The 115,343-nt window shown below is 30.0% G+C and carries 82 protein-coding genes (2 of these 82 running past the window's edge); 50 read left to right on the plus strand and 32 right to left on the minus strand.

Going from position 1 to position 115,343, the window contains the following annotated elements; translation table 11 throughout:
• The 8 genes from Q0776_RS02880 to Q0776_RS02915 form a co-directional block, all read right to left on the minus strand.
• On the minus strand, positions 1-353 hold the 5' portion of the coding sequence (locus Q0776_RS02880; protein WP_298364862.1) for a response regulator. The gene continues 64 nt to the left of window position 1, outside the view; the window shows 353 of its 417 coding nt (coding positions 1-353); its start codon is at positions 351-353; the stop codon falls past the left edge of the window.
• A gap of 6 nt (positions 354-359) precedes the next feature.
• Positions 360-2,339: an ATP-binding protein gene (locus Q0776_RS02885; protein WP_298364863.1), complete on the minus strand. Its 1,980-nt coding sequence runs from the start codon at positions 2,337-2,339 to the stop codon at positions 360-362.
• A 78-nt stretch (positions 2,340-2,417) separates the two neighbouring features.
• Entirely contained in the window at positions 2,418-2,834 is a 417-nt protein-coding gene (locus Q0776_RS02890) for a response regulator (RefSeq protein WP_298364864.1), read from the minus strand.
• Positions 2,835-2,842: 8 nt separating this feature from the next.
• Entirely contained in the window at positions 2,843-5,449 is a 2,607-nt protein-coding gene (locus tag Q0776_RS02895; protein WP_298364865.1) for a PAS domain S-box protein, read from the minus strand.
• Positions 5,450-5,729: 280 nt separating this feature from the next.
• Positions 5,730-6,257: a menaquinone-dependent protoporphyrinogen IX dehydrogenase gene (gene hemG / locus Q0776_RS02900; protein WP_298364867.1), complete on the minus strand. Its 528-nt coding sequence runs from the start codon at positions 6,255-6,257 to the stop codon at positions 5,730-5,732.
• A gap of 122 nt (positions 6,258-6,379) precedes the next feature.
• The gene (locus tag Q0776_RS02905; protein WP_298364868.1) at positions 6,380-6,571 is read right to left on the minus strand and encodes a cold shock domain-containing protein; all 192 of its coding nucleotides are present in this window, start codon (positions 6,569-6,571) and stop codon (positions 6,380-6,382) included.
• Positions 6,572-6,662: 91 nt separating this feature from the next.
• A complete protein-coding gene (locus Q0776_RS02910; protein ID WP_298364869.1) occupies positions 6,663-7,658 on the minus strand; it encodes an NAD(P)H-dependent glycerol-3-phosphate dehydrogenase in 996 nt (331 codons plus the stop codon).
• Positions 7,659-7,709: 51 nt separating this feature from the next.
• Positions 7,710-8,579 carry a fructosamine kinase family protein gene (locus Q0776_RS02915; RefSeq protein WP_298364871.1) on the minus strand — a complete coding sequence of 290 codons (870 nt, stop codon included), beginning with the start codon at positions 8,577-8,579 and terminating at the stop codon, positions 7,710-7,712.
• Positions 8,580-8,656: 77 nt separating this feature from the next.
• On the opposite strand from Q0776_RS02915, the gene Q0776_RS02920 reads away from it, so the two are divergent.
• The 4 genes from Q0776_RS02920 to Q0776_RS02935 all read left to right on the plus strand — a co-directional run bounded on the left by Q0776_RS02920 (position 8,657) and on the right by Q0776_RS02935 (position 12,393).
• Positions 8,657-10,114: a polysaccharide biosynthesis C-terminal domain-containing protein gene (locus tag Q0776_RS02920; protein ID WP_298364873.1), complete on the plus strand. Its 1,458-nt coding sequence runs from the start codon at positions 8,657-8,659 to the stop codon at positions 10,112-10,114.
• A gap of 5 nt (positions 10,115-10,119) precedes the next feature.
• Positions 10,120-10,491, plus strand: coding sequence for an STAS/SEC14 domain-containing protein (locus Q0776_RS02925; RefSeq protein WP_298364874.1), 372 nt, complete (start codon positions 10,120-10,122; stop codon positions 10,489-10,491).
• Between the two features lie 65 nt (positions 10,492-10,556).
• Positions 10,557-10,988, plus strand: coding sequence for a dUTP diphosphatase (gene dut / locus Q0776_RS02930; protein ID WP_298364875.1), 432 nt, complete (start codon positions 10,557-10,559; stop codon positions 10,986-10,988).
• Between the two features lie 40 nt (positions 10,989-11,028).
• Positions 11,029-12,393, plus strand: a complete 1,365-nt coding sequence (locus Q0776_RS02935) for a HAMP domain-containing sensor histidine kinase (protein WP_298364878.1) — start codon at positions 11,029-11,031, stop codon at positions 12,391-12,393.
• Here Q0776_RS02935 and Q0776_RS02940 read toward each other — a convergent pair whose 3' ends face one another.
• From Q0776_RS02940 to recA, 6 genes are all read right to left on the minus strand, one after another.
• Positions 12,394-13,332, minus strand: a complete 939-nt coding sequence (locus Q0776_RS02940) for an ABC transporter ATP-binding protein (protein WP_298364879.1) — start codon at positions 13,330-13,332, stop codon at positions 12,394-12,396.
• A 9-nt stretch (positions 13,333-13,341) separates the two neighbouring features.
• Positions 13,342-14,301, minus strand: coding sequence for a succinylglutamate desuccinylase/aspartoacylase family protein (locus Q0776_RS02945; RefSeq protein WP_298364880.1), 960 nt, complete (start codon positions 14,299-14,301; stop codon positions 13,342-13,344).
• Positions 14,291-15,166 (minus strand): 30S ribosomal protein S6--L-glutamate ligase, encoded by an 876-nt coding sequence (gene rimK, locus Q0776_RS02950; protein ID WP_298364882.1) that lies wholly within the window; start codon positions 15,164-15,166, stop codon positions 14,291-14,293. The genes Q0776_RS02945 and rimK overlap by 11 nt, the downstream gene beginning before the upstream one ends.
• 1 nt (position 15,167) lies before the next feature.
• The gene (locus Q0776_RS02955; RefSeq protein ID WP_298364883.1) at positions 15,168-15,614 is read right to left on the minus strand and encodes a RimK/LysX family protein; all 447 of its coding nucleotides are present in this window, start codon (positions 15,612-15,614) and stop codon (positions 15,168-15,170) included.
• Between the two features lie 169 nt (positions 15,615-15,783).
• On the minus strand, positions 15,784-16,206 hold the full coding sequence (locus Q0776_RS02960; protein WP_298364885.1) for a hypothetical protein: 423 nt from the start codon (positions 16,204-16,206) through the stop codon (positions 15,784-15,786).
• 2 nt (positions 16,207-16,208) lie between these two features.
• Positions 16,209-17,219, minus strand: coding sequence for a recombinase RecA (recA, locus tag Q0776_RS02965; RefSeq protein ID WP_298364886.1), 1,011 nt, complete (start codon positions 17,217-17,219; stop codon positions 16,209-16,211).
• 97 nt (positions 17,220-17,316) lie between these two features.
• Here recA and Q0776_RS02970 point away from each other — a divergent pair, with 97 nt between their 5' ends.
• From Q0776_RS02970 to Q0776_RS02980, 3 genes are read left to right on the plus strand one after another with little or no spacing between them, the layout of a single operon-like run.
• Positions 17,317-17,829, plus strand: coding sequence for a DinB family protein (locus Q0776_RS02970; RefSeq protein WP_298364887.1), 513 nt, complete (start codon positions 17,317-17,319; stop codon positions 17,827-17,829).
• A gap of 10 nt (positions 17,830-17,839) precedes the next feature.
• Positions 17,840-18,181 (plus strand): cupin domain-containing protein, encoded by a 342-nt coding sequence (locus Q0776_RS02975; protein ID WP_298364888.1) that lies wholly within the window; start codon positions 17,840-17,842, stop codon positions 18,179-18,181.
• 9 nt (positions 18,182-18,190) lie between these two features.
• A complete protein-coding gene (locus Q0776_RS02980; protein WP_298364889.1) occupies positions 18,191-18,604 on the plus strand; it encodes an ACT domain-containing protein in 414 nt (137 codons plus the stop codon).
• Positions 18,605-18,640: 36 nt separating this feature from the next.
• Here Q0776_RS02980 and Q0776_RS02985 read toward each other — a convergent pair whose 3' ends face one another.
• From Q0776_RS02985 to Q0776_RS03020, 8 genes are all read right to left on the minus strand, one after another.
• Positions 18,641-19,354 (minus strand): 3-ketoacyl-ACP reductase, encoded by a 714-nt coding sequence (locus Q0776_RS02985; RefSeq protein WP_298364890.1) that lies wholly within the window; start codon positions 19,352-19,354, stop codon positions 18,641-18,643.
• 376 nt (positions 19,355-19,730) lie between these two features.
• Entirely contained in the window at positions 19,731-20,159 is a 429-nt protein-coding gene (locus Q0776_RS02990) for a DUF1801 domain-containing protein (protein ID WP_298364891.1), read from the minus strand.
• Positions 20,159-20,740 carry an NUDIX domain-containing protein gene (locus tag Q0776_RS02995; RefSeq protein ID WP_298364893.1) on the minus strand — a complete coding sequence of 194 codons (582 nt, stop codon included), beginning with the start codon at positions 20,738-20,740 and terminating at the stop codon, positions 20,159-20,161. The genes Q0776_RS02990 and Q0776_RS02995 overlap by 1 nt, the downstream gene beginning before the upstream one ends.
• Positions 20,733-21,188, minus strand: a complete 456-nt coding sequence (locus Q0776_RS03000) for a GNAT family N-acetyltransferase (protein ID WP_298364894.1) — start codon at positions 21,186-21,188, stop codon at positions 20,733-20,735. The genes Q0776_RS02995 and Q0776_RS03000 overlap by 8 nt, the downstream gene beginning before the upstream one ends.
• A 3-nt stretch (positions 21,189-21,191) precedes the next feature.
• The gene (locus tag Q0776_RS03005) at positions 21,192-22,106 is read right to left on the minus strand and encodes a cation diffusion facilitator family transporter (RefSeq protein WP_298364895.1); all 915 of its coding nucleotides are present in this window, start codon (positions 22,104-22,106) and stop codon (positions 21,192-21,194) included.
• Positions 22,107-22,205: 99 nt separating this feature from the next.
• On the minus strand, positions 22,206-22,643 hold the full coding sequence (locus tag Q0776_RS03010) for an RpiB/LacA/LacB family sugar-phosphate isomerase (RefSeq protein ID WP_298364897.1): 438 nt from the start codon (positions 22,641-22,643) through the stop codon (positions 22,206-22,208).
• Positions 22,644-23,510: 867 nt separating this feature from the next.
• Positions 23,511-23,915, minus strand: coding sequence for a hypothetical protein (locus Q0776_RS03015; protein WP_298364898.1), 405 nt, complete (start codon positions 23,913-23,915; stop codon positions 23,511-23,513).
• A gap of 174 nt (positions 23,916-24,089) precedes the next feature.
• Entirely contained in the window at positions 24,090-25,007 is a 918-nt protein-coding gene (locus Q0776_RS03020; RefSeq protein ID WP_298364899.1) for a diacylglycerol kinase family protein, read from the minus strand.
• Between the two features lie 111 nt (positions 25,008-25,118).
• On the opposite strand from Q0776_RS03020, the gene rnr reads away from it, so the two are divergent.
• The 4 genes from rnr to Q0776_RS03040 all read left to right on the plus strand — a co-directional run bounded on the left by rnr (position 25,119) and on the right by Q0776_RS03040 (position 31,245).
• Positions 25,119-27,329 carry a ribonuclease R gene (rnr, locus tag Q0776_RS03025; protein ID WP_298364900.1) on the plus strand — a complete coding sequence of 737 codons (2,211 nt, stop codon included), beginning with the start codon at positions 25,119-25,121 and terminating at the stop codon, positions 27,327-27,329.
• Positions 27,330-27,390: 61 nt separating this feature from the next.
• Entirely contained in the window at positions 27,391-28,065 is a 675-nt protein-coding gene (locus Q0776_RS03030) for a head GIN domain-containing protein (protein ID WP_298364902.1), read from the plus strand.
• Positions 28,066-28,171: 106 nt separating this feature from the next.
• Positions 28,172-28,369, plus strand: coding sequence for a twin-arginine translocase TatA/TatE family subunit (locus Q0776_RS03035; RefSeq protein ID WP_298364904.1), 198 nt, complete (start codon positions 28,172-28,174; stop codon positions 28,367-28,369).
• Positions 28,370-28,665: 296 nt separating this feature from the next.
• Positions 28,666-31,245 (plus strand): TonB-dependent receptor, encoded by a 2,580-nt coding sequence (locus tag Q0776_RS03040; protein WP_298364907.1) that lies wholly within the window; start codon positions 28,666-28,668, stop codon positions 31,243-31,245.
• 76 nt (positions 31,246-31,321) lie between these two features.
• On the opposite strand, the gene Q0776_RS03045 is transcribed toward Q0776_RS03040, so the two are convergent.
• Positions 31,322-31,639, minus strand: a complete 318-nt coding sequence (locus Q0776_RS03045; RefSeq protein WP_298364909.1) for a heavy metal-binding domain-containing protein — start codon at positions 31,637-31,639, stop codon at positions 31,322-31,324.
• The gene (locus tag Q0776_RS03050) at positions 31,639-32,562 is read right to left on the minus strand and encodes an SPFH domain-containing protein (RefSeq protein WP_298364911.1); all 924 of its coding nucleotides are present in this window, start codon (positions 32,560-32,562) and stop codon (positions 31,639-31,641) included. Before Q0776_RS03050 ends, Q0776_RS03045 begins: the two co-directional genes overlap by 1 nt.
• 233 nt (positions 32,563-32,795) lie before the next feature.
• Here Q0776_RS03050 and Q0776_RS03055 point away from each other — a divergent pair, with 233 nt between their 5' ends.
• The 4 genes from Q0776_RS03055 to Q0776_RS03070 all read left to right on the plus strand — a co-directional run bounded on the left by Q0776_RS03055 (position 32,796) and on the right by Q0776_RS03070 (position 36,409).
• Positions 32,796-33,272, plus strand: coding sequence for a (2Fe-2S)-binding protein (locus tag Q0776_RS03055; RefSeq protein WP_298364912.1), 477 nt, complete (start codon positions 32,796-32,798; stop codon positions 33,270-33,272).
• Positions 33,273-33,274: 2 nt separating this feature from the next.
• Positions 33,275-35,449 (plus strand): molybdopterin cofactor-binding domain-containing protein, encoded by a 2,175-nt coding sequence (locus Q0776_RS03060; RefSeq protein WP_298364913.1) that lies wholly within the window; start codon positions 33,275-33,277, stop codon positions 35,447-35,449.
• A 61-nt stretch (positions 35,450-35,510) separates the two neighbouring features.
• Positions 35,511-35,858 (plus strand): 6-phosphogluconate dehydrogenase, encoded by a 348-nt coding sequence (locus Q0776_RS03065; RefSeq protein ID WP_298364914.1) that lies wholly within the window; start codon positions 35,511-35,513, stop codon positions 35,856-35,858.
• A 5-nt stretch (positions 35,859-35,863) separates the two neighbouring features.
• Positions 35,864-36,409, plus strand: a complete 546-nt coding sequence (locus tag Q0776_RS03070; protein WP_298364917.1) for an acyl-CoA thioesterase — start codon at positions 35,864-35,866, stop codon at positions 36,407-36,409.
• A 129-nt stretch (positions 36,410-36,538) separates the two neighbouring features.
• Here Q0776_RS03070 and gltX read toward each other — a convergent pair whose 3' ends face one another.
• A complete protein-coding gene (gltX, locus tag Q0776_RS03075; RefSeq protein ID WP_298364918.1) occupies positions 36,539-38,062 on the minus strand; it encodes a glutamate--tRNA ligase in 1,524 nt (507 codons plus the stop codon).
• Between the two features lie 487 nt (positions 38,063-38,549).
• Between gltX and Q0776_RS03080 the strand changes: the two genes are divergently transcribed.
• From Q0776_RS03080 to Q0776_RS03115, 8 genes are all read left to right on the plus strand, one after another.
• On the plus strand, positions 38,550-38,966 hold the full coding sequence (locus Q0776_RS03080; RefSeq protein ID WP_298364920.1) for a hypothetical protein: 417 nt from the start codon (positions 38,550-38,552) through the stop codon (positions 38,964-38,966).
• A 637-nt stretch (positions 38,967-39,603) separates the two neighbouring features.
• Positions 39,604-40,380 (plus strand): histidine kinase, encoded by a 777-nt coding sequence (locus Q0776_RS03085; protein ID WP_298364922.1) that lies wholly within the window; start codon positions 39,604-39,606, stop codon positions 40,378-40,380.
• Between the two features lie 15 nt (positions 40,381-40,395).
• A complete protein-coding gene (locus Q0776_RS03090; protein WP_298364924.1) occupies positions 40,396-41,046 on the plus strand; it encodes a response regulator transcription factor in 651 nt (216 codons plus the stop codon).
• 43 nt (positions 41,047-41,089) lie between these two features.
• Positions 41,090-44,425, plus strand: coding sequence for a DUF4175 family protein (locus Q0776_RS03095; protein ID WP_298364925.1), 3,336 nt, complete (start codon positions 41,090-41,092; stop codon positions 44,423-44,425).
• Entirely contained in the window at positions 44,422-44,835 is a 414-nt protein-coding gene (gene ybeY, locus Q0776_RS03100) for an rRNA maturation RNase YbeY (protein ID WP_298364927.1), read from the plus strand. Before Q0776_RS03095 ends, ybeY begins: the two co-directional genes overlap by 4 nt.
• A 31-nt stretch (positions 44,836-44,866) precedes the next feature.
• Positions 44,867-46,738, plus strand: coding sequence for a tRNA uridine-5-carboxymethylaminomethyl(34) synthesis enzyme MnmG (gene mnmG, locus Q0776_RS03105; RefSeq protein ID WP_298364928.1), 1,872 nt, complete (start codon positions 44,867-44,869; stop codon positions 46,736-46,738).
• A gap of 32 nt (positions 46,739-46,770) precedes the next feature.
• Positions 46,771-47,631: a class I SAM-dependent methyltransferase gene (locus Q0776_RS03110; RefSeq protein ID WP_298364929.1), complete on the plus strand. Its 861-nt coding sequence runs from the start codon at positions 46,771-46,773 to the stop codon at positions 47,629-47,631.
• Positions 47,632-47,860: 229 nt separating this feature from the next.
• Complete coding sequence (locus Q0776_RS03115; protein WP_298364931.1) at positions 47,861-48,367, plus strand: OmpH family outer membrane protein; 507 nt, start codon at positions 47,861-47,863, stop codon at positions 48,365-48,367.
• 62 nt (positions 48,368-48,429) lie between these two features.
• On the opposite strand, the gene Q0776_RS03120 is transcribed toward Q0776_RS03115, so the two are convergent.
• The 3 genes from Q0776_RS03120 to Q0776_RS03130 are packed head-to-tail and all read right to left on the minus strand — an operon-like array spanning position 48,430 to position 50,508.
• Positions 48,430-48,957, minus strand: a complete 528-nt coding sequence (locus Q0776_RS03120; protein WP_298364933.1) for a hypothetical protein — start codon at positions 48,955-48,957, stop codon at positions 48,430-48,432.
• A 10-nt stretch (positions 48,958-48,967) separates the two neighbouring features.
• Positions 48,968-49,363, minus strand: coding sequence for a DoxX family protein (locus Q0776_RS03125; RefSeq protein ID WP_298364935.1), 396 nt, complete (start codon positions 49,361-49,363; stop codon positions 48,968-48,970).
• On the minus strand, positions 49,363-50,508 hold the full coding sequence (locus Q0776_RS03130) for a DNA polymerase III subunit delta' (RefSeq protein WP_298364937.1): 1,146 nt from the start codon (positions 50,506-50,508) through the stop codon (positions 49,363-49,365). Before Q0776_RS03130 ends, Q0776_RS03125 begins: the two co-directional genes overlap by 1 nt.
• Positions 50,509-50,700: 192 nt before the next feature.
• On the opposite strand from Q0776_RS03130, the gene Q0776_RS03135 reads away from it, so the two are divergent.
• The 8 genes from Q0776_RS03135 to Q0776_RS03170 all read left to right on the plus strand — a co-directional run bounded on the left by Q0776_RS03135 (position 50,701) and on the right by Q0776_RS03170 (position 61,566).
• Positions 50,701-51,888 (plus strand): phosphoglycerate kinase, encoded by a 1,188-nt coding sequence (locus Q0776_RS03135; protein ID WP_298364939.1) that lies wholly within the window; start codon positions 50,701-50,703, stop codon positions 51,886-51,888.
• Positions 51,889-52,096: 208 nt separating this feature from the next.
• The gene (locus tag Q0776_RS03140) at positions 52,097-53,134 is read left to right on the plus strand and encodes an NADP(H)-dependent aldo-keto reductase (protein WP_298364942.1); all 1,038 of its coding nucleotides are present in this window, start codon (positions 52,097-52,099) and stop codon (positions 53,132-53,134) included.
• A 201-nt stretch (positions 53,135-53,335) separates the two neighbouring features.
• Entirely contained in the window at positions 53,336-53,953 is a 618-nt protein-coding gene (gene nrfH / locus Q0776_RS03145) for a cytochrome c nitrite reductase small subunit (RefSeq protein WP_298364943.1), read from the plus strand.
• On the plus strand, positions 53,946-55,436 hold the full coding sequence (gene nrfA / locus Q0776_RS03150; RefSeq protein ID WP_298364946.1) for an ammonia-forming cytochrome c nitrite reductase: 1,491 nt from the start codon (positions 53,946-53,948) through the stop codon (positions 55,434-55,436). Before nrfH ends, nrfA begins: the two co-directional genes overlap by 8 nt.
• Positions 55,437-55,540: 104 nt before the next feature.
• Positions 55,541-56,791, plus strand: a complete 1,251-nt coding sequence (locus tag Q0776_RS03155) for a cytochrome c biogenesis protein ResB (RefSeq protein ID WP_298364948.1) — start codon at positions 55,541-55,543, stop codon at positions 56,789-56,791.
• Positions 56,791-57,594, plus strand: coding sequence for a cytochrome c biogenesis protein CcsA (ccsA, locus tag Q0776_RS03160; protein ID WP_298364950.1), 804 nt, complete (start codon positions 56,791-56,793; stop codon positions 57,592-57,594). Before Q0776_RS03155 ends, ccsA begins: the two co-directional genes overlap by 1 nt.
• A 367-nt stretch (positions 57,595-57,961) precedes the next feature.
• Entirely contained in the window at positions 57,962-60,385 is a 2,424-nt protein-coding gene (locus tag Q0776_RS03165; protein WP_298364951.1) for a TonB-dependent receptor, read from the plus strand.
• A 59-nt stretch (positions 60,386-60,444) separates the two neighbouring features.
• On the plus strand, positions 60,445-61,566 hold the full coding sequence (locus tag Q0776_RS03170) for a PepSY-associated TM helix domain-containing protein (protein WP_298364952.1): 1,122 nt from the start codon (positions 60,445-60,447) through the stop codon (positions 61,564-61,566).
• 16 nt (positions 61,567-61,582) lie between these two features.
• Here Q0776_RS03170 and Q0776_RS03175 read toward each other — a convergent pair whose 3' ends face one another.
• From Q0776_RS03175 to Q0776_RS03185, 3 genes are all read right to left on the minus strand, one after another.
• Positions 61,583-62,755 (minus strand): DUF418 domain-containing protein, encoded by a 1,173-nt coding sequence (locus Q0776_RS03175; RefSeq protein ID WP_298364954.1) that lies wholly within the window; start codon positions 62,753-62,755, stop codon positions 61,583-61,585.
• 117 nt (positions 62,756-62,872) lie between these two features.
• Complete coding sequence (gene trpS, locus Q0776_RS03180; protein WP_298364956.1) at positions 62,873-63,841, minus strand: tryptophan--tRNA ligase; 969 nt, start codon at positions 63,839-63,841, stop codon at positions 62,873-62,875.
• A 90-nt stretch (positions 63,842-63,931) separates the two neighbouring features.
• Positions 63,932-64,171 carry a GlsB/YeaQ/YmgE family stress response membrane protein gene (locus Q0776_RS03185; RefSeq protein WP_298364958.1) on the minus strand — a complete coding sequence of 80 codons (240 nt, stop codon included), beginning with the start codon at positions 64,169-64,171 and terminating at the stop codon, positions 63,932-63,934.
• Between the two features lie 81 nt (positions 64,172-64,252).
• Between Q0776_RS03185 and Q0776_RS03190 the strand changes: the two genes are divergently transcribed.
• The 17 genes from Q0776_RS03190 to Q0776_RS03270 all read left to right on the plus strand — a co-directional run bounded on the left by Q0776_RS03190 (position 64,253) and on the right by Q0776_RS03270 (position 112,382).
• On the plus strand, positions 64,253-64,999 hold the full coding sequence (locus Q0776_RS03190) for a lysophospholipid acyltransferase family protein (RefSeq protein WP_298364960.1): 747 nt from the start codon (positions 64,253-64,255) through the stop codon (positions 64,997-64,999).
• A gap of 26 nt (positions 65,000-65,025) precedes the next feature.
• Positions 65,026-65,682: a hemolysin III family protein gene (locus tag Q0776_RS03195; RefSeq protein WP_298364962.1), complete on the plus strand. Its 657-nt coding sequence runs from the start codon at positions 65,026-65,028 to the stop codon at positions 65,680-65,682.
• Positions 65,683-65,770: 88 nt separating this feature from the next.
• Positions 65,771-71,350, plus strand: coding sequence for an MG2 domain-containing protein (locus Q0776_RS03200; protein ID WP_298364965.1), 5,580 nt, complete (start codon positions 65,771-65,773; stop codon positions 71,348-71,350).
• A gap of 111 nt (positions 71,351-71,461) precedes the next feature.
• Positions 71,462-73,813, plus strand: a complete 2,352-nt coding sequence (gene pbpC / locus Q0776_RS03205; RefSeq protein ID WP_298364967.1) for a penicillin-binding protein 1C — start codon at positions 71,462-71,464, stop codon at positions 73,811-73,813.
• Between the two features lie 44 nt (positions 73,814-73,857).
• Entirely contained in the window at positions 73,858-74,616 is a 759-nt protein-coding gene (locus Q0776_RS03210) for a LytTR family DNA-binding domain-containing protein (RefSeq protein ID WP_298364970.1), read from the plus strand.
• A 3-nt stretch (positions 74,617-74,619) separates the two neighbouring features.
• On the plus strand, positions 74,620-75,945 hold the full coding sequence (locus Q0776_RS03215; protein ID WP_298364973.1) for a histidine kinase: 1,326 nt from the start codon (positions 74,620-74,622) through the stop codon (positions 75,943-75,945).
• A gap of 330 nt (positions 75,946-76,275) precedes the next feature.
• The gene (locus Q0776_RS03220) at positions 76,276-78,549 is read left to right on the plus strand and encodes a two-component regulator propeller domain-containing protein (protein ID WP_298364975.1); all 2,274 of its coding nucleotides are present in this window, start codon (positions 76,276-76,278) and stop codon (positions 78,547-78,549) included.
• Positions 78,550-78,551: 2 nt separating this feature from the next.
• On the plus strand, positions 78,552-79,268 hold the full coding sequence (recO, locus tag Q0776_RS03225) for a DNA repair protein RecO (protein ID WP_298364977.1): 717 nt from the start codon (positions 78,552-78,554) through the stop codon (positions 79,266-79,268).
• A 95-nt stretch (positions 79,269-79,363) separates the two neighbouring features.
• The gene (locus Q0776_RS03230) at positions 79,364-81,724 is read left to right on the plus strand and encodes a TonB-dependent receptor (protein WP_298364979.1); all 2,361 of its coding nucleotides are present in this window, start codon (positions 79,364-79,366) and stop codon (positions 81,722-81,724) included.
• A gap of 323 nt (positions 81,725-82,047) precedes the next feature.
• A complete protein-coding gene (locus tag Q0776_RS03235; RefSeq protein ID WP_298364981.1) occupies positions 82,048-82,911 on the plus strand; it encodes a hypothetical protein in 864 nt (287 codons plus the stop codon).
• Positions 82,908-86,198, plus strand: coding sequence for a choice-of-anchor D domain-containing protein (locus Q0776_RS03240; RefSeq protein ID WP_298364983.1), 3,291 nt, complete (start codon positions 82,908-82,910; stop codon positions 86,196-86,198). Before Q0776_RS03235 ends, Q0776_RS03240 begins: the two co-directional genes overlap by 4 nt.
• Before the next feature lie 231 nt (positions 86,199-86,429).
• A complete protein-coding gene (locus Q0776_RS03245; RefSeq protein ID WP_298364985.1) occupies positions 86,430-92,462 on the plus strand; it encodes a LamG-like jellyroll fold domain-containing protein in 6,033 nt (2,010 codons plus the stop codon).
• 209 nt (positions 92,463-92,671) lie between these two features.
• A complete protein-coding gene (locus Q0776_RS03250; RefSeq protein ID WP_298364987.1) occupies positions 92,672-93,538 on the plus strand; it encodes a hypothetical protein in 867 nt (288 codons plus the stop codon).
• Positions 93,531-96,641 (plus strand): metallophosphoesterase, encoded by a 3,111-nt coding sequence (locus tag Q0776_RS03255; RefSeq protein WP_298364989.1) that lies wholly within the window; start codon positions 93,531-93,533, stop codon positions 96,639-96,641. Before Q0776_RS03250 ends, Q0776_RS03255 begins: the two co-directional genes overlap by 8 nt.
• A 152-nt stretch (positions 96,642-96,793) precedes the next feature.
• Positions 96,794-103,669 carry a LamG-like jellyroll fold domain-containing protein gene (locus Q0776_RS03260; RefSeq protein WP_298364990.1) on the plus strand — a complete coding sequence of 2,292 codons (6,876 nt, stop codon included), beginning with the start codon at positions 96,794-96,796 and terminating at the stop codon, positions 103,667-103,669.
• A gap of 298 nt (positions 103,670-103,967) precedes the next feature.
• Positions 103,968-109,727 carry a LamG-like jellyroll fold domain-containing protein gene (locus Q0776_RS03265; RefSeq protein WP_298364992.1) on the plus strand — a complete coding sequence of 1,920 codons (5,760 nt, stop codon included), beginning with the start codon at positions 103,968-103,970 and terminating at the stop codon, positions 109,725-109,727.
• A 24-nt stretch (positions 109,728-109,751) separates the two neighbouring features.
• The gene (locus Q0776_RS03270) at positions 109,752-112,382 is read left to right on the plus strand and encodes a M14 family zinc carboxypeptidase (RefSeq protein WP_298364994.1); all 2,631 of its coding nucleotides are present in this window, start codon (positions 109,752-109,754) and stop codon (positions 112,380-112,382) included.
• A 73-nt stretch (positions 112,383-112,455) separates the two neighbouring features.
• Here Q0776_RS03270 and Q0776_RS03275 read toward each other — a convergent pair whose 3' ends face one another.
• Positions 112,456-113,634: an acyl-CoA dehydrogenase family protein gene (locus Q0776_RS03275; protein WP_298364997.1), complete on the minus strand. Its 1,179-nt coding sequence runs from the start codon at positions 113,632-113,634 to the stop codon at positions 112,456-112,458.
• A 68-nt stretch (positions 113,635-113,702) separates the two neighbouring features.
• Here Q0776_RS03275 and rnpA point away from each other — a divergent pair, with 68 nt between their 5' ends.
• Both rnpA and Q0776_RS03285 read left to right on the plus strand, forming a co-directional pair.
• Complete coding sequence (gene rnpA, locus Q0776_RS03280) at positions 113,703-114,086, plus strand: ribonuclease P protein component (RefSeq protein WP_298364999.1); 384 nt, start codon at positions 113,703-113,705, stop codon at positions 114,084-114,086.
• Positions 114,073-115,343, plus strand: the 5' portion of a protein-coding gene (locus Q0776_RS03285; RefSeq protein WP_298365001.1) for a S41 family peptidase. 370 nt of this gene lie beyond the right edge of the window; 1,271 of the gene's 1,641 nt are visible here — the first part of the coding sequence; the start codon lies at positions 114,073-114,075; the stop codon falls past the right edge of the window. The genes rnpA and Q0776_RS03285 overlap by 14 nt, the downstream gene beginning before the upstream one ends.

The raw sequence follows: 115,343 nt of genomic DNA on the forward strand, positions 1-115,343 counted from the left end.
TTTTGAAAACCACTAACTTCAGTAATGTTTTTAGATTTAGCTAAATCATCTGGATTTAAGGAAGAAGTTAACATTACCAATACTATTTTTCCTTTTTTACTTTCATCGAGCTTATGATATTCTTCAAGGAATTCCCATCCATTCATACCAGGCATATTAATATCTAAAAAAATAAGATCCGGTTGAGGGTGTTTTCCTTCCCTTGTAGATTCGAGATACTCGAGGGCTTGTATACCGTTTTCAGCCATTTCTATTTTTTCGGCACAACCAACTTTATTAATAACCCATTCATGAATAAAATTTATTGCATCATCATCATCAATAAGTAAAATACAGTTCAATTTTTTCTTCATATTTATTTAATTTAAGTTTATTGGAATTGTAAAATAAAAAGTTGTTCCATCTCCCAATTTTGAATCTACCCAAATTTCTCCTCCGTGTAAATATACAATTTTATCGCAATGTGCCAACCCAATGCCTGTTCCGTCAAAATTACCTCTTCTATTTAACCTTTGAAAAATCCCAAAAATATTACGGTTATTTAAATTTTCAATTCCAATACCATTATCTGTAACAGAGAACTTCCAATATTGGTCAATTTTATCTACTGAAACTTTAATTTGAGGATTAAGACCTTTTTTATGAAATTTTATAGCGTTGCTTATTAAGTTTAAAAATAACAAATGAAGTTCATTTTTATAAACTTTTATTGTTGGTAATTTTTCTACCTCTATTGTTGCATTTGTATTTTTTATATCATCTGAAAGGTCATTAATTATTATAGTTTTTAATATTTCGTTAATATCAACATCTTCTAAAACTTTATTAGCTCCAATACGAGAATAATCTAAAAGACCTTTTATTAAACTACTCATTCTATTAGTAGATCTATCAATAAAATTTATACAATTATTAGTTACTTCATCTATTTCATTGATTTGTTTTTGCTTTAAAATATTTACCATTCCTCGAATAGATCGTAATGGTTCTTGTAAATCATGTGAAGCAATATATGTAAATTGTTCTATTTCCTTATTTTTAAGTTGTAGGTTCTCGTATTGCGATGAAAGCATTGTAAGCCTAGTAATATCTTGTCTTATTGTAAGAAATTGATAAATTTCACCTTTTTCATTTTTAAATGGAATAATTGAGGTATGAACCCAATAAAAACTGCCATCTTTTGCCTTATTTTTTACTCCACCAATCCAAACTTCACCACTTTTAATTGTGCTCCAAAGTTCTTTAAAAAATGCTTTTGAATGATGTCCTGAATTAATCACTCTATGCGTTTTTCCAACGAGCTCTTCTCTGCTGTATTGGGAAATTTCGCATAACTTATCATTTACAGATGTAATTACACCATTTACATCTGTGGTTGCAACAATAGAACTTTCATCTAAAGCTTGTTTAAATTGATTTAATTCAAAATTAGTTTGATATAATGAGTTTTTAAAAACTTCTCTTTCTAAATCTCTTTTATTTATTCGAACAGCAATACCAATTATATAAATTATAGAAACTATTAAAGCAATAATTGTATAAATAATAAATCCAATATTAAAGCTAACAATGTTATTGTTTACTAAATATAATAAGGTAAAACCCATTAACAAAATCATTATAAAGTTATAAGGCGCTATTATTCTTATTAATTTACTTCCTGCGTATTTACTTAAAATTAAATTGTAAAATTTTTTGGATGCATTTTTTAAAGAAAGTATACTAGAAAATAAGAAAAATATTAATGCGGCTTGAAAGCTTGTTGAATTAATAAAGTTTAAATTTTTTCCTCCAGTAATTTGTAATAAAAACCCTAAAACTAAGAATAATGAGCATAATATAATAGCTATAAAAACAAGTTGAGTTCGCTTCCTCGTTTGTTTCTTCTTAGATTGCATTCCCCAAATTGCAATTGCTAAAACTAAAAACCCAATGGCAGTAATTGGAGACATTCTTCCAGGTAAAATTGTTGTAGAAGTATCTTCAATAAATATAGTGTCAACTCCTAAATTAACGTTAAAAACATACTGAAATAAAGTTAAAATGGCTATAATTAGTACTATACTAATTAAAATTTTATTTAAGGGTTTATAATAGTTGCTTTTTTTTATAAAAAACAATACACATATACTTAGTAAAAAAAATGATAATGCGGTATTAAATTTAATTGTTGGCCCTTCAGAATTTACACCTAAAATATCTTGTGTATGAAGTAACCACCCAACAAGTATCAATAAACTAATTGATAAAACAAAAAAACAAATTACTATTATTAGTGATTTAATTTTTTCATTGGAGATAGTTTTTTTTAATTTTTTGGGGTTAAAAATCTTTTTCATAATTTATTTATATAGTTTGGGGTAAAACTATTATTTGCATTAAAATTTAATATTTTGGGTTAAAATACTAAGTTTTATTTAAATCTGTCCATTGTTTTCTAAAGAATTAATAATTTTAGTAAGTTCTTCTGAATCAATGGGTTTAATAATATAATCCGATATTTCACTAATTTTTTTTGCTCTTTCAATATCTACTGGATCTACGGAAGAAGAAACCATATAAATAGTTATATTTTTCCCAACACGTGGTGCTATTTTAACATATTCTTCCATAAATTGAAAGCCATCCATTATTGGCATGTTTATGTCTAAAAAAATAAGGTCTGGTAAATCTTTAATATTTGCAATATTATCAACCATAAACTCTAATGCTTCTTCACCATCTGAAAACATAAGTACTTTTCTAGATAAATTTTGTGTATCTAAAGTTTTGGTTATTGTATATTGATAAATTTCATCATCGTCAACTATACAAATTATAAAAGGTTTTTTCATAATAAATATTAAAACGTTATTGTAAATGTTGTTCCTTCATTAACCTTACTAGATGCCATAATTGTACCACCCATAGATTCAATTTGAATTTTAGTAAGGTATAAACCAACTCCTTTTGCCTCTGCATGTCTGTGAAATGTTTTATTTAATCCAAATAATTTATGCCCATGCTTCTTTAAGTCTATGCCTAGTCCATTATCCCTTATTGTAAGTTGTAATTTACCATTATTATTGGTTGTTTTAATTAAAATTTTTGGAGGGCGGTCTTCAGATCTATATTTAATAGAATTTGTTATTAAATTTAAGAAAATACTCTCCAAATAAGTACGATTATAGGTAATGCTAGGAGCTTCAGAAAAATCACCAGATAAGTTGGTATCAGTCTCAATTATTTGACCTGTTAATATTTCCTTTGTTTTATTTAAAACATCTTTAAAAAGTATATCATCAATATTTTTAGAGCTATCATCTCTAATTTTTATGGCATCAACTAATGTATTTAATGTTGATGTTAAATGGTGAATTACTTTTTCAAATTTTTCAAATATTAAATTTTTCTCATCATCAGATTCAGACATATTATAAAAATGAAGCAACGAGTTAAGGTTACTTACAGGTGCGCGTAAATTATGAGATGTAATATGAGCAAAACTCGCTAACTGACTATTTTGATCTGTTAATTTTTCTGTAAGAATTTCAAGATTATTTTTTGCATCAATAATTATTTTTTGATTTTCAATACTAGCGCTAATATCAGTAGCAACACCAATAAAACCGGTAATTTTACCTTTTTTATTTTTAAGTGCCGTAACAATTTGTTGTACAGGAAATTTTGATCCGTCTTTTCTAACATAAGTCCATTCTCTAGACTCAGATCCTCCTTGTATTGCATTTTCTACAAAAGCATTAAACCCTCTAATATGTTTACCATAAAATTGAGATAACTCCCTACCTCGTTTAATTATTTCATCATTTAAAAGAAGTATTTGTGGAGTTTGTAGCCCAATCATTTCCTCTGCTGAATATTGTAGCATGTTTTCTGCTCCTTGATTAAAATGAGTAATTAAACCATTTTTATCTGTTCCTATAATTGAAATAGGTCCTGAGTTTAATATTGCTTTTAACTCTTCATTAACCTCATTTAATGCATTTTGTGCTTTTTTAATTTCATCAATATCCTGAAATATTCCATAAAGTCTTAGACATTTATCCTTATCAAATTCAGATTGACCAATAACACGAATCCACACAGCATTTTCTTTTGCTGTAACTAATTCTAATTCTATATCAAAAGATTCTCCATTTTCAATAGCATTAATAACAGCACTTTGTATTTTATTTCTACTCTCCCCTTCTTTATAAAAATTTATTGCTGTTTCTAAAATTGGTTTAAAATCTTTAGAAACTTCATGTATTTCGCGTGTTACTTTACTCCAAATAACTTCCCCTGAAATTAAATTTAATTCCCAAGTTCCAATACGGGCAATTTCATTTGTTTTATCTAATATTTTTTCAATTCTAAGCTTTTCTTGATCTTTCTCTTTAATATTTGTTATATCGGCAGTATACATTAATAATCCTCCAATATTTCCTTCAGAAATGTACCAAGGACGAACATCCCAAGTTATCCATTGAATAGTTCCATCTTCTCTTTCAAATGGAGCTTCATCGCATTTATTAATTGCTCCATTTAAACATTCTCTATGATGCTGTTTCCAATCATCACCTATTTCTGGGAAAATATCATAATGAGATTGCCCTATAATTTCCCTATCGTTTAACTTATAATCATCTCTCCAGCGTTGTGAAGCCGCTATGTACTTCATTTCCTTATCAAACATAGCAATTGCATTTGGAGCTTGTTCTATAAATATTTTTCCAAGTTTTGCTCCTTTTGCTATTTCGTCTTTTAGCAATTCTAGTTCATTTAAGTTATTGCTAATATTTTTTTGAGAAAGCTTTAATTCATTATTCCTTTTTTCAAGATCTTCGTTTTTATTAAATAGTTCTCGATAAAATGGTAAAATGATAAAAATATACTCTAGAATTAAAATTAGCCCAGCAAAAAAAGCTAGGAAATATATTATTTTTTTAAAATTTTGAAGTTTGTTTTCTGCGTTTTTTTGATATTCATAAACAATGGCGTCCATTATTGTTAAAAAGGATAAATCCGCCGCTTCAAGAGATTTTGTATCCTGTATGCTTGTATTCGACTCTATGTTATTTAAAATACCTCTACTATATTTTAAAATCTCGTTTTGGTAAGGTTTTATTACTTGAAATAAAGAATCGACAGTTTTAATACCATTTTTTTTATTTTTTAAGATTAAATAATTAGTAGCATTTTCCCATTCTTTTGTAAGTGAATTTAAAGTATCTCTTGTATGTAAAATTACACTTGAATCATTGGTTTTTTCGGTATTAAGAATATATGTGTGCCTTATTATTCTTTCGACTAACATACGTTGTTTACCTGAAAGGTTTATAAACTCAGCGTCTGATTTTTGTGAATTAATACTGCTCTGTACAAATAAGAGTATTAAGACTATTATTAAAATAATAGTTCCAAAAAATATTAAATATCTATTTTTTATTGATTGATTTTTTTTATTCATTTTGAACAAATTGTTAGTTTGTTTTTTAAGTTAAAAATTAGCCTTTAAAACTATTATTTTTTTAAAACTATTTAAAAAAATTAAAAAAACATTGTAACGTTTATTTTTAGCAATTTAACGTATTCTTTTTATTAATTCAGAATTCGGCAAATGTACATTATTTCACAATTTAAAAAAAATGAATTAATGTAAGTATGAAGTATAAAATATTGCTAAATATTTTTATAAAACAGAATTTTTATAAAAAATATGAAAAAATAAATAATAATGATTGACTATATTATAATTGAACTAAACGCATTCCAAACTCATTTACCTTTTCCCAGTTTGTATACTCTATTTTAGTGTTTTTATCTGTTGGTCCTTTGGTTATCCACATTATTAATTGAATCATTAACCTATCAAAAAAACCATATTTTTTATAATCTAACATTCCAGCAAATACCTCTACTATTTGAGGTTTCCAGTCAATGGTTTTAAAGAATTTTATTACATATGGATTGGTGTCGGCTTGTGCTTTTTCGGGTTTTCGAGCTACTAAATTCACCGAGAAAAAAGCAGTTTTTTTAGTATCTAATATTATTTTATTTGAATTTATAAACTCAATAATTTTTTTATGATGTAAACCATATCTAATACTAGAACCTATAATTATTTTACTAAAACTTTGTATATCTTCCTTAAAATTTTCAATTGAAAAAAGTTCTATTTGTATTCCTTTCTTATTAAAAACTGAAACTATAGCATTGCAAATTTTTAAAGTTTGACCATCAGTAGTTGAGTATATAATTCCTATTCTGTCCTTCATGCTTTAAATATTACAATTATAAAGATACCCAATTAACAACTTTGTTGTTATGATAATTGTCAATAAAAAAAGCTTGTTCAAATTGAACAAGCTTTGTACTTTAAAAAGAATTTATTTTATACTTAAATAACTTTTACGTTAACTGCATTTAAACCTTTTTTTCCTTCTTTTAGTTCAAACTCAACTGTGTCACCTTCTCTGATTTCATCAATCAGTCCTGAAATGTGCACGAAATAGTCTGTGCTTGAACCTTCTTCTGTAATAAATCCAAAACCTTTAGATTCGTTAAAAAATTTTACTGTACCTGTTTTCATTGTTAAATAATAAATTAAAGTACTAAGTTACTATTATTTCGTTATATGATAAGTTTTTTTTAAATATTTTACAATTAGTTAATTAAAAAAACTAATCTAATTTATCTGTCAATTTTTTAAATACAGTTTTAGGGTTTTCGTTTTTATACAAAATTTTATAAACTGCATTAATAATTGGAGTAAAAGCTCCATTCTTTTCATTAATTTCATAAGCACTTTTTACAGCATAATATCCTTCTGCAATCATACTCATTTCCATCATAGCACTTTTTACTGTGTAACCTTTACCAATCATATTACCAAACATTCTATTTCTACTAAATGTAGAATATCCTGTTACTAATAAATCGCCCAAATAAGCAGAATTATTAATGTTTCGTTTCATTTTATGAACCTTTTTAATAAAACGTTTCATTTCTCTAATTGAGTTGGACATTAAAACAGATTGAAAATTATCTCCATATCCCAAACCATGTGCTATTCCAGCAGCAATTGCATATATATTTTTAAGCATTGCCGCATATTCGGTACCAATAATATCATCAGAAATTTTTGTTTTTATATAATTACTCGAAAGGTAATTACTTAAAAGTGTTGCTTTTTCTTGATCAATACAAGCAATAGTTAAATAGGATAAACGTTCCATGGCAACTTCTTCAGCATGACAAGGACCTGTTATAACTCCAATATTTTCTAAAGGAACACCTAGTTTTTGGTTAAAATGCTCACCAACTATTAAACCGCTTTCTGGAATAATTCCTTTAATGGCTGAAAAAACTATTTTTGAGGATAAACTTTGTTCTATTTTGTCAAATTCGGCTTTTACAAATGCCGATGGAATTGCAAAAATTAAAATATCTGCATAATCAACCATTTTATTTATATCGCTCGATAAAAACAATTGGTTAACATTAAAAGTAGCTGAACTAATGTAATTAGGATTGTGTTCGTTTTCAATAATATATTCTACAACATTCTGATTTCTAACATACCAACCAACTTGCTCCAAATTTTCGCACAACATTTTAACAATTGCAGTTGCCCAACTTCCGCTTCCAAATACGGCAATTTTAGGGTTTTTACTCATTTTTTAAGGTTTAGTTTGGTCAAAAGTAAATAAATTGAAACAATTGAATACTTAAAATTCTGTTATTATATTCTCAATACTTTCTAAATAAGAATTACCAAACATATTTAAATGAACCATAAGTGGATACAAATGATAAAAATTATTACGAAGATTAAAACAAGGTTCTAATGGATATATTTCGTGATATTTCTTATAAAATTCTTCTGTAAAACCACCAAATAATTGAGTCATTGCAATATCCACTTCTCTATGACCATAATAAACCGCCGGATCAATCAATACGGCGTTTTCATTTTTTGAACATATATAATTTCCATGCCATAAATCGCCATGAACAGCAGCAGGTTTTTCAATAGGAAATATTTCAGGAATTTTTGCGTACAAACCATCAAACTGTTTTACATGTTTCAATTTAAGTTTGTTTGAATCAAAAGCTAATTTAACTTGAGGCCTTAATCTGTTTTCAATAAAAAAATCAGAAAAACTGTCGTAAAAACAATTGTTTTGTGGTAATTGACCCATAAAATTAGAATATTCTAGTCCAAACTTATCATTTTTTTGTTTATGTAAATTAACAAGTTGAACGGCAAAATTCTCCCAAAATTTATTTGTTTCTTTTCCATTATCAATCCACTCTAACACTAAATAAATAGAATCTTCAAAAGTGCCTTCAATAATAATATTTGGAGTTAAAGCGCTTTTACTTTCTAAAAATTGAAGACCTAAAACTTCTTCTTTAAATCCATTTGTAAAAACAGTTGTATTATTAGTTTTAACAAAATAAGTTAGATTTTTTGTTGAAACTTTAAACGTATTATTAATTGAACCTCCACCAATTGATTGCCAATTATAGTTACATTTGGTTTTTAATTGTTTGTCTAAACAACTTTCGATATAATCTCTAAATTTTGAATCCATATTGCATAATTAATGGGTAAAATTAATACTAATAGCTTTAATTTTTTACATTTATACATTATTTTATAAAATCCAATTTGAGCGCACTTAAACGTTTTTTTAAAGACACTATTATTTATGGTATTGCTGCGGTCTTACCGAGAGTAATTAATTTTCTGTTAGTTAAAGTTCATACAGATGCTTTGCCAAAAAGTAATTATGCTGAAAATGCAAACTTTTATATTTGGGCTGCACTATTTTCGGTTCTCTTAACTTTTGGTTTCGAAACTGCTTTTTTTAGATTTTATAAGGATGAAAAACAAAAAGATGCTTTAGTTTCTACATCATTTATAAGTTTATGTATTTCAGCAATAATATTTGTAATTGCAATTTTTACCTTCGCCGACTTTTTTATTGAATTTTTCGATTTTAAAACCAATCCTTTACAATTAAAGTTATTTATTGGAATAATGGCAATTGATACCTTGGCGGTTATACCATTTGCTTTTTTAAGAGCGTCTAACAAACCTATAAAGTATGCAACAATTAAATTAATTAATGTTGCAATAATTGTAACAATTAACCTAATATTTTTAAAATTTATTCCCCAATTTTTATCTGAAGGAAAAGAGGTTCCGTCCATTTTAAAAAACCTATTTGAAAACACTTATATTGTTAATTTTATTTTTATAGCTAACATAATTGGAAGTATTGTGTCACTGTTAATTTTATTACCAATTTTGTTTAGATTTAAGTGGAGTTTTGATACTTCAATTCTTAAAAAAATGATAAATTATAGCTGGCCTATTGCAGTAGCAGGCGTTGCATACGTTATTAACGAAAACCTTGATAAAATATTAATTGGACGATTGTTAGACAAGAATGCAATGGGAGTTTATGCGGCTTGTTATAAACTTGCTATTTTTATGAACTTATACATTATGGCTTTTAGATTAGGAGCCGAACCATTCTTTTTTAACCACTCAACAAATAAAAATGCAAAAGAAACATACGCTACAATTCTAAACTATTTTATAATTATTGGCGCCTTAGTTTTTGTTGGAATTGTAGTTTTTATCGACATTTTAAAAGTTCCATTTATTAATAAAAATTACTGGGATGCCATAATTATTGTTCCTGTAGTGCTATTAGCTAACTTATTTTTGGGAATTTATCATAACCTTGCAATCTGGTATAAATTAACAGACAAAACTAGATTTGCAATGTATTTCTCCATTATTGGAGCAATAATAACCATTATTTTTAACATTGTTTTTATCCCAAAAATTGGATTTATGGCTTCAGCTTGGGCAACACTATTTGCTTATGGAATTATGATGTTGTTGTCTTATTTTATTGGAAAAAAACACTATCCTGTTCCATATAATATTAAAAGATCTGGAAGTTATTTAATAGTTTCGATAATTATATCCTATATTTCTTTTAATTTTTTTAGAGAAAATTATTGGGTTTCATTTGGATTGTTATTGTTATTTTTTGCCCTTATTTTTTACAATGAGAAAAAAGAAATTTTGAAAATTTTAAAAAGGAATTAGATAATATGATTGTAGAAAAATTTAATAAAATTTCATATTTATTAGAAGTTACATATAGCGATAATGTATCAGCAAAAGAAATTATTGATTATATAAAAGCTACCAAAGAGAATAATGAATATCCAAGAATTTTAAAAATTATTTCAGATGCTAAAAAGGCAACATTTAATTTTTCAATTGAAGAACTTGAACAAATTGTTAAAGAAAATTACAAATCTTTAGAAAAATACAATAAAATAATTGACGCAATTATAGTTGATAATCCTAAAAATACCGTTTTAACCGTTTTATATAAACGTTTTTTTAATACCGAAAAATATAAATTTGAAATTTTTGCAACTAAAGAAGCTGCTTTAAAATGGTTAAGTTTATGGTAAACATTAAAAATTTATAATAGCTCCTAAACAAATACTTTATAAATTAATTGAATAAATAATAAAAAATGCAAATACAAATCATTAACAAATCGAAACACGAATTACCAAACTACGAAACTATTGCTTCTGCAGGAATGGATTTACGTGCAAACATAGATAAAGCTATAACCTTAAAACCATTAGAAAGAGCTATTGTAAAAACAGGTCTTTTTATCGCTTTACCAGTAGGTTCAGAAGCGCAAGTTCGTCCTCGTAGTGGATTGGCAGCAAAAAAAGGTATTACTGTTTTAAATGCTCCTGGAACTGTTGATGCAGATTATAGAGGTGAAATTGGAGTAATTTTAGTTAACCTTTCTAATGAAGATTTTGTAATAAATGATGGTGAACGTATTGCGCAATTAGTAATTGCAAAACACGAACGTGCCCAGTGGGATGTTGTTAATGTTTTAAGTGAAACTGAACGGGGCACTGGTGGATTTGGGAGTACCGGAGTTTAGAAATTTATATAGCTTAACATAAATAAATAACTGAAAAATAATGATAAATATTGATGTAAAAACCTTGTTTATTTTCTCTGCAGCAGCAAATATATTTATCATTTCATTATTTGCTACTTATATTAAGGTATATAAAATGAAAAATCCAATTATTAATATTTTTGTTTTATCAAGAGTATTAGGTATTGTATTTTTAATAATGCTCTCATTACGAAACAGTTTGCCAAGTCATTTAAATATTATTATTAATAGTACAGTTTATCTTTTTCTTGTGTATTACGAACTTTATTGTATTTCTTTTATTGAACGAGAGTTTAATTTTAAGCACTTTAAGCGCTACCTATTAATACCATTTATTTTATCTATTATATCTTATTTTTTTATTACCATTTCCGAGAGCAACAGAATTGCTATTATGTCGCTAAATGTAGCTACAATGTATGGATTATCTAGTTATTTACTATTAACAGAAAAGGGGAAAACTAAAATACAATACTTAACAGGGTACATATTTGCAATAATTTCTTTACTAATTTTAACACGTAGTTATGGAGCTCTTAGCATTAAGGAAGTTAATATGTATTCAATGAATTATCTTATGGTAATTCCGGTTATTTTTTACTTAGTGCTAAACTTAATTTTTCCATTGCTTTTAATTTTTATTCTGAAAGAAAAAGACAATATAAAATTAAATGAATTGGTAAAAAGTAAAGATAAATTTTTTTCACTTATTGCACATGATTTAAGGGGTCCACTTGGAGGTCTTCAGCAGATTGGAGAGCTACTTTGGTTAAATAATATTAATGATGAAGTAAGAGAAAAACTAACCAAAACTCTATATCAAAATAGTAAAAATACCTTTAACCTTTTAGATAACTTATTAAAATGGTCAAATGCTAACACTGGATTGATTATTTCTAAACCTAATAACCTAAATATTCAGGAAATTATAGCTAATAATATTCGTCTTTTTAAATCCCAAACTAAATTAAAAAACCTTACGTTAAATTGTAATTTTAAAGACAATTTGTTTGTTTATGTAGATTCTGATATGATAGATACAGTTATTAGAAATCTTATTTCAAATGCTATAAAATTTACGCCTAATAATGGGAAAATTGAAATTGCTTTAGATAACGTTGATAAAATTAATAATATATGTACAATTGTTATTAACGATAATGGAATTGGCTTAAATAAACGTTCTCAGTTAAAAGTTTTCGAATTGGATTCTACAATATCTACTTTAGGAACCAATAAAGAAAAAGGAACTGGTTTAGGATTAAAACTTTGTAAAGAATTTCTATTATTAAACAAAGGCGATATTTGGATTGAAAGTAAAGTAAATAGCGGAACTAGTGTTTATATTTCATTGCCTTTAGGAGTTAATAAAACAGCAAATTAATTATATTTTATTACTTATTTTTATATATACCTGTTGATTAATTTCTAACCTTTTTATACTTTCAAAAAAAATTATTTCATCATTTAACATTGCTTCAATTAGATAGTAACTACCATTAAAATAAGAAGTAATAACTGTTACTTTTTTATCTGATTTTTCAACAATTTTAATTTCATTTGGATAAAAAAGTGTTTTATTTTTTACACCAGATATTTTAGATGAAATAGTATTAATTTCATTAAAAAAAGAAGCTATATATGCATTTTTTGGATGATTATAAATTTCTTCAGGAGTTCCTTTTGCTTCAATTTTAGCATCTTTTAATACAATAATTTCATTTGCAAAAGAAAGTGCATCTTTAGTATCATGTGTAGCTACTAAACACAAAATATTTTTTGTTTTTAAATATTTAAAAAGACTTCTACGAAGTTTATTTTTCCTAAAATTATCGATATGACTAAATGGCTCGTCCAATAACAAAACTTCAGGTTCTTTAGCTAAAACTTTTGCAATAGCAACGCGTTGTTTTTGACCTCCACTTAAGTTTATAACTTTTGTTTTTAAAAAGTCAGTCATATCTACAACTTCTAATAGTTCGGCAATTCTACTTTTTCTATTTTTATCTAAATATGAAAGATTTTTCCCTACATTCTCCTCTACAGTTATATAAGGCATTAAATCGAAATCTTGAGGAAGATACTTCATAAATATTTCGCCTGGAATTAGATTAAACCTAGGTCCACGAAGTTTTTCATTATCCCAAAAAACTGTTCCTTCTTCAATATGCAATAAGCCATAAATAATTTCCAGAAGTGTACTTTTTCCACAACCACTTTCACCTACAATAGCAATATAATCACCTTTATTTGCAGTAAAGGAAATATTATTTAATACTGGTTTTTTGGTATAACCAAACGATATGTTTTCAACTTTTAACATTTAAACAGCTTATTCAAAACCTATATGTAACAATGCATCACCTTGAATTACAACTGGAGAATGATTTGAGTTTAATATGTATCCTTGTTGTGGATTTTTAAATATTTTTTCATATTCGCCATAAGGATCGGAAATACTTCCTAATCTTACTCCCTTTTCAACTTTTTGACCTGCACTAATGTAAGATCTATACATTCCAGAATGATTTGCTCTTATCCATTTTGAACTTTTAATAATAACTGGAGGATTCTCTGGATTAGGGTTTGATATTTTTGAAGAAAAATCACGAAAACCTAAATGGTGCATTACATTAATTGCACCTTGAATACCAACTTTTGTAACAACTTTATCAAAATTTAAGGATTTTCCACCTTCAAAAAGAAGTACTTTTTTACCTAATTTTACCATAGAATTTCTAAAAGTTTTCTCTTGACTTTTACTAAATACAATAAAAGGCGCTCCAAATATCTCGGCCAATTTTAAGGTTTCTTCATCTTTACCATTTATTCTTACTTGAGAATAATTAAAACGTTGAGCACCACCCGTATGATAGTCAATACAAAAATCTACTTTAGGAATTACTTTTGTCATTAAATGATAAGCAAATTTACTTGCAGAAGATCCGGTATTTGAACCTGGAAACATTCTATTTAAATCTCTACCATCTGGAAATTCTCTTGTTTGATTTAAAAATCCAAAAACATTTAATAAAGGAATACAAATAATGGTTCCTTTTTCTGGTTTATGATAACCCGAAGCAATAATTTGACGCACTATTTCAATACCATTAGTTTCATCACCGTGAATACCACCAATAAGCAATAAACAAGGGCCAGGAACTTTTCCTCGAGAAACAATAATTGGAATATCAACTTTTGAACGTGTAGTTAAACGTGCAATATCCATATTAATTGTTACAGACTCTCCTAATCCAACTTTTTGATTTAGAATTCTAAACTCACTCGGCATGACGTTCAATATAATGAATTATTTTTCCAGCAATATCAACACCTGTAGCCGATTCAATTCCTTCCAATCCAGGAGATGAATTTACTTCTAAAATAAGTGGCCCACGTTCAGATTGTAATAAATCTACCCCAGCAACACCTAAACCCATAACGCGCGCAGCTTTTAAAGCTGCATTTTCCTCATCAATAGATAATTTAATTATTTCAGCCGAACCTCCACGATGCAAGTTTGAACGGAATTCACCGTCTTTTCCTTGTCTTTTCATTGCTCCAACTACAACACCATCTACTACAAAAACTCTAATATCTGCACCTTTTGCTTCTTTTACAAACTCTTGGGCAATTACTCTTGCTTTTAAACCATTAAAAGCCTCTAATACTGAAGTTGCTGCCGTTTTAGTTTCAGCTAAAACAACTCCTAATCCTTGAGTTCCTTCCAATAATTTAATAACCAAAGGTGTACCTCCAACATCGTTTATTACATCTTCCACATTTTTTGAATAGTTTGTAAAAACAGTTTTAGGAAGTCCCAAACCTGCCCTAGACAGTACTTGTAAACTTCTTAATTTATCGCGCGAACGCATTAACGCTTGAGATTCAACAGCTGTAAAAACTTTCATCATTTCGAACTGGCGAACAACCGCAGTTCCAAAAAAAGTTACAGAAGCACCAATTCTTGGAATTACGGCATCTACATCTTTTAAAAGCTCATGTTTATATCTTATAGCTGGCTTTTTCTTTTCAATTATAATATCACATTTGGTATGATCTACAATTAACATTTCATGATTTCTCTTTTTACCAGCTTCTATTAATCTTTTTGTAGAATATAAGTTTGGATTTCTTGATAAAACAACAATTTTCATTTTAATCGTTTTTTTTGTTTAATTTTTTAAATGATAGATTTTTCTTTGCGGTATCTATTATAAATTTTTTAGATAAAAATTTTCTTCCTAAAAGAACAGGGTAGGTCATTGATCCACGCTCTGTTAATGACAATTCAATTGGATGAATTTCATTAAAAATAAGAATATCCGTTTTTATTATAAATCTACTTTCTGTAATTCCGTTCGAACTTTTTACGTTTTTTTGAATAAACTCCTTAAATGTAAAGTATTTATCGTGGTATTTGTCATGTTTTGGATCTAAAAATTGACATTTTAATACATTATTAACTATTTCAATATGATGGCAATGAAAACTAGAAGTATAAGCTCCTGTATCTATTTTTATATCAATACCAAATAATTCCAATTTAGGAAAGTCGGCGATATCTGTTCTACCAAGTACTATTTTTATTGGATTCGTTTTCAAAAAATAAAATGTTAATTACCAAAAATATTAAATTGTATTTCAAAATTAAACTAATTATTACTTATAACAGTATAACTGGTATTTAAGCAGTGCTTTTACTGTTTAATAAAAAACAAAACGCCTTAACCAAAAATTAAGACGTTTTGTTTTTTAAGTCTAATCTTAGATACTAAAATGTATGTTCTAAATTATTAAGAATATTATTAAGTTTGGAGCTATTAAATTTTATATCTAATAAATTAATTGCCTTCTCAACAGTACTACAATACTCAACATCTAAAGTTAGATTTTCATCAAACTCAGTTTGCAGTAGGTGCATTAAAGCGGTTATCATAGGTTTATCAACAAGTTGAACAGATCTATGTTTTTTATTAAAAATGTTTTTCTTAATATCAGCAAGCTTTGTTAAATCTTCAATTGTCATTTCCACTTTACAAAACCTTAAATCAACCAATATTTTATCAATAAACTTCCACTCTGGTTTTTGAAGTATATCAAGCACCTGTTCTTTATAAATATCGATACAAAAATCGCCTTCATATCTAACAACTAGTAGGTTTGAATTAATAAAAGATTGATATTTAATAATCATTTCTAATCTTCTTGATTATTAATTGCTCCTTTAATTTTAGTTTCTAATTCATCTGCCAACTCTGGATTGTCTTGTATCAATCCTTTAACAGCATCACGTCCTTGTCCTAATTTTGTTTCGCCATAGCTAAACCAAGACCCACTTTTTTTAACAATTCCAAATTCAACAGCTAAATCTAAAATTTCACCAGTTTTTGAAATTCCTTTTCCGTACATTATGTCAAATTCTGCAACTTGAAAAGGTGGTGCAACTTTATTTTTTACCACTTTAACTTTGGTACTATTACCAATAACTCTATCGCCATCTTTAATTTGAGTTCTCCTTCTAATATCTAAACGAACCGACGCATAAAATTTTAAGGCATTACCACCTGTTGTAGTTTCAGGATTTCCAAACATAACTCCAATTTTTTCACGTAATTGGTTAATAAAGAATACTGTACAGTTAGTTTTATGAATTGTTCCTGTTAATTTACGTAACGCTTGAGACATTAAACGAGCATGTAAACCCATTTTAGAATCTCCCATTTCACCTTCAATTTCACTTTTTGGTGTTAGTGCTGCAACCGAATCCACAACCACAATATCAATAGCTCCAGAGCTAATTAAATTATCTGCAATTTCTAATGCTTGTTCACCGTGATCGGGTTGTGAAATAATTAAATTATCTACATCTACACCTAATTTTTCAGCATAAAAACGATCAAAAGCGTGTTCAGCATCAATAAATGCAGCAATACCTCCTGCTTTTTGAGCTTCGGCAATTGCATGTAAAGTTAAGGTTGTTTTACCCGAAGATTCTGGCCCATAAATTTCAATAACTCTTCCTCTTGGATATCCACCAACACCTAATGCTAAATCTAAGCCTAAGGATCCTGATGAAATTGCATCTATATCTTCTATAACTACATCTCCCATTTTCATTACAGTTCCTTTTCCATAAGCTTTATCTAATTTATCTAAGGTAAGTTGTAACGCTTTTAATTTTGCTGCTTTTTCTTTGTCTTCTGCCATAAGTCTGTATAATTTTTTTAAAAAATGATTGTTGCTAAAATATAAAAAAGTATTGAGTATATTTAGAGATTATTTATTATTTATTAACTGTTTTAAAATGAAAAAATTACTACTCTTAACAATTTTTACTATAATGATTATTAATAAGTTACAATCTCAAAACGATGTTAAATCTGCTTTCTTACTAAAATGGGATAATTCTAAAAATTATTTATTAGAAATGGCAGAATTAATGCCTTATGAAATGTATGATTTTAAACCAACTGAACGTCAAATGAGTTTTCAAGAACAATTGCTTCATATAAGAAGTAATATGGTTTGGTTAAGCGAAAAATATTTTATGAGTGAAGGTGAAAAATCTGATAAAATAAATCCAAATTCTAAAGAAGAAGTAATTCAACATTTAACAGCTTCATTTAATAAGGTTTCAAAATTAATTAAAACCATTTCTTTGGAAGATTTAACCACTGAAGTTGATTTTTTTGCTGGACCAAAAAGTAAACTTCAAATTTTAAATTTATTACAAGATCACGTAACGCATCATCGCGGACAATTAATTGTATATTTGAATTTAAATACTATTGAACCTCCAAAATATAGAGGTTGGTAAAACTATAATTATGAAAAAATCATCGCTTTCAGAAAATATTACCTATAACTCAAATAAAGCTACAATTTCCGTTTTATTTGAAACCGAAACTACCAAAGAAATTAGAATAGTTATGAAAAAAAATCAGGTTATGAAAGAACATAAAACTTCTTTTCCTATAACTGTTGAAATTTTTGAAGGAGCTATTAATTTTGGTGTCGATGGTACAATTCATAAATTAATTAAAGGAGATTTAGTTTCATTAGAAGCTAGTATTCCTCATGATTTAGTGGCTGTTGAAAATAGTATTGTTCGTTTAACATTATCAAAACTAGATTCTGTAGATCGTGTTGTAAAAGTTTCTGAATCCTAAACAAATATTATGGCTGGAGAAACAAATTTAGAAACTCTTATAAAGGGAATGAAACCCATATTAAACACTGGAGATTATGTATTTTGCACAGTTAAAAATTTAGAAAATATAAACCGAAATGATACTGTTTGTGAGTTTAAAGAAATTGAAGGTACAACCATTGTAATTGAACGAAATAAAGCAGATATTTTAAAATTGAAGTATAATTATATAGCTTCTTGGATTACATTAACAATACACTCTTCATTAGATGCCGTAGGCTTAACAGCTTTATTTTCTAATGAATTGGCTAAAAATAATATTAGTTGCAACGTAATTGCTGCTTATTATCACGATCATATTTTTGTTGATAAACATGATGCTCAAAAAGCAGTTGAGGTTTTAAAAAACTTATCTAAAAAAACCGACCTCAACTTATTATAAAATTAAGGTCGGTTATATAAAATTCTAAAAAACTACTTATGGATTTGTAGACCACAATGAAGCATTTGCCAGCATTGCTCTTCTTGGTAATTTTAATCCAGCTACAATTAATTCAGCAAAATCTTCAGGCTGTAAAACTTTTTCAGGATTTCCATCGGTAATTCCTAAATCCAAAGTCATATCCGTAGCAATTGTACTTGGTGTTAATGTAGTAACTCTAACATTATTTTTACGTACTTCTTTCATTAAAGATTCAGAAAAACCAATAACTGCAAATTTTGAAGCTGAATAAGCAGTTAGATTTGCATTTCCGTTTAATCCTGCAGTTGATGATACATTAATAATATCTCCTTGATTATTCTCTAAAATATATGGTAAAACTTCTTTAGTAACATAATACATTCCTAAAACATTTACCTGAATCATACTTTCAAAAACACTCACTTCCATTTCGCCAAAAGGTCCAAAAGCAGCAATACCCGCATTGTTTATTAAAATATCTACACCTCCTAAATTAGAAATAATGTTTTTAATTCCTGTTTTTACTTCTTCGTAATTTCCAACATCAAAAACTTCGTAAACAGCATTTACTCCCAAAGCTTTTATTTCTTCAGTAGTTTCTTTTAACTTTTCTTCATTTCTTCCGGTAATGGCAACATCAATTCCTTCTTTTGCAAACGCCAATGCTGTTGCTCTACCTAAACCTCTACTTCCACCTGTTATAATTGCCTTTTTATTTTTTAATTCCATTTTTTATATAATTTTTTTCAATATTATTTCTAACGAATTTCAATACCCAAAGTTGCAATTTTATTACTTCAATTTTTAGTTTGAATATTAATCTTCCAAAATTATTCATTCTATTTAAATTTACTATTGACCTATTTCAATTAATTTTAATGAAAGCTGCATAAACATCAAATGCTCGGATGTATTTTCATAAAGCTTGTTTTCTGTACAAATAAAAGTTCAAAGTCACCAATACTAAATACCCTATTGCTAAAATTAAAGGTTTAGATTCTATTGGTAATATTTCGGCAGGAACATCAAGATGCAAATGCACATATATTGCAACAAACATCATTACGGAAACTGTTAAAATGTTGTCAACTTGAACTTAAATTAATTACAAACCTAATAATGTTAAATGCTTTATTTTATGATAGTTAAAAGCGGCCGAAATACATTTTTTTAATTCTTTTTTCGGAATTTCTTCATTTAAATCGAAAATGATGGCTCTATTTCCTTCAAATTTAAGTTTGTTTTTAAAAACCGTTTTAAAAGTAGGAACCAACTTACTTGTACATTTAAAATACATAGCATATTGAGTTGGTGTTTTCTTTTTCCAATCAATTCTAATTGTACTTCCCTTTTTAACAAGATAACTGAGCTCACCCCATTTTAATGTTTCCTCAATTTCTAATATTTTATTATTTTCTAATGCAGTTTCAATAATTAAATTTCTAAGATATTCTATTTTAGGTTTTATAGTATGAGGATAATTATTAAAAACTAAATCAACCTTTGGGTTTCTATTAATTTTTAACTTATCCATTATAATAACTTATTTACTTGGGCATATTGTAACAAAACAACTGTTTTTGCATCACAAATTTCACCTGTTGCAACCATTTCAATTGCTTTGCTAAAATCTATTTCCAATACTTCTATTTCTTCGGTTTCTTCTTCTAAACCTCCACCATCGCTAATTTTCATATCATTGGAATATTCAGTAATAAAATAATGTATTTTTTCAGTAACTGCACCAGGTGTTGAATACAAAACAAAAACCTGTTTTGGTTCTGCAATTTTATAACCAGTTTCTTCTTCAGCTTCATTTTTTATACAAGTTATTGGATCTTGCTCGTCTAACAAACCTGCACAAACTTCAATCATCATTCCATCATCATTTCCATTTAAGTAACTTGGTAATCTAAATTGTTTTGTCAGTACTACTTTTTTTTCTTTTGAATTGTATAACAAAATACAAGCTCCATCACCTCTATCGTAACTTTCGCGTATTTGTTCTTGCCAATTTCCATCTTTTGTTTGAAAATCAAACGTTACTTTATCTAATTTATACCAATCGTTAGAAAGGTTTTTAGTATTCTTTATTTTAACTTTTGGGTTACTCATTTATGTTGAAATTTATCATTGCAATATGCGGAATTCCATCTTCTAAATACTCCTCGCCTATTTGCTTAAAATTGTGTTTTTCGTAGAATTTTTTTAAATATTTTTGAGCTGATATTTTTATTTTTTTTTCTTTTAAAATTTCATTTACAGCCTTTATTGAAGCTTTAAAAATTATATGACCATAACCGTTAATTCTTTCTTTTTTTGCAACAACTACCCTACCTATACTAGCATTTTTAAAATAATCACCCGATTTAAAAATACGTGTATAAGCAACTAATTTTTCTTTTTTAAAACCTAAAACATGTATTGCTTTTTGATCTTTAAAATCAATATCTTGATACACACAATCTTGCTCTACAACAAAAACTTCACTTCGTAATTGTAATAATTGATAAAGCTCTTCTTTTGTTAATTGAGAAAAGGTTTTGGTAAAAATTTGTAACATTTATTAATCTTGTTTTATCAATTCTTTTAAATCATCTCTGTTTATTTCTGGTTGTAAATTTGAGTGATTGATATGAAATTTTTCTAATAATATTTTTTCAACTTTTTCGCAAACTAAATCAAATTGAGATAATTTAATATCTTTATTAAATTGCAAATGAGCTTCAAAATGACAATCGTGATCGTTTAATTGCCATATATGTACATGGTGTATATTTTTAATTTCTTCTACTTTTAAAACTTCACAAACAACTTCATCTATATTTATATGTTTTGGTGCAAAAAGCATTAATACTTTTGTAGAATCAATTAAAATACTCCAACTCATATAAATTAAATAAACAGAAATTACTAGCGTTAAAATTGCATCAACCCAATAAATTTGATAGTATTTCATTAATAAACCACCAATTAAAACAGCTACAGAGGTAAGCATATCGGCTAATAAATGTAAATAAGCCGATTTCATATTTAAATTATGGTTGGCATCTTTTTTTAATAAAATTACACTAAAACCATTTGCTAAAATTCCTAAAATTGCCATCCAAATTACTAAATTACTATTAATAGTTTGTGGATTACTAAAGCGTTTAATAGCTTCAATTCCTAAAAATATAGCAACTACTATTAAAGAAGCTGCATTTATAAATGCAGCAATAATTTCAGCACGTTTGTAACCAAAAGTATATTGTTTTGTTTGCTTTTTACTATTTGTTAAAATATTAGCTATATAACTAATTATTAATGAAATAACATCAGAAAAATTGTGAACAGCATCAGAAATTAAAGCTAAACTTCCAGATAAAAATCCACCAATTATTTGTGCAATGGTAATTACAATATTTAATATTATTGATATTAATAAGTTTTTACCTGATAATGTTGGATGATGATGGGTATGATTATGATTTTTTGACATTTATTAATTGTAAGTCTTTACTAAATTAAAAAAACTGCAACACTAAATTAAGCATTGCAGTTTTTATATATAATAATTTATGTTATTATTTTTTTAAAATTAACAACATTTGGTTGGTATTTTATCTATACGTGTTTTATGACGTCCACCTTCAAATTCGGTATTTAAAAATATATCTACAAAACCTAAAGCTTGCTGTAAAGAAACAAAACGTGCTGGAATAGTTAATATATTGGCATCATTATGTAATCTAATTAATTCAACAATTTCGTTATTCCAAACCAATCCGGCTCTAATACCTTGATGTTTATTAGCCGTCATTTGAGCTCCATTACCACTTCCACATAATATAATACCATATTTAGCTTCACCACTTTCAACAGCGTCTGCAACTGGATGAATAGCATCGGAATAATCCATACTTTCATTTGTATCGGTTCCAAAGTTTAAAACTTTAATACCTTTGCTTTCTAAATGTTTAATTATTTCGAATTTGTACTCTGTTCCTGCGTGATCATTACCAATTGCAATTACCATAATTTTTATTTTGTTAATAAGTTTGGTTGCAAAAATACAAATTCACGGTTATTAACAGTAAAAAAAGTAATTGTTAATAGAAATTTTTAAAGAATTGATTTACAATAAATTTACATTTTATTAAGATTGTGGATAAGTTTATATCTAAAAAAGAAAACTATTTTTTTAAAATTCAAAAGAAAAGCTTAATGCAAAAACAGCTATCAATTATCCAAATTTATTTATTGATATTTTAACTTAAGTTTTGAACAACTATTTTAATGGTTATTAACATTTATAAACAGTAATTTTATACAATAAATTAGGTAATTAACACTATTAACAAACTGTTGATAACCTATATAATTTTATTGATTTTTAAGCTATTATAAAATAACAACTTGTTAGTACATTTTAATAACTGAATAATCAAAATTTATTGTCAAGTTTTTATGCCTCATATTAACACACTATAATAACAAAAAATATTTTTTAAAATTTTTAAAATTCTTTTTATAATATATATATATGTTGATAACTATAAATTATTTTAAAAACTAACTTTGAATAACAGAATACTATTATAATTTAATAGTAAGTTTAAAGGTACTTGATGGTAACGAAACAGTTTCTATACTATCTTCAGAAGTAAAAGAATTATTAATACTCTTTACAGTGAAAAAAATTCCTATAAAGAATATAATAAGAAATAAGATAATAATTTTATATAATCGTTTCATTAATAAGTTGTTCTATACCTATAAAGACGTATTAATTTAGTATTTGTTACATTTTTTTTAAGAAAATTTTAACTTTTTAAATAATATAAAAAAAACGCCTTCTTAAATTTATAAAGAAATTAATATGAAGACGTAAATTTTAAATTGATTAATTAGTAACTTTTATGGTAACTTCATCAAATTGATTTTGGCAAACTCTAACTTCATCTGTACCCTTACACTTACAAGAATAATTTGGTTGAGCTTTTAAAGTAAAGGTTCCTTTCTTAGTTTCTTTTTTAACTTTAACCTTTACACTTTTCTTTTTTTCATCTTTTAGCGTAATTGCTGCTTTTAATGTTCCACCAACTGTCCAAGTTGTACTTGCAAATTTACAATCACTAGTTGATTGTTTACATCCCGAATTTCTTACTAATAGAACATCTAATGTATACGTTTTCGTTTTTCCATCTTTAATAGATTCAACCCCACTAATTGTGCAAACACTAGAACATTTACATCTACAGTTTTCCGATAGTTGTTTTATAGGACTTCTTTTTTTAGTAATTTCCATAATATTTATTTTAATAGTTAGTATTAGTTGTTTAAAAATACAAAAAAGTTAGGTAATTTGTACTTTTATTTATAATACAAGTATTTATAAATCAGTAAAATAAGTGGAAAAACAACTTATATTTAAGTATTCTAGAAAAGAAAAATTAGTGTAAATACCGATATTAAAAAATAGTTATTTAGGAATAATAAATTGCAATGCTCTTGGTACAATAGCAACTGAAAAACTATCAGCCTCAAGCAATTCACCATCAGCCTGCATATATATATTTTCGTTATTTTTTATAGTTACTTTTAAAGTTGAAGTTTTATAAGTATCAATTATTGGTAACTCTGTAACAGTTCCATTAAATATTTTTGAAATATGTTTTAGTACAGTTATTAAGGATACTTTTTTAATATAAGAGATATCAAATAAACCATCATTAGTTTTCACATTTTCAGTTAATTGCATTCCACCTCCAGAATATTTTCCAATTCCAATAAGTAACATTAAACTTTTTCCTGAAATAGAGGTTTTATTAAATTTTATATCTAAATATTTTCGTTTAAAACCCACTAAACTTATTAAAGCTCCAGTTAAATATGCTAAAAATCCTAAGTATTTATATTTATGAACTTTGTTAACAACATGCCCATCAAAACCAATTCCAGCTAAATTATTAAAGTAGTATTCTTTGTTTGAATTTTGTAACATAATCTTTCCAATATCCTGAAAATAGGTATGTTCATCTTTTATAATTTTAATAGCTTTTTTATAATTTATTGGAATATTATAAGTTTTTATCCAATCGTTTCCGGTTCCAATAGGAATCATTCCAACTTTTATTTCTAAAATATTGGAAGGATTTAAACTTAAAATTCCGTTTACAATATTATGTAAGGTTCCATCTCCACCAACGCAAATAAAATTTTTAAAACCTTGATTAATAGCTTCTTGAACTAATTTTATTGCATGTTTTTGATATTTTGTAAATGAAAATTCAAATTCAAAATTTTGAAATAATAATTCATTATAAATTAACGGCCATTTCTTTTTAGAACTTCCATTTCCTGAAGTTGGATTAACAATTACATACCATTTATTCGTCATAAAAAATCATAAATTTTTAAGCAAAATACGAATACATATTTATATAAGCTTTTATTAACATAATCAAGATTAAATATTTGTACTTTTGAGTAGAAATAAAAAATAAATTTAATGTCGAAAAAGAAAAAATTATACAAGAAGAATGGCAATGTTGTTAAGGATTTAACTAGAAAGTTATTACAAATTTTAAATAAATTTTCTGATCAAGGATTTAATTATCGTCAATTAGCTGCAAAATTAGATATTTCAGATGCTAACGGTAGAAATCAAATAATTCAAAAATTAGAAGAATTAAAAGGTCAACAAAAAGTTGAAGAAATAGAAAGAGGAAAGTTTAAAATTGTACCAAAAGATAAATATTACACAGGTGTTTTAGATGCTACTACAAATGGAAATGCCTACTTTATTTGTGATGAATTAGATAAGGATATCTATATTCCATCGCGTAATTTAAACAGAGCTTTAGATAAAGATACCGTTAAAATTTACCTTTACAATAGAAGAAATAGTAGTAAGCAAGAAGGTGATGTTGTTGAAATTATAAAACGCGCAAAAACCGAGTTTGTTGGTGTTTTACAACTTAATAAAAACTTTGGTTTTTTGGTTGCTGATGATGCCAAAATGTACGCAGATTTATTTATTCCAAAAGATAAATTAAAAGGAGCTGAAGATGGTGTAAAAGTATTAGCTAAAATGACCGATTGGCCTGGAAATTCTAAAAATCCATTTGGTGAAGTATTAGAAATTTTAGGAATGCCAGGAGATCACGAAACCGAAATCCATTCCATTCTTTTAGAATATGGTTTACCCTATAAATTTCCAGAAAAAGTAGAAGCAGAAGCAAGTAAACTGTCTTTTGAAATTACTGAAGAAGAAATTTCAAAAAGAAGAGATATGCGTAAAGATTTAACCTTTACCATAGATCCAAAAGATGCAAAAGATTTTGATGATGCGTTATCTTTTGAAGTATTAGAAAATGGTAATTACGAAATTGGAATTCATATTGCTGATGTTTCTCACTATGTTCAAGAAGGAACAATTTTAGAAGATGAGGCTTATGAAAGAGCAACTTCGGTTTATTTGGTAGATAGAGTAGTGCCAATGTTACCAGAAGTTTTATCTAATGGAGTATGTTCTTTACGTCCTAATGAAGAAAAATTAACCTTTTCTGCAGTATTTGAAATAAACGAAAAAGGCCACGTTTTAAATGAATGGTTTGGTAGAACTATAACTTATTCCGATAAACGTTTTGCATACGAAGAAGCACAAGAAATTATTGAAACTAAAGCTAATAAAGTTTCTTCGGAAATTTCAATAACTGGTGAAGCATATGAAGTAAAAGACGAAATTGTTACTGCAATTTTAAAATTAGATCAATTAGCAAAAAAACTTCGAAAGAAACGTTTACAGCAAGGTGCAATAACTTTTGATAGAGTAGAGGTTAAGTTTAATTTAAATGAAAAAGCGGAGCCAATAGGTGTGTTCTTTAAAGAATCTAAAGATGCTAATAAATTAATTGAAGAATTTATGTTATTAGCTAATAGAAAAGTTGCTGAGTTTATTGGCAGAAAAAAAGGAGTTGCTACTAAAAACACCTTTGTGTATCGTGTACATGACGAACCAGATTTAGAAAAACTTGAAAAACTTCAAAATATAGTTAGCAAATTTGGATATACTAATAAAATTGATACTAAAAACAAAAAAACAACTTCAAGTTCTTTAAATCAATTATTAAAAGATGTTCACGGAAAAGGAGAATCAAATATGATTGAAACTTTAGCTGTACGTTCAATGAGTAAAGCAGTATATACAACTCAAAATATAGGACATTATGGTTTGGCATTTGACTATTATAGTCATTTTACATCGCCAATTCGTCGTTATCCTGATGTAATGACACACAGGTTATTACAACATTATTTAGATGGTGGTAAATCTCCAAAAGCAGAAGCATATGAAGAAAAATGTAAGCATTCATCTAATCAAGAATATTTAGCATCAAAAGCTGAACGTGATTCTATAAAATATATGCAAGTGAAATATATGGAGGATCATAAAGATCAGGAATTTGAAGGTGTTATTTCTGGAGTTACCGAATGGGGAATTTATGTTGAAATTATTGAAAACAAATGTGAAGGGATGGTGCGTATTCGCGAAATTAAAGACGATTATTATTTGTATGATGATAAACAATATGCTTTGGTTGGACAATCTACTAATAACTTATATCAACTTGGAGATCACGTAATTATTAAAGTTAAGCATACAGATTTAGAACGAAAACATTTAGATTTTACATTACTTAAAAAAGTTTCTGAATAATTTTATTATTAAAGGCACAATTATTGTTTTAATAGTAAGTTATAAATAAAAAATATATAAGATGAAAAATATAACAATGTTACTTTTTTTAGCTTGTTCTATGGTTTTTGGACAAGAAACAATCACTAAAAAATTAGGAGAATTTAATGAGCTTAAAGTGTTTAATGGTTTAACTGTTGAACTTAAAAAATCGAATGAATCCAAAATAGAAATATCTGGATCTCAGTCTAAAGATGTAACTGTAAAAAATTCGAATGGAATTTTAAAAGTACGCCTTCAATTTCCTGAAAGTTTTATAGCTGAAGATGCGAGAATTGTGTTATTTTATAATGATAATATTGATATTTTAGATGCAAATGAAGGAGCAACTATTATATCGGATAATACAATAAAACAACAACATTTAGAAGTAAAAGTACAAGAAGGAGCAAAAATTTATTTAGCAGTAAACACAAAACATTTAACAGTTAAATCCGTATCTGGCGGGTTAATTGAATTGTCAGGATCTACTGAAAACCAGAATATTGAAGCAACTACAGGTGGAATATACGAAGGTTATAAATTAATTAGCAAGCAAACAATTGCTGTTGCTGCCTCTGGTGCTACAACTGAAGTTTACACAACAGAAATTTTAGATGCAAAGGTTCGTTTTGGTGGTACAATTCATTATAAAGGTACACCAGAAGTGTTAAAAACTAAGAAAATTATTGGTGGTGTAATTAAAGCTAGAAATTAATATTTCCTATATTTTTATTGCCAGTTTTATACTCTATTTACCATTTTATAAAAGTTTCTATTGGTTTTGAATTAATTACTATATTTGTATCACAAAAATTAAATAAATGAACGCATTATATATATTTTTAGGAATGGTTGGACCTTGGCAATGGATTATTATTGGATTAGCAATTTTATTATTATTTGGTGGAAAAAAATTACCAGAATTAATGAAAGGTCTTGGCGGCGGAATTAAAGAATTTAAAAAAGCTACTAAAGAAGAGGATGAAGACGAAGAAGATAAAAAGAAAGTTGAAAAATAATATTTATAAGAAATAAATATTTAACAATATAAAATCGAAATAATTTAAATTATTTCGATTTTTTTTATGCCAAATTTTAAAAGCAAAATATTTCTTGTAGAGCATGCACTATAATAAATGTATTTAATACTATATTAAATGTATACAATACATTATTTTTTAATAGCTGATATTGTTTATTTCTTTTATATGTATATTTTTGCGCACTATTAATATGTAACTAATGTTATATATTAGTTATTAATTTATTGAAACTCAATAAGTTTAACTACTATTATTAATAAAAATTAAAAACAATGACATTAAAAAGAATCTTATTAGTATTGTGTATATCAATTTGTTCTATTTATGGAATTAAAGCTCAAAATGGTACAATTTCAGGAACATTAGTTGATGAAGTTTCCAATGAAAAAATACCATTTGCAACCTTAGTTTTACAATCAGATGGTACAATAAAAGGAGTGAGTTCAGATTTTAATGGAAACTTTTCATTCGAAAAAATAGCAACAGGAACATATCAATTAAAAGCTACTTACATTGGGTTTACTGATAAGGTAATTAAAGATATAAAAATTTCAAAAAGTAATCCCATAATAGATTTGGGAATTATCGCACTGTCTGTTGCAACAGAGGCTTTAAAAGAAGTTGAAATTACTGGCGTTAATAAAACTCAGGTTACTAAAATTGATAGAAAAACATATACAGCTTCGGATTTTGCAACAGCTAAAGGTGGTACTGCAAGTGATGTTTTAAATAAATTACCAGCGGTTAATGTTGCTTCAGACGGAAAAGTTTCTGTTCGTGGAACCGAAGACTTTATGGTGTATTTAAATGGAAAACCAACAAATATGGAGCCTTCAGTTTTATTAGCTCAAATAGCTAGTAATAATATTGATAAGGTAGATATTATTTCAGTTCCAACTGCTCGTTATGATGCACAAGGAAAAGGAGGAATTGTAAATATTACAACTAAAAAGAATGTTGCACAGGGTTTATCAGTTTCAGTAAATGCTTTAATTGGTGGTGCGCCTTGGAACAATGTAACCGATATTTATAGTGGTCACGAATTAAAAGACGATCGTTATGGTGGTGGATTTAATTTATCTTATGGAACAGATAAAATTACGTTGTATGGAGGTTTTAATTACAATAAGAAAAATATTAATGGAAAACGTTCAGGTGAAGCAAGAGTTTTAACTTCTAATGGCCCTGATGAATATTTCCATATGAATGCAAAAAATGGTGAAAGACCAGAGTGGTTTGAAAACTATTCAGCAAATGCAGGAATAGATTTTAATTTAAGCGATAATAACCAATTGTCGCTATCATATTTCTACGGAAACAGAAACGAAGGTAGAGCAGCATATTATATTTATAACACATTTTTTGCTGCTGCTGACCAACAAACAGGAAAACATTCAGAAAGATTTATGTACAATCCAAACGTAGATAATAGATATGGAGAGTACAGCACTTTTAATGTTGATTATTTATCAAAACTTGAAAATAATGCTACTTTTAAAATTGCGGCAGCATATGAAAATTCTGATTTAAGTAGAGAATTAAACAATAAAAATTATTTCTATACATCAAGAGCCGATGTGGATAACGATATAAATAACAACTACGGAAATGCCTACCAATATAACAATTATTCATTATCAGATGATACTCCGTTAATTGGTTTACGTTTTGCTACAGATTATAATAAAGATTTCGAAAATGGAAATACTTTTGGAACAGGTTTACAAGTTCAATATACAAACATTGAAGGTGAATTTAAATTTGAAAATGATTTAGTTGCTAAAAATTTAGATAATGCAATTGATTTAACAAGAACTGTTTATGCAGGTTATGTAGATTATTCTAGAAATTCTGGAGCTTTAAGTTATATTGTAGGTTTAAGAGCAGAATATCAAGACCAAACAATGGATATTGAAGAAACTGATTATGTTCCAATTTTTGGATCAGACTTACAATCAAACTATTCACAAGAAAAATTAGACCTATTTCCATCGGCGCATTTAAGTTATAAATTAAATGATGATAATAAATTAACCTTGGCAGGAAGTAGAAGAATAAACAGAGCTTCTGTTACTAAATTAGCACCATTTTTATACCGTCGTCATTTTGAAGTATATGTAGTTGGAGATCCAGAATTAGAAGCAGAATATTTGAATAATGCAGAAATTAGTTATAATACTTCAGTTGGAAAAAACACTTTTAATTTAACAGGTTTTTATAGAGGAACCGATAACACAGTTTTTAGAGTAAATACCGTAACAACAGCACTTGAAAACCCATCTTTAAATGCTATTTTAGGTGAAGATGTTTTAATTCGTTCGTATACAAATGCAGGTAATTCAACTTCGTTAGGAGCAGAGTTTGATGCAAATATTATGGTGTCTTCATTTGCAAAATTCTTTGTTGGGGCTTCTTTATATAATTATCAAATAAAAGGAGATGTATTTGGATATGATGTGGATCAAAACAGTACAAACTGGTCTATAAAAGGAAATTTGGTTCTAAATTTATCTAAAGAATTTAAATTTAATTATGATTATAGCAGAATATCAAATACTGTTACTTCACAAGGTCAAAATGATGCATTTACTGTTTCAAATATTGCTTTAAATTACCAACCTAAAAATGCAAAGGAGTGGAACTTTTCATTTAGAGGATTGGATATTTTTGCTCAAAACGATCAAGGTTTAGATACCAATGCGTATAATGCAGCTAATGATCAAATCTTTTATCAGGAAACATTATATGAGCGTATGGGACCTGTTTTTGAATTAGGAATAACATATTCATTCAATACAAAAGGAAAGAGTAAGAAAGCAAAAGATTTTGAAGCTAACAAACATTTTAAATAGAGCTTTTAAATTAATTTAATAACAATAAAAAAACCAGCAATGCAGCTGGTTTTTTTATTGTTTCAATCTATAAAGGTTATATTAGAACCGCAGTTCCAGATGCAGTAACCATTAGCATTCCACCATTTTTTCCAACAGTTTCATAATCTAAATCCACTCCAATTACAGCGGTAGCACCAAGTTTTTGTGCTTCTTGTTCCATTTCTTTTAATGCAGTATCTTTAGCTTCTCGTAAAACCCGTTCATAAGATCCAGATCTTCCACCAACAATATCCCTAATTCCTGCAAAAAAATCTTTAAATATATTAGCCCCAATAATGGTTTCTCCGGTTACTATTCCTAAATATTCTTTTACCTGATGAGTTTCAATTGTGTTTGTAGTAGTTACAATCATTATTTTTTATTTTTTTTAGGTGTTTCTTCTTCAGAAGATTCTTGAACTTTATTTGCTGCAACTAAACTAGTAACCATATCATTTAACATATTACTTGCCGCATTTGGATTATTTGGCAACAAAATTAAATTAGATTTTGTATCCGATCCAATACTTTGAAGTGTATCATAATGTTGTGTTATTACAATTAACGCAGAAGCTTCTTGGCTGTTAATTCCTGCTCTGTTTAAAACATCAACACTTTCTTCCAATCCACGTGCAATTTCTCTACGTTGATCTGCAATACCTTTACCTTGTAAACGCTTACTTTCTGCTTCTGCTTTTGCACGTTCTACAATTAAAATACGTTGCGCATCACCTTCATGTTGAGCAGCAATTTTTTCACGATCAGCAGCATTAATTCGGTTCATAGCTATTTTTACCTTTTCATCAGGATCAATATCCGTTACTAAAGCTTTAATAATATCGTAACCATATTCTAACATTGCTTGCTTTAAATCTCGTTGAATCGCTAATGCAATTTCTTCTTTCTTTTCAAAAACATCATCTAATATCATTTTAGGAACTTCTGCACGTACAACATCAAAAATAAAGGCTGTAATTTGTTCATGTGGATTTTGAAGTTTGTAAAACGCATCGTAAACGTGATCTCTTCTTATTAAAAATTGAACAGATATTTTTAGATGTACAAAAACATCATCTTTAGTTTTAGTTTCAACAATAACATCTAATTGTTGCACACGTAAACTTACACGTCCAGCTATTTTATCTACTAGTGGAATTTTAAGTTTTAAACCAGCACCTCTAATACTATTAAATTTACCAAATCTTTCTACAACAGCCATAGTTTGTTGTTTTACGGTAAATAGTCCAGAAGCAATAAGCACTACGATAATAAAAATTATAATATATGATCCAATCATTTTTCAAAAAAATTAAAAGTTAAAATAGTTATTAAAGATACAATTTTTAAAAATCTTAGAAATTGTTATCTATTAATATGTTGTTAATTTTTACAAAATGTTACAAGTTTTAATTGAAATTCTAAATTAGAATTAATTTAAATAGCACTATTTGTTAATTTTAAGTAAACGAAGCATATAAAATTGCTTAATTATTAAGTAAATTTAAGAGATAAATTATAAGTAATTTTAAAATGAAGCAATCTTTTAGTTTTAAGTTAAATGGAAAACCAGTAACTGTAAAGGCCGAAGGTAGTACGTCTTTATTAACAGTTATTAGAGAATATTTAGATGAAACAGGTACAAAGTTTGGTTGTGGTTTAGGCGATTGTGGTTCCTGCACTGTTGTAATTGATAATGAAGCCATACGTTCTTGTATGTTAGCTGTTGAAGATGTAATAGATAATAATATTTTAACAATTGAAGGTTTAGAAGAAAATGGAAAATTGCATCCACTTCAAAAAGCATTTATAGATAAAGACGCCTTACAATGTGGTTTTTGTACACCAGGAATGATTATGAACGCTTATGGGTTATTACTTAAAAACCCGAATCCTACTCGCGTTGAAGTTATAAACGAAATGGAAGAAAATTTATGTAGATGTGGTTCTTATAATAGAATTATTGAAGCAATACAGTTGGCAGGAAAAGAAATGAATAAAAACCAGTAATTATGAGATCTGAAAAAATTGACGAGTTATATTTTAGTGATGTAAATGAACCTATTCAATTAGATAGAAGAGAGTTTTTAAAAAAATTAGGAGGAGGAATTATTGTTGTTTTTTGTTTAGGTAAATTATCATTGTTAGATGGGCTGGCGCAAAGCAGTAATGAGGATTCTTTAAATTTCAATGCTTATCTAAGAGTAAAAGAAGATGGAAGGGTAGATTGTTATACAGGTAAAATTGAAATGGGCCAAGGAATAACAACTTCTTTAGCACAAGCTTTAGCAGATGAACTACAAGTATCGATTTATGACGTTGATATGATAATGGGTGATACAGATTTGTGCCCATATGATGCTGGTACTTGGGGATCACTTACAACGCGTTTTGCAGACCCTGTTATTAGAGCTGCAGCTGCAGAAGCACGTGAAACTTTATTAAAACTAGGTGCTAAAAAATTAAAAATAGAGGAAAAAGATTTAGAAATTAAAGAAGGTGTTATATATGTTAAAAAAGATCATTCAATAAGCATAACTTTTGCTGAAATTACCAAAGGAAAAAAAATAGTAAAAACCTTAACCAAACAACCTGAAACTAAAAAAGCAAACGAATTTAAAATTATAGGTAAACCAATAATTAGTACTGATGCCTTGGCAAAAGTTACTGGTAAAGCACAGTATTCGGGAGATATTAAATTACCAGGAATGGTGTATGCTAAAATAGTGAGACCGGCTGTTGTAGGTTCAAAAAAGGTAAATGTGGATGCATCTGGTTTAGCTGCTTTTGATGGAGTTGAACTTATAGAAGATGGTAATTTAGTGGCTGTAGTACATTCGGATTTAGAAATAGCTAAAAAGGCAGCTAGAAAAGTAAAAGTAACTTGGAGTGAACCTGAAGCTGTTGTAAATGATAAAACAATATTCGATTATATTGAAGAACATGTAACAAATTATTCTGTTTTTAAGGAATCTGGAAACTTAGAAAATGGTAAAAAAGCTTCACAAACTATATTAAAGGGAAAATATTTAGATGGTTACAAGGCACATGCTCCAATGGAAACACATTCAGCTACTTGTTATTTTAAAGAAGACAAATTAACCATTTGGGCGTCTACTCAAACACCATTTGGTGTTCAAAAACAATTGTCTAGAGAATTAAATATGGACCTTGAAAAAATTCATGTAAAGCAAATATTTTTAGGTGGTGGATTTGGTGGAAAAATTTATAGTGAACAAGCAATTGAAGCTTCTATAATTTCAAAATCTTGTGGTAAACCTGTTCAATTAGTTTGGAGCAGAAAGGAGGAATTTATGTTAGATAGATTTAGAACAGCTGCCGTTATGAATATTTCTACAGGTGTTGATTCCTTAGGAAAATTAAAATTGTGGGAATTTGATATTTATTGTGCTGGAACTAGAGGAGTAACATTATTTTATGGTTGTGAAAATCACAGAACTAGAGTATTTAATGATAAGGGAGTAAAAGGAAATAGTCATTCAACTTCACAAAAGAAAAAACGAGTTCATCCTGTTGGAACTGGTGCTTGGAGAGCTCCAGGAAATAATACTACTACTTTTGCCAGAGAGTCTCATATTGATGTTGTTGCTAATGAAATAGGAATGGATCCGTTAGAATTTAGATTGAAAAATTTGAATCATGAAAATATGAAGGCTACTCTTAAATTGGCTGCGGAAACTTTTGGATGGCAAAGAAAAAAGAAGGAAGGTCATGGATATGGAATTGCATTAGGAGAAGATGCCGGAACTTGTGTAGCAATAATTGCTGAAGTAAGCGTTAATAAAGAAACAGGTGAAGTTGTACCCGTAAAAATGGTTTGCGCCCAAGATATGGGTCAAGTTGTAAATCCACACGGAGCAACAGTTCAAACTGAAGGAGGACTTACCATGGGATTGGGCTATGCTTTATATGAAGAAGTTGAATTTAATGGAGGAAAAGTAAAAACTAGAAATTTCAATAATTATGAGATTACTAAATTTTCAAAAACACCTGAAATTACCTGTGTATTTAGAGATAAAATGGACTCAAAACCACAAGGAGGAGGGGAACCAGCAATTATTTGCGTTGGTGGAGCCATAGCAAACGCTGTCTTTGATGCTTCAGGGGCTCGAGTAAACCAAATACCAGTTACGCCTAAAAGAGTTTTAGAAGGCTTAAAAATGTAGATTTATTTAAATTAAAATAGTAGCTAACAAAAATTAGTATATTTGGCTTTTAAAAAAGTAAATGAAAAGAATTCTTCTTAGTTTTATTGGAATCATTATTTTAGGAATTGTATTGTACTTTTCTGCAATTTATTACATAACATATAGCGAAGGTTATAGAGCTGGAAAACTTGTAAAATTTAGCCATAAAGGTGTATTATTTAAAACTTGGGAAGGTGAAATTAGCCAAGGAGTCTCGGATGCTCAAACTTTTACTTTTTCTGTAGAAGATAATGAAAAACAAGTGATTCAAAAATTACAAGATTTACAAGGTAAGGATGTAAAATTAACTTATAAGGAAAGATTTGGGACCTTTCCTTGGTTGGGAGATACTAAATATTTTGTAATTAAAGTTGAAAAAACAGAATAATATTTATGAGTAATATTTTTAAAAAACCCGAAGAATCGGAAATTATTTTAACAGAATTAATGTTACCATCTCACTCAAATTTTAGTGGAAAAATACATGGTGGTTACATTTTATCTTTAATGGATAAAGCTGCTTTTGCGTCGGCATCTAAATTCTCGGGTCAATATTGTGTTACAGCTTCTGTTAATAGAGTAGATTTTTTAAATGCAATTGAAGTTGGAGAGTTATTAACATTGCATGCGCAAGTTAATTATGTAGGTAGATCATCTATGGTTGTTGGAATTAGAGTAGAATCTCAAAATATAAGAACTGGTATTGTAAAGCATTGCAATTCGTCATATTTTTCAATGGTTGCTAAAGATGAAAACGGAAAAGGTGTCCAGGTTCCTGGTTTAATTATTTCTAATGATACCGAATTAAGACGTTTTTTACGTTCAATAAAACATATTAAAATGCGAAATGCTCGTAAAATTGAGTTTAGCGCTGCTAATTTTGAACCAGAAAAATACAAAGAGGCTTTAAAAGGATATAATGTAAAAGTAGAGATATAAAAAAAGGAGCTAATTAGCTCCTTTTTTTATTAATATAATTGTCATTCTAAATGAAGTGAAAACGAAATGAAGAATCTAATTAATAACCTAAAGATTCTTCACCATCGTTTAGAATGACACTCATAAAATCTATAACGTATCTATTGCATTTTTAATTCTATCAATTGTAGCTTGTTTTCCAATTATTTCGGCAATATCAAATAGGTGAGGACCTTTCATAGCACCAACTAAACTTAGTCTAAAAGGCTGCATTACTTTACCAAATCCAATTTCTTTACCTGTTATCCATTTTTTAACAATTGTTTCCAAATTTGCTGAATTAAAATCCTCAACAGATTCAATTACAGATATTAACTCTTTCATTAAATCAGCTGTTCCTTCTTTCCAATTTTTCTTTGAAGCTTTGGCATCAAATTCAGATGGAGTAACAAAAAAGAAGCTACTTAAATCCCAAAAATCATTTACAAAAACGGCTCTTTCTTTTATTAATGAAACAACTTTTTCTATAGTTTTTTCTTCGGAAGAAATTCCTTTTTCTGTTAAAATTGGTGTATATAATTTTGCTAATTCTTCATTAGATTTTTGTTGCATGTATTGTTGATTAAACCACTTGGTTTTATCAGGATCAAAACGTGCACCAGATTTATTTACACGTGTTAAATCAAAAGCTTGAACTAATTCTTCTAAAGAAAATAATTCTTGCTCAGTACCTGGGTTCCAACCTAATAATGCTAAAAAGTTTACTACAGTTTCATAAAAATATCCATCTTCTTTATAACCTCTAGAAATTTCACCTTCAGCATTTGTATACGCTAATGGGAATACTGGAAAACCTAATTTATCGCCATCACGTTTGCTTAATTTTCCTTTACCAACTGGTTTTAAAATTAGTGGTAAATGTGCAAATTTTGGCGCTTGCCAATTAAAAGCTTCATACAATGCAATATGAAGTGGGAGAGAGGGTAACCATTCTTCACCACGAATAACGTGAGAGATTTCCATTAAATGATCATCTACAATATTTGCTAAATGATAGGTTGGCATTCCGTCTGATTTAAATAGAATTTTATCGTCTAAAATTTCTTTTTTAAATGAAACATGCCCACGTACAATATCATCAGCTTCAATGGTTTCAATATCATTATTTTCTGGAATGTACATTTTAAAACGTACAACATATTTATCGCCATTAGCAATACGTTGCTCAACTTCTTCTTTAGAAAGTGAAACCGAATTTGTTAATTTAGCTCTGTTATGCCAGTTATATATAAAGGTTTTACCTTTAGCTTCGTGATCTTTTCTATAAACATCTAATTCTTCAGCAGTGTCAAAAGCGTAATATGCTTTTCCTTTTTCAATAAGCTCTTCGGCATATGCTTTGTACAATTCTTTACGTTCTGATTGACGATAAGGTCCAAATTTTTCATTTTTACCTGGCCCTTCATCATAAGGAATATTTAACCAATTTAGAGAATCTATAATATATTGTTCTGCATTTGCTACATACCTTGTTTGGTCTGTATCTTCAATACGTAACACAAAAGTTCCGTTGTATTTTTTAGCAAATAGGTAATTAAAAAGTGCTGTTCTTACACCTCCAATATGTAAAGGTCCTGTTGGACTAGGAGCAAATCGTACTCTTACGTTGTTCATTTTTTAAGTTTTAAAGTGCAAAGATAATTTAACAATAGAAATAAGTATGGTTTATTGCAAAAAAAAGGTTGCTCGAAAGCAACCTTCAAAATCAACCCAATATGATTTTCGGAACCCTTTGATTGCTCAAAGATATTTTAATGTTTTCGTGGGGGACAACAAATGTTTTTTATTTATCTATTTTATCTAAATATATATTACGCTCATGACTAGTATTATGTGTAATAGTATTAATTAAGAAAAAATTCAGTACAATGACCAAAAAAAGAACTATAAAGAGAATAATTTTCTTATAATTATTTTGAATTTTATCTTTAGAAAACATAAATCAATTTTAATTTAGCAGTTCAAAGATATTAAGAAAATTAGGTTAATATTTACGGATTTCCACCTTTTAAAAAGGGGATTTTTCCCCCCTGGAAATATTTTTAATATGTTTGAATTGAATATTACTATATTTAGTAAAAATTTTAAAGCTTAAATAATTATGAGTAGAATTACAAAAGAAGAGGCTATTGAGTTAAACCAAAATTTTATTAAAACAAAAGGGAAAGCCCTTAATAAAGTTGTTGAAAGTTTAAATAAAAAACCAAAAGAAAAAGATGCTATTTCTAGTTGGTTTTCTTTAGAAGAGTTGCAAAGTTTTATTGATGATTGTAAAAGTAAAAATAAAGATGTTAATGGTTTTAGAATATATTTTGGATCGTATGGAAATAAGGATAAATCAAAGAAAAATTTATCAACTGTTTTTATTGCACCTACAAAGCAAATTTTAAAACAAGGAGAAGCTGGTAAGGATGGAGTTGAACTAACTTCTAATAATGGTGATATTCCAGAGTTAGGAGCATTAAATAGAGGTGGAGTTGGAAATCCTCCTAGTGCAGATTATCCTCAACTGGTTTGAAATATTTTAATTTAATATATCCATTTATTTACTCAATAGTTTTATTCTTTGGAGTTTATAACTATAAAAAAATTAGAAATAGTTATTTGCTAAAATTAGTTTTTGGTTTTTTAATCTATTCATTTCTAACAGAGATAGCTGCTTTTTTTATTGGTACAGTTTTACATAAACTTACTTTTTATTTATATAATATATGGAGTTTGGCTAATAGTTATTTCTATTTCTATTTTTTTCATGAGTTGATAAAAAATAATTTTAAAAAGAATATAATAAAAATTATTGCTTTGGTATATACAGTAATTTCTGTAATTGATATTAGTTTTTTTTCCAGTTTTACGTTGGTAAATCTTAATTATAATATTCTATTCTCAAGTATATTTATTGTAATATCAGTATTATTATATTTTACTGAACTATTACAAAGTGAAGTTGTTTTAAAATTAAATAAATCCATGTTTTTTTGGGTAAGCATTGGCGTACTTTTTTTTAATATTGGAACTATTCCAATATACGTAATTGCCGAATTGCTCAATTATCAGGGTTTATTTGATTATATAGTTTTAAGTTTAAATTTAATAATGGCGGGCTGTTTTATTACTGGTTTTATAGTTAGCAAAAAAAAATATAGTATATAGTTTTGGCACAGACAGAAATTAAAATTTTAGTGTTGGCAGTTACAATTATAGTAATTGTTTTGGCAGCAACTTTGGTTGTGTTTTTCATGTATTTTCAAAAAAAGAAAACAATTTATATTTTAAAACAACGAGAAACACAACAGCGTTTTGAAAAAGAAATTAATCAATCAAGATTAGAAATTCAGGAACAAGCTTTGCAAAATATAAGCTGGGAAATTCATGATAATATTGGACAGTTACTTTCTGTAGCAAAAATGCAGTTAAATATGCTTAAACATAGTTTGCCAGAAGAACAAAAAAACAGTATTTCAGAAACCAGTGGTATTGTTGGTAAATCGCTTGAAGAATTAAGAGGATTATCTAAATCGTTAAACCCTGCAACTATTAAAAATAAAGGATTATTAGAATCAATAAAATTTGAAGTTGATCGATTTAATCGATTAAATGTTATTAATGCAGAGTTTAATATTAAAGGCGAAGAATTTAGTTTGTCCAACGAAAAAGAAATTATTTTATTTAGAATTTTACAGGAATTTTGTAATAATACTTTAAAATATGCTAAAGCAACTAGTTTAATAATTGAACTAAATTTTTCGAAGAAAAAGTTAGAAATTTATGCAAGTGATAATGGAAAAGGGTTCGATTTGAAAGATGATTCTAAAGAAATTGGAATTGGTATAATAAATATAAAAAGCAGGGCAGAGCTAATAGGTGCAAAATTAACTTTGAATTCTGAAATAGAAAAGGGTACAAAGTTATATATTAGTTGTTCAAAATAAATAATTAAAATTGCAATGAGTAATAATCCTATAAACATTTGTATTGTAGATGATCATCAACTTTTTTTAGCCTCATTAAAAGGTTTAGTTTCAAGCCTTCCAAACTTTAATGTTATTGGAGGTTTTTGTGATGGAGATGAAATAGTTCATTATTTAACAGAGAAAAACTTAGTACCTGATATTGTTTTATTAGATGTTCAAATGAAACGAATGGGCGGAATTGAAACCTGTGGATGGTTAAAGGAAAATGTTCCTTCAGCTAAAGTTTTGGCGTTATCAATGGAGGAGGATGAACAAAAAATATTAGGAATGTTGCGTGCTGGTGCAAAAGGTTATTTACTTAAAGATATTGACCCTTCAGTTTTGCAACATGCTATTAACGAAGTTTATACTAACGGATTTTATTATACAGAAGAAGTAACAAGTACCCTTTTAAAATCTTCAATAAATGGTTCGGAAGATTCGGATATTTCTTTAAAAGAACGTGAAATAGAATTTTTAAAATTATGTTGTTCGGAAAGAACTTATAAAGAAATTGCTGATGTAATGTGTTTAAGCCCTAAAACTGTCGAAAATTATAGAGAAGCTTTGTTTGAAAAACTTGAGGCAAAATCTCGTATAGGTCTTGTTTTATATGCTATTAAACATAAATTAGTGATACTATAATTTATTTTTCCTTATTTTTAGCTGTTAATAAAGTTTTAAAATATTGGACTATCTAAAAAGCATCGAAGCTAGACTTCAACAATTTATAAAGAAGTATTATACAAATGAGTTGATTAAAGGGGTTTTACTATTTCTTTCTATTGGACTTTTGTATTTTATTTTTACCTTATTTATTGAATATTTTTTATGGCTAAAACCTCTACATAGATCAATATTATTTTGGTTGTTTATCTCGGTAGAGTTATTTCTGGTTGTAGTTTATATTGTAATTCCGATTTTTAAAATTTTTGGATTTAAAAAAGGAATCTCTAAAATTGAGGCTTCAAAAATAATAGGAAAACATTTTCCAGAGGTAAATGATAAGCTATTAAACTTGTTGCAACTAAAAGAAATGCATCAAAATTCTGAATTAATTAATGCAAGTATTGAACAAAAATCTGGCGATCTTAAATTAGTTCCTTTTAAAAAAGCAGTTAATTTTAATGGTAATAAAAAGTATATTAAATATGCCTTAATTCCAATTGCAATTTGGTTAATTATTTATTTTACTGGAAACATTAATTTATTTAGTGATAGTTTTAATAGGGTAGTGCATTATAATGTGGCTTATGAAGCTCCAGCTCCTTTTACTTTTAATGTCTTAAATAAGAATTTGAATGTTATTGAAGGCGATCCGCTTTTATTGGAAATTGAAACAGTTGGAAACACTATTCCTGAATTTGTGAAAATTCATTTTTTAAATGAAGATTATTATTTAGAAAATAATGAATTTGGAAAATTTAGTTATCAATTTTCTACTGTTAAAAAACCGATTTCTTTTTATTTTGAGGCAACTGGAGTAAGTTCAAAAGAATATAATATTAATGTAATTCCTACACCTAATATTACTAATTTAAAAATGATTTTGACTTACCCAAAGTATACGGGTAAAAGAAATGAGGTTATTGAAAATACGGGAAATGCTATTGTTCCCCAAGGAACTATAATTAATTGGCAAGTGGAAACTAGGCAAACAGATTCAGTTTTATTTATTCAAAATGTAGAAAAGCATTCCTTTAATAAAAATACAAAATCGCTTTTTAGTTATTCAAAAAGAATTTTATCGAATACTAATTATAGAGTGGCAGCTTCTAATGAAGAGTTAAAAAATTATGAAGATTTAAACTTTGAAATTGATGTAATTATTGATGAATATCCAAAAATTGTTGTTAACTCAAATATTGATTCGGTAAGTCGTGGTCCTGTTCATTTTGTAGGTCAATTAAGTGATGATTATGGAGTAAGAAAACTACAACTTGTGTATTATAATAATTTGCAACCTGAGATAGTTTATAAACACCCAATAAATTTTGTAAAAGGCACATACTCAGAGTTTTACTATATTTTTCCTAACCAAATTTCTATAGAAGAAGGGATAAATTACAATATGTTTTTCGAAGTTACTGATAATGACGGTGTTAACGGTGGAAAAAAGTCGAAAAGTAAAGAGTTTAGTTATTATAAAAAAACTAAAAATGAGTTTAAAGAGGATTTATTATTAGAGCAAAAAAACAATTTAGATTTGATTTCGAAAACTGTAAAAAAGTCTAAAAAGAATAATGATGACATAAAGAAATTGCAGGAAGAAATTCAGAAGAAAGCTGATATGAACTGGAACGATTCCAAAAAAATTGAAGAATTTATAAACCGCCAGAAACAATATGATAATTTATTTAAAAAGCAAACTGAGAAGTTAGAGCAAAATATAAATGAACAGCCAATTAATGAGGAGATGAAGGAAAAGAAGAATGATTTGGAGAAAAGGGTTGAAGAGGTAAAAAAATTAAATGAAAAAGAGAACTTGTTAAAAGAGTTAGAAGAACTTTCAAAAAAAATTAACAAAGAAGATTTAGTTGAAAAAATAAAAAAAATATCTCAAAAAAATAAGAGTAAAGAAAAAAGTTTAGAACGAATTTTAGAACTAACTAAAAGATTTTATGTAGAACAAAAGGCTAATCAAATTTCAGAAAAATTACAAGAATTAGGAAATGAGCAAGAAGAATTGGCTAATAAAAATAAAGAGGAAAACAATTTAGATAATCAGAAAGTAATAAATGAAAAGTTTGAAAATATTAAAAAGGATCTTAACAATTTAGAAAAAGAAAATAGAAGTTTAAAAAGGCCGATGAAACTTCCAAATAATGATTCTGAAAAGGAAGAAATTTCAGAAGATTTAGAAGAAGCTTTAAAGGAACTTAATAAAGAAAAACAGAATAAATCAGAACCGAATAATGACTCGAATGCTAAGAAAAAACAAAAGTCTGCCGCAAAAAAAATGAAGGAGATGGGTGAACAAATGGAAAGTTCTATGGCTAGTGGAGGTGGTGAATCTTTAGACGAGGATATTGATGATTTAAGGGTAATTGTTGAAAATTTAATTGAATTTTCATTTCAACAAGAAAAATTAATGAATAACTTTTTTGATAGAGATAACGATCACCCGGAATACGCTGTAAATTTAAAAAATCAACATGTACTTAAAGAATATTTTGAACATATAGATGACAGTATTTATATGCTTTCATTAAGGTTGGTAAAAATGAGTAGTGATATTCAAAAAGAAATCAATGAAGTTCATTATAATATTGATGAATCAATTGTAAATTTTTCTGATAATAAAGTTGAAAATGGTGTTTCAAATCAACATTTTGCGTTAACTGCAGTAAATAATTTAGCAAATCAATTAAGTAATTTGTTAGAAAGTTTAATGAACTCAACTCCAAGTATGGGTGAGGGAAGTGGTTCACAAGATTTTTCGTTACCTGATATTATTAAAAAACAAGGCGAATTATCAAAAAAAATGGAAGATGGAAATAAGGAAAGTGGTACTAATAGTAAAGAGAAAAATGGTGAAAAAGATGGTGATGAAAAAAATAATTTAAATAATGGTAAGGAAAATGGGGAAGGTTTAAATGAGCAAATTAGCCAAGAGCTTTTTGAAATTTACAAAGAACAAAGTAGGCTAAAAGATATGCTAAAAGATATGATTGGAAAGAATGATGGAAGGGGAAATAAAGGGTTTGGTGATGTTGTGAGTAAAATGGAAGAACTTGAAAATTTAATTTTAGAAAAGGGGTTTACAAAAGAGGTGATAGATAAAATGAAGGAGTTAAATCATGAATTGCTTAAACTGGATGAAGCAGAAAAAGAACAAGGAGAAGATAAACAGCGCAAATCAATTAGTAATTATAATGAGTTTAAAAAGAATAACAATATAAAATTACAGTTAGAAAATCTCTATTTTAATAATAATGAAATTTTAAATAGACAATCATTACCTTTGCGCGGAATTTATAAAAAGAAAGTACAAGATTATTTTAGAGCTAAGATAGAAAAATGATAAATTTTAATTACGAAACAGATTTTAAATTATCTAACGATAAAGGTATTTCTGAATGGATTTCAAGTTGTATTTCCAATTTCAGTTTCGAAGAAGGTGAGTTAAACTATATTTTTTGTGATGATGATTATTTGTTAAAATTAAATGAGGAATTTCTAAATCATGATACCTTAACTGATATAATTAGTTTTGATTATACTTTGGGAAAATTAATTTCTGGTGATATTTTCATTTCAGTGGAAAGGGTTAAAGAAAATGCTAAAAAGTATGGCCAAAGTTTTGAAAGAGAGTTAAATAGAGTCATTATTCACGGGATTTTACATTATATGGGATATAAGGATAAATCTCCAGATGATATTACAGCAATGAGAGAAGCTGAAGATGTTTGTTTAAAGTTAGGTAATTATTAAAATGTTCCACGTGGAACAATATATTTGAATTATGTTTAATACTATTTATGATGTTATTGTAGTAGGTGGAGGTCACGCTGGTGGTGAGGCCGCAGCAGCGTCTGCCAATATGGGCGCACAAACTTTGTTGGTTACAATGAATTTACAGAATATTGCTCAAATGAGTTGTAATCCTGCTATGGGAGGAATAGCCAAAGGTCAAATAGTTAGAGAAATTGATGCTCTTGGTGGTTATAGTGGTGTAGTAACAGATAAAACTGCAATTCAATTTAAAATGTTGAATAAGTCTAAGGGTCCGGCAATGTGGAGTCCGAGAGCGCAAAGTGATAGAATGAGGTTTGCAGAATGTTGGCGAACAATGTTAGAGCAAACTGATAATTTAGATTTTTATCAAGACATGGTTGTTGGTCTTTTGTTCGAGGAAGGTAAAGTGGTTGGTGTAAAAACAGCTTTAGGAATCGTTATTAAATCAAAAACGGTTATTATTACTGCAGGTACTTTTTTAAATGGTTTGATACATATTGGTGATAAAACTTTTGGAGGAGGAAGAGCAGGTGAAAGTGCAGCTGTTGGTATTACAGAAGATTTGGTTAAAGTTGGATTTGAAGCTGGAAGGATGAAGACTGGTACTCCGCCAAGAGTTGATTCAAGATCTTTGGATTTTACTAAAATGATTGAACAGCCAGGTGATGATGATCCAGAAAAATTTTCCTATTTACCAGATACTAAATCTTTAGATAAACAGAAATCTTGTTATATGAGTTATACTTCTAAAGAAGTTCATGATTTGTTAAGAACAGGATTTGATCGATCACCAATGTTTAATGGAAGAATACAAAGTATTGGGCCAAGATATTGCCCTTCTATAGAGGATAAAATTGATAGGTTTGCCACTAAAGAGAGACATCAAATATTTGTTGAGCCCGAAGGTTGGGAAACAATTGAAACTTATGTAAATGGATTTTCAACTTCTTTACCAGAAGATGTTCAGGATAAAGCTTTACGTAAAGTTGCAGGTTTTGAAAATGTTAAATTTTTGAGATATGGGTATGCTATTGAATATGATTATTTTCCACCTACTCAATTATCACATACTTTGGAAACAAAGTTAATTAAGAATTTATATTTTGCTGGTCAAATAAATGGAACTACTGGTTATGAAGAAGCGGCAGCGCAAGGTTTAATGGCTGGTGTAAATGCTGCGTTAAATATTCAGGGAAAAGAACCTTTTATTTTAAAAAGAAACGAAGCTTATATAGGAGTTTTAATTGATGATTTAATTACTAAAGGGACTGAGGAGCCTTATAGAATGTTTACTTCACGAGCTGAATATAGAACTTTATTAAGGCAGGATAATGCAGATTTAAGATTAACTCCGTTAGCTTTTAAGATTGGTTTAGCTTCTAAAGAGCGAATGGATAGGGTTGTTGAAAAGCAATTAAAAACAGATTTGTTTGTTAAGTTTTTAATAGAAACAAGTGTTAAACCAGATGTAATAAACCCAATTTTATTAGAAAATAAAACAGCTCCAATTTCACAATCTATGAAAATGTTTAAAATTGCGGCTCGTCCACAATTGGATTTTCATGATATTCAAAAGATCCCTTCAGTTGCAAAATTTATTTTAGAAAATGATATTGATCGAGAAATTATTGAGCAAACGGAAGTGCATGTAAAATATGCAGGTTATATAGAAAAGGAAAAGAATCAAGCGGATAAATTGAATAGGTTGGAGAATGTGGTAATTCCTGCTAATTTTAATTATTCAAAAGTTAAATCGCTTTCTATTGAGGCAAGACAGAAATTATCAAAAATACAGCCTACTTCTATATCTCAAGCAAGTAGAATAAGTGGAGTTTCTCCTAGTGATGTTTCTGTGTTATTAGTTTATATGGGTCGTTAAATTTTGCATGTTCCACGTGGAACTATTTAAAAATGAATAACAAAAAATCAGTATACTTGGCGTTGAAAGATTATTCAGTTTCTGGTGAGAAATTTGAATTGTTAGTTAATTCCGAATTGGAAATGCTCGAAACATCTCCAAAACCATCGCTCGATAAATTACCAGGTTATTACGAGAGTGAAGAATACATTTCTCATACCGATTCTAGAAAAGGTGTTACAGATAAATTGTATCAGTTTGTAAAAAGCCATGCTTTAAAAAATAAATTGAAACTTATTAATTCGTTTAAAACTAGTAACAAAAATTTATTAGATATTGGATGTGGTACGGGTGATTTTTTGATTACTTGTTTAACAAATGAATGGAATGTAGTAGGAGTGGAGCCAAATAAAAATGCTCGCGAATTAACAAATAGTAAATTAGATAAAAATAATTTAGCAACTATTTTTAAAGATGTAAATGAGTTAACATCTCAAAAGTTTGATGTAATTACTATGTGGCATGTATTGGAGCATGTTCCTAATTTGGATGAGTATATTTTAAAACTTAAACAATTATTAAAGCCAAATGGAGTTTTAGTGGTTGCTGTTCCAAATTTTAAAAGTTTTGATGCAATTTACTATAAACAATTTTGGGCAGCTTTTGATGTTCCAAGACATCTGTGGCATTTTTCAAGAAAATCAATTTCTTTGCTTTTTAAAAAATACAATTTAATAGTAGAAAAAGTATTACCTATGTATTTTGATTCTTTTTATGTTTCATTATTAAGTGAAAAATATAAAACTGGAAAATCTAATTTGGTTAAAGCATTTATTGTTGGGTTAAGGTCTAATTTAAAAGCAATTTCAACAAAAGAGTATTCCTCTTTAATATACATCATTAAAAACAGTTAAAATCGATTTTAACGCGCTTTAAAGGGTGTTTTAACCTTAAAACATACAAATGTATTCGGGTTTTTTATTTTTAGCGCATTTAAGCGTTATTGAGGTGAAAATCAATAAATATAATTTATAGCGTATATTTTTAATATAAAAAAATCTAATAGATTGAAATAGCTAGTAAACTATCTATTTTGTTCCTATATTCGCAGGAATTTTAAAACACGAATCAAAATTATATAAAATGAAAAAAATTTTATTATTAGCTTTTGCAGTTGCATTGGTTTCTTGTAACCAAACAAATATTGCTTACATTAATGTTGAAGACTTAATGAAAGATTATGAAGGAACTAAAGCTTTAGAGGAGACTCTAAAAGGAAAACAAGAAATAATGGCGAAAGAGTTAGATAGTATTTCTGCTCCTTTTCAACAAAAAGTGCAAGAGTACTATAAAAATGCTCAAAAAATGTCTGCGGCCAAAAGAGCTGAAACCGAGCAAGCTTTGCAACAAGAAAATCAAATGTTACAAGCTAAACAGCAACAAGCTAGTCAAAGTTTACAACAAGAAAACCAAACTTTAAGTGAAGCTATTACAAAAAAGGTGGATAGTTTTGTTGCGGATTATGCAAAAGCTAAAGGGTTGCATTTAGTTCTTGGAACTTCAGGAAATGGAACTGTAATGTATGGCGATGATAAATTGAACATTACAAATGAAATATTAGAAGTTTTAAATAAAGATTTTTCAAAATAATTCAGTTAAAATACTGATATACAAATACATAAAAGCCTCTTATTAAATTAAGAGGCTTTTTTTTAGTTTGATTTAGAACCTGAAAAATGATGTTCTTTAATTTTAAATAATACATTAAAAGTGGTTAAACTACCGTAAATTCGGGTAATGTACTGTTGTAAATCTACTTTTTCTTGATCGTCTAAAACTTTACTAGAGTTTATTTTTTGCTCCATAACTCTAACCCTATCACGTACCATAACAATCTTATGGAAAAATGTTTCAATAGGAATCTCTTTACTTGCTAAATTAGAATCCTTTGGTTCTAGAATTAATTTTCCACCTTTCCAACGATCTGCAATTGGAATTACTTCAGAAACATCGGACCATTTTTGCAATAATTTTTTTAAAGTTGATTCTACTTCATAAAAACTAATTGAGTCAACTTCATCTTCAAGGTGTTCAATTACTTCAAATTCACTATCAATATCAATAGTTTCCAATCCATTTTCAATAAAAGTTACCCAATAATGAATAGATGTTACATTGGTAACTACTCCCAAACCATATTTTTCGTGTTTTATTCGAGATCCAATTCCTAATAATTTCATAATTAAAACTTTATGTTAATAAATAAATTCCAATAATATTTAAAATAAAATAAACGGTTATGTTCATGGCTCCGGGATAATCTTTGGCAATACGTTGACCTACTAAAAATTGAAGTAAGGTAATAGCAGATATTTCTAGTCCTACTTTAGCCAATATAGTTTCGTTTTTGAATACCAATGAATATAACCCAAAAGTTAAAAAAAAAGTTGTTGCAGTTTCAAAAATTAAAATATTTACTAATAATACAGAAATCATTTTTTCGAAAATTGTATTTTTAAAATGATTTGTATAATAGTTTACTGTATTTTTCCAGTCGCCAATTTTTTCTAAAACAGAAAATAAATACGTAACTATAAAAAATAATAGTATTAATATCTCAGCTGCATTTTTATTAAAAATTGACATTATGAAGTAGTTTCTTTAACGTGTAAAAGGCGAGTTAATTTTATTGATAAGTCTAAAAGAATAATTTTAGCATTTCCATTTCTTTCAATATGATAAATGGCATCATTTAATTCCTGTGTAATATCTAATATGTTTCCACCGTGAATAAATGGAGCAAAATTTTCTAATTTAAATCCAGGAGATTTTGGTTCTAAAAAAACTAAGGAATCTGCATTATAATTTAATAATAAAGCTTGTCTAAAAAACTGTATACAATAATTTAAAAAACGTTTTTGTGTTTCACGTCCACTTTTTGCAATGGTTTCGCTCCAAGAAATTAAATTTTGAATAACTGCAGCATTTCCTTTTGCTTTAAAGGCAGCTCTAATCCAAGTAATAAACCATTCTTCAAACTGCTCATCAGAATTATCATTATGTAATAAATGCAAAGCCTTATTGTAATTTCCATCGGCTTGGTTGGCAATTTTTTCGGCAATGGGTAAATCTGTTCCTTCAAATTCAACTAAACCTTTAACAATGTCAGATTCTGATAATAATGGAAAATGTAATATCTGACAACGCGATTTTATAGTTGTAATAATTTGTTGTTCATTTTCTGCAGTAAGTATAAAAACTGTTTTTTGGGGAGGTTCTTCTAAAAGTTTTAACAATTTATTTGCTGCCGAAGTATTCATTTTTTCGGCCATCCAAATAATCATAACTTTATAACCGCCTTCATAACTTTTTAGTCGTAGTGATTTTACAATATCTTCAGCTTCATCAACCCCAATTTGTCCTTGTTTGTTTTCAATTCCTAAAAATTGTAGCCATTCAAATAAATTTCCATAAGGATTGGATTTAATAAAGCTACGCCAGTCTTCTAAAAATAAACTACTTACAGGGTGGCTTTTTATTACATCATTAGATGCAACAGGAAATGCAAAATGCAAATCGGGATGCATTAATTTTGAACATTTCAAAGCACAGTCTTCTTTATTAATACTTGTGCTACATAAAATATATTGAGCATACGCAATGGCCATAGATAATACTCCAGACCCTTCTTTTCCAATAAACAATTGTGCGTGAGAAATCCTACCATTATCGGTTGATTTAATCAAATGGTTTTTTAAGTGCTCTTGTCCTAAAATTGTGTTAAAATTCATTAAAGCGAATGTAAAACATTTTTTCAATTTTATGTTAATTAGTTGCTAATTATCGGCAATTTTGATGCTCATATTGCTAATGTTTTAACACAATGTTTTAATTTTTACATCTTTGGAATGAAATCGCTTTCGTAAAAAACTAGTTAGAATAGCTTATTTTGAGTTATATTTGTTGAACAAAATATTATAAAAATGAAAACAATACAAGACATTAATTTTGAAGGTAAAAAAGCCTTGATTAGAGTAGATTTTAACGTTCCATTAGATGAAAATTTTAATGTAACGGATGCAACAAGAATTCAAGCTGCAAAACCTACTATTATTAAAATTTTGGAAGATGGTGGAGCTGCTGTTTTAATGTCACATTTAGGACGTCCAAAGGGAGTTGAAGATCAATTTTCTTTAAAACATATAGTTGATACAGTATCAGAAATAATTGGAGTTTCTGTTAAGTTTGTTTCCAATTGTGTTGGAGCCGAAGCGGAAGCTGCTGCTGCAAGTTTGCAACCAGGTGAAGTATTATTATTAGAAAACTTAAGATTTCATGATGAAGAAAAGAAAGGAGATGTAGCTTTTGCTGAACAATTATCTAAGTTAGGTGATGTATATGTAAATGATGCTTTTGGAACTGCTCACAGAGCGCACGCTTCTACAACTATTGTAGCTCAATTTTTCCCAGAAAGTAAATGTTTTGGAGCATTATTGGCTCAAGAAATTGTAAGTCTTAAAAAAATATTAGAAGAAGGTGAAAAACCAGTTTTAGCAATTTTAGGAGGAGCAAAAGTTTCTTCAAAAATTACTGTAATTGAAAATATTTTAGATAAAGTAGACCACTTAATTATTGGTGGTGGAATGAGTTTTACATTTATTAAAGCACAAGGAGGAAAAATAGGACAATCTATTTGTGAAGACGATAAACAAGAATTAGCTTTAGATATTTTAAAACAAGCAAAAGCAAAAGGAGTACAAGTTCATATTCCTGTAGATGTTATTGCTGCAGATGATTTTAGTAACGATGCTAATACACAGGTTTGTGATATTAATAATATTCCTGATGGTTGGGAAGGTGTTGATGCTGGACCAAAATCGAGAGAGCTATTTGATAAAGTTGTAAACCAATCTAAAACTATACTTTGGAACGGGCCTTTGGGTGTTTTTGAAATGGATGCATTTTCAAAAGGTACAATTGCTTTAGGAAACTCAATTGCAAATGCAACTAAAAATGGAACATTCTCACTAGTTGGAGGAGGGGATTCTGTTGCTGCGGTAAAACAATTTGGATTTGCTGATAAAGTAAGTTATGTTTCTACAGGTGGAGGAGCAATGTTAGAAAGTTTAGAAGGTAAAACTTTACCAGGAATTGAAGCCATTTTAAAATAAGCTTTAATCTAAAAATAATGTCATGCTAAACTTGTTTACCCATTCCCTAAGTAATTAATTTTAAGGAATTCGTGAATTTTTAATTATAGCATTTCATCATAATATAGAACCATTTTCTATTTAATTAGAAAATGGTTTTTTCTTCTTATTAAATTAAACACGTTATTATAATAATTTTTTACTTTTGAGCTGATTAATAATCGAGATTATGATATATTCAAACATACCAAATACCAATATAAAAGTTAGTAAAATTTGTTTAGGAACTATGACTTTTGGTCAGCAAAACTCCCAACAAGAAGCTCATGAACAACTCAATTATGCTGTTGAAAAAGGAGTAAATTTTATTGATACTGCTGAAATGTATTCAATTCCGCCGCGAAAGGAAACTCAAGGAAACTCGGAGCGTATTATAGGAACTTGGTTAAAAGATCAAAAAAGAGAAAATTTAGTGGTTGCAACCAAAGTTACCGGCCCAAGTAACACTTTTAAATATTTACGTGATAATTTAGGGTTTTCAAAAGCTGTAGTTCATGATGCTTTAAACAAAAGTTTAAAACGGTTACAAACGGATTATGTAGATGTTTATCAACTTCATTGGCCAGAGAGACACACTAATTTTTTTGGACAATTAAACTACAAACACAACGAAAATCAAAAATGGAAGGATAATTTTAAAGAAGTTGTTGAAACTTTGGATGGTTTGGTTAAAGAGGGAAAAATTCGCCATTATGGACTTTCTAATGAAACTTCTTGGGGTGTTATGCGTCATTTAAATGAAAGTACTCAAAACAATTTAACACGTTGTAAAACTATTCAAAATCCGTATTCATTGTTAAATAGATTGTTTGAAGTTAATTTGGCAGAAATTTCGATGCATGAAAAAGTGGGATTATTAGCATATTCACCAATGGCTTTTGGAACACTCTCGGGAAAATATTTAAACGGAAATTTACCTGAAAATTCAAGATTGAAATTATTTCCACATTATACACGATATAATAGCGATCAATCACAATTTTTGATTAAAAAATATTTCGATTTAGCAAATGAACTAAATATTAGTTTAGCCAAACTTGCATTGGCTTTTGTAAATCAACAACCATTTGTAACAGGAAATATTATTGGAGCTACAACTATTAAACAATTAAAAGAAAATATTGAAAGTATTCACGTGGAACTTTCGGCAGAGACTTTGTCAGAAATTGATAAAATTCAGGCGCTTCAACCAAATCCAGCTCCCTAAAAAGTCGCTACATTTTTTTAAATAACCATTTTATACTTGAATTAAAACTTTTTTATTAATAAAAAAGATAAAAAGGTATTTATTTAAGGATATATGATTTATATCATAGTTTAAAATTAAAATTTAGTTAAAATTTGCAAAATAAAAATGATAGAGGATAATATTATCTGAATCTCTTTTATGATATAATTTTATAGTAAAATGAAAAGACTTTATAGATTTTTAATTCCACCAAAAGAATGGAGGATTCCTGTTATAATTTTATTGGGTGCAATTACTGGTCTTACATTCTATGCGCTAATTGAGTCAAAGGCGGTTTCTTACTTATCCGATGATCCAAAAACATGTGCAAATTGCCATGTTATGACACCTCAATATTCAACTTGGAAAAATAGTTCTCATAGAGAATGGGCAAGTTGTAATGATTGTCATGTGCCCCAAGATAATGTATTAAAAAAATACATGTTTAAAGCAAAAGATGGAATGTATCATGCGTCAGTATTTTTAACTCGTGGAGAACCTGAAGTAATTAGAATGAAAGAAGCCGGTGTAGAGGTTGTACAAAGCAATTGTATTCGATGTCATGAAAATCAAGTAACTGATGCAAAATTAGCATCGCAAGTTGATGATCATATGAGTAGTAGAACGGAAAGAAAATGCTGGACCTGTCACCAAGAAGTTCCACATGGAAGTATACATAGTTTATCTTCAATAAAATACTATGGAAAAATAGATGAAGAACATCAAGAAACCGTACCAGATTGGTTAAGTAAATATTTAAAAGAATCAGATAATCAAAACGATAGTAAAAATGAGTAATACAAGAAAACCTTGGAAAAACTGGGTGTTATTTTTAGCATCTTTAGTAATAGTGTTTTTGTTAGGACTTTTAGTTTCTTCAATAACAGAACGTAAAATGGAGGCTAAATTTGCTTATACTCCAATGACAAAGATTAATAAATTAGAACCTAGAAATGAAGTTTGGGGAGAGAATTTTCCTCGCGAATTTCAATCTTATTATAAAACTGCTGATACAACATTCCGTTCTAAATATAATGGGAACGCTATGATTGATATGTTAGAAGAAGATCCGCGCCTAGTTGTACTTTGGGCAGGATATGGTTTTGCAAAAGATTACAATCAAGGTCGTGGACACGTTTATGCAATTGAAGATGTTACTAATACTTTAAGAACCGGTGGACCAACTGGACCAGATGATGGACCAATGCCTTCTACTTGTTGGACTTGTAAATCACCAGATGTTCCACGTTTAATTAATGAAATTGGTGTAGATGATTACTACAAAGGAAAATGGGCAAGCAAAGGAGAACAAATTGTAAACCCAATTGGTTGTGCAAACTGTCATGATGAAAAGTCAATGAAATTAACCATTACCCAACCAGCTTTAATTGAAGCATTTCAACGTCAAGGAAAAGATATTACTAAATCTTCTCATAACGAAATGCGTTCTTTAGTTTGTGCACAATGTCACGTTGAGTATTACTTCAACAAAAATTTACCTGAAAAAGAAGGAATACCTTATTTAGTATTTCCTTGGGATGAAGGTCAAACAGTTGAAGATATGGAATCTTATTATGACAAAGTTGGTCATGTAGATTGGACTCACAAAATTAGTAAAGCGCCAATGTTAAAAGCACAACACCCAGGTTACGAAACTTATCAAATGGGTATTCATGGTAAAAGAGGTGTTTCTTGTGCAGATTGCCACATGCCTTATAAAACTGAAGGTGGACAAAAATTTACAGATCACCATATTCAATCTCCTTTAAACAACGTTGCAAATTCTTGTCAAGTTTGTCATAGAGAAGAAAAAGACGAATTAATTAAAAATGTATTTGATAATCAAGATCGTATTATTGAAAACAGAGATCAATTAGAACGTTTGTTAGTTCGAGCTCACGTTGAAGCAGGTAAATGTTGGGAGTTAGGAGCTACTGAAGAACAAATGAAAGATATTTTACACGGAATTAGATTAGGACAATGGCGTTGGGATTATGTTGCAGCATCTCACGGTGGATCTTTCCACGCTCCTGTTGAGTTAGGTAGAGTACTTGGAAAAGGTATTGATATTACACAAGAAACTAGAATTAAATTAGCTAAATTGTTAATGGAATTAGGTTTTAAAGGTGAAGTTCCTTACCCAGCAATTGACACAAAAGAAAAAGCTCAAGAGTTTATTGGATTACCAATGGAAAAATTAAAAGCAGAAAAGGAAAAATTCTTAAAAGAAGTTCGTCCACAATGGCAAGAAGCTGCTAAAAAAAGAGAAGCAACATACTAAATTATAGTATGGAGTAAATAGTATTTAGTTCTGAGTTTTTTAATTTTTTTAAGATTTTTAAATTAAAAAACTCATTTCTAAAAAAATAGTATATTTGACTTTATATGAGTGAAAATAATATAAAGATTCAACGTAATTTATGGGAAAATCCCTGGGGTTACATTGAATCTTTTTTTATAGGAATTGGTTTAATTATAACAGGTTTGTTTTTAGAAGTTTTTTCTACTTCTAATAATGTATTTACGTTATCTTACCCATACAATGTAATATTTTTAATAGGTTATATTGTAGTACTATTTGTTTTGTATAAATGGTTTACAAATTCGCAAATTATACGTTGGCTTACAAAAGTACCGGCTTCAATATCAAGTATTGTTTTAGTTACTGTGCTAGTGATGATAATGGGAATTATACCTCAAATACCTTCAGAAAATAAAATTATAAATAACTTAGGTTTAAATCATATAACAAGTAATTGGGCGTTTTTATTAATCTTGTTTCAATTTTTAACCTGTTTGGGACTTATCTCAATAAAAAGAATTTTACAATTTAAATGGTCTAATTTTGGTTTTGTTTTAAACCATACCGGATTATTTTTAGCCTTAACCGCAGGTGTTTTAGGAACAGGAGATTTGCAACGTTTATCTATAAATGTGTATGAAGGAAAACCAAGTTGGGTTGCTACAGACCAACAAAAAAAAGAAATAGAATTACCGTTTGCCTTTTTTTTAAAAGATTTTTTAATTGATGAATACAACCCAAAATTAGCTTTAGTAGACAATAAAACGGGAAGTATTGCACATAACGATGGTAAAAACCTTTATTTAGTTGAAAAAGGAGAAACTTATTATTTTAACAATTTTGAAGTAAAAATTGATAATTTTCTTTCTAATGCTATTCGTTTTGGAATGCGTTATGAAGCTGTTAATGAAATAGGTTCACCCCCAGCTGCAAAAGTAACTGTAAAAAATATTGAAAACGATTCTATTAAAACTGCTTGGATAAGTAGTGGAAGTTTCCGTTATCCTTATGAATCACTTAAAATAAGTAAAGAATACTCTGTGGTAATGACTATTCCAGAAGTGAAGAAATTTAGTTCAGATATTGATATTTTAACCAAAGAAGGAGAACGAATTAGTACAGTATTAGAAGTAAATAAACCTTTTAAATACAAAGGTTGGAAAATATATCAGCTTAGCTACGATGATAAAATGGGAAAATGGAGTAATTTAAGCGTTTTAGAGCTTGTAAAAGATCCGTGGCTACCACTTATTTATATTGGAATTTTTATGATGATTGCAGGCGCTATATATATGTTTTGGATGGGTAATAAAATAACTAAAAATCAAGAATAATGACTTGGATAGATTTTCCTTTATACAGTTCAATCATTGTAATTTTGTGGTTTATAGGGTTGGTATTTTTATTAATTTCATATAAAAAGCAAGCCGTTTTAAAAATTGCCAATTTGTTATTTGTATCGGGTTGGGCGGTTATGATTCTTTTTGTTGTAAAATTGTGGATTGAGTTGGACCGGCCTCCAATGAGAACTCTTGGAGAAACCAGATTATGGTACGCTACATTTTTACCATTAATAGGTTTTGTAACTTTTATTCGTTGGAAATATAAGTGGTTTTTGGCCTATAGTTTTATAATGGCAAGTATGTTTTTAGCCATCAATTATTTAAATCCCGAAACCTATTCAAAAACCTTAATGCCAGCGCTGCAAAGTCCTTGGTTTATTCCACACGTATTGGTGTATTTATTTTCGTATGCAGTTTTAGCAGCATCAAGCATTGTTGCTATAAAAGGTTGGTTCGATAGTTACAAAGGAAACTTCAATATAGAAACTTTAAAACTAGCTGATAACTTAGTGTATATTGGTTTTGCATTTTTAACTTTAGGGTTGCTATTTGGAGCACTTTGGGCAAAAGAAGCTTGGGGACATTACTGGACTTGGGATCCTAAAGAAGTTTGGGCATTTTTAACCTGGATGGGTTACTTAATTTACATTCATTACCGCTATTTTCACGCTCAAAAAAGTAAACAAGCACTTACTATTTTGGCATTGGCATTTGTAGTATTATTAGTTTGTTGGTTTGGCGTTAATTATTTACCTGTTGCAAATACTAGTGTACATACCTATACCCAATATTAGATATTGTTTATTATGATATGTTTAACTTGTATCATTATCTATTAAAAATTATAATTTAATTTTTTTTTGATGTTACCCTCCGGGGCAGGTTGTCACTACTCGCTTTTTTAGTTGAAAAACGACTTTAAAAGAGCTTAAACGTGCGTTCTATCCTTATTGCTATATTTAATATGACTCTAAATATTGTAAAGTTATGTTATACAGTACTTTATAAGATTATCCTAGTTTTTTTTCTAACTGAATTATCGCTTAAAGACAAATACTGACATTTATCAGCTTATTTAAAATAATTCTAAATAAGCTTTTTTATTTTAATATACTATTCTATATTTGCCCCTTATTTATAATTAGTCTAAATAAAAATAAGATGAACAAACAACTATTAACACTACTATTTTTAACGATTTCAACCATTGCTTTTTCTCAAAAAGGAAGCGTAAAAGGTACAATAACCAACAACAATAATAATCCATTGTATGATGTAAATATTATATTAAAAAACACGGCAAAAGGAACACTTTCTAACAAAGAAGGGTATTTTGAAATAGCAAATCTAAAAGATGGAGATTATATTTTATCAATTTATAATCTTGGTTATAAAACAAGAGAAATAGCAATTTCTATTTCAAATAACAATTCAATAAATTTAGAAACAATTAAACTTTATGAAGGAAATGAAATTTTAAATGAAGTTGTAATAGAAAGCACAAGAATTAATAAGTTTTCTAGAAAGCAAAGTGCTTATGTGGCTAAAATGCCACTTAAAAATATTGAAAATTCTCAAGTTTATAGCACCATTACAAATCAATTATTAGTATCACAGTCAGTCAATAGCTTTGAAGATGCTTTAAAAAATGCCGTTGGTGTAGATAAATTATGGTCTTCTACCGGTAGAAGTGGAGATGGAGCTGGTTATTACAGTATTCGTGGATTTTCTGTGCAACCACAATTGGTAAACGGAGTTTCAGGAATTACAAATGGATTTATAAACCCATCAAACGTTGAGCGTGTTGAGGTTATTAAAGGTCCTTCAGCAACATTGTTTGGTAGTACGCTAACTTCTTACGGTGGTTTAATTAACATAGTTACTAAAAAACCATATAATAGTTTTGGAGGAAGTGTTACTGTTGCCGGAGGTTCCTTTGGTTTCAGAAAACTAAATGCCGATATTAATTTAAGTAATAAAGAAAACATATCATTTCGTTTAAACACAGGATATCAAGAAGAAGATAGTTTTCAAGATTATGGATATAAAAAATCTGTTTTTATTGCGCCATCACTTACTTATAAGGTAAATAATAATTTAACCTTTAATTTATCGTATGAAACTTCAAACAACGAGCAAACAAATCAAACCTTTTTATTTTTAAACAGGTCTGCGCCATTAGTATTCAATACAATTGAAGAATTGAATTATAATACTAATAAATCTCTTACAAATAATGATGTAATAATTGAAAATCCTACGCAAAATTTTAGAGGAGAAATTGCATATAAACTTTCAGACAATTGGTCTTCACAAACTATTATTGCAGGTGGTACAGCAAAATCAAATGGATTTTATACGTATTTATGGAATGCTGCAGATTGGACCGATGCTGCAAACCCTGCTGGTACACCAAATTTTGCATTGTATGCTCAAAAAACTGATGCTAAAACAAAAACGCTTAATCTTCAGCAAAATTTTGTAGGAGAATTTAAAATTGGGGATTTACAAAACAAATTATTAGTTGGTTTTGATTATTTAAAAACATCAATTATTGATAAAGGTTCTAATTGGGGTTATTTACATACTGTTAATGCGCAAGGAGATCTTATTTATGGAGAGCCAGAAATTTCAGCAGCAAATTTAAATACAATACTTACAGGTATTGGTAATTCAAATATCGAAACAAAACAAAATGTTTTTGGGGCTTACGCATCAAATGTTGCAAAAATAACACCTCAATTATCTGCAATGGCGAGTATTCGTTTTGACAGATTTAAGTATGATGGAGATATAAACGACCCTTCAGATGATTTGCAAGCGTTTAACGAATCAACCTGGTCTCCTAAATTTGGTGTGGTTTATCAACCAATTGTAAATAAGCTTTCAATTTTCGGTAATTACCAAAATAGTTTCTCATATGTAAACCCAGAATTAGTTCCTGTTGATTTAAGCGATCCTTCAGCCGGAACAGTTTTACAATCTTATGATTTGGAACGTGCAAATCAGCTAGAATTTGGAGTTAAAACAAACCTTTTTAATAATAGATTAGAGGCTACTTTAAATTATTATGACATTGAAGTTAAAGATAAAATAATGGGTTTTGGAGCTTCAAAACAACAAGATGCAACCGTAAATAGCAATGGTGTTGAATTGGAGTTAAACGCAAGTCCAATAAAAGGTCTTAATCTTAGAGGAGGTTTTAGTTATAATAATTCTGAAGTAACTAAATCTGCTTCTAGACTAGATTTAATTGGTTTAAGACCGGCAGAATCTGGATCAGACATTTTATATAATTTTTGGGGAGATTATAAAGTTACAGAAGGTTTTGCTAAAAACCTTGGTTTTGGAGCTGGTTTTAACGGAGCAAGCAGTTATAATACTATGAGTGATTATACAAATTCTGGAGGTTTTGATTTACCCGCATATACCGTTTTTAATGCTTCTATATATTATGAAACTAGTAAGTTTAGAATTAGTGTAAAAGGTAATAATTTAAGCGATAAAAAATACTATTCTGGATGGAGTACTGTAACACCACAACAAACAAGAGCATTTATTGCTACGTTAGACTATAAGTTTTAGATATATTAATTGAAAAAAGGTAACTATTATAGTTGCCTTTTTTCTTTATTTTTTTTCAGATGAAATATAGAAAAACCATTCTTTCAATTCATAAAATCCTTGGTTTATTTACAGGTGTTGTTGTATTTATAGTATCAATAACTGGTTGTTGTTGGGCATTTAGAGATGAAATTGAAAGCACATACAATCAATACAAAAAAGTTGAACCACAAAACATAGCAATTTTAACTCCATCAGAGGTAAAAACTATTGCTGAAGAAATTTTTCCAAACAACACAGTTCACGGAACAATTTTTAAAAAAGCAGATGATGCTATTGAAGTCATTTTTTATGATGCCAAACCAGAGTTTTACCAAAGTATATTTTTAAACCCTTATTCAGGTGAAGTTATTCAAATAGATAACCACTTAAGTGGTTTTTTTGCTTTTATTTTAAAAGGTCATATGCGTTTGTGGTTACCAAAAGATATTGGAGAACAAGTTGTGGGAGCATCAATACTTACTTTTATTTTAATTATAATTTCGGGCTTTATTTTATGGATTCCGAAAAAGCGAAAAAACTTAAAACAACGATTAAAGTTTGATTGGAGATCTACTACAAAATGGAAACGAAAAAACTTCGATTTGCATACCGTAGTTGGATTTTATGTATGTACTTTTGCTTTAATAGCAGCATTTACAGGTGCAATGATATCATATAATTGGCTAAAATATGTGGTATATGTTTCAACCGGAGGAGATAAAATACCTGCCTTTATTATTCCAGATAATAGAAATAAAGAACCAAAAATAGACAGTAAAACCTTGCCAATAGATCATTTAATTGTAAAACTACAAAAGGAATCTCCAGAAGCTAAAAGTTTTGAACTACATTATCCTGAAACTGAGGAGGCAAGTATTTATGTTGAGGTTTCTAATAGTGAAGGTTTGTACTACAATTCTGATTATAGATTTTTTGATCAACATACATTAGAAGAAATTGAATCAAAAGCTATTTTTGGAAAATATAAAGATGCTAAGTTTGCTGATAAAATAATTCGTATGAATTATGATATTCATGTTGGAGCCATTGGTGGAATTGCAGGTAAAATAATTGCGTTTATAATTAGCTTAATTACTGCAAGTTTGCCTGTAACAGGAGTTTTACTTTGGTATGGACGTAAGTACAAAAAGAAACACTAAATAGCTGTTAAATCAGCTATTTTGAGTTTAGCCACGTTAAATTATGCCAAATTTGTTCTAATGGACCACGGTTATGGTTTTTCATCCACCATTTACTAAATAATATTAGTAGTATTGAGCAAATAATTCCAATTAAGAAGCTATAAGTTGCACCAGTATATTTGTATAATCCAAAACCAAATCCGTAATAAAGTGTTGTTCCAATTACAGTTTGAAGTATGTAATTAGATAAACTCATTTTTCCCATTGGGGAAAAAACATTTAATGCTTTTTGCCAAAATTTTGAAAAATACAATAATAAAAAACCAGACAACAAGACAAAAGTAAAGGCAAAGTTGGTCCACGATTTTTCCATTGCTTTTGCAGTCATTTTTATTGCTTTGCTTTCAATTGTTCCAATTAAGTTTTTTTGAATGTAAAACAATGGAATAAATAAAATTATTGAAATAATAAAAACCTTCAGCCAAAGTCGCTTATTTTGGGAATTTTGAACAAATAAATTTTTTCTAGCAGCTACCATTCCAAGCATAAATAAGCAAAGTAAATGAGGGAATCTTCCATTTTCCCAACTCCAAATCCAAACAGCTTTTTTACCATTCGTTAGGTTTCCTTTTATGGTTTCTAATAATGAATCTCCAGGAATATATTCCTTCAATTTACCAAAGTAAGTCCAAGATTCAGGATTACCAACTTCTATGGTTGGGTGCTGAAAATAATAAACAAGCCTTCCTATTTCAAAAGGTTGAAGAAATAATATAAAAGCAACAATTAAAACTGTTTTAGAATTGAGTTTAGCAAATGGAATTAAAAACAAACCTACAAATGCATAAAGCGTTAATATATCTCCTTGATAAAAAGCTGAATTTATAGTTCCAAAAATAAAAAGTAATAACAACCTCCAAACAAATCGAGGTCTAAAATCATTGCCTCTTTTTGCTTGATTGTTCATTTGAATAAAGAAGGTTACTCCAAATAAAAAGGCAAACATAGCATAAGATTTTCCGGCAAATAGAAAAAAGGTACTATCCCAAATTGTTTGATCTAGTTCAACCATCCAACTTGGTAAGTTTTTGGGTTTAAAAAAGAAATCGAAGTGTTCTAAATTATGTAAAAGCATTATAGAAACCAAAGCAAAGCCTCTTAATGCATCTACATTAAAGAGTCTTTGTTTTGTATTTAAAGTTTCCATAATTTTATTTATACGAAGTATTTCTCAGCCTGAACAATAGAGAATAATCTCACATTCCAAACAAAAAGATTCTACATTTCGTATCACTTCATTCAGAATGACATTTATTTTCTAAATTTAGTAACCTATTTTTGCTCTAACACGTTGTAAAACATCTGCAGCAACAATTTTTGCTTTTTTTGCTCCAATTGAAAGGGCTTTATCAATTTCGCTCAAGTTTTCCATATAATAATTATAGCGAGCTCTTTCTTCTGAAAACGTATCAATTAATAATTCATAAAAAGCTTGTTTAGCGTGTCCGTAGCCATAATTTCCACCTTCGTAATTAGCTCTCATTTCAGCAATTTGTTCTTCTGAAGCTAATAATTTGTACAAAGCAAATAAGTTACAAGTATCTGGGTTTTTAGGTTCTTCTAACGGAGTAGAATCCGTTTTAATCTTCATAATTTGTTTACGAAGTTGCTTGTCTGGTAAAAATATATTGATAATATTTCCACTTGACTTACTCATTTTTCCACCATCAGTTCCTGGAACCCACATAGTTCCATCCTGAATTTTTGCTTCTGGCGGAACTAAAGTGTCACCCATTTGATGGTTGAATCTATTTGCAACATCGCGTGTAATTTCTAAATGTTGTAATTGATCTTTTCCAACAGGAACAACTTCAGCATCATATAATAATATATCTGCAGCCATTAACATTGGATATCCAAATAATCCCGCATTTACATCTTCTAACCTATTAGATTTATCTTTAAAGCTGTGTGCCAATGTTAAACGTTGGTATGGGAAAAAGCAGCTTAAATACCAAGTTAGTTCGGTAGTTTCTGGAATATCACTTTGTCTATAAAAAACAGTTTTTTCTACATCTAAGCCACAAGCCAGCCAGGTTGCAGCTGTACTATAGGTGTTTTGGCGTAATTCTTCGCCGTTTTTAATTTGTGTAAGTGAGTGCATATCGGCAATAAATAAAAACGATTCGTTTTTTGGATCGTTCGCCATTTTAATTGCAGGTATAATTGCACCCAATAAATTTCCTAAATGAGGTGTTCCTGTACTTTGTACTCCTGTTAAAATTCTTGACATTTATGTTCTAATTTTCTTAGCTGCAAAAGTACATATTTCAATTGCATAAAAAAAGCGACAAAATGCCGCTTTAAAATAATTTTTGAAATTTTATTTTTTCTTTATGGCGGCCACAACAGCCATAATTATAATTGCTCCAATAACACCTTCAAATAAATCACCTAACCAGCCATTAAGAATATGTATTCCCGCAACGCCAAATAGCCATCCACCTAAAATTCCTCCAATAATCCCAAGAATAATATTTTTAAAAATTCCGTAGCCGCCACCTTTCATTAGTTTTCCAGCTAACCAACCAGCAATTCCTCCAATTAAAATAGAGTATAACATAAAATAAAGTTTAATATTAATAATTGATCAAATTAATAAAATTCAATGATTTATTCGATTAAATCTTTAATTTTGATTTTCATGAAAATATTTAAAGGGATTTTTTACATATTTTGGAGATGCTGGTTTTATTGTTGGGTGTTATTTCCTATTATTCTAATATTTCCAATTTTATTAATAGTTACATCTACTGAAAAATTATATCCGGTTTTTTTTAAAATTGCCCAAGCTTGGGCAAACACCATACTTTTTGTAATGGGCTTTAAAGTTAATTTAATTGAAGAAGAACATTTGGATGATACTAAAAGTTATATGTTTTGTCCAAATCATACTTCTATGATTGATGTAATGCTTATGCTTTCAATAGCTAAAAACCCATTTGTTTTTGTTGGAAAAAAGGAATTAACTAAAATCCCAATTTTTGGATATTTTTATAAACGTACATGTATTATTGTCGATAGAAGTGATTCAAAGAGCAGAAAAGCTGTTTTTGATGAAGCGAGAAGAAGGTTAAGTGATGGGTTAGATGTTTGTATTTTTCCGGAAGGATTGGTTCCGGACGACGAAAGTGTAGTTTTAGCCGATTTTAAAAATGGAGCTTTTCGATTGGCCATTGAGTTTCAAATACCAATAGTTCCAATTACAATGTACGATTGTAAAAAACGATTTTCTTACACATTTTTTAGTGGAAAACCAGGAACATTGCGAACGAAAACTCATAAATTTTTATATACTAATGGGTACACTCTGAAAGATTGTGAAACTTTAAAAAATGGTACTTTTACAGTTATTTATAATGAGTTGATTTCTGATTCAAAAAATACTTAATTCTTCAAATTTTCGTTTTCATAAAAATGAGAGAAAAGAAAGTTACATATTACAACCCAAAAGAAGAAAAACTAAATGTATATTCTCATGCATTAGGATTGGTTTTAAGTATTATTGCATTGATTTTATTAGTTGTTTATTCTAGTATTTATGGAAGTGCTCGACACATTGTGAGTTTTAGTATTTATGGAGCTAGTTTAATTGTATTATATTCAGCTTCAACTTTTTATCATTATTCAAAAGATCCTGAAATTCGTTATAAACTTAATATTTTCGACCATGCTGCCATTTATGTTTTAATCGCTGGTACTTATACGCCTTTTACATTGGTGGTTTTAAAAGGTTGGGTTGGTTGGACAATCTTTGGTGTTTCATGGGGATTAGCCATACTTGGTATAATTTTAAAATTATTTTATACAGGTAGGTTCGATAAAATTTCTACTATAGCTTATGTACTTATGGGTTGGTTAATTGTTTTTGCTATAAAACCACTCGTTAATAATTTACCTATAGAAGGTTTAATGTGGTTGTTAGGCGGAGGATTGGCTTACACAATTGGTGCTGTTTTGTATAGTATTAAAAGCATTAAATACAACCACGCAATTTTTCACATTTTTGTTTTGCTTGGAAGTTTTGCTCATTTTATTGCAGTTTTCTTTTATGTTTTACCTATAAAAAAATAAGAAAGTTTTAAACGGTTTTTAGGTTAAGTACTTTTAATTTTTTAGTACCTTCATTCAAAATTTTGCTAAACACATAAAATAACCCAAAATGAGATTTCAAAAAATCATTTTCGCTTTACTTTTTAGTATTGCGATTGTTGCTTGTAAAGATGAAAAACCACAAGAATCAACCAATAATTTATTCAAGTTTAAAGAGTACATAAACTACACAACTTCGGGTGTGGTTTCGGTGGCCGAACCAATTAGAGTTGATTTAGCCAAAGAAGTTGAAGGTTGGGTTTCTAATGAAGAAATTTCTGAAAATATTTTTGATATTTCACCAAGTGTTAAAGGTAAACTTTCAGCATTAAATACGCGTAGTTTATTGTTTCAACCTTCTGAAAAATTACAACCTAATAAGGAATATACGGTTACCGTAAAGTTGGGTAAAATGTATGCAAATGTTCCTTCGGAATACAAATCGTACACATTTAAATTTAAAACCATAGAGCAGAATTTTAGCATCACCACTAACAATTTGCAATCGTATAATAAAGAATGGCAGTATGTTGAAGGTGTAATTAAAACTGCTGATATTTTAAATTTAGAAGATGCTCAAAAAATAATTTCAGCAGAGCAAAACAATAAAAAGCTTAAAATAAATTGGAAAAATGCCGATTCAATTAGTACAAACTTCAATTTTATAATTGATAGTATTCAACGTTTTGAAGACGATTCCAAAATATTAGTTTCTTGGAATGGTAGCGCAATTAATGTAGATAATGATGGTAAAAACGAGTTGAAAATACCTGGTAAAAATAATTTCTCTATTGTAAATATTGAAGTATTTCAATCTCCAGAGCAACACTTAAATATTAACTTTTCTGATCCGCTAAAAAAACAACAAAATTTTAAAGGTTTAATTGCTATAAAAAATGCGAATAACTTAAAATATGTAGTGGATGGAAACGTGTTAAAAGTATATCCAAATACACGAATTGTTGGCAATGTTTTAGTAGATGTTTTCCAAGGAATTAAAAGTACCGATGGTTATAAATTGAAGAATGCTTTTTCCGAAAACGTAGCATTTCAACAAGTAAAACCAGAGGTTAGATTATTGTCTAGCGGTGTTATTTTACCAAGTTCTAACGATTTAAAATTTAATTTTGAAGCCGTTAATTTAAAAGCTGTTGATGTTAGAGTTATCAAAATTTTTGAAGACAATGTATTACAATTTTTACAATCTAACGAGTTAGGAAATACCAACCGATACAACATTAGAAGAGTAGGGCGTAGAGTTGCTAAAAAAACAGTTACGTTAGTTAAAAACGAATTGGATAACAACGGTAAATGGAAAGCTTATGCGTTGGATTTATCAAAAATGATAAAAGCTGATCCTGGAGCAATTTATAGAATTGAATTAAGCATAAAGCAGGAATATTCGTTGTACAAATGTAGCGATAGCGATGTAGTAACTAATGAAGAAGATGGTTACGATGATTATTACGAAGATGAATATTATTACAACGAGCACGAATACACAACACAACAAGCAGCCGATTTAGATGAGCGTGAAGAACAATATTGGGATAATTTAATTTACAGTTATAGCAATAATTATTACAATTGGGAAGACAGAAGTAATCCTTGTAAAAAAGCATATTACGATAATAATGATCGTATTGTTTCAGCAAATATTTTAGCTTCAAATTTGGGTGTAATTGCTAAAAAAGGAGCTAACAAATCGTACTTTTTTGCTGTAACAGATATTTTAACAACTAATCCGGTTTCAGGTGCAAAGGTTACTATTTACAATTACCAACAACAAGAAATTGCGAGTTCAGTAACCGACAACCAAGGTATTACAGGAATGGACGTTGATAAAAATGCTTACTTCGCTATTATTTCAGATAAAAAGCACAAAACGTATCTAAAATTAGACGATGGACATTCATTATCGTTAAGTAAATTTAATGTTTCAGGTAAAAAATTACAGAAAGGTTTAAAAGGCTTTATTTATGGTGAACGTGGCGTTTGGCGTCCTGGAGATTCTATTCATTTAACTTTTGTGTTGAACGACAATGCGAATCCGTTACCAAAATCTCATCCTGTAAAATTAGAAGTTACCGATGCGCGTGGAAAACTAACTAACAAGCAAGTTACAGTAAACAATGTAAATGGTTTTTATAAGTTTTCAATACCAACTTCCGACAGTGATCCAACAGGAAATTGGAATGCAAATATTAGTGTTGGTGGTGCAAAGTTTTACAAGTCGTTAAAGGTTGAAACCGTTAAACCTAACCGATTAAAAATTAAGATAGATTTTGATGATGAAGTACTTTCAAACACCAAACCAATTGCTGGTAATTTACAAATAAATTGGTTGCACGGTGCACCTGCAAAAAGTATAAAAACCGAGGTTAAGGCAAAATTTAGTAATAATTCAAGTGCGTTTTCAAAACAGTTCCCAGGATATATTTTTAACGATCCTACTCGTACTTTTAATGGGGAAGAAGTTGCCGTTTTCGATAGTAAATTAGATGCTTCAGGAAATGCAACTATCAACAAAAAAGTAAATTTAAAAGGAAAAGCTCCTGGAATGCTAAAAGTTGCATTTTTAACCAAAGCGTTTGAAAATGGTGGAGATTTTTCAATGGATGTAATTTCAAAAAATTATGCGCCGTACAGCTCGTTTGTTGGATTAAAATCACCAAAAGCAAAGCGTTATGGTTCTTTTGAAACTGATGCTAATGTAACGTTCGACATTGCAACAGTAACCAAAGATGGAAAACCAATTTCCAGAAATGGAGTAGAAGTAGAGGTTTACCAAATAAAATGGCGCTGGTGGTGGAGTTCATCGTACGATAATCTTTCTTCGTATAACGGAAGTCGTTACCATAAACCATTCAAAAAATTAAAAGTAAATACAAATTCAGCAGGAAAAGGAACCTTTACCATTAATGTTCCTGATAATAAAGGAGGAAGATTTTTAATTAGAGTTATCGATAGAAAAAGCGGACACGCAACAGGTAGAACTGCTTATTTCTACAAAAATTGGTGGAAACGTCCTTCAAACGATCCTGAAGCTTCAAAAATGTTAGTTTTTTCAGCAGATAAAGAAAAATACAATGTTGGCGAAACTGCTAAAATTACATTCCCTTCTGGAACTGAAGGTAGAGCTTTAATTTCTATTGAAAACGGAACAGAAGTACTACAAACTGTTTGGCAAAAAACACAAAAAGGAGAAACTACGGTTGAAATTCCTATTACTTCAGAAATGACTCCAAATGTGTTTATAAATATTTCATTATTGCAACCGCACGCTTCAACAGCCAACGATTTACCGTTGCGTTTGTATGGTGTAATTCCAATATTGGTTGAAGATCCAGCAACACGATTAGAGCCACAAATTGAAATGCCAAAAGTGTTGAAACCTGAAGAGAAATTCACCTTAAAAGTGAGTGAAAAATCAGGAAAACGAATGACCTACACAGTGGCAATTGTTGAAGAAGGCTTGTTAGATTTAACACGATTTAAAACACCTCAAATTTGGGATTCATTCTACACAAAAGAGGCATTAGGTGTAAAAACTTGGGATATTTTTGATGATGTAATTGGAGCTTACGGTGGAAGTATAGAACAAGTATTTGCAGTTGGTGGTGATGGCGATGCAGCGGGAGGAAAAAACAAAAAAGCAAACCGATTTAAACCAGTAGTTCGTTTTATTGGTCCGTTTGTGTTGGGCAAAGGAAAAACAGCTTCGCACAACATTCAATTGCCAAAATACATTGGTTCGGTTAGAACTATGATTATTGCCGGTGATAATAACAATGCTGCGTATGGAAAAGTAGATGAAACTACGCCAGTTCGTAAACCGTTAATGGTGTTATCTTCTTTGCCAAGAAAATTAAGTCCAGGCGAAAAAGTTACCTTGCCAGTTACTGTTTTTGCAATGGAAAATAAGGTGAAAAATGTAACTGTTTCATTAAAATTATCTGACGGAATTAAAGTAGTTGGTGAGAAAACTCAAAAACTAACATTTGCGAATCCTGACGAGAAAATGGCATACTTTAATTTAGATGTTTCTGAAGCAAAAGGAATTGGAAAAATTGAAGTAATTGCACAAGGAAATGGCGAAAAATCTTCTTACGAAGTTGAAATTGATGTAGTGAATCCAAATCCAGTTTCATCAAAAGCAATTGCAGTAGAATTAGAACCAAACGCTACGCAAACTATCAATTTTGAAACTTTTGGAATAAAAGGAAGCAATACCGCAACTATTGAATTTTCTACCTTGCCGGCAATGGATTTTACTGGTAGATTGCAATATTTAATTCGTTATCCGCACGGTTGTGTAGAGCAAACAACCTCAAGCGTATTTCCGCAGTTGTATTTAGGTGATATTTTTGATTTACCTATTCAGCAAAAACAAAAAATGACCGATAATATTAAAAATGGAATTGAGCGTTTAGGCGATTTTCAAACTCCAAGTGGAGGTTTAAGTTATTGGATGGGACAAAATTCTGCCAACGATTGGGGAACAAGTTACGCTGGTCATTTTATGATTGAAGCCGAGAAAAAAGGATATGTTTTACCATTAACTTTTATGAATAATTGGTTGAAATACCAAAAACAAGCAGCTCGTGATTGGAGGCCAAGTTACAAACGTTATAATTCAGATTTAGCACAAGCATATAGATTGTACACATTGGCATTAGCTGGTCATCCAGATTTAGGTGCAATGAACCGTTTACGTGAGTTTAGTGAAATTTCTAACAATGCAAAATGGCGTTTAGCTGCTGCGTATGCTTTGGCAGGACAAAAAGAAGCAGCAACCAAAATTGCAAACACTGCTAATATTAATTTTGAATCATCACGATACGATTATTACACCTATGGTTCTGTTGATAGAAACAGAGCAATGGCGATGGAAACAATGTTGTTAACAGGTGATAAACAATCGAGAGAGTTGGCAAAATTAATTGCAAAACGTTTGTCTTCAAAAAGTTGGATGAGTACGCAAACAACAGCATACAGTTTACTGTCTATGGCAAAAATGGTTGAAGTTAATGGTGGAAAATCGGTTAAGTTGAATTATTCAATCAATAGTGGAAAGCAAGAAAATGTAAATACAAAATATGCTATTGCACAGCGCGATTTAAAAGTTGTTGAAGGAGCAAATTCCGTAACAATTACTAACAACGAAAGTAATTTAGTATTTGTAAATGTGTTGAATTCGGGAATTCTTCCTTTAGGAAAAGAAATTGCTGAAAAACGCGGTTTAGGAGTTGCAGTTTCGTACAAAGATTCCAAAGGAAAAACAATTGATGTTTCTAAACTTTCTCAAGGAACAGAGTTTGTTGCAGAAGTTACGGTGAGCAATTTAAAACCAGAAAATGTGTATGATATTGCCTTAACTGAAATTTTCCCTTCGGGATGGGAAATTGTAAACACACGTTTTACAGATTTTGGAAATACAGCCACAGGAAATGCAAATTATACCGATATTAGAGACGATAGAGTTAACTTTTATTTCAATTTAAATAAGAACAAGTCTAAAACATTTAAAGTGCTGCTAAACGCATCGTATTTGGGTAGTTATTATTTATACGGCGTTCAAGCCGAAGCAATGTATGATAATGAGTATTTTACACGTACAACTGGTAAATGGATTGAAGTAGTTAAATAAATATAAAATGTAATGTCATTCTGAATGAAGTGTTAACGAAATGAAGAATCTCACAACGCAAAGTAGATTCTTCACTTCAGCCTGTCTTGAGCGACAGTCAAAAGGTTCAGAATGACAATTATAATGAATTGGATTATAAAACATAAAATCAAAATTATAATAGCCGTTATTTTACTAATGGCTTATTATTTTTCGTTACCAAAACAGTTGTTTAAAAATCCAACTTCAACAGTAATTGAAAGTGTTGAAGGCGAATTGTTAGGCGCAAAAATTGCTGAAGATGGACAGTGGAGGTTTCCTCAAAACGATAGTGTTCCGTATAAATTTCAACAATGTATTGTTCAGTTTGAAGATGCTTATTTTTACAAGCATCCCGGTTTTAATCCAATTTCAATATTTAAGGCGCTTTCAGAAAATATAAAATCTAAAAAAGTAAAAAGAGGAGGAAGTACCATTACGCAGCAAGTAATTAGATTGGCTCGAAAAAATCAAAAAAGAACCTATTTTGAAAAGCTAAAAGAACTGATTTTAGCAACACGATTAGAATTTCGTTATTCAAAAGAAAAAATATTGTCGTTATACGCATCAAATGCTCCTTTTGGAGGAAATGTTGTAGGGTTAGATGTAGCATCGTGGCGTTATTTTGGGCGATTTCCAAACAATTTATCTTGGGCAGAAAGTGCAACATTGGCTGTTTTACCAAATGCACCAAGTTTAATTTATCCAGGTAAAAATCAGCAAAAATTATTAGCGAAACGAAATCGATTGTTGAAGAAATTATTCGACGAAGAAATTATAGATAAGTTAACATATGAATTAGCTTTAGAAGAAGAATTACCTCAAAAACCGTATAGAATTCCGCAAATTGCTCCGCATTTATTGCAAAAAGGAGTAAAAGATTTTAAAGGAAAACGTATAAAAACATCCGTTAAAATTGGATTGCAACATCACGTAAATGAAATTGTTAAAACGCATTATAACGAATTAAGTAAAAATGAAATTTACAATGTTGCTGTGTTGGTTTTAGATGTTGAAACACGACAAGTTTTGGCATATGTTGGAAATTCACCAACTTCAAAAAAACATCATAAAGATGTTGATATTATTAACAAACCACGAAGCACAGGAAGTATTTTAAAGCCATTTTTATATGCTGCTATGTTAGACGCTGGAGATTTATTGCCAAATACGTTAGTGGCTGATGTTCCAACTCAAATTGCGAGTTATAAACCCGAAAATTTTGATAAGCAATTTAGTGGAGCTGTGCCAGCGAGTAAAGCATTGGCTCGTTCGTTAAATGTGCCAGCAGTTAGAATGTTGCAAAGCTTTGGCTTGGATAGATTTCATCATTATTTAAAAGAATTAAAGTTGAAGGATATTAAGTTTAATGCCAATCATTATGGATTGTCGTTAATTTTAGGTGGTGCAGAAAGCAATTTATGGGATTTAAGTAAAAGCTACGCTTCAATGGCTTCAACAGTAAATCATTATGATGATGCGCAAGGAAAATATTATACCAATGAATTTTTAGAACCTTCGTATTTAAAAGATTTTAAACCGAATTTTGGAAAAACTTCAACAGAAAAAACCATCTTTGATGCAGGATCAACTTATTTGACGTTTGAAAGTTTAAACAAAGTAAACAGACCAGAAAGTGAACAAAACTGGGAGTTTTTTAATGATGCCAATAAAATTGCTTGGAAAACAGGAACAAGTTTTGGCTTTAGGGATGCTTGGGCAATTGGAGCAACAAAAAAGTATGTAGTTGGCATTTGGGTTGGAAATGCCGATGGTGAAGGTCGTCCAGGTTTGGTGGGAGTTTCAACAGCTGCACCAATTTTGTTTGATGTGTTTAATTATTTACCTCAAAGTAATTGGTTTGAAAAACCTTTTGATGAATTAGCAAAAATTCCAATTTGTAGTAAAAGCGGTTATAGAGCAAGTGAAATTTGTGAGCAAAAAGATTCTGTTTTTGTGCAACAAGCAGGTTTAAAAACCAAACCTTGTCCGTACCATTTATGGGTTCATTTAGATAAAAATGAAGAATTTCAAGTAAATACTTCGTGTGAAAGTTTAAGTAATATGGTGCATAAAAGTTGGTTTGTTTTACCGCCATTAATGGAATATTATTATGAAAAAAACAATCCGTTTTATGCTAAATTACCAAGTTATAGAAACAATTGTTTAAATGAAACTAAAGCTAAAATGGAGTTTGTTAATTTACCTAAAAACACAACATTTTATTTAGCTAAAGATTTCTCGGAAGAAGTGGTTCCAATTGTTGTAAAATTGGTGCATTCAAATCCTGAAACAAAAGTATTTTGGTATTTAAATGAAGAATTTTTAAAGGTTACTCAAGATATTCACGAAATTGAAATTTTACCCCAAAAAGGACTATTTAATCTTATTGTTTTTGATGGGTTTGGAAATGAATTAAATACTAATATTGAAATAAAGGAATAAGTTTTTGACCATAATTGCAAATGTTGTATATTGCAAATTAATTAATGAACATTAGCCCTGAAATTATGCTGCAAATTCTACTAGTCGATGATGAAAAAGACGCTTTAGAAGCTTTGGAATGGAAATTGAATAATTACATTGATAATATTGAAGTTACAACCTGTAATTCTCCAGTAGAAGCAATTGATATTATTAATGAAACTAAACCTGATGTAGTTTTTTTAGATATCCAAATGCCAGAAATGGATGGTTTTACGATGATTGAAAAGCTTGAAAATAGAGATTTCAATTTAATTTTTACAACCGCCCATGACGAATTTGCTTTAAAAGCTATTAAAGTTTCGGCCATTGACTATTTGCTAAAGCCTGTTGATAAAGATGAATTATTGGCTTCAATGGAAAAAATTCAAAAATCTAAAAATGGTGATTTACTTGAAAATAAATTGGCACTTTTATTAAATAATTTAAATGACAATAGTGACAAAATAAACATTTCTGCTGATGGAAAGGTTTATTTATTAGATAAAGATGATGTTGTTATGTTAAAATCAGACAAAAGTTATACTACTATTTATTTAAAGTCTGAACAAGAAATTTTGGTTTCCAAAACTTTAAAAGAGGTTGAGAAAAAATTCTTGTTTCCGAACTTTTTTAGAGTGCATAATTCATATTTAATTAATTTAAATCACGTGAAAGAGTATTTAAAAGGGTTGGGAGGTGAACTTATTATGACAAATGGTTTAACGGCAAGTATTAGTAGAAACAGAAAGGCAGAATTATTTAAAAAACTTTATTTGGATTAAAGAATGTTATTAGATTTTCATTCTGAATTGTATTCTTGGATAAGAGGCGGATTATTCGTTCTGTTTATCTATCATCTATTAATTTTTTTCCAGAACAAAAGTAAATTATATCTATACTATAGTTTGTACCTTTTGGCTCTTACAATTTATTTATTAGGTGATATTTCTACGGGGTATTCCAAAGATATTTACAACTATTTAAACTTTTCAGTTCAGTTTTTAGCATATGCGGCCTATGTATCGTTTGCTCGAAGTTTACTAGAAACGAGAACATATTTAATAAAATGGGATCGCTATTTTGCAATAGAAACAATTACACTTTTAATATTAGCACCATTTTTTGTAATAATCCAATTTTTTTTAGGGTACGAATTTCAAATAAAGGTTTTTACTTTAGTAGCACCACTATTAACCATTTTTACCATTATTTCTTATTACGTAGTTTATACAAGAATTAAAGACAATTTTTCTAAATATTTTGTTTTTGGATCTTTGATATACTTGATACTAGCTAATATTAGTTTTTTAGAAGTTTTTATAGGAAAAGAAATTTTTATAAGGAATAATGTTCAACCTATGTTTTTTGTATATATAGGTGCATTTTTACAATGTATAATCTTTTCAATTATAATTGGTTTTACTATTAAAAGGGTAGAGCAAAGGAGTAAAAATGCCGAGGTTAGACTTGCAATAAAGTTAAAGGAAATGGAAGAATTAAAAATGACGGCACTTCAAAGTCAAATGAATCCACATTTTCTATTTAACTCTTTAAACTCAATAAATAATTTTGTAATTAAAAATGAAGTAGAAAAAGCATCTGATTTTATTACAAAATTTTCAAAATTAATACGGGCCATATTAAATAGCTCATCTAGTCCAACATCTACGCTTTCAGAAGAATTAAGAATTTTAGATTTATATATAAAATTAGAACAAATGCGTGTAACTGGCGGATTTGAATTTGAAGTTGAAGTTGAAGAAGATTTAAATCTAGAAGCTATAAAAGTGCCTCCTATGTTTTTACAGCCATTTATTGAAAATGCTATTTGGCATGGTATTATGAAAATAGAAGGAAAAAAGGTAATTAAACTTTCAATTAATAAAAAAAATGGAAATGTTTTATGTGTTGTAACTGATAATGGTATTGGAATTAACAAGGCAAAAGAACTATCTCATATGAGCAATAAACGAAAGTTTTTTGGAGCCGAGGTTACTGAAAATAGAATAAGAATGTTGTACCAAAATAAGGATGTACACATAGTTACCAAAGACATTTCTTCAGATAATAAAACAGGAACTCAAGTATCTATAAAGTTTCCATTGCTCTAAGTTTTTGAAAATATAGAAGGTTTTGTAATGTGTTTAAGATTATCAAACTACCATTTATAAGAATAAACGAACCATTTATTAACTTTTTAATAACATTTGTTTATTTTAATTATTAATATTTAAAAACTGTGTATCTTTGAATTGTATTATCGTCAAGAGGGGTTTTGACTTTGTACATTAAAAACATTAAATAAGTCTTTGGGGTTGATTTATTTATTCCTTGAACATTGTAATAACGTATTATAATGTTCAAGGTTTTTTTTTGAATAAATATTTATACGGATAAACCTTTTTCAATTAAATTTTTAATAGATATATTTGAAAGTATTTATGAAAAAAATATTTCAAACAATAGTCGTTATTCTCATATGTAATAGTATATGGGGACAAATTAATTATTCCAATAGTTGGGAGGATTTTTATTCGTATAACAATGTAAAAGATTTTCTAAAAACTAATGAGAAAATTTATGCAATTGTTGATAATGCTTTATTCACATATAACCTTTTAAATGGAGAAATTAAAAAGATTTCCTCTGTAGATGGTCTTTCGGGAGAATCAACATCAAGTTTGTATTATAGCAGTTCTTATAAGAAATTGATTATAGGTTATGAAACTGGTTTAATTGAAATTATTGATGAAAATGATAAAATTACCATAGTTAAAGATATAGTAAATTTCAACTATTCCGGTAACAAACGAATTAATAATTTCACCGAGTTTGGCAATAAATTACTTATTTCAACATCGTTTGCAATAGTTGAATATAATATAGAAAAACTGCAGTTTGGTGATACTTTTTTTATTGGAAATCAATCTTCGGAAATAAGAATAAATGAAATTAAAGTTAAAGATAATGTGATATATGCTGCAACTGAAAATGGAATATTCACAGCAGATGCACTAAGTCCAAATTTGATCGATTTTAATAGTTGGACACAGCATTCATTTGGTGATTTCACTTCTATTGAAGTTTTTAGCAATAAGGTTTATGTATCAAAAGGAGTTTCATTGTACGAGTTCTCAAATAGCCAGCTTCAATTAATTAAAAATTTTCAAACCATTAAATCAATAAAATCGTCACAAGATTTTTTAGCTATTGCAACTGCAAGAGCCGTATATATTTTAAACAATTTAAATGTAGAACATTTGAGATATGTTACTAGTTCTAGTCATCCTTTTTATGCAACTATAAATGCTTCTTATTTCGAAGAAAACACATTGTATTTGGGAACTAAAGAATTTGGTTTGTTAAAAAGTTCAAAAGAAAATATTCCAAATTTTGAAGAAATTCATCCAAAAGGCCCAACTTCTAATTTACCCTTTTCTATAGCAGTAAAAGAGAATAACCTATGGATTGTTTATGGTTGGCATGACGGAGCGTACGCTCCCAGAGGAGGTAGGTATGGAATAGATAATTTTAATGGAACAGATTGGATACATACACCATATTCTAGTTTTAATGTTAGAGATTTAGTAAATATTACTTTCGATCCAACTAATATTAATAAGGTTTACATAAGTTCTTGGGGTGGAGGTATGATTATTGTTGAAGATAACGAGGTAGTTACTCACTGGACACATTTAAATAGTGGGTTGGAATGGTTGACAAGGATTAATGGATCAGCATTTGATAAAGATGGGAATTTATGGATAGCCAATGCTTGGGTTGATAACAGAATTAAAAAATATAGCCCAGATGGAACTTGGAAAAAGTTTAATATGACACCTGTAATGACTAATACAGCGGCAGGTTTAAATGAATTGATTATTGACAACGCAAATAACATTTGGATTGGATCAAGAAGAAATGGAGCGTTAATTTTTAATGAAAACGGAGAAAGAAAAAGAGCGTTAATTACAGAAGCAACCAAAGGTTCTTTGCCTGATCCAAATGTAAGAACTATTCAGGCCGATGATAATAATAGAGTTTGGATTGGAACTCAAAAGGGTTTAGTAGTAGTCTATAATGCTTCAACTATTTTAGATGAACCAATTGTTGATGCAGAGCCTATTATTATTTTAGACGATAACGGAATTCCAAAAAAATTATTAGGAGATCAAGTGATAAATACCATTGCTATAGATGGTGCAAATAATAAATGGTTTGGGACCTCAAATGGAGGTGTTTTAATGACAAGTCCGGATGGAAAAACTACTATTCATAATTTTAATAAGGACAATTCGCCTCTACCTTCAAACGCAGTTACAAAAATAGTTATAGACAAAGAAACAGGTAAAGTTTATTTTGCAACATCAAAGGGAATAGTTGCCTTTAATAGCAATGTAGCCCAATATGGAGACTCTTTAACCGAGGTTTATGCATACCCAAATCCGTCGAAAAAGAATAATGAATTTATTACAATTGATGGTAGAAATGGAGCTCACTTACCAAAAGGAACAAACTTAAAAATTGTAGATACCGCAGGAAACTTAGTATATGAGACCAATGTAAAAGAAGGAGATCAATTGTCTGGAGGAAAGGTTATTTGGGATAAAACAAATCTGGCAGGAAAAAAAGTAGCTTCAGGAATATACATTGTGCTGCTAATAGATAGTGAAAGACAAAATACTGCAATTACAAAAATTGCCATTATCAATTAGAAATGATTGAAACTACAAAGGCAATAGTTTTAACCACCATAAAATATGGAGATACAAGTTTAATAGCCACTTGTTATACTGAAAAAAAAGGGGTGAAATCATATTTGTTACGAGGTATTTTAAAATCTAAAAAAACAAAAATTAAATCGGCATATTTTCAACCATTAATGCCACTTTTGTTAACCGCAAACCATAACAATAAAGGATCATTAAATAGCTTAAGAGAGGTAGAGGTAATAAGTTTTTACCATTCCGTATATTCCGATATTAAAAAAAGGTCTATTGCGTTATTTTTGTCGGAAGTTTTATATTACTCCATAAAAGAAGAAGAAAAGAACGAATCTCTTTTCAAGTATTTAGAAGCGTCGCTTTTATGGTTTGATACCCATACTAATATTTCAAATTTTCATTTACTATTTTTACTAAATCTCACAAAATATTTAGGATTTTATCCAGAGTTAAATTTAGTTAATTTACCATATTTTGATATGCTAGAAGGTCAATTTATTTCAAGTAATAATTCAAACACAGTGTCGGGAGAAAAATTAACTCAGTTTAAAAAGCTGTTAGGCATAAATTTTGATGCAATTCATGAGGTTAATTTTAATGCCAAAAATAGACAAGAAGTGTTATCAATTTTAATTCAATATTTCGAATTGCATTTAGATGGTTTTAGACAGCCAAAATCATTAAATGTACTAAGGTCTGTATTTAACTAATTATGAGGTATTTTCTAATTATTATATTCATTTTTTTTACTAAAAAAGTAAACTCGCAACAAGTAAAAGTTTTAGAAAGAGGTTCAAATTTTCCTGTGGAAAATGTAACAATTTACAACGATAGTAATGATGCTTTTTTATATACAGATAAAAATGGGATTGCAGATTTATCTATTTTTAAAGATTCTGATATTATTTCATTCAATCATTTATCATACATAGAGTTTGAAATTTTAAAACGCGAATTAAGTATTGTAGATTTTGTTGTTTACGTAACTAGAAGAGCTGAAATGTTGGATGAAATTGTGTTGTCAGCTTCAAAAGGAGAGGAAAGAAGAAGTAGGATTGCTGAAAATGTAGAAATAACATCCATGACTGAAATAAAGAAATTAGCACCACAAACTTCGGCTGATTTATTGGCAAATTTACCAGGTGTTAAAGTGCAAAAATCACAGTTTGGAGGAGGAAGTCCAGTATTGCGAGGAATGGAAGCAAATAGGGTTTTATTAGTTGTTGATGGTGTTCGAATGAATAATGCTATATACAGAATGGGACACCTTCAAAACTCCATAACAGTTTCACCAAATATTATTGATAGAACAGAAGTCATTTTTGGGCCGTCATCCGTAGTTTACGGTTCCGATGCTTTAGGAGGTGTTATTCATTATTACACGAAAACTCCAAAGGTAAGTGCTAAAAAGGAGGTTAACGCATCAATATACTCAAGATTTAGCACCATTAACAATGAGTTTACGTCAGAAGGTAATGTAGAACTTCGAAATGAAAAATGGGCTTCTTTTACAAGTGTTTCTCGTAGTAGTTTTGGGGATTTAAAAATGGGAGAAAATAGAAACCATGGGTTTGATGATTGGGGAAAAGTATCTGAATACTCAAATAATTCCAACAGTTATTATAATGCTACTGCAGTGGTAAATACAGATCCATTAATTCAAAAAAATACAGGATTTGAGCAGTTTGATGTACTGCAAAAAATTGTAATTCCTTGTTCCGAAAATACTGATGTGACATTTAATTTTCAATATTCTGAATCATCAGAAATTAATAGGTTTGATAAATTGAATGAGTATTCAGGTAATGAATTAAAGTTTGCGGAATGGTATTATGGTCCTCAAAAAAGGTTATTAATTTCATCACAATTAAAACTAAATCCAGATAAAAAGTGGATGAAGTATGGAACGTTAACTGCGGCATTTCAAAATGTAAAAGAATCAAGAGTACAAAGAAAATTTACCAGTTTAGAACGTTCGTATAGAAATGAACATGTGGATGTTCTAAGTTTAAATGGAGACTTTTTTGTTCCGTTAGGTAAAAGTGATAGCCGAATTTTATCCTATGGATTTGAAACAACTTATAATAAGGTAAATTCAAACGCTTATGGAAAAACTTTGGATGTATATAATAACTCAATTGTTGGTTTTACAAATGATTTTGTTGTTCAATCTCGATATCCTGATGGTGGTAGTTCTTACACAAGTTTGGCTTCTTATGTAAATTACAGACAAGATATTAGTAAAAAAATAACTTTAAACACAGGTGCAAGGGTTATTAAAACCTTACTAAAAGCAACTTGGATTGACGATACTTTTATAACCCTACCAGATTTTGATATCTCATTGAATAATGCGGCAGTTACGGCAACAATGGGTTTTGCCTTTAAACCAACTACAAATTGGCAATTAAATAGTGTAATTTCTTCGGGATTTAGATCTCCTAATATTGATGATGTTGGAAAAATTAGAGAAAAAGCTGGAAATGTTACAGTTCCAAATATTCATTTAAAACCTGAGTATGCTTACAATTTCGAAACAAGTATATTGAAATATTATAACAATAGAAGGTTTCATACTGGAATTAATATTTATTATACCCTACTAAATAATTATATTACTCGAGATTATTTTGAAGTAAATAATTCATCAACAATTATGTATGACGGTGAAGAAGGAACCGTTGTAGCAAATGTAAATAAGGACAATGCCTATATAGTTGGAAGCACATTTAGTTTTAAAGGAACCATTAATAATAATTGGAAAACCAAAGGTTCATTAACCTATACTAAAGGTAAGGCTTACGACACAAAGTTGCCTTTATCTTCAATTCCTCCATTATTTGGAGATTTACAAATTGGCTACGAAAATGAACGTTTACAAGCTAATTTAAACTGGAGATTCAATGCCAAAAAAAGATTGGAAGATTACAATGTAATTGAAGGGATTGATAATTTGGAACAAACCCCATACAATGCCTTAACAGATTCCTATTACGGAAACCCAGAATGGAATATTTTTAATATTAATGCTAATTATAAATTGAATAATTCCCTTACCTTTTTTGTAAATTTAGATAACATTTTCGATACCCACTATAAAGAATTTGCATCTTCAATTAGTGCTCCAGGTAGAAATTTATCAGTGTCAGTGAATTTGAATATATAAAAATTAATTAGTCTTAACTTCGCTTAAGTAATGTTCTTTGGTTAGGTAGTTAACTCACACTAGTTTTAGTATAAAATACATTCTTTAAAAAATGAAAAATGCTGTAAAACAATATATTAAAAAGATGGTTTTTTAATGTATTAAGCAAATATAATTGCTGCGAAACCAATTTTATTTATGTTTTCTGATTAAAAAAATTGCAAAATATTGGTTAATTCATACCATTTATTCAAAAATAAAGCCCGTAAGTTGTTAACAATAATTACCTAACTGTTAATAACTTAAAATTTATTAATTTTATCGACACCCTAAACCCCTAACTAATGATATCTGAACTACTTAGCCACCCAAAGGGTAGTTGTTTAAAATTAAAGCAATTTATATTTTGCTTTTTTTTGTGTTGTTCAGTAGTTCATTCTCACGGTAATCTTTCTATAAGAATTCAACAAAAAACAGTAGAAATTTCTAAAAACCCAAACAATTCAAAGTTGTATTTTGAACGCGGTTTTTTATATCAACAACATTTTGAATATGGTAAAGCAATTTCAGATTATAACAAATCTGAAAAATTAGGGGATATAACTGCATTACTTTACTTTAGAAAAGCGGAGGCACTTCTTGCCAATAATCAACCATTAAAAGCTTTGGAGGCTACAAATCGTATTTTTAACGAAAATAATAATGATAGTAAAATTTATAAGCTTCGAGCACAAATTTATTATGCATTAACTGAATACTCTAAGGCTTTAGAAAGTTATCAATATGTGTTGAGAAATATGAAAGATATTGGACCTTCAGATATCTTAGAATATTCAGAAATAATTTTAGCCAAGAATCCAACTAATTATAAGGATGCACTTGACGTTATTGAAATAGGATTAAAAAAAATTGGTGAACAAACACTTACGTTGAACCTGAAAAAATTAGATTATTTAATAGCCTCAAAAAACAATGAGAAAGTTATTGAACAGTATAATTTCTTCATTACTTCCTCAAAAAGAAAAGAAAATTGGTATTATAAAAAAGCCATTTATTTGCGTAGTATAGAAAAAGATGCTGAAGCAAATATTGCCTTACAACAAGCAAAAACGGCAATTGTTTTATTAAAACCAAAAACACAAAATACAATTGCTATAAAAAGGTTAGTTTCTCAAATTTATGAATTAGAAAATACCTTAACTCTATGATTAAAAAATTACTTTTATCAATTCTTTTTATTTCATTTTTCAGTGTAAATGTAAGCGCTCAAGGAACACTAGATGTTACAGGTTCAGTGAATTACGGAAATGTTAACGTTGATTCTTCTCTGAGTAATACATTTGTTCTTGATAACACTGGGGGTAACGGTAGTCCTAATAGTTTAAATGGAATTACGGTTAGTATAAGTGGTGCCAATTCAAGTGAATTTGTTCCAAATACAACTTCCTTAGGTGATTTGACAGGAAATGGTGGAACTTTAAATCTTGATATTAATTTTACTCCAACAGGTCCTGGATTAAGGACAGCAACTGTTACAATAACATTTTCCAATGGAACAAATTCTCCGTATACATTTAACATACAAGGAACAGGGATTGTTCCTCAGCCTGAAATATATTTAAGCGGTAATGGAGTTGAAATTTTAAATGGAGAAACGGCTATTTCTTTAGGAGATGATAGAGATTATGGCTTGGTGGATATAGGTATATCCGCAGATCATATTTTTACAATTGAAAATACAGTTGCGGGCTCAACATTACTTTTGGATGGAAGTCCAAATATTGTTGCTATAACTGGTAATGCGGCATTTACAATTGAAACGCAGCCAAGTGCAAATTCTATTTCAGGAATTAATTCATTAACATTTGTTGTTCGTTTTACACCAACAACAACCAACCCAGTAACTGCTACAATTTCTATAGATAATTCTGATTCTGATGAAGATCCTTATACATTTAGTGTTCAGGGTACAGGTAGAACTCCTCAACCAGAAATATATGTTACCGGAAACGGTGTAGAAATAGCAGATGGAGAAACAGCTACTTCCTTGGGGGATCATACAAGTTTTGGAGATGTTAATAATGGAGGATCATTAACAAGAACATATACCGTAAAAAATACAGGTAGTTTAAATTTAACTATTGGAGAAAATGTTTCATTAACTAATGATACCGAGTTTAAGGTTACCACTCAACCAGGTCCAACAACCTTAGCGCCGAATGAAACAACTACTTTTAGTATTACTTTTACACCAAGTTCTGTAACAAGTTTTTCTGATGTTGTTTCATTGAGTAATAATGATTCAGATGAAGGACCTGATTACACTTTTAATATTTCAGGTAATGGAATAAATGAGGATCCAAATTATATTGCTTTTGGATCTAACTGGGATTATTATGATTCTAGTAATGAACCAGCAGACGATTTACAAGGAGACTCTTGGGAAGAAGCTGATTTTGACAGTAGTGGTTGGTCAAATGGGCCAGGAGAATTAGGCTACGGCAATGATGGAGAAGGAAGTGGGACGCTAATTAATAGTGCAACAGAAGCTGCGTATTTTAGAAAAACATTTACGGTAACAGATGCATCATTGTATAATGATTTGGTTTTAGAGGCTTATAGAGACGATGGTATGGTTGTTTACATAAATGGTGTTGAAGTTTGGAGTAATAATATGCCCACTACACGTCCTACTAGCTATGGTTTATTTGCTAATGCAACTGTTGCAACTGCAGATGAAAATACTCCAATTACCACAACAGTAGGTAGTAATTTAGTAAATGGGATAAATACTGTTGCCGTTGAAGTACATCAAGTAAATAATACAAGTTCGGATATCAGGTTCGATTTTAAACTAACGGCATATGAAGCGGTACCTGTAGTAATTGAAAGAGGGCCATATTTACAAAAAGGAACTCCAACAAGTGTAGTTATTAAATGGAGAACAAATACTTCAACAGAATCTGTTGTTAATTATGGAACAATGGCAGGAGCATTAACTAATAATTTTACCGATAATACTAAAGTTATTAATCATGAAATTGAAATAACAGGATTAACATCAAACACAAAATATTTTTATGACATTGCAGATGCCGATGGAACTTTGGTGGCTGGAACTACCGAAATGTATGTAATAACCTCTCCACCACATGGAACTAAACAATTTGTTCGAATATGGGCTTTAGGAGATCCAGGAACAGAAGGTAATGGAACCTATCCTGGTGATCAATTTTCAGTTAGAGATGCCTATTATGATTATGTAAATAATACAAATTCACCACCTGTTGCTGCAAGTTCAAATATTGGTCAAACAGATATGATGTTGTTTTTAGGAGACAACGCTTATAACAGTGGTACAGATACAGAATATCAAAATGGACTTTTTAATGTGTACGACGACATATTACCAAAAACCGTAGCTTGGTCTACAAGAGGTAACCATGAAACTGTTGCAGGAACATATTATGAAATATTTGCACACCCAACTGCAGGAGAAGCAGGAGGAATTCCATCTGGAACAGAAGAATATTATTCCTTCGATTATGCAAATATTCATTTTATTGTATTAGAATCCTATCAATTAGAAAACGATACTTTTGAAGATGCTGGAAATCCAGTGCTGGAAAGTCAGTTAGAATGGTTAAAAGCTGATATTGCTGCAACAACCCAAGATTGGATTATTGCGTTTTTTCATCACCCTCCTTATACTAAAGGATCTCATGATTCAGATACAGAGTCTGATTTAATAGCTATGAGGAATAACTTTGCACCAGTTTTAGAGGCAGGTGGAGTGGATGTAATTTTAAATGGGCATTCACATTCTTATGAGCGATCTTTTTTTATAAATGGAAGAACAACAAACGTAAATGGCGATTTATTGAATTCTGGAGCTTCTGGAGCAGGAAAAACCGTTGGTGTCAATGGAGGTCTAGACGGTCAAATTGGTAGTGGAGGAGCTTATGCAAGAAATCTTGCAAACCCAAATGAAGGTGCTGTTTATATTGTTACTGGTTCGGCAGGTAAAGCAACTACTGCCGATTGGCAATCCCCAGGTGGTGTTTATAATACAATTACAGGAGACCATGCTGCAATGTATTTTTCTTTATTAGAATTGGGTTCTACAATTATTGAAATTGATGATGATGGTTCTGGAGGTCAAAATTTAAATATGAAGTTTTTAAGAGAAACGGGTACTATAGATGATTTTTTTACAATAAATAAATCTAGTTCAGAAATTTCTTTATCAACAGAAACCTATGAAGTAGATAATAAATTGATAAAATTGTACCCTGTTCCAGCAAATAGTTTTATGAATATTGAAATTAATACAGATGAAAAATTAAAACAAGTTGAGTTTTACAATGTTTTAGGCTCTTTGGTTAAAGTATCTAACCAACAACAAATGAATGTAAGAGGGTTAAAAACAGGTATGTATTTAGTGCAAATTATTACCGATAAAAACAGATATTATAAATCAGTAATAATAGAATAAGAAATGGATGTAAAATTATTAAATTAGGATAAGAGTTAAATTATATTTAACTTAGTATGTTGTCAATTAGGTATTTATGTTAGAATGCCAATTGATTTTAGCTTCATTTAATATGTTTTACATTATTATAAATTTTGTTAAAAGTATTTTATATAGATTATAAAATATTTTGGATGCCCCAACTACAATTAGTAGTTTATTTTTGTAAAAATTAAATTTAATCCCAGGACAATGACTTCAAAATTACTTTATTCAAAATCCAAAAATACCTGCAATTTTTGCAAATTTGATATCTTAAAAAGTATCGTATTTTTAGCTTTCATTTTTCTTTCTATAAATGGGTTTTCTCAGCAAATAGGTGTTTTAGGTAATGGTAATTATATAGGAGATAATGATGCAACCCCTTCAGCAACGGATTTCACAGCTTTTGGTTCTGCAACATCGAGAACTTTTTATATAGATAATATTCAAACTAGTGGGAATACAACTCTTTCAATTACAAGTATTACATTATCAAATACAACAGATTTTACAATTAGCTCACCTTTAGGAGACACCACAATAGGGAAGAATCAATCCCCTGAACCATTTACAATTTCGTTAAGCACTTTAGGATGTGGAACATTTACATCTACGGTTACTATAGTAAGTAGTAACGCAAGTAATGATGGAGGTGACAATGCTTGGGTGTACACAATTTCGGCAACAAAGAATCCAGAAATTGATATTGTTGATAGTGGGTCAAATGCAATTAATAATGGAAGTTCAAATAGCCCATCTATAACCAACAGTACAGAATTTGGTAATATTGGAACAGGGTCTAGTTCATCCCCAGTTAATTTTACAGTACAAAATAATGGGGGTTGTGATTTAAATTTAACAGGCCCGGCATTTGTTGTTTTAGGAAATACAACTGATTTTACATTGGTTGATATTACAGGCTCACCGGCATCACCAATTACTCCTGGAGATTTTAGAACCTTTTCAATTGCTTTCAACCCTACTACAGACGGTACAAAAACATCATCAGTTACAATTTTAAGTGATGATGCCGATGAAGGAACCTATACTTTTACCGTACAAGGAACAGGTGTACCTCCTGCACCAGAAATTAATATTAAAGATAGTGGTTCAAATGATATAACTACAGGTAGTGCCAATAGCCCATCTTTAACAAATAGTACAGATTTTGGAGCTACAGATGCAACAGCACCAATAAGTTTCACTTATACCATAGAAAATACAGGGTCTGCAGATTTAACTATAAGTTCTGTTTCAAGTAGTATTACAGATTTTGCAATTACTACACCGTCTTCACCAATAGCAAGTGGAGGTTTTACAACATTTACAATCACTTTTACACCAAGTAGTATAAATCCTGCCATTACTTCTTTAATTACAATAAATAATAATGATGGAGATGAAAGTGCTTATACTTTTACAGTAACTGGAGAAGGTGTTGTAACTCCAGTATTGGCTGCTGGAGGCCTTTGGAGTTATTTAGATGATGGTAGTGACCAAGGTACAGCTTGGTACGGAACAAGTTTTGATTATTCTGGTTGGGCAACAGGAAACGCAGAATTAGGTTATGGAGATGCTGATGAGGCAACAGTAGTTAGTTTTGGTCCAGATTCTAATAATAAATATGTAACAACTTATTTTAAGAAATCTTTTACTGCAACAGGAAGTGATATTACAAATACAACATTAGTATTAAATGCGGTTAGAGATGATGGTATGGTTGTTTATATAAATGGTGTTGCTGTTTGGAGTAATGGAATGCCTGCAACTTTTGATTATTTAACATATTCTAATCAAACAATTGCCGATGGTGAAGAAGCAATTAGCCTTAGTATACCTAATGTTTTAGTAGATGGTGTTAATGAAATTTCTGTTGAGATTCATCAAGTAAATGCAACTAGTAGTGATATTAGTTTTGATTTTTCTATGTATACCGACAATAGTTTGTTTGTTCCTATTAGAGCTACACCAGATCATGACATGGATGGTATTGCAGATTATAATGATACAGACGATGATAATGATGGTTTACCAGATCAAGTTGAAGGATGCTATACAGGAAATTTAGAATCTTTAAATGATGATGGTAGTGAGAAGGATTTAACACTGCCAGGAACAATTTTATTAGATGATGGCAATAATTTAAATTTCAGTTATTCAGGAGTTTATGATCAAATTACAAGTTATAACGCATTAGATCATGGGTATTCTATTAGAGTTCATGGTCCTAGTACTTTGGGAACACTTACCTTAGATTTTAGTGCACCTGTTCAGAATTTATTTTTTAAATTGATTGACTTTGATGAAAATGAAACTTGGACCGTTAATGCATATGACGATTCAGGATCGGGTATTCCAATAGATTTAAGTACTAGTGGAGATGTATATCATATTGGTACTTATATGCAACAAACAGGTAATACATTCAATGATAAATATCTTGGATTAGCACCAAATAATAATGGTGATGATATTGATAGTGATGCATATGGATCGGCTTACTTTTATTTTCCAAATGATAACATTACTAAATTAGAGTTTGAAATAGATCAACCAGATGGCTCAACCATAAGGTTTGCGGCAGTACAATATTGTAATTTAGATACAGATTCGGATAGTAATGAAGATTATAAAGATTCCGATAGTGATAATGATGCCATACCAGATATAGTTGAGGCTGGAGGAGTTGATATCGATGGAGATGGAATAATAGATGATTTAACAGATTCAGATGGAGATGGTTTGGCAGATTTGTACGATTTAAATCCAAGTAGTTATTTTATAGAAGAGACCTCAACCATTCAAGATTACGATTTTGATGGAGATGGAGTTAAAAACAGGTTAGATTTAGATAGTGATAATGATGGAATTGTGGATTTACGTGAAGTAGGTTTATTAGATTCTGATGGAAATGGTCAAATAGATGGCTTTACGGATCTGGATATTGATGGTTACCATGATAGTTATGATGGAGCTGGAAGTCGATTAATTACTGGTTCAGATTCAGATGCAGACGGTGTTCCAAATTCGTATCCAAATGGAAATGTAGACTTAAACGGACTCCCAAATTTTACAGATTTTGACGCTGACGGAGATGGATTAACAGATCATACAGAAGCACAGGCCACTACTGCCACAATTATTTCTTATGGTGGTATTGATACCGATGGTGATGGCATTTTGGATGTTTTTGATGATGCTTTGGGAACGTTTGGAGGACCGGGGCTAATTCCCGAAGATACTGATTCTGATACTATCCCGGATTTTATGGATACTGATTCAGATGATGATGGAGAACTTGATATTATAGAAGGCCATGATACAAATGGAGATGGAATAATTAACGGTAGTGATGTTTCTTGTATAACATCTGATACAGCAAATTTTGGCGAACCAACAAATGCAGATATAGATGGAGATGGTTTGGATGATGGATATGATAATGAAAAAGCTTCTTATGATCCTTCAAATAATAACTTAGTTCCGCTTTCACATCCAAATATTGATATAATTTCGTCAATTGAAAGAGACTGGAGAGAGCCAAATGTTTTGTATGATAAAATTATTTTTGACGGGATAGATGATTATATAGATTTTGCAGATAGCCATGTACTTACCACTTCATTTACATTAGAAGCTTGGGTAAAGCAAGAAAGTTCGTCGTTAGGAAATAGAATGATTTTATCTAAAAGAGATTGCAATAAAGGAACCAATAAAGGATATCAACTAGGAATAGAAAATAATTATCCAAAAGTAACTTGGTTTAATAATTCTGGAGCAGTTTTAGGAACAGAAACATCAAGCGAACCAATTGGAACTGATAGATGGTATCATATAGCAACAATATATGATACAACAAATTCTACAGTTAAAATTTATATTGACGGAATAGAAGTAGGGAGCAATTCTAGTGCTTCAGACCCAGAAGTTAATACTGAATCTTTTCTTATTGGAGCAAAATTTGATGATACAGATAGTTCTCAAAAATTGTCAGATAAATTTCATGGATGGATAGATGAAGTTCGAATTTGGAATGTTGCTCTTACTGAAGAACAATTGAGAATGATGATGAACCAGGAAATTGAAAAAAACGGAACTGCTGTAAGAGGTAAAACAATACCAATAGATATACCTGGACTAAACTGGGATAGTGATTTATTAGGTTATTACCCTATGAATTCAATTATTAATGGAGAGCTTCAAGATCAATCTAGTAATGCTAAAAATGGAAGAATTAGAAATATTACAGACCCTGAACCACAAACCGCACCATTACCTTATATTACAAAAGCAGGAGGAGATGGAAACTGGGATACTTCAGCTTCTTGGTTACATGGTGAAACAGTTTGGGATATTCCAAACTCCATAGGTGTTGATGGAACTACGATAATTGATTGGAACATTGTAAGAACCAGCCATAATATTGATGCAGACAGAGATATAAAAGTATTAGGTTTATTGGTTGATGCTAACGAAATGCAAATGAATGGCACTACAACTTTATCAACAAACTCAAATAGTGCTGGCACTGGAAATGGATTAACAATAAGTCATTACTTAAGAATTGATGGAGTATTAGATTTAGAAGGAGAATCACAATTAATTCAGCAAAAGACATATTTTGATGATGATAGTGATATTAATACACCTGAAATAACTTTACAAACTAACGAGAGTATTTATGAAATTGCAAGCACAGGATACCTAGAGAGAGATCAACAAGGAACTGGGAATATATATAGGTATAACGATTGGTCTTCTCCGGTATATTCAAAAATAGTTTCTTCAAACAAAATGTTTACTGTAGCGGATGTTTTAAGAGATGGATCAACTCATGAGAGCATTGATTCATCATTCCCAAAACCTATAAATTTCATCGGAGGTTATAATGGTAGTACAGGAAATCCAATTTCAATAGCCAATTACTGGTTATATGTTAGAAATGCAAATTCTTTTACAAGTATTGATGCATCTTGGAGTAGAGTTGGAAGCACAGGAAATATTCAAATTGGAGCAGGATTTTTAATGAAGGGAACAGGAATTGCAACAGATCAGAATTATGTTTTCCAGGGAATACCAAACAATGATGATATTACGGTTACTGTAAAAGATGATAATGATTATTTGGTTGGAAATCCGTATCCTTCAGCTATTGATGCAGATAAATTTATTGAAGATAATGGACCTTCAGGATCAAATTCTATTTTAGGAGCAATTTATTTCTGGGATCATTTTGGAGGAAATTCACATACATTAAAAGAATATGTTGCGGGACATGCCACCTATAATTTAATGGGAGGTGTTAAAGCTGCAAATCTTGCTATTCATTCAGACGCAGGTTCTTCTACAGGAGCTAAAAAACCTGGAAGATATATTGCGGTTGGTCAAGCTTTTTATGTAGATGGGAAAGGAAGTGGTAATCAAAGTGTAATTTTTAAGAATAGCCAAAGAATATTTGTAGAAGAATTTAAAGTAATAAGTAATGATACAATTTCAATGTTTTTTAAGCCAGGTAAAAGTAATAAAACTGCTAAAACCTCTAATAAAAAAGTTGAAGCTTCTGCAGATCAAAGAACAAAATTTAGAATTGGATTTAATGCACCAAATGGAAGTCATAGACAATTATTGATAGGTTTTGATGAAAGAGCATCAGAAGGAGTTGATTATGGTTTTGATGGTTTAATTAAAGAATTAAACAATGATGATATGTATTGGGAAATTGAAAATGAAAAGTATGTTATTCAAGGAACAAATCAATACGCTTTAGATTCTGAATTTCCATTGGGATTAATCATAAATGAAGCAGGTACTATTTCAATTGAAGTAGATGCCTTAGAAAATATAAAAGATGGCACAAAGCTTTATATTAAAGATAATTTAACAGGAGAAACGTATGACATTACATCATCTCCGGTCGAGTTTGATTTAGAATCGGGGGTATACTCTGATAGATTTTTCTTAGTATTTCAGCCAAGGTTAAAATCTATAAATGAAGTAGCTCTAGTAGAAGGCGTAACTATATTTATGAATAACTCAACATCTGAACTACAAATAAAAAAGATACTAGATACAACTATCCAAGAGGTAACATTGTACAATAGTTTAGGTCAGCTGATGGGAACTTGGAATGGTATTTCTGATGATAGATTAATATCAATACCATTAACGCTTTCTGCAGGTGTTTATTTTTCTAAAGTAGAAACAACCGAGGGTTTAATAACAAAGAAAATAATTGTTAGATAGTAGTAGTAAACCCTTCCAATAATTGGAACCATAAATTTTAGACACTATTTTAAGGCATTTTTATGAAAATAAAAGTTAATCAATAGTAACCTATGTAAAATTTGCTCTAATTGTAAGTTTTTCTATATAGATTGTTATAACAATCTGACATTAAGTTATTATAATAACTTTTATTTCATTATATTTGTTATACCTCAAATCCCCAAATAATGACACCTGAACTACTTTGTCCCCCAAAGGGTAGTTGTTTAAAATTAGAGCACTTTATATTTTGCTTCTTTTTGTGTTGTTCAGTAATTCATTCTCACGGTAATCTTTCTATAAGAATTCAACAAAAAACAGTAGAAATTTCTAAAAACCCAAACAATTCAAAGTTGTATTTTGAACGCGGTTTTTTATATCAACAACATTTTGAATATGGTAAAGCAATTTCAGATTTTAACAAATCTGAAATATTAGGGTATACAACTGCATTACTTTACTTTAGAAAAGCGGAAGCACTTCTTGCCAATAATCAACCACTAAAAGCTTTGGAGGCTACAAATCGTATTTTTAACGAAAATAATAATGATAGTAAAATTTATAAGCTTCGAGCTCAAATTTATTATGCATTAAATGAATACTCTAAGGCTTTAAAAAGTTATCAATATGTGTTGAAAAATATGAAAGATATTGGACCTTCAGATATCTTAGAATATTCAGAAATAATTTTAGCCAAGAATCCAACTAATTATAAGGATGCGCTTGAAGTTATTGAAACAGGATTAGAAAAAATTGGTGAACAAACACTTACGTTGAACCTGAAAAAATTAGATTATTTAATAGCCTCAAAAAACAATGAGAAAGTTATTGAACAGTATAATTTCTTCATTACTTCCTCAAAAAGAAAAGAAAATTGGTATTATAAAAAAGCCATTTATTTGCGTAGTATAGAAAAAGATGCTGATGCAAATATTGCTTTACAACAAGCAAAAACGGCAATTGTTTTATTAAAACCAAAAACACAAAATACAATTGCTATAAAAAGGTTAGTTTCTCAAATTTATGAATTAGAAAAAACCTTACCTTATGATTAAAAAATTACTTTTTTTAGTTTCACTTTTTGTGTCTACTATTAATATTGCCCAAGTTACCATAGATTTTGAAGATTTTGAAAGTGGAGATTTATCATTGACTAATTGGACATGCGGTGGTGGTGATTGCAGTATAGCAAATGACAATTATACTGTAAAATTAACTAGCGGAGGTTCTCCGGATCAATATGCGATTTTTTCTGACTCATATGATTTATCAGCATACGCATCAGTAGATGTTACTTTTGATTTTGTGACTAGCGATTATTCAGGAACTGATGATTTTTACTTAGAATATACAATTGATGATGGGGCAAATTGGACAAAAGTACCTACTACAAATGGTTTTGATGTAAATGTTGATTTTACAGATGGCGTTGCAGAATGTTCAAAAAAAGTCACTATTTCAGGTCCGTTTACCACTACAACTTCCTTTAAGTTTAGAAGTTCTGCTAATGGTGATAATGCTAATATTGTTTATTTAGATAATATTATAATTGAAGGTATTGGAGCCTCTACTGTAATTATTGATTCAGAGGATTTTGATGGAGGAGATTTATCATTGACTAATTGGACTTGTGGAGTTGGTAATTGCAGTTTAGCAAATGACAATTATACTGTAAAATTAACTAGCGGAGGTTCTCCGGATCAATATGCGATTTTTTCTGACTCATATGATTTATCAGCATACGAATCAGTAGATGTTACTTTTGATTTTGTAACTAGCGATTATTCAGGAACTGATGATTTTTACTTAGAATATACAATTGATGATGGTGCAAATTGGACAAAAGTACCTACTACAAATGGTTTTGATGTAAACGTTGATTTTACAGATGGCGTTGCAGAATGTTCAAAAAAAGTCACTATTTTAGGCCCGTTTACTGCTACAACTTCCTTTAAGTTTAGAAGTTCAGCTAACGATGATGTAAATAATATTGTTAATATAGATAATATTAAAATTGAAGCAAATGGATCTGTTTCTCCTACAGAAGGAATTTTAGCCGGAGCAGATTGGTATTATTTAGATGATGGCTCTAATCAAGGAACTGCTTGGAGAGCAAATGGTTTTGTTGATTCATCATGGAGTTCTGGGCCAGCATTACTTGGTTTTGGTACAATTAATGATGAAGAGGAAGCTGTTGCAGTTAATACTGTTCTTGGTTATGGTGCTGATGAAGATGATAAATATAGAACTTACTATTTTAGAAAAGAATTTACTATTGCCGATAAATCGTTGTATAATAGTATAGATTTAGAAGCAGTACGTGATGATGGAATGGTGGTTTACTTAAATGGTGTTGAGGTATGGAGAGATAATATTACAGGAACAGTTGATTATTTAACGTTTGCAGACAATTCAATGAATGATGAGAATGAATCAGATTGGATAGTAAAAAATATTGCTTCAACACTCTTAGTTAATGGGACAAATACAATTGCTGTTGAGATTCATCAAATTAACGCAACAAGTTCAGATTTAAGTTTTAATTTTAAATTAACACCTAGCACTGCAATGGTTGGCGCAGCAACTGTTGATAGAGGGCCTTATTTACAATTAGGAACACCAACAAGCGTAATTGTTAAATGGAGAACTACAACGGCAACAGATTCAAAAGTAAATTATGGAACTGCATTAGGTTCTCTAAATTCTTCTGAATCAAATGAAGCTCTCACAACGGATCACGAAATAACATTGTCCAATTTAAGTCCTAGTACTATTTATTATTATGAAATTGCTAATGCCTCAAATATTCTGGTACCACAAGAAAGTGAATTGTATGTAAAAACATCTCCCGTACATGGTACCAAACAATTTGTTAGGTTTTGGGCTTTAGGAGATGCAGGTACCAATGGTCAATCTGCCTATGGCACGCAGGCAAAAGATGTACGTGATGCTTATTATAACTATGTAAATGGTACTGCGATTTCACCACGCCCTGTAGCAAGTTCAAATATTGGACAAACAGATATGATGTTGTTTTTAGGCGATAATGCATATGATAATGGTACAGACGCTGAATTTCAGAGAGCCTTTTTTGAAGTGTACCCTACAATGTTAAAAAATACAGTGGCATGGTCAACAAGAGGGAATCATGAAAGAGATAAAGCACTGTATTATCAGATGTATGCGAATCCAACAGCAGGTGAGGCGATAATATCTGGAGGTGGAGTTGCTTCGGGTTCTGAGGAGTATTTTTCTTTTGATTATGCAAATATTCATTTTATTGTATTAGAATCATATGATCTTGAAAATGATGCTACACAACATGCTTGGCTAGAGGCAGATATTGCTGCAACTAATCAGGATTGGATTATTGCATTTTTTCATCATCCACCTTATACGAGGGGAACACACAATTCAGAATCTGAGCAAGATTTAATCGACGTTAGAGCAAATTTTGTTAATAGGTTAGAAGCTGGTGGTGTAGATTTAATTTTAAATGGGCATTCTCATGCTTATGAACGTTCTTACTTTTTACATGGTCATACAGGTAATATGGCTTCATTTAATAGTAGTACACATACGGTTGGATTAAACGGTGATGGAGATGGTAAATTAGATGGAAATGGAGCTTATAAAAGAATTGCTTCAAACCCTGAAGATGGAGCTGTATACGTTGTTACGGGTTCGGCCGGGAAAACAGGTACATTTATAAATGGAGGAGTAGCCGGAACAAATAATTTAGATCATCCTGCAATGTATACATCACAAAATCAATTAGGGTCAAGTGTTGTGGAAATTGAAGATGATGGTTCTGGAGGTCAAAATTTACATTTAAAATTTTTATCAGATACAGGAGCTGTTGATGATTATTTTACAATTAATAAATCTAGTACGGAATTATCAACACTTTCAACAAACACTTATGAAGTAGACAATAAGTTAATAAAGCTATTTCCTGTGCCAGCAAATAGCTTTATTAATGTTCATATTAATACTGATGAATCATTGCAAAAAGTAGAGTTTTATAATGTTGTAGGAAATTTGGTGAAAGTATCAAAAGAAAAAACAATTAATGTGAGAACACTTAATACAGGTATGTATATGGTGCAAATAATAACCAATAAAACAAGGTATTACAAATCAATAATAATTGAATAATTAATGTGATTTAATTTTTTTAATAAATTACAGAGTTGTAAACAGCTATTTTGCAATATAATAAAGTCCTTTACTGCTGATTTTTAACTCATTTAAACTCATTAATTAGTGAAAAACTATATTAATTGTGTTAAAATTAAAACCCCTGGGCTATGGCAAAAAAATTACTTTTAAACCCAAATTTTTTTTATAAACAAACCTTTTTTAAGGGTTGGATTATTATAGTGTTCTATTTTGTTACCTTAATAAATTATTCCCAAACTCTTATTAATTCTGAAGATTTTGAAAGTGGTACTTTTATAGGAACAGAATGGAATGATGGAGGAACTTATTGTGAATTATTTAATAATTCCTTACCAAATAATAATTACGCTGTTAGATTAAGTAGTGGAGGATCTCCTGTGGACTATGCTGTTTATTCAAATGCTTTTGATTTAAGTAGTTATAATTCAGTTGATGTTTATTTTGACTTTCAAACAACTGATTATCAAAATGGAACAAACGCTGATGATTTTTATTTAGAATATAGCCTCAATGGAACAGATTTTACAAAAGTACCAACTAACGATGGTTTTAGTATAGATAATAGTGGCGTACAGTTTACAGACAATACAAAATATACACAACAAAAAGTAAGTATTACTGACAGTTTTACTTCTACCACATCATTCAGAATTAGAAGTTCAGCTGCAATAGGTGACCACGTAAATCATTTTCTGTATATAGATAATATTAAAATTGAAGGAATTGTATCCATGGAAGTGAATGTTGCAGTAATTAGTGGAAGTGATGATGCTGAAGAGGATGTTTCTGGTGGTGGGATAGATTTAACCAGTTCTGATTTGGAACTATGTACTGATGGTGGAGATCAATTAGTCGGTATTAGATTTCAAAATGTATTAGTACCAGTTGGAGCAACCATTACAAATGCTTATATTCAGTTTCATGTGGACGAAGTAAACTCCACCGCTGTAACACTTAATATAGCAGGTATAGATGTAGATAATGCAACAACATTTACTGGAGATGATAATAATATCTCTGATAGAATTGATGGAGATATATCATTTGGAACAACAGCCTCAGTTAGTTGGACGCCACCAAATTGGCCAACAACAAACCAAGAAGGAGTTGATCAAAGAACATCTGATTTAACGACAATTGTGCAAGAGATTATCAGCAGAAGTGGGTGGAGTTCTAATAATGCAATGGCATTTGTTTTTACAAAGGTATCAGGGTCAGGTAAACGCGTAGCGGAGTCCTATGAAGGAGAACCTGAAAATGCTCCAATATTACACATTGAATACACAACTTCAACTGGTCCCGAAATAGACATTACAGGAAATAGTATTTCTATTGTTGATGACGATACTACCCCAAATAATTTAGATCATACATATTTTGAAAGTACAGCGATAAGCTCTACAATTACCAAAACATATACAATTGTAAATGAGGGGTCTATAGGTTTAGATGTTTCAAATATTGTAAGTAATAATCTTACGGAATTTTCAATTACTGCTCCGGCTTTTCCATTTACTGTTGCTTCTGGAGGTGGTTCAGCCACTTTTATGGTAACCTATAATGCCACAACAGAAGGTCGTTCTATAGGAACAATAACAGTAACTAATACCGATGGGGATGAAGGGACGTATAATTTTAATGTTTTAGGTGAGATATCTACAGCAAACAACTTTGATCCAGATGGGCATTGGATGTATTTAGATGATGGGTCAAATCAAGGAACAGCTTGGCAAACTATTGCTTTTGATGATAGTTCCTGGGCTTCAGGAGATGCTGAATTAGGTTATGGAGATGCAGATGAAACTACTGTTGTTAGTTATGGGCCGGATGAAAATAACAAACATACAACAACTTACTTTAGAAAAAACATTAATATTTCTGCAGCTGATTTGTTGTATACAACTTTAAAAATGAATGCAATTAGAGATGATGGAATGGTTGTTTATATTGATGGTGTTGAGGTTTGGAGAGATAACATGCCAACAGGAGTTATAGCTTATAATACATTTGCAAATAGTCCAGAAATTGGAGGTAGTGACGAAACCACATATATAACCAAATCAATTACAAACCCATTTACTGTTGCAGGGAATCATACAATTAGTGTTGAAATTCATCAGTTAAGTTTAACTAGTTCAGATATTGGATTTAATTTTTCTTTATTATTAACAAATGATTTATTAAATGCTGGAGGTGAATGGCATTATTTAGATGATGGTTCTAATCAAGGAACAGCTTGGAGAACAGCAAATGTTGGCCCAAGTGGTGCAAATTGGGCTTCTGGAAATGCCAAATTAGGCTTTTCACCAGCTAATGAAGATGGTGCAATAACCCAACTTACAAATAACTTACAAATAACCACTTATTTTAGAAAAAGCATAAACGTAAGTGGTGCAGATGTTACAAATGGAACATTAAAAATAAGTGCTATTAGAGATGACGGTATTGTAATTTATATAAATGGTACAGAAGTGTTACGTAACAATATGCCAACAGGGCAAATAAATTATACGACAACAGCTTTTGGCGATGTAACCAATTTAGGTGCCAGTGTTAATTTTGAAGATTGGTGGAATGTTTATAGGGTTGATAATCCATTAATTAATGGGGTAAATGAAATTGCAGTTGAAATTCATCAGTACAATGCTACAAGTAATGATATTAGTTTTGATTTAGCTTTTGAAACCAACAATGATTTTATTTTAGTACCAACCATAAAACCCGACAGAGATTTAGATGGTGTTGAAGATTATTTAGATGCCGATGATGACAATGATGCCTTACCAGATATTGTAGAAGGTTGTTATACTTCTAATGCTGAAGCTTTGAGTACAGGAGAAGTAAACAGTGAGGGGAATTTTGAAAATACACTTTCAGGTTTAGGTACAGATCCTTATGTTAGCACTCTTTTAAACGATGGAAATACAATAACTTATTCAGTTGATGATGAAGCTAATTTTGAAAAAATTACAAGTTATGATGCCGGTGAACATGGCTTTGGTTTAAGAGTTAGAGGAAATAATAGAACGGGGCAGTTAACCATGGAATTTAACGACCCAGTAGCAAATTTATTTTTTAAACTAATTGATTTTGATGAAGATGAAATATGGACTGTTGATGTTTATGATGAAAATGATGTTGTTGTAGATTTAGGAACTGAAGAAGGTATTTATCATTTAGGTACTTTTATTGAATATACGGGAAGCAATACTATAAGAGATATTGAATCAGGAGGTGGTCCAAATGCTAATAACCCTGAGAACAGAGCTGATGATATTTATAGTGGGGCTTATTTTTATTTTCTAAATATTAATGTTAAAAAAGTTGTTTTTACTATAACTCAACCTAGTGTTACTGTTAGAATCGTTGGTGTACAATACTGTAATTTAGATACAGATGGTGATGGTGTTGATGATTTTTACGATTCTGATAGCGATAATGATAGTATTCCTGATATAGTAGAAGGGGGAGGAACAGATACTGACGGTGATGGTAAAGTTGATACGTTTATAGATACTGATGGTGATGGTGTTTCCGAGCCATACGATTCCGATCCAACTACTTATTTTATTACAGAAGCTGGTAAGCTATTGGCTTTAGATTTTGATTTTGATGGGGTGTTAAATCGTGTTGATTTAGACAGTGATAACGATGGAATAGTTGACCTACTTGAAGTTGGAGGAGTTGATGTAAATTTTGATGGACAAATTGATGGCTTTACAGATGTAGATAATGATGGATATCATGATTCATTTGATGGCGCCTCAAGCTTTTTAATAACGGGGCCTGATGGCAATGGTGACGGGTTCCCGGATATTTACCCAAATAAAAATGTGGACGGTACAGGTTTTCCAAATTTTAGAGATGTAGATAGTGATGATGATGGAATTGTTGACCATACTGAAGCGCAAGCAACAATGGCTACTTTTATAAATTATACGACGGGTGATACAGATGGAGATGGAATTTTGAATGCATTTGATACTATTGGTGGTTTTGGAGGAAGAGGTTTAGTACCTGTAGATTCTGATAGTGATGGAATTCCTGATTATTTGGATACAAACTCAGATAATCATGGAGAGCTGGATATAATTGAAGGTCATGACACTAACGGTGATGGAGTTGTTAATTCAAGCGATTTAGGTTCTTGTTTAACATCTATAACGGCCAATACAGGTGAATTAGAAAATGTTGATATAGATGCAGATGGTTTAGATGATGGCTTTGATAATTATTTTGATGTAAATGCGGCTAATTATAATCCTGCAAATGGAAGCAATCCAACAAATGGTATTTCACCAACTGATCACCCAAATATTGATGATATTGCAACACCTGAAAGAGATTGGAGAGAACCAGATCAAGTGTATAATGTTATTGATTTTGATGGTTTTAACGACTATATAGACTTTGCAGATAAACATAGTATTTCTGGATCTTTTACTTTGGAAGCATGGATAAAACAAGACCCAGCTTCAACGGGTAATGGAATGATTATTTCTAAAAGAGATTGTAATAAAGGAACAAATAAAGGGTATCATTTAGGATTAATTAATCATTTTCCTAATGTAAGTTGGTATAATGATTCTGGAACAGAAATATTAAATTTAACTTCAACCTACCCAATAGGTAAAGATAGGTGGTATTATATTAGTGTTATTTACGATGAAATTGCTACTTCTGGAAAAATTTACATTGATGGTATTGAAGCAGCCATTAATACAAGTGTTTCTTCTGCTCCATATACAACCTCAGAATCATTTCTTATTGGAGCAAAATTTGATGATACAGATGATGACCCAGTTACAGGTCAAAAATTATCAAATAAGTTTCATGGTTGGATTGATGAAGTTAGAATTTGGAATAAGGCATTGACTTTAGAACAAATGCAAATGATGATGAACCAGGAAATTGAAAAAAATGGAACTGCTGTAAGAGGTAAAACAATACCAATAGATATACCTGGACTAAACTGGGACAATGATTTATTAGGTTATTACCCTATGAATTCAATTATTAATGGAGATCTTCAAGATCAATCTAGTAATGCTAAAAATGGTAGAATTAGAAATATACATACTGCTGAGCCTCAAACAGCGCCATTACCTTATACTACAAAAGCAGGAGGAGATGGAAACTGGGATACTTCAGCTTCTTGGTTACACGGTGAAACAGTTTGGGATATTCCAAACTCCACAGGTGTTGATGGAACTACGATAATTGATTGGAACATTGTAAGAACCAGTCATAATATTGATGCAGACAGAGATATAAAAGTATTAGGTTTATTTGTTGACGCTAATGAAATGCAAATGAATGGTACTACAACATTAGCCACTGATTCAAAAAGTACAGGAGATGGATATGGATTAACAGTAAGTCATTATTTAAGAATTGATGGAGTATTGGATTTAGAAGGAGAATCACAACTAGTTCAAGAAGAAGGAAGTATTTATGAAGATGCATTGAGCACTGGGTATTTAGAGCGTGACCAACAAGGAACAGGAAATATTTACAGATATAACGACTGGTCTTCACCTGTATATTCAAAAATAGTTTCTTCAAACAAAATGTTTACTGTAGCGGATGTTTTAAGAGATGGATCAGATCCAAGTAATCCACAAGCTATAACCTTTGTTGGTGGATATGATGGAAGTTCGGGACCTCCAATTCAAATTGCCAATTACTGGTTATATGTTAGAAATGCAAATCCATTTACAAGTATTGATGCAGCTTGGAGTAGAGTTGGAAGCACAGGAAATATTCAAATTGGAGCAGGATTTTTAATGAAGGGAACAGGAAGTGCAACAGATCAAAATTATATTTTCCAGGGAATACCAAACAATGATGATATTACAGTTACTGTAAAAGATGATAATGATTATTTGGTTGGAAATCCGTATCCTTCTGCAATAGATGCTGATAAATTTATTGAAGATAATGGACCTTCAGGATCAAATTCTATTTTAGGAGCCATTTATTTTTGGGATCATTTTGGTGGAAATTCACATAAATTAAAAGAGTATGAAGCGGGGCATTCAATTTATAATTATATGGGAAGTGTATCTGCGGCTTCTAATCTAGCCATTCATACAAATGCTGCAAATCCAACTGCAACAGGTACTAAAGTATCAGGAAGATATATTGCTGTAGGTCAAGCGTTTTATGTTGATGGCAATGGAACAGGCGATAAATCTGTTGTATTCAAAAATAGCCAGAGAGAGTTTAAAAAGGAAGATAATGGGACTAATTCTGTTTTTATGAAGCCTGGTAAATCTTCAAGCTCTATATCGTCTAAAATTAGTCAAAAAGTTGAAGCTTCTACAGATCAAAGAACAAAATTTAGAATTGGGTTTAATGGAGCAACAGGAAGTCATAGACAATTATTGATAGGTTTTGATGAAAGAGCATCAGAAGGAGTTGATTATGGTTTTGATGGTTTAATTAAAGAATTAAACAATGATGATATGTATTGGGAAATTGAAAATGAAAAGTATGTTATTCAAGGAACAAATCAATACGCTTTAGATTCTGAATTTCCATTGGGATTAATCATAAATGAAGCAGGTACTATTTCAATTGAAGTAGATGCCTTAGAAAATGTAAAAGATGACACAAAATTGTATATTAAAGATAATTTAACAGGAGAAACATATGATATAACGTTAGTTTCAGTTGAATTTAATTTAGAGGCTGGTGAATATTCAAATAGATTTTCTTTAGTGTTTCAACCAAGGTTAAAATCTATAAATGAAGTAGCTCTAGTAGAAGGCGTAACTATATTTATGAATAACTCAACATCTGAACTACAAATAAAAAAGATACTAGATACAACTATTCAAGAGGTAACATTATACAATAGTTTAGGTCAGCTGATGGGAACTTGGAATGATATTTCTGATGATAGATTAATAACAATACCATTAACGCTTTCTGCCGGTGTTTATTTTTCTAAAGTAGAAACAACAGATGGAGTACTTACAAAGAAAATAATTGTAAATTAAAAACAGTTTTGAAATTATAGCAATAGCAGATCCTTCATATGAAGAATTTGATTAAAATATGCCTCCCAAAATGCCTAATTTTATAATACAGGAAGGTTTAAAAAACTGAAAAACAAGTAGTATGTTTGGTTTTTCGCACCATTTATTGCAATTATTCAACCAAAAGTTGTTAATCATTTTTTTCATCTTGTTGACATCTATTAGTTGCGTACATTTGTTATAGATTTACAAAATTTTAGCTGTTTTGGAAGCAAAACTATTTAACCCTAGAATAAAAATTTTAATATTTTTATTCATATTGACGTGGCCTATATTTTCTTATTCGCAAGTAACAATTGCCTCGTATGATTTTGAATCAGGAACTGGTGGATGGACTGTTGCATCTAATGGCTCAGGAACAGGAGCTTGGGTTCAGGGGTCAAATGCTGCGCATAGCGCTGGAGCGACAGGAAATTACTTCTATTCTAAAATGTATTCAGGCGAATATAACAACAATACACAAATAATTGCAACAAGCCCTGCAATTGATATATCTGGTTATACAGATATAACACTTCAATTAAGTGTATGGTATACTACTGAAAATAATTACGATGGATTGAAAATTGAATACTCATTAAATGATGGGAGTACTTGGAGTGATTTAGGACAAGTAACAGATACAAACTGGTATAATAATACTGATGTAGATGCCTTTAACAATGGTGAAGATGGCTGGAGTGGAGATAGTGGTGGTTGGGTAACTAAAGACTTAAATTTAAGTGCCGAAGACATTAGTTTTGAGGGAAACTCTCAAGTTAGATTACGTGTTCTTTTTTACTCTGACTATTCAGAAACAGATGTAGGTGTTGCTTTCGATAGTATTTTAATACAAGGTACTCCAGCTTGTACTCCCGTAATTGTTACACCAACTGCGGTAACCGCTTCACCAAGTACTATTTTAGAAGGGAGTAGCACTAATTTAAACGCTACCTCGGCTGGTAATACAATAAATTGGTATACTTCTTCTTCGGGTGGTTCAAGTATTGGCTCCTCAGCTAGTGGAGCAAACTTTTCAGTTTCTCCTAGTACAACAACAACATATTATGCCGAATCTGATGATGGTTCTTGCCCTAGTGCAACAAGAACTGCTGTTACTGTTACAGTAATTAGTTATTGTAACTCAAGTGGAAATGGCTCAGATGGATATACAGATGTTATTAGGTATGTTGGCTTCAATACAATTACCAATTCAACAAATACTGAGGATAACGATTATTCAGATTTTACGGCTATTTCAACAGATGTAATTCAGAATTCAGCCTATAATTTATCGGTAAATGTGAATACCGGTGGAAATTATAGATACCATATCTGGGCTTGGATAGATTGGAATCAAGACGGTGATTTTAACGATGCTCAAGAAAGTTATGACTTAGGAGATGTACGAAATGTAACAAATAGTAATCCTTCCCTATCACCATTATCTATTACTGTTCCTAATTTTGCAGTATTAGGAAATACAAGAATGCGTGTAACTACAAAATGGGATGGAAATCCAACCTCATGTGAAACAGGTTTTGATGGTGAAGTTGAAGATTATACAATAAATATAATAACAATTTCTGGTCCCGAAATAAATGTGGTTGGTTTAGGAACTACAATAAATAATGGAGATAATTCACCTACCACAACTGATAATACACTTTATGGAAGTACAGGAACTGGAAGTCCAATATCTCATGTATTTACAATTCAAAATACGGGAAACCAAACTTTAACAATTGGAGCTATTTCATTTTCAGGTGCAAATCCAGGAGACTTCACTGTCTCTTCTCCACCATCAAGTTCTATAGCAGCATCTGGAAGTTCTTCATTTACAGTAGATTTTAATCCAAGTGCTAATGGTACTAGAACAGCTATAATATCAATAATTAATAATGATACATCAGGAGGTGAAAATCCATATACGTTTACTTTACAAGGTACGGGATTAATACCGTTAACAGAAGCTCCTGGAGGAGTAACAGCAGATTTAGCTTTATGGTTAAAAGCAAATGATGGATTAGGTTATACAAGTGGTGATAATGTTTCGTTATGGGCAGACCAAGGTCGTGGTTCAGATGCAACTGTTAACACTACAGGACAAGAACCTACTTACTACGATAATGCTTCAAGAAATATAAACTTTAATCCAGTTGTAGAATTTGATAACAATTATTCTTCATTTTCTTTAGATGATGATTATTCTTATGATGATATAAGTACTCAATTTTTAGAAGGAAGTTCAGGAATGTTTACACAAGATTTATTTGTTGTTGTTATTCCTGATGATACTCCAATTAATAATTCGTTTGGATTTATGGATATATTCTGCGGAGATGCTAATGCTGCTGAAGAGGCTCCAGATGCAACAGGAATAGGATTTGGTAATTATACAGGAAGAATTGAAGATGAAACTATAACTTTTGCTATCGACACGTATAATAAAAACATCTTGGGAGATGGTTATGCTGTTCAAGATGGTCCTAGTACTTCTTATGATAATGTCGGTATCGTTAATGCCAGAAACAATATTGGAGCCACTCAACAAGAATTATTTTATAATGCTAATGATATTGAGTATAAACAAAACGACATTCCTTCTTTTATTAATGTCAATAACTCAAGATATTGGATTGGACGTAGTGAGGGTTGGGAAGCCACGGCAAATGCTAGAATAGCCGAAATAATCACATATTCAGCTAGAAAAGATGATACAAATTTAACCCAAGAACGTAACAAAATACAATCTTATTTGGCCATTAAATACGGAATAACATTAGGTGTTAATGGTATAAGTCAAGATTATGTAAATTCAGACGGAACAGTAATTTGGGATCAATCTGCAAATACAGGATATAATTATGATATTGCAGGTATTGGTAGAGATGATAAATCGGAATTAAATCAGAAACAGTCTAAAAGTGTAAATATTGCTTCAGATGGTACAGGACCTATTCAAGGGATTTTAACCATTGGTTTAACAGATATTTATGCAACCAATAACCAAAACATAACAACCAATTCAGCGAATACATTTAATGATAAAGAATTTTTAGTATGGGGAAATAACGGTGCAGACCTAAATCTTGCAGCAACAACTATAGAAGTTAATATGAGTGCTGGTATTACACCTGCATTATCAACAGATGTATTTTTTACAGGAATGCAGCGTGTTTGGAAAGTTGTTGAAATTGGTGGGGATGTTTCAAAAGCAAAAGTTTCAATTCCAAAAAGTGCAGTTAGAAATATAACTCCTCCAGGAAGTTATTTAATGTTTATTTCTGATACAGGTGTTTTTGATCCAACAGCTGATTATAGAGTGATGGATGAAATTAGTGGAAATCTATATGCCGAATACGATTTTGACGGAACAAAATATATCACATTTGGATATGCCCCGGAAACGATAGTAGAACGTTCTATTTATTTTGATGGAGCTGTAGATTATGTAGATATGGAAGATGCTTTAGACTTGAATACTTCAGAATTTACAATTTCAGCTTGGATAAAAAGAGACCCAGGCACAGTGAATGCTTCTATAGTTTCCAAAAGAAATGCAACTTATACAGAGGGTTATGATTTTAAAATTAATGGTTCTGGACGATTTGAATTTGTTTTAAATGGAGGTACTGAAACATTAGCTTCATCAGTAGTAATTCCAGAAAATGAGTGGCATCAAGTTGCGGTAATTTATAGTGAAGGAAACGCAACACTTTATATAGATGGTGTTGCAGATACATCAGCATCGGGATTGCCAACTCCAGTGGCAACAACGCAATCATTTTACATTGCCGCTGCAGGAAAAAATACTCCAACAAACTTTTTTGCTGGTAATATAGACGAAGTAAGAGTTTGGGATACAGCACTATCAATGGATCAGTTGCATTATGTAATGAATCAAGAAATTAAAGAAAATTCTACTTTTGTTGCTGGTAAAGTATTACCTCAAGGAGTTACTAAAAATGAGGTTTGCACAGTTCCTTGGTCTGAGTTAGCTGGTTATTATCCAATGTCCGTTTATACTTATACCAATACAAATGATATGTCAGGTAACGGAAATCAAGGAGCATTAAGAAATTTGAGAACAGTTGACAGACAAACCGCACCTTTACCTTATGTTTCAACTGCGAATACAAATTGGGATACAAAGTCTACCTGGACAAATGGTAATGTGCAAACTATACCAGGAGCATCTTCTATTGTAAATAATAATATTACAGTAGATTGGAACATAGTTCAAATAAGTTCAAATGTTTCGATGAACAACATAGCATTACCTAGTGCTAATAAAGGAAATAGAAGTGTTTTAGGCTTAATAGTTGACGATTCTAAAGAGTTAACAGCCGACGGAACAACAACTTTAGCTTCAGATTCTAAAAGTACTGGTACAGGTAATGGTATTACTGTTACGCATTATTTAGGACTAGATGGTAAAATTGATTTAGAGGGAGAATCTCAACTTGTTCAATCTACTAATAGTGATTTAGTTGTTGGTTCAAACGGAGTATTAGAAAGAGATCAACAAGGAACAGGAAATATATATAGGTATAATGATTGGTCTTCCCCAGTTCAGCAATGGTATAATGGATCAACATATAGTATGCCCGTTGACGGAACATATAATATTGCAGGAGTTTTAAGAGATGGTTCAACACCAAATAATCCACAAGAAATAACTTTTGTGGGTGGCTATAATGGAAGTGTTGGTCCACCCCTTGAAATTGCTAATTATTGGTTGTATATAAGATCAGCAAAATCTTTCTCAAGTATGGATGCTGCCTGGACTAGAGTTGGTAGCCAGGGAGCGATAAAATTAGGGGAAGGGTTTTTAATGAAAGGAACTGGAAGTACAACGGATCAAAATTTTGTTTTTCAGGGTAAACCAAACAATGGTGATATTACTGTAACTGTAAAAGATGACAATGATTATTTGGTTGGAAATCCATATCCTTCGGCAATAGATGCAGATAAATTTATAGCAGATAATTCAACATCTATTAAGGGGGCCATTTATTTTTGGGATCATTTTGGAGGAAACTCACATAATTTAAAAGCATATGAAGCAGGTCATGCAACTTATACTTATATGGGAGGTGTTGCAGCTGCATCAAATTTATCTATTCATTCTAATAATCCATCAGCATCAGGGTCTAAAACACCAGGACGCTTCATTGGTGTGGGACAAGCATTTTATGTAGATGGAAAGGGGACAGGAGATCAATCAGTTATTTTTAATAACAGCCAAAGAGTATTTCAAAAAGAAGATGGTGGTACCAATTCAGTTTTTATGAAATCAAGCGGAAATGAGCTTAATGCTAAATTAAGTAATTCAAAAACCATGTCTTCAACTAATTCTGATACTAGAACTAAGTTTAGAATCGGTTTTAACGCTCCAAATGGTGGTCATAGACAATTGTTGTTAGGAATTGATGAAAGAGCGTCAGATGGTGTTGATTATGGTTTTGATGGTTTGATCTATGGATTGAATAATAATGATATGTATTGGGAAATTGACAATGAGAAATACGTGATTCAAGGTACAAATCAGTATTCTTCAGACTCAGAATTTCCAATGGGTATAATTCTAAATGAATCAGGAAAAATATCCATTGAAATAGATGCTTTGGAAAACGTTGAAGAGGGTACAAAATTATATATTAAAGATGATGTTACTAGTGAAACTTATGATATGTCTTCTTCTCCTGTTGAATTTGATTTAGAGGCTGGCGAGTATTCAAATAGATTTTTATTAGTATTTCAACCAAGATTACTTCAATTAGATGAGATAAGTCTGCTAGAAGGCATAACAGTATATATGGATAATGCATTTTCAGAGTTACACATTAATAGAATTGTAGACACAAAAATAGAAAGTGTTTGTTTGTTTAATGGTTTAGGACAAGTAATTAAAATTTGGAATACAAATTTACATGATAGGTTAATATTTTTACCAATTAATACTTCAACTGGAGTTTACTTTATTCAGATAACAACTTCTGATGGAATTATTAATAAAAAAATAATTATCGAATAAAAATAAGTTTAAATCCGGCGGGAAATGAAATTTAAAATTCTACTAGTAGTATTAGTAGTTAGTGTATTCACTTTAAATGCACAAAGTAATAAAGAATTAGCATATAAATATTTAAAAGAAAGAGGTGAACTAGTATTTTCTTTTACGGCAAATAATTTTAAAGAAATTGAAGAACTAAACAGAATAATTTCTTTTGATCGTGGTCGTGATAGAAACAACCCTTTAAAGGTTAGTGCTGTTGCTAACAAAAAGAATTTTGAAAAATTTTTAACATTTAATTTACCTTTTGAAGTAAATGTTAAAGCCAATGAACCTAAAGATGTTGTAATGTTCGACCCTAAAATTCATAAAAAAGGATTTTCAGGGAAAAATGCGGCATATCCACTATCTTTTCCCTTATCTACATACCCAACCTATCAGCAATATGCAGATCAAATGGCTGCTTTTGCAGCTGATCATTCAGATATTGCTGAATTAATTGATATAGGTGGTACTGTACAAGGAGATAAGCGATTATTATTTATTAAATTATCTGATAATGTTGCTACTAGAGAGGCTGAACCTAGAGTAATGTATACTTCATCAATGCACGGAGATGAGGTAGCTGGTTTTCCAGCAATGTTAAATTTAATTGATTATTTTATTACTGCTTATAAAAATACAGGACATTCAGATCATACAAGGGTAAAAAACTTAATAGATAATAGTGAGGTTTGGATTAATCCAATGGCAAACCCAGACGCTACATACTGGATGGATTCTACTAATACTTCTGTTGCAGATTCAAGAAGAGAAAACGCCAATAATGTAGATTTAAATAGAAATTATCCAGATAATATAGGAGGTGCTCATCCCGATGGGGAGGCATATCAAACAGAAACACTCGCTTTTATGCAGTTTGCTTCCGATTATCATTTTGTGCTTTCTGCAAACTTACATGGCGGTATAGAATTAGTGAATTATCCTTTTGATAATGCTTATGCAAGTGCAACTCGTTACCATAGTGAAGATCCATCAGGTTCAGGTCCTTATTACACGCATCCAGATACCGATTGGTACGAATATGTTTCTGTAGAATACGCATCACAAGCTCAAAGTGATAGCCCTAGTGGCTATATGACCACTGATGAAGATAGTTATATTTATCCAAGCCCAGGAGTAACTCATGGTGCAGAATGGTATCGTGTATATGGTGGTCGTCAAGATTATATGAATTTTTACCATCAGTGCAGAGAAATTACGGTTGAAATTTCGGATGTTAAAACACCTCCATCAACAAATACTTCTAGTAATAATGAGGTAATTGATATTTGGAATTACAATCAAGAAGCCTATATTAAATTCCTAATACAAGGCATGTATGGTTTTAGAGGTATTGTAAAAGATGCTACTACAGGAACCCCTATTGATGCAAAGATATATATTGTTGGTAGAGATGATAAAGCGACACCTATTACCAATTCTTGGGTTGAAACAGAAGTGTTATTTAACGGAACAGAGTCTGGACTTGGTGATTTTTATAGACCAATTGAAGCAGGAAACTATGATATTTTAATTGAAGCAAATGCAGATTGTTATATTCCTATTACATTAAATAGAACAATTTCCAATTATGAAACAGTAGATTTGGGAGATATTTTATTGCAAAAAGTTACAGATTCTTCACCAAGTAATGCACCAACAACTGCAATTACTACAACAACTGCCACACTTAATTGGGATAATATTAACGGGGCAAGTAATTATAGTGTTAGATATAGAGAACAAGGAACTTCAATTTGGACAACCGCTACATCTGGAGTTAATTCACTTGATATTTCAGGTCTAAGTGTATCTACAACTTATGAGTTTCAGGTTAATGTAACCTGTAATTCAAATACATCAACATATAGCACTTTAACAAATTTTACAACCTTGGCAGCAAATTATTGTGATTATGCTGGGGATACTCAATGGGAAACAGGTGTTACTTATGTTAATTTTAATACGTTAACAAATAGTGATGGTCCCACTAAAGATGTTGGCTACGAACATTTTTCTAATACTACCGAAGTAGACTTAGGTGAGTCACATACTTTAACTGTTAGAGTAAATACTGATGGAAATTATACAATTCATGCTTTTGCATATATAGATTTTAATGGAGATGGTTCTTTTGTAGACGTAACTGCAATTCAAGAGATATATGATTTAGGACAAGCTACAAATGGATCTGATATACAAACAAGTATTACACCTAATATTTTAATTCCTTCTGGGCATACTGGATCTGTTAGAATGAGAATTGCGGCGAGGTATAGTCAGGATCCTGATCCTGATGGCTGTAATACTAGTACATTTGATGGCGAAGTAGAAGACTACACATTAAACATAATAGACTCAACACTAGGTATCCAAGATGAAATACTTAGTACATTTAATTTATATCCAAACCCATCAAATATTGGAGAGGTTAGGTTAACACTTCCTAATGAAATACAAGATTTTAATATTGATGTTTATAATTTATTAGGTCAAAAATTATTGGCCACAAATAAAACAAATAGAGGTAGCGAAGTACATACCATAGATACAAGTAAATTTAGAACTGGAGTTTATTTTGTTACCGTTTCTACTGAATTAGGTAGTGCTACAAAAAAACTTATAATAGAATAATTGTATTAGAAAAAATTAAAAAAGAAACATCCTAACTTAGATAAGTTAGGATGTTTCTTTTTTATACTTAATTTTACTTAAATGCGGCATATCCAGTTATATCAAAACCGGTAATTAGCAAATGAATATCATGGGTTCCTTCATAAGTAACAACACTTTCTAAATTCATCATATGTCGCATAATGGAATATTCTCCAGTAATTCCCATAGCACCTAACACTTGTCTGGCCTCTCTAGCTATTTTTAAAGCCATATCAACGTTATTTCGTTTCGCCATAGATATTTGAGCAGAAGTTGCTTTATCGTCGTTTTTAAGCGTTCCCAAGCGCCAAGTTAATAATTGCGCTTTTGTTATTTCGGTAATCATTTCGGCTAATTTCTTTTGTTGTAATTGATAAGCGGCAATTGGTTTGTCAAATTGAATACGTTCTTTGGCGTAACGCAATGCGGTATCATAACAATCCATAGCTGCTCCAATTGCTCCCCAGGCAATGCCATATCTTGCTGAATCTAAACAGCCTAATGGAGCACCTAAACCATCTTTATTAGGTAAAATATTTTCTTTCGGAATTTTAACATTGTCAAAAATTAATTCTCCAGTTGCTGAAGCTCTTAAACTCCATTTATTATGCGTTTCTGGAGTTGAAAAACCTTCCATTCCACGTTCAACAATTAAGCCTTTAATTCGTCCTTCTTCGTTTTTTGCCCAAACAACACCAATATCAGCAAAAGGAGCATTTGAAATCCACATTTTAGCTCCGTTTAACAAAAAATAGGTACCCATATCTTTTATGTTAGTTTCCATTCCACCCGGATTAGATCCGTGGTTTGGCTCAGTTAATCCGAAACAACCTAGCAATTCACCGGTAGCTAATTTTGGTAAATATTTTTGTTTTTGGGCTTCACTTCCATATTTATAAATAGGATACATTACTAATGATGATTGTACCGAAGCAGTAGAACGAACACCAGAATCTCCACGTTCAATTTCTTGCATTATTAAACCATAACTCATTTGATCTAAACCAGCACCACCATACTCTTCTGGAATGTAAGGCCCAAAAGCTCCAATTTCTGCTAAACCTGAAACTATTGAAGTAGGAAACTTGGCCTGTTGGGCAGCTTCTTCAATTATTGGAGAAACTGCTTTTTTTACCCATTCTCGAGCTGAATTTCTTACTAATTTTTGTTCTTCAGTAAATAATTCATCCAATTGATAATAATCCGGAGCTTGAAATAAATCTTGTGACATGAGTTTATATAATTTGGTTTATACACAAATTTAACAATTAAAATCATTAATTCATTACATTTGCGTTAATGAGTTGTACCTTAGGAAAAGACGAAAAATTAAAGAGTAAAAAATTAATTGAGCAATTGTTTGCTGAAGGAAAACATGTAAAATCTTTTCCATTTAGATTAATTTATTTACCAATAGAACACCATGGAAATCTCCCTTTAAAAGTAGGGTTTTCAGTACCAAAAAGAAATGTAAAATTAGCTGTTAATCGCAATAGAATTAAAAGGTTAATGAGAGAGGTTTACAGAAACAATAAACATTTGTTTTACGAAAAAATAGAAACTAAGTTTGTTTTTATGTTTATTTATATGGCAAAAGAAGAAATAAAATATACAGATTTAGAGTTAAGTTTAAAGAAACTCAGTAATAAATTACAAGAAAAATTAAAGGATGATAAAATCTAAAATAAAAAAATGGTTATTGGGAATATTTGTGGCTGCTTTTATAGCAATTTCCGCAGGTTTTCAATCCGATTTTTTTGAAATAGCCAAGCAAATTGATATTTATACTACTATGTTTAAAGAATTAAACATGTATTATATAGATGAGGTTAATCCGGGAAAATTAACCGAGAAATCCATAAACCATATGTTATCTAATTTAGATCCTTATACACGGTTTTATGATGAACAAGGTGTTGAAGATGCGCGTATACGATCAACAGGTGAATATGGGGGAATTGGAATAGCAACACGTTTTAAAAACAAGACCTTAACTATTCGTGAAATATTAAAAAATTCTCCTGCAGAAAAAGCAGGATTAAAGGCTGGCGATAAAATTTTAAAAATAGGAAATGTAGCTGTAAAAGAGTATGAAAAAAGTGATATATCTGGTTTAGTTAATGGTTTGCCCAATACCATTTTAAAACTTTCTATTGAACGCCAAAATAAACAGTTAAACGTTGAGCTTAAACGAAAAAAAATTGATGTTGACGCCGTTCCGTATTTTACAATGATTGATAATGAAGTTGGGTATATATCATTCATTAAATTTAATGAAAAAGCGGCAACAGAAGTTAAAGCGGCCATATTAGATTTGAAAAAAGAGGGAATGACAAAACTAATAATAGATGTTCGAGGTAATCCTGGAGGGCTTTTAAATGAAGCCGTTGCTATTTCAAATTTTTTCATTCCAAAAGATAAAATTGTTGTAACTACTAAAGCAAAAACTAAGAAAGAGAGCGCAACCTATAAAACTAGAAATGAACCCTTAGATTTAGAAATTCCTTTAACTATTTTAATTAATAATAGATCGGCCTCTGCGTCAGAAATATTGGCAGGTTCGTTACAAGACTACGATAGAGCACTGGTAATTGGAGAACGTTCATTTGGAAAAGGATTGGTACAGCGTTACAAACCACTTTCATATGGAACTCAAATGAAACTTACGATATCAAAATACTATACACCAAGTGGAAGATGTATTCAAGAATTAGACTATACAAATAGAGATGATAAGGGTAATATTCCTAAATTTTCAGATTATGGTATTGAAACATATAAAACTGAAAAAGGAAGAGTTGTTTATGGAGGAGGAGGAATTTTACCTGATGTTGATATTAAAAAGCCGGAATCTACAAAAACCACAAAAATATTGTTAAATTCTGATGCTTTTTTTAATTATATTACTAGCTATTTTTATAAAAATCCATCAATTGCAGA

This window comes from uncultured Lutibacter sp., assembly GCF_947495725.1.
In the GTDB taxonomy this organism is placed as follows: domain Bacteria; phylum Bacteroidota; class Bacteroidia; order Flavobacteriales; family Flavobacteriaceae; genus Lutibacter.

Coding starts and splice junctions, on each gene's coding strand:
- Q0776_RS03050 (WP_298364911.1), bottom strand. CDS start 32,562: ATGATTGGATCATATATTATAATTTTTATTATCGTAGTGCTTATTGCT.
- Q0776_RS03065 (WP_298364914.1), top strand. CDS start 35,511: ATGAAAAGAATTCTTCTTAGTTTTATTGGAATCATTATTTTAGGAATT.
- Q0776_RS03115 (WP_298364931.1), top strand. CDS start 47,861: ATGAAAAAAATTTTATTATTAGCTTTTGCAGTTGCATTGGTTTCTTGT.
- pbpC (WP_298364967.1), top strand. CDS start 71,462: ATGACAATTATAATGAATTGGATTATAAAACATAAAATCAAAATTATA.
- recA (WP_298364886.1), bottom strand. CDS start 17,219: ATGGCAGAAGACAAAGAAAAAGCAGCAAAATTAAAAGCGTTACAACTT.
- Q0776_RS03155 (WP_298364948.1), top strand. CDS start 55,541: ATGAGTGAAAATAATATAAAGATTCAACGTAATTTATGGGAAAATCCC.
- Q0776_RS03165 (WP_298364951.1), top strand. CDS start 57,962: ATGAACAAACAACTATTAACACTACTATTTTTAACGATTTCAACCATT.
- nrfH (WP_298364943.1), top strand. CDS start 53,336: ATGAAAAGACTTTATAGATTTTTAATTCCACCAAAAGAATGGAGGATT.
- Q0776_RS03000 (WP_298364894.1), bottom strand. CDS start 21,188: ATGTTACAAATTTTTACCAAAACCTTTTCTCAATTAACAAAAGAAGAG.
- hemG (WP_298364867.1), bottom strand. CDS start 6,257: ATGAAGGACAGAATAGGAATTATATACTCAACTACTGATGGTCAAACT.
- Q0776_RS03170 (WP_298364952.1), top strand. CDS start 60,445: ATGAAATATAGAAAAACCATTCTTTCAATTCATAAAATCCTTGGTTTA.
- Q0776_RS03035 (WP_298364904.1), top strand. CDS start 28,172: ATGAACGCATTATATATATTTTTAGGAATGGTTGGACCTTGGCAATGG.
- Q0776_RS03060 (WP_298364913.1), top strand. CDS start 33,275: ATGAGATCTGAAAAAATTGACGAGTTATATTTTAGTGATGTAAATGAA.
- Q0776_RS03010 (WP_298364897.1), bottom strand. CDS start 22,643: ATGGTAATTGCAATTGGTAATGATCACGCAGGAACAGAGTACAAATTC.
- Q0776_RS03140 (WP_298364942.1), top strand. CDS start 52,097: ATGATATATTCAAACATACCAAATACCAATATAAAAGTTAGTAAAATT.
- Q0776_RS03220 (WP_298364975.1), top strand. CDS start 76,276: ATGAAAAAAATATTTCAAACAATAGTCGTTATTCTCATATGTAATAGT.
- Q0776_RS03275 (WP_298364997.1), bottom strand. CDS start 113,634: ATGTCACAAGATTTATTTCAAGCTCCGGATTATTATCAATTGGATGAA.
- rnpA (WP_298364999.1), top strand. CDS start 113,703: ATGAGTTGTACCTTAGGAAAAGACGAAAAATTAAAGAGTAAAAAATTA.
- Q0776_RS03175 (WP_298364954.1), bottom strand. CDS start 62,755: ATGGAAACTTTAAATACAAAACAAAGACTCTTTAATGTAGATGCATTA.
- ccsA (WP_298364950.1), top strand. CDS start 56,791: ATGACTTGGATAGATTTTCCTTTATACAGTTCAATCATTGTAATTTTG.
- Q0776_RS03020 (WP_298364899.1), bottom strand. CDS start 25,007: ATGACGAATAAATGGTATGTAATTGTTAATCCAACTTCAGGAAATGGA.
- Q0776_RS03250 (WP_298364987.1), top strand. CDS start 92,672: ATGACACCTGAACTACTTTGTCCCCCAAAGGGTAGTTGTTTAAAATTA.
- Q0776_RS03185 (WP_298364958.1), bottom strand. CDS start 64,171: ATGTTATACTCTATTTTAATTGGAGGAATTGCTGGTTGGTTAGCTGGA.
- Q0776_RS03055 (WP_298364912.1), top strand. CDS start 32,796: ATGAAGCAATCTTTTAGTTTTAAGTTAAATGGAAAACCAGTAACTGTA.
- Q0776_RS02980 (WP_298364889.1), top strand. CDS start 18,191: ATGGCTGGAGAAACAAATTTAGAAACTCTTATAAAGGGAATGAAACCC.
- Q0776_RS02975 (WP_298364888.1), top strand. CDS start 17,840: ATGAAAAAATCATCGCTTTCAGAAAATATTACCTATAACTCAAATAAA.
- Q0776_RS02990 (WP_298364891.1), bottom strand. CDS start 20,159: ATGGATAAGTTAAAAATTAATAGAAACCCAAAGGTTGATTTAGTTTTT.
- Q0776_RS03130 (WP_298364937.1), bottom strand. CDS start 50,508: ATGAATTTTAACACAATTTTAGGACAAGAGCACTTAAAAAACCATTTG.
- Q0776_RS03240 (WP_298364983.1), top strand. CDS start 82,908: ATGATTAAAAAATTACTTTTATCAATTCTTTTTATTTCATTTTTCAGT.
- Q0776_RS03270 (WP_298364994.1), top strand. CDS start 109,752: ATGAAATTTAAAATTCTACTAGTAGTATTAGTAGTTAGTGTATTCACT.
- Q0776_RS03030 (WP_298364902.1), top strand. CDS start 27,391: ATGAAAAATATAACAATGTTACTTTTTTTAGCTTGTTCTATGGTTTTT.
- Q0776_RS03040 (WP_298364907.1), top strand. CDS start 28,666: ATGACATTAAAAAGAATCTTATTAGTATTGTGTATATCAATTTGTTCT.
- recO (WP_298364977.1), top strand. CDS start 78,552: ATGATTGAAACTACAAAGGCAATAGTTTTAACCACCATAAAATATGGA.
- Q0776_RS03070 (WP_298364917.1), top strand. CDS start 35,864: ATGAGTAATATTTTTAAAAAACCCGAAGAATCGGAAATTATTTTAACA.
- Q0776_RS02940 (WP_298364879.1), bottom strand. CDS start 13,332: ATGTTAAAAGTTGAAAACATATCGTTTGGTTATACCAAAAAACCAGTA.
- Q0776_RS03125 (WP_298364935.1), bottom strand. CDS start 49,363: ATGTCAATTTTTAATAAAAATGCAGCTGAGATATTAATACTATTATTT.
- Q0776_RS03245 (WP_298364985.1), top strand. CDS start 86,430: ATGACTTCAAAATTACTTTATTCAAAATCCAAAAATACCTGCAATTTT.
- Q0776_RS03235 (WP_298364981.1), top strand. CDS start 82,048: ATGATATCTGAACTACTTAGCCACCCAAAGGGTAGTTGTTTAAAATTA.
- Q0776_RS03110 (WP_298364929.1), top strand. CDS start 46,771: ATGAATAACAAAAAATCAGTATACTTGGCGTTGAAAGATTATTCAGTT.
- Q0776_RS03005 (WP_298364895.1), bottom strand. CDS start 22,106: ATGTCAAAAAATCATAATCATACCCATCATCATCCAACATTATCAGGT.
- Q0776_RS02925 (WP_298364874.1), top strand. CDS start 10,120: ATGATTGTAGAAAAATTTAATAAAATTTCATATTTATTAGAAGTTACA.
- trpS (WP_298364956.1), bottom strand. CDS start 63,841: ATGTCAAGAATTTTAACAGGAGTACAAAGTACAGGAACACCTCATTTA.
- Q0776_RS02995 (WP_298364893.1), bottom strand. CDS start 20,740: ATGAGTAACCCAAAAGTTAAAATAAAGAATACTAAAAACCTTTCTAAC.
- Q0776_RS03260 (WP_298364990.1), top strand. CDS start 96,794: ATGGCAAAAAAATTACTTTTAAACCCAAATTTTTTTTATAAACAAACC.
- Q0776_RS02885 (WP_298364863.1), bottom strand. CDS start 2,339: ATGAAAAAGATTTTTAACCCCAAAAAATTAAAAAAAACTATCTCCAAT.
- nrfA (WP_298364946.1), top strand. CDS start 53,946: ATGAGTAATACAAGAAAACCTTGGAAAAACTGGGTGTTATTTTTAGCA.
- Q0776_RS03120 (WP_298364933.1), bottom strand. CDS start 48,957: ATGAAATTATTAGGAATTGGATCTCGAATAAAACACGAAAAATATGGT.
- dut (WP_298364875.1), top strand. CDS start 10,557: ATGCAAATACAAATCATTAACAAATCGAAACACGAATTACCAAACTAC.
- mnmG (WP_298364928.1), top strand. CDS start 44,867: ATGTTTAATACTATTTATGATGTTATTGTAGTAGGTGGAGGTCACGCT.
- Q0776_RS03080 (WP_298364920.1), top strand. CDS start 38,550: ATGAGTAGAATTACAAAAGAAGAGGCTATTGAGTTAAACCAAAATTTT.
- Q0776_RS02935 (WP_298364878.1), top strand. CDS start 11,029: ATGATAAATATTGATGTAAAAACCTTGTTTATTTTCTCTGCAGCAGCA.
- Q0776_RS03045 (WP_298364909.1), bottom strand. CDS start 31,639: ATGATTGTAACTACTACAAACACAATTGAAACTCATCAGGTAAAAGAA.
- Q0776_RS02905 (WP_298364868.1), bottom strand. CDS start 6,571: ATGAAAACAGGTACAGTAAAATTTTTTAACGAATCTAAAGGTTTTGGA.
- Q0776_RS02910 (WP_298364869.1), bottom strand. CDS start 7,658: ATGAGTAAAAACCCTAAAATTGCCGTATTTGGAAGCGGAAGTTGGGCA.
- Q0776_RS02945 (WP_298364880.1), bottom strand. CDS start 14,301: ATGCCGAGTGAGTTTAGAATTCTAAATCAAAAAGTTGGATTAGGAGAG.
- gltX (WP_298364918.1), bottom strand. CDS start 38,062: ATGAACAACGTAAGAGTACGATTTGCTCCTAGTCCAACAGGACCTTTA.
- Q0776_RS03255 (WP_298364989.1), top strand. CDS start 93,531: ATGATTAAAAAATTACTTTTTTTAGTTTCACTTTTTGTGTCTACTATT.
- Q0776_RS02960 (WP_298364885.1), bottom strand. CDS start 16,206: ATGATTATTAAATATCAATCTTTTATTAATTCAAACCTACTAGTTGTT.
- Q0776_RS02890 (WP_298364864.1), bottom strand. CDS start 2,834: ATGAAAAAACCTTTTATAATTTGTATAGTTGACGATGATGAAATTTAT.
- rimK (WP_298364882.1), bottom strand. CDS start 15,166: ATGAAAATTGTTGTTTTATCAAGAAATCCAAACTTATATTCTACAAAA.
- Q0776_RS03195 (WP_298364962.1), top strand. CDS start 65,026: ATGAGAGAAAAGAAAGTTACATATTACAACCCAAAAGAAGAAAAACTA.
- Q0776_RS02915 (WP_298364871.1), bottom strand. CDS start 8,579: ATGGATTCAAAATTTAGAGATTATATCGAAAGTTGTTTAGACAAACAA.
- Q0776_RS03135 (WP_298364939.1), top strand. CDS start 50,701: ATGAAAACAATACAAGACATTAATTTTGAAGGTAAAAAAGCCTTGATT.
- Q0776_RS03190 (WP_298364960.1), top strand. CDS start 64,253: ATGAAAATATTTAAAGGGATTTTTTACATATTTTGGAGATGCTGGTTT.
- Q0776_RS03200 (WP_298364965.1), top strand. CDS start 65,771: ATGAGATTTCAAAAAATCATTTTCGCTTTACTTTTTAGTATTGCGATT.
- Q0776_RS02895 (WP_298364865.1), bottom strand. CDS start 5,449: ATGAATAAAAAAAATCAATCAATAAAAAATAGATATTTAATATTTTTT.
- rnr (WP_298364900.1), top strand. CDS start 25,119: ATGTCGAAAAAGAAAAAATTATACAAGAAGAATGGCAATGTTGTTAAG.
- Q0776_RS02970 (WP_298364887.1), top strand. CDS start 17,317: ATGAAAAAATTACTACTCTTAACAATTTTTACTATAATGATTATTAAT.
- Q0776_RS03210 (WP_298364970.1), top strand. CDS start 73,858: ATGAACATTAGCCCTGAAATTATGCTGCAAATTCTACTAGTCGATGAT.
- Q0776_RS02985 (WP_298364890.1), bottom strand. CDS start 19,354: ATGGAATTAAAAAATAAAAAGGCAATTATAACAGGTGGAAGTAGAGGT.
- Q0776_RS03215 (WP_298364973.1), top strand. CDS start 74,620: ATGTTATTAGATTTTCATTCTGAATTGTATTCTTGGATAAGAGGCGGA.
- Q0776_RS03090 (WP_298364924.1), top strand. CDS start 40,396: ATGAGTAATAATCCTATAAACATTTGTATTGTAGATGATCATCAACTT.
- ybeY (WP_298364927.1), top strand. CDS start 44,422: ATGATAAATTTTAATTACGAAACAGATTTTAAATTATCTAACGATAAA.
- Q0776_RS03015 (WP_298364898.1), bottom strand. CDS start 23,915: ATGGAAATTACTAAAAAAAGAAGTCCTATAAAACAACTATCGGAAAAC.